Consider the following 115,343-nt stretch of genomic DNA (forward strand, 5'->3'; position numbering starts at 1 on the left):
ATTAACCTTCATTTCTTCACCTCTTGTTCATGATCGTTCAGATTGCCTTCTAAAAAAGCGTGTTAGACATCAAAATAGAAATATTGGAAAAAATATGAAATATATATATTCAATTATTTTTAAAAAATTGCTGTTTTCGTTAATATTGTTGTTTTTGCTCCTATAAGACTGAACCGCTGGTTTTTACATGCGTTGGGGTGTATAAAAGGCCATATGCGACCGGACCGCTGATTTTTTCAATCGTTGGGGCTCATAGGAAGGTTATATGCGACCGGATCGCTGATTTTTTCAATCGTTGGGGCTCATAGAAAGGTTATATGCGACTGGACCGCTGATTTTTCCAATCGTTGGGGCTCATAAAAAGGTTATAAGCGACCGGACCGCAGATTTTTTCAATCGTTGGGGCACATAGAAAGGTTATAAGCGACCGAACCGCTGTTTTTTACAAGCGTTGGGGTTCATAGAAAGGTTATAAGCGACCGGACCGCAGATTTTTACAATCGTTGGGGCTCATAGAAAGGTTATATGCGACTGGACCGCTGATTTTTCCAATCTTTGGGGCTCATAAAAAGGTTATATGCGACCGGACCGCAGATTTTTACAATCGTTGGGGCACATAGAAAGGTTATATGCGACCGGACCGCAGATTTTTACAATCGTTGGGGCTCATAGGAAGGTTATATGCGACCGGATTGCTGATTTTTTCAATCGTTGGGGCTCATAGGAAGGTTATATGCGACCGGACCGCAGATTTTTACAATCGTTGGGGCACATAGGAAGGTTATATGCGACCGGATCGCTGTTTTTTACAAGCGTTGGGGTTCATAGAAAGGTTATAAGCGACCGGACCGCTGATTTTTTCAATCGTTGGGGCTCATAGAAAGGTTATATGCGACCGGACCGTAGATTTTTACAATCGTTGGGGCTCATAGGAAGGTTATATGCGACCGGACAAGTTATTTTACCAAGTGTTCTATCGCTTACAGCGAAGGCAATAAGTTATTTCTTATTAGGAAAGCAACAATCTTTTAAATAAGGGCTTAAAAAATTGTTCTCCAAAAACACGACAAAGACCTCCTGCTCTTTTGCCTAAGCCTAGTGCTTTTTCACTGCCAACCAAAATAGGATGAAGTAAGACGATAAATTAAGGGGAGTGGATGTGGTGCCAATAGAGTGGAATGAAGAGGATGGGATATTTCATTTATTTAATGACCGGACAAGTTATTTGCTTCAAATTGTACATAGAAAATATCCTGCCCATTTGTACTGGGGTAAGCGGGTTCACACATTGCAGCCTGCTTCGATCCTTTCCTTTAAAGGCAGGACCTTTTCGCCAACGGCGGAATCAACAAACAAACAATTTTCCCTGGACACTCTTCCCCAAGAGTATCCCGCGTACGGCAACGGCGATTTCAGGAAACCGGCCTATCAGCTGCGCACAAGTGACGGTTCTACCATTACTGAGTTTGTTTATGACTCACATGAAATCTTTAAAGGAAAGCCATCTCTAGACGGGCTGCCTTCTGCCTATGTCGAGGATGATTCCGAAGCGGAAACCTTAAGACTTACGCTGGTTGATTCCAAGCTGGGGATAGGGATTAACCTCTTTTACACTATTTACAGGGACCTCGATGTGATCACCAGATCGACTTCCTTCGAGCACCTAGGAACCCAGGCAGTGGAAATACACAAATGTACGAGCATGTCCTTGGACTTTCACCATTCTAATTGGGACTGGCTCCATCTTCACGGATCATGGGCAAGGGAGCGGCATCTCGAACGGCAGCCGCTCCATCATGGGGTTCAATCGATTTCCTCCTCGAGAGGCGCCAGCAGCCACCAGCACAACCCCTTTTTCGCACTGCTTTCAAAGGATGCCAAGGAAGAGCAAGGAGAGGTCTATGGGATTAGTCTTGTGTATAGCGGTAATTTTGAAGCGTCTATTGAAGTCGCCCCGTACGAAACAACGAGGCTATCGATAGGAATTAATCCGTTTGATTTCATTTGGCTATTAAAGCCTGGGGGAAAATTTCAAACCCCAGAGGCCATATTGGTTTATTCATCGGCTGGTCTTGGCGGAATGTCGCGAACCTTTCATAAACTATTGCGAGCCAGGGTGTGCCGTGGAACCTATCGCGACAAATTACGCCCAGTTCTTATCAATAACTGGGAAGCGACCCGTTTTCATTTTTCCGAAAGAAAATTAAAGGAACTGACGGACGGGGCTGCAGAGCTTAAAATTGAGCTGTTTGTCCTCGATGACGGCTGGTTTGGGCACCGTGACAATGATAAAAGTTCACTAGGGGACTGGACTGTCTATCAGAAAAAACTGCCCCATGGATTAAAGGGCTTGGCGGACTATGTGCTAACGAAAGGAATGAAGTTTGGGCTGTGGGTCGAGCCGGAAATGGTCTCGCCTGACAGTGATTTGTACCGGTCGCACCCCGATTGGTGTCTACATGTTCGAGGACGGAACCGGACGCTGTCCCGCAACCAGCTGGTTCTCGATTTATCCCGGCAGGATGTATGCGATTGGCTCGTTGAAACACTCACAAACCTTTTCCGCAGTGCACCGATTTCCTATGTAAAATGGGACATGAACCGAAATATGACCGAGATTGGATCCGCTGTCCAGCCGCCTGAACGGCAAAAGGAAACTGCTCATCGTTACATGCTCGGCTTGTATCAAATATTAGAAAAATTAACCGAACGCTTTCCGCACATTTTATTCGAAAGCTGCTCGGGCGGGGGCGGCCGCTTCGACCCGGGAATGCTGTATTACATGCCGCAAACCTGGACAAGTGATAATACAGACGCAGTCGAACGGCTGAAAATCCAATATGGCACAAGCATAGTTTACCCAGCCATCACCATGGGCGCCCACGTCTCAGATGTACCGAACCACCAAGTTGGGCGGATAACACCCATTCAAATGAGATTGTCTGTGGCAATGGCTGCCAACTTAGGTTTTGAATTAAATGTCGACAAGCTGAGCACAGAAGAAAAACTGACGGTACAAAAGGGAATCCAGCTCTATCGTAAAATCCAAGGTCTTATTAGCTTTGGTGATTTGTATAGGCTTCTCAGCCCCTTCGAAGGACTGGAAACGGCCTGGATGTACGTCGCGGACAATCAGCAGCATGCGGCTGTTTTTTACTATCAAACACTGGCAACCCCGAATCCGCCCTTCCGCCGCCTTCTGTTACAGGGATTAAATCCGAAACAAAAATATCGGCTTAACAACGGGGAAAAGGTCTTTTATGGGGATGAACTGATGAAGATGGGAGTAACCTTGCCGCTCGTAAAAACTGATTTTTTTTCAGAGATATTCGAAATTCACGCGGAAAATTGAAATATTAGGCGAACCACTCCAAATTAGGTAAAATAGAAGGAATGAGAAATTTTCAATGAATTAAGTGAATAAACAAGTGGGGGTTAGTAAGTTGAAAAGAAGAGTAGTGATTACGGGTATTGGAGCGGTTACCCCTCTCGGTAATGACGCCCTGACGACATGGGATAAGATTAAAAACGGCATTTCAGGCATCGGTCCGGCCACCTTGTTTGATACAGAAAAGGTCGATATCAAAATCGCAGCGGAGGTAAAAGACTTCGCACCGGAAAACTATATGGATAAAAAAGAAGCGAGGAGAATGGGGCGTTACAGTCAATTTGCGATTGCTGCGAGTAAAATGGCTGCAGCGGATGCCCGCATTCAAATCGGAACAGATATTTATCCTGAACGGGTCGGAGTATGGATTGGTTCAGGCATCGGCGGGCTGGGCGAATTTGAGGAACAGCATAAGAAATTTATTGAAAAAGGCCAAAGAAGGGTTAATCCGTTTACGATTCCGATGTTTATTCCAGACATGGCAGCAGGACAGGTGTCGATCGAACTCGGAGCGAAAGGAATGAACAATTGCTCCGTAACAGCATGTGCATCCGGTGCTAATTCCATCGGCGATGCTTTCCGCGTGATTCAAAAAGGCGATGCCGAAATGATGATTGCCGGAGGAACGGAAGCTACCATCACAGAAATGACGGTTGCCGGATTCTCTAATATGACCGCCCTTTCAAAAAATCCCGACCCAAACACAGCAAGCCGTCCCTTTGATAAGAATCGCGATGGATTTGTCATCGGGGAAGGCGCCGGCATCGTGATATTGGAAGAATTGGAACATGCACTAGCCCGTGGTGCCCGCATCTATGGTGAAATTGCCGGGTATGGGGCTTCAGGTGACGCCCATCATATCACAACACCGGCACCAGATGGAGAGGGAGCCCAGCGTGCGATGAAAGCAGCCTTGGAGGATGCTGGAATTTCACCTGAACAAGTGGACTATATCAATGCCCACGGCACGTCCACTTATTATAATGACTTGTATGAAACGATGGCCATCAAAGAGGTATTTGGCGGCCATGCCAACAACTTATCTGTAAGCTCGACCAAATCGATGACGGGACATATGCTCGGGGCAACGGGTGCGATTGAGGCTATTTTTTCGCTGCTTTCCATCAAGGAAGGGGTCATTCCGCCAACCATTAATTACGAAACACCAGATGAAGGTCTGGATTTAGATTACGTTCCAAATACAGCGAAAAAGAAGGATGTTCAAGTCGTCCTATCCAATTCCTTCGGATTCGGCGGCCATAATGCAACATTGATTTTTAAAAAATATAATAAATAAATAGCGGATTTTTCTACATATTTAGCTAAAAATTCGCCTTTTCATGACATTTGTCATATCTAGTCCATGACACATGCTACTAACGCAATCGTTTTCAATTCCCTATACTTGGTTTAACGACATAAAAGAAGGGAATTTGAAAAATGACCTTAGAAAGCACGAAACAATTACGAAAACAAGTTGCATCTTTTGAAAAATCAACAACAAAGCAAAGTATAGTGCAAATCATCAATACAGTCGTACCATTTATTATATTATGGTTCCTTGCTTATCAAAGCTTGTCAGTCTCCTATTGGCTGGCACTGGTACCAGCTATTCTGGCGGCAGGATTTCTGGTCAGGATGTTCATTATTTTTCATGATTGCACCCATTATTCCTTCTTGAAAAGCCGACGTGCTAATCGAGTCGTGGGGACATTTATGGGGGTTTTGACGTTATTCCCGTTCGACCAGTGGGGGCATGATCATGCGGTTCACCACGCAACAAGCGGCAATCTCGACAAGCGGGGGACAGGCGATATTTGGACGCTGACAGTAGAAGAATATAAGGCAGCATCGTTCAGACTTCGTTTAGGCTATCGTTTATATCGCAATCCATTCGTTTTGTTTGGATTGGGGCCAATTTATCAATTCCTGTTAAAAAATAGATTTAACCATAGAGGCGCCAAACAAAAGGAACGCAATAACACCTATCTGACGAATGTTCTGATCCTGGCGTTAGCAGGACTGCTTTGCTGGGCGATTGGGTGGCAGGCATTCCTAATTGTGCAAGGTACAATTTTCATGATTGCTGGAGCAGCTGGCATTTGGCTGTTTTACATCCAGCATACGTTCGAGGATTCTTATTTTGAAGAAGACAAGGACTGGGAGTATGTAAGGGCAGCAGTAGAAGGCAGTTCGTACTATAAACTGCCAAAGCTTTTGCAATGGCTGACAGGGAATATCGGTTTCCATCACGTCCATCATTTAAACCCAAGGGTACCAAACTATAAATTGGAAGAGGCGCACAATAATACGCTTCCGCTGCAAAATGTTCCAACCATTACACTGGCTACAAGCTTAAAGTCACTAAAGTTTCGCTTATGGGATGAGGAAAAGAAGGATTTTGTAAGCTTTAAAGAGGCCAAAGAGGTAATGAGAAATAGTGTTTCCATTCACGCAAAACCGGAGCTATAAATTGTTATTATTAGCTGACTCCCCGTTTCTTTTTGGGGAGTCTTTGCATAATGGCAGGTACCGTCAAGGAGGGAACAAAATGATCAGAATCGTCATCTTAGAGGATCAGGAAAGTCTGTTAGGAGTCATTGGTTCCCTGCTGAACCTAGAAGAGGACATGGAAGTGGCAAGCCAGGCCAGCAACGGGGAAGAAGCACTGACACTCGTGCACTGCTTAAAGCCGGACATTTGTATTATGGATGTAGAGATGCCTGGGAAGAACGGCCTTGAAGTTGCTGAAGCTTTAATGTCGGCGGGCTGTAAGGTTATCATTCTAACAACTTTTGCAAGAGCCGGTTACTGGCAGCGTGCCCTAAAGGCGGGTGTAACAGGCTATTTATTGAAGGACAGCCCGAGTGAGGAGCTGGTCGGTTCTATTCGCAGCATCATGAGGGGAGAGCGGATTTACGCTCCGGAACTAAAGGATGAACCCGATACAAGGCTAGAAACAGAGGAGTCAAACTGTCTCGATGGTAGTCCAAACACAGACACCTCAAATCAGCCATCAAACAAAAAGGGAACGGTCCGGAACTACTTTTCAGCAATCATAGAAAAAATGAAATTAAACGCTGGATAAACAGTAAGAGACACCTGCCGAATTGGTTAGGTGTCTCTTGTTTTTTGGCTGCGAGTCTTTAGGCTTAGTCACATGACTGCACAACTAATCTTCCTCTTCGGCGTAAACCTCAGTCGTCTTCTTATCCCTGCACTCCCAGCATTCGGCCCTGTTGCGCTCCATGATTGATAATTCCATTCCGCAAGAAATGCAGACATCCATCAAAAAAATTCCCCCTTTCTACAGGAAAATGGTAATGGGTATATATTTATGCAAAAAACTGCTTTGATATATCAGCTTCAGTTCGACAAATACCTTGTAGGAGCCTAGAGTCCCGAAAATACCAACTTATTCATTTTTTCTGTATCATTAAGGGGAAGGATAAAAAGTGAATGAGAAAGGGGAACACTATCATGGAATTAGGTTTAATAGGGAAATCCGCCATAATTACGGGGGCAAGCAAAGGGATTGGCTTGGAAACGGCCCTTTATTTAGTGGGAGAAGGTGCAGAAGTCACGATTTGTGCCAGAAACGAAGACCGTCTCCAAGAGGCGGCTGCCTTTATTTTTGAAAAAACCGGAAAAGAAGTACTGTACGTTGTGGCGGATGTTACGAAGGAAGAGGATTGTCAGAAAGTGGTACAAGCAGCTGTAGAAAAATATGGGCGGCTGGACATTTTGGTGAACAATGCCGGTACGTCACAAGCCCACTCATTCGAAAAAGTGGAAACGGAGCTTTGGAGGCAGGATCTAGATTTAAAACTATTCGGGGCGATTCATTGTTCCCGTTATGCTGTACCATATATGCGGCAGGCAGGAGGAGGAGCAATCGTCAATGTGACAGCCATCCTTGGGAAAACGCCGCCCGCTTCTTCATTGCCAACATCCGTCAGCAGGGCAGCAGGGATGGCTCTTACAAAAGCAATGAGTAAAGACCTTGGCAAGGACAATATTCGCGCCAATACCGTTTGTATTGGTTTAATTCGCAGTGAGCAAATCGAAAAAATGTGGAAAAATCAAGCGCCAGATCTGTCATGGGAAGAGTTTTCAAGGAAAGACCGGCAAATTCCACTAGGCCGCATCGGAAATACGGAAGAAGCAGCGAAAGTGATTGCCTTCCTTGTCTCAGATGCCGCCTCTTATGTTTCAGGGGTAGCGGTGAATATCGACGGAGGACTGGCTGGAACGTTATAATCGGAAAAAAGAAAAGGCACCTAAACCAAAATTCGGATTAGGTGCCTCTTGCTTCCTCAAGCTTTTTTTCTAACTTTACTTAATATGAGTAACAATAAAGGGATAAAAAGTCCAAAAGGAAGGGAAAAAGCGGTCCACCATTCGGCTTGTTGGTCGGATTCAACAATATTTTTATTGATAAATAGAGAGAGAAATAGCGTGATAAATCCTAGAGGAATGGTTAAAGATTTATATTCCTTTAGTTTTAAAATTTGGCCCATGCATATAACTGATCCATAGAAATAAAGGGTGATCTTAATATAAATGGTAATGAACCAGATGAATGCCATAATCGCTTCAATGCGCTGCCAAAAGCCGCCGATATTAATGTTGAGTGCCAGGACATAGGTGATAAATTGCTGATTTTCAGAAAAAATCGCCCCGAAACACAAAATGCATAATAAAGTGACAAGAGTTAACACACTTCCCCCGATTAATGTCCCAAGTAGAAAAGACTTTTTAGCGGGTTTTGTCTGGTTTACAGCAGGGAAAATCATTAAAAATAACACCAATTGCAAATAAGGGGTTCCAAGGGCTTTCACAGCTGCCCCCATTATAGGTTTTAATCCATTGTCCAACACTGGCTGGAGCTGATGAAATTGAATCATCGGGAAGAGTGAAAGGATAAACAAAACAAAAAGTAAAAAAATATACGGAAAGAAAATTCCTATCGCACGAGAAAAGGGCTCTAGGCCGTAACGGACACCCATTATCATAATGACAATGAGAAGAATATGAACCGCTAAAAGGGGCGTCTCCCGGAGAAGCTGGATAATCACAAAATCACCGAATTGCCGCACAAAAGTAGCGGTACTTAAGAAAAAATAAACGAAATATAAGAGGGAAACGAATTTTCCAAGCCATTTTCCTAATATTTTTTCACAATATTGTGCAAAGTTCATATTTGGAAAATTGCTTCCAAGTGCATTGAGCATATAGACGAGTAACAGCCCTAGCCCGACCACTAGAATACTAGCAAGCCAGGCATCTTGTTTCGCAGTATGGATAAGTCCTGCTGGGACATACAATACACTGCCGCCGACTATAAATAAAGCAATCATTATGGTAAATTGATGAGGTGATATTTTACCCTTTTCAAGCATGCGAGTTCCTCACTTTTCCCAAAGGGGTGACATCCTTTAAGACTTATTTCATATTGTTAAGAGGCGAATTACTAATGGTGCCAGTTTGCCGGATCGTCATATCCACCTTAACGGTAACAGGCATTTCAGAAAATGTTTGATTCCAAGCCTTTTTATATTTCTTCCAAGCATCGGGTTCTGAGCGATAAAGTGCTTCGCCGAAACCGAAAATATCGATTTGATAATTTTTTTGAACATGCCCTATGGTCAATTTCATTTTTTCTTTGAGAGCTGTTTCTGATACTTTTTCTAAATAAGAAATAGTTTTGGGATTTGTTAAATCTAATCCTTTGCATTCCACTTCTCCGACATTTCCTCGCACTTTGACCCTTACCAATCCATGAGGCTTTCCCTTAATTATATTTGCAGTAAGTTTGGATTTTGCCCCCATTACCTCAATGACGGCATTTCCACCTTGCGGGCATCTTACCTGTCCTACACTGCTCTTCACTTTTCCTAAGACATAATTAACATCTCTGCTTTCCTTTTCATTTAACCATCCAATCAACTTATCATGTTTAAAAATTGCTGATCCTTTATATTCCAAGGTTGTTTTCGGTTTTGTCCGTTCGGTATTCTTAAGAGTTGCCCCCTCATTTACATTTCCATGTATTTCAACACCGGTTAAAATAGGGTTAATTCCATCACTTACCATTTTATTAACGAGTTTATCTAATGTAACACCTTCGGTTGGCGCCCAAGATTTCGCTGATGCCTCGAGAGAGTTAAACAAGTTATTAGCCGGAATTTTTTCTAGCGGAGTTAATACTTTTAAAACATCTGCTGCTTTCGCATTCTTGGCTACTGTTATGTAAAAATCATTTCGTACTTCCGGTTCCCTTAAAAGAGCGTCAATGGTACCAGCAATCCCTTCTTTTGCCGATTTCTCTCCGAAGACCAGGATTCGCAGGTGCGCAAAATAAAGCTTTCTTGGGGCTGCCGTTGTAACTTTCCTTGCTGCTTCTAATAATGTGTCTCCTTTGCTTTGATAAACGACCACTGGCGCTTTGCCACTGCCGCCTTTCTTGGAGGCAATTTCACTTGGATTGACAACTTGGGCAGTCAAAACAAATTGGTCCTGCTCTTTATCAACCCCCAATCCTAATACTATGGATAGTTCATTTAATTCCCGTTTGTTCCAGCAGCCAGAAAGGAGGATAGAACTGAAAAGTATGAGTAAAAGGGTTTTTCGTTCCATCTCATTCCTCCGATGTGATTAGTCCTTCATGAAATTTAAAGGAGAGTTCTTAATCATTCCTACATCATGTATTTTTACAGTAACTTCTACGTTTACCGGCATTTTTCCAAAAATCTGCTGCCAATCATTCTTTACCGAATGCCAATAATCCGGGTTATCACGGCGCGCTGCTTCACCGAAACCAAATGGATCGAGTTTATACTTCTTTTGCGAAGCATGTAGAGCCTTAAGAATGTTATCTTTCATTTTTTTCTCTGCTTTTCGTTCTAACTGGCTGATGGTTTCCGGTTTACTTAAATCGAGTGTCTTACAGTATACATCTGCCAACTTTCCGTCTGCAGTAATTTTTATGTTCCCTTTTGGCTTGCTGCCTGAAACCTTTGTTTTTAACTCTGTTTTTGTATGAATCAGCTTAATGCCGGCGACTCCTTTTTCAGGGCAGGGTACGGTTATAATCGTACTTTTTACATTCCCTAAAGCGTAGTTGAGGCCTTTGCTTTCGTCCGTGCCTAGCCAACCTATTAATTGATCGTTTTTAAACACGCCAACCTCATCATATTGTAAATAGGTTTCTGCTTTAGATTGCTGATATTTCCCCAGACTTTCTCCCGCTTGCAGCGGACCTTTTATCATAAGCCCGGTTAATTTGACATCCTTCCCTTCCTCTATTAATTCTGAATTCACCTGATCCAATGTAACGGGGAGGGTTGGCGCCCACTGTTTTTCTGAGGATAAAAGCGATTCAAATAATTGCTGGACGGGAATTTTTTCTATCGCCGTTAAGACTTTTAAAACATCTCCTGCTTTGCGGTCTTTAGCAATTGTAATATAAAAGTCGGTCCGCAATTCCGGGTCTCTTGTCAATAAGTCTAATGATTTACCAATCCCATTTTTCGCCAATTGTTCTCCAAATACGAGCAGACGAAGATGAGAAAAATAAAGTTTTCGTGGTGATTCGGTTGTAATTCTTCTGATTGCCTCGAATAATGTATCCCCTGTTTCTTGATAAACAACTACAGGAGAATTGCCGCCGCTGCCCATGGATGCAGCAATCTCACTAGGATTTACGACTTGAGTCGTTACTAGGAATTTACCATCTACTTGATCAATCCCCATTCCAATCACAATGCCAAGCTGATTTAATTCTCGTCTGTTCCAACAGGAAGTGAGAAGGATAAGGGAGCAGATGGAAACAAGTAAAAGGAATTTTCGGTTCATGCCATTACTCCTTTAAGCCTGTAAGCTAGTTATATGCTCCCCAAAATTTGGTTTTTTAAGCGGGCAAATGGAAGGATGTTTTATTTCTCAAAGAGAAAATTCGACAAAAACCATCAAATGCGATTTGCACCGTTTATTATGTATAAAATAAGTTAAGAATGGATGGCGAGTGAGTATGAATAATTAAACGAAGAGTAGGGAATAGACAGGATAACAGTGAATGAGAGGAAGTCCTTCAAATGCTTGGAGTTGCAATTACAATAGTGGCAGCCATTATAATTTTTGTTTTTGAAATTCCTAAATTGCGAAAAAAAAAGTTAACAAAAGAGCTATGGGTATTTTCCGTCTTAATGGTTATGGCAGTTGGATTAGGCATAGCAGAAAGCTTGCATTTAAGCATTCCGAACCCTTTGAATGGGATTAGAATGGTTCTCCAGCCAATGAGTAATGTTATAAACGGCTTGCTGAAATAGGTTCGGTGAGAGTAATGGAAAATCTCAAAATAAGCGCACGGCAATTTGCAATTCTAGTTATTTTGTTTTCTGTGGGTACGACGATCTTAGTGATACCTGGCAGCCTTGCTAATGTGGTAAAACAGGATGCCTGGATAACAGCCATTATCGGTACAGTCATTAGTTGTTTGATCGTTGCTTTATTTGTCATGATAGGCAGGATATTCCCTGCGATGACACTGGCTGAAATCATAGAAACACTGCTCGGTAAGTGGGCAGGTAAAATTATTTCCCTTTCGTTTTTTTTCTTTGCTTACATTGCTGCATCAGAACTATTGTATTACTCAGGTACTTTCCTTACCACCCAGATTATGCCCAACACACCAATTGAAGCAATCCATATTGTGCTTGCGTGCATCTTATTGATGGGAATCCGTCTTGGTCTTGAAACGCTGGCACGCTCGGCAGAACTGTTTTTTCCAGTATTTATTTTTTTGTTCGTATTGCTGGTAGGATCAATATTAATAACCCCTGACTTATGGAAATTGCAAAACCTCGAACCTATACTCATCTCTGGAATAAAACCAATGATCCGAGCTGTGTTCATTTATTTAAGCGTTTTCTCGTTCCCATTGATTGTATTATTGATGATTTTTCCTATTTCTGTGAAGCAGCCAAGGGCAGCTGAGAAACTTTTTTTTATGGCAATCGGTATAGCGGGAGTTTGTTTAATCATCTTGATCACACTGACTATCTTAGTATTGGGTCCTGAAGCAAGCGCTAGACAGATGTATCCTAGTTATAATTTAGCAAGGAGGATAAAGATAGGGGATTTTTTGCAGCGGATTGAAGCAGTCTTGGCGATTATGTGGTTTATAACGCTTTTTTTTAAGATGTCCCTTTATTTTTATGCAGCTATCATCAGTTTGGTACAAAGCTTAAACATAAAAGATTATAGGCCGTTTACATTTCCTTTAGGGATGATTATGGTGATGATTTCCCTTTTTTCACATCCCAATGTTAGCCATTCAGCAAAATTCGACTATGAAATTTGGACTGTTTATTCTTTGATATATGGACTTGCTCTTCCTTTATTATTATTAATAATTCATGGATTAAGGAAATGTATAAGGAATGATAAATGAAAACTCGTCGATTGGCGAGTCCGTTAGGGCGATTCATGAGGCGTAGTTGAATTTATGCGTTAAGGAATAATAAAATTTGGGAAATTTTATAATTCCTTATTAGCAAAAAAGAGAAAGCTGCCTTTGGAGTAAAGGCAGCTTTCACTCTTTTTGGGGTGGTTTTGGAGCAGGAGTGTCTTCGCGTACGATATTGTTCTGACTGAATAAACGGGGCCGTTTAGACATGGCCCATCTTGGAAATCGGAAAATGGCATCCTTTTGGTCATCCATGATAAAGGGGCCGAAGGGGGCCATATAAGGCACGCCAAATGAACGCAGGCTGCACATATGAAGCACCATGGCTATCAATCCGACAATAATACCAAATAAACCAAATGAGGCTGCGATGGCCATGAAGGGAAATCGTAACATCCTGATGGCAATGGCCAATTCATAATTACTGACAATAAAACTGGCTATAGCTGTAATGGCGACAACGATAACCATGGCAGCTGACACAAATCCGGCTTCAACCGCTGCAGTGCCGATAACAAGTGTTCCAACAATGGAAACCGCTTGGCCAATCGCTTTTGGCATTCTTAAGCCTGCTTCACGCAATATTTCAAAGCTGACCTCCATCGCAAGTGCTTCAATAAAGGCTGGAAAAGGAACACCTTCCCGCTGTGCGGCAAGGGTAATCAGTAATTGCGTTGGCAGCATTTCCTGATGAAAAGTGGTAATAGCAATATATAATGATGGTGCTAATAAGGCGATAAAAAAACCGATATAACGCAAGAAACGAAGAAGGGTTGTAATATCTGCCCGGTTATAATAATCTTCCGGTGACTGCAAAAACTGTGCGAACACGATAGGTACTGTCATGACAAAGGGTGTGCCGTCAACCAGAATGGCAACACGTCCCTCTAACAGGTCGGCGGCGATGGCATCTGGCCGTTCCGAATGATACATGGTGGGAAAAGGTGTCCATACTCCATCCTGAATTAATTCCTCAATATAACCTGTTTCTAAAACACTGTCAATCTTAATCCGATTGAGCCGCGTGCGTACTTCCTCAACTACCTTGTCATTAACAATTCCTTTTATATACATGATGGAGACGATTGTTTTTGATACTTTTCCAATTTTCCTTGATTCAATCCATAGGTTGTGATCTTTGATTTTCCTCCTGATTAGTGCAGTGTTAACCCGGATATTTTCTGTAAATCCTTCTCGAGGGCCCCTGATTGTCGTCTCAGTCGTTGGCTCCTCCACAGAACGCTGATTCCAGCCTTTCATGTCAATGGAGAAGCCTTTCGAATACCCATCAAATAAAAGAATTACTTTACCGGATAAAAGAGAATCCAAGAGATTCGTAAAATCATCTATATCCTGGATATCTCCGACAGTTAATACCATTTCTTTTAAATAGGATAAAAGGTTCAAACCCGTAAAGGTTTCCACTTCGACATCTGTCATGCGCAAATTATACATTAACGACTCCATTATGAAGTTTTGCGCAGCATGACTATCAATCAATCCGTCTGTAAAAACGACACAAGCTTTAATCCTCCCATCCTTGCCGATTCTGATTTCCCTCGTAATAATGTCGTCGCTGTTACCTAATAATTCTTTAATCTTTTCGATGTTATCCGTTAACAAAGGCTCTAACGGTTCATTATTTTGTTTCGCTTGGCTTTGCGAGGCGGGCTGTTTCGCCGTTTCCTTTTGCATCTCTTTCCATTTGTCTTTAATGGATTTTTTATTAGTACTTTTAAAAAAATTCAAGGTCATGTCCCTCGTATTCCTATTATATTTAAGGTTATTATTTCCACTTGCATTTGGCATATTCCATTTAACGTGGGTCATCATAAAACAATGAAGTGTAGGTTTAATTTACCAGCTGAAAGCTCACAATAATGAATATTCAATTCGTTTCTTAGGGAAGGACATTAATATAATGGAAAAGGCGAAGATTGATGCGAAGCAGCTGTTTTCTCTTATGTTTCTATTTCAATTAGGAACCGGCATTGTCACGAGTATAGGAAAGCAGGCGAAACAGGATGCTTGGATATCAATCGCGCTTGGCATGGCTGGTGCACTTATTCTATTTTTCTTTGTATACTTTCAGATATTCAAGCGGTATCCGAATCTTCCTTTTACCGAGATTTTAGTGCAGGTATTTAGTAAATATATCGGGCTGCCTCTTGGTTTAGTGTATATTTGTTATTTTTTCTTTACCGGTGCATTTAACGTCCGGCATTTAGGCGATACAATGGGAACCTATATTTTAACTGAAACACCTGTCCCTGTTATTATTTTCATCAGTCTCTTATTGGTTTCTTATGGCTGTTATTTAGGAATTGAAGTATTAGGAAGAACGGCAGAAATCTTAATTGGCGCAATGGTTGCCTTTGGCGTCATTGGAAATATAACGGTCATTGCTTCCGGGATTATAAAAATTAAAAATGTACAGCCGGTTTTAGAGTTCGGCTGGCTGCCAGTGCTTAAACAGGCTGTACCCTTAACGGTCTTTTTCCCATTTGGGGAAATCTTTCTTTTCCTGATGATTTTCCCTTACTTAAATAAGCCCGAATTGGTAAAAAGAACGGGTTTATTGTCCGTCTTGTTAAGTGGTTTAGGTCTTTCCTGGACCTTTCTTTTGGTTATTAGTGTAATCGGCGTAAACGCACAGAACGTTGAAATTCCGCTGCTGCTTGCCGTTGAAAAAATCAGTGTTGGTCATATTATCGAGAGAATGGACTCTATCGTGGTTGGGACATTTGCCGTTGGATTTTTTGCGAAAATATTTCTATATGTTTATGTCGTGGTGATTGGGTTAGCCGATCTTTTTAAGTTTAAAAGGTATCAGCCTTTGATTTTACCAGTAGTTGCCCTCATCTTTATTACCTCTATCTTTGGGGCGAAAAATAAAGTTATCTATCAAGATTTTTTTTATTTTAAAATGTGGTATGTAATTGCTTTACCGCTATTGGTCGGGATTCCTGTCATAGTCCTTATTGCGATTTGGGTTCGAAATTATTTTGGTTCATCACAAGCCAATATTCCGAATCAGAAAAAAAGTTAGATAAAAAGGATCGATAAAATATGGTGATAAATTGGCAGCAGGTCTTGGGTTCTTCCGACGATCTTGTCGCGCTTGATCAGGCGACTAGTGATGTGACAAAAGTGCCTTTAGCCTATAAAAAGCAGGGGTGAGTTCGAATGGAAATCCTTCATTCCTTTCAGGATGTATCGAAAAATTGGATTATGAAGCAATCATGGCGGAATTTATTATTTGCCCATTGGCCCGTTCATGTTGATGTGATTCGGCCGTTGGTTCCTAAAGCGTTACAAATCGATACGTTTGAGAGATATGCCTGGATTGGGATTGTTATGTTTGTGATGGATGGGATTTTTCTGCGCGGGTTGCCGAGACTGCCGTTATTTGCAAAGTTCCCGGAAATCAATGTCCGGACCTATGTGAAATATAAAGGAAAGCCCGGCGTCTATTTTTTATCACTTGATGCACCGCATTGGGCAACTTATACCATTGCACGGAAGTGGTACCGGCTGCCGTATTTTTATTCTGAGATTCATGCTTGGGAAAACCGAGTGGAGTTTTCTTACAATAGTGTGAGGAAAGATCGGAAAAGCCCTTCTTCTCCAGTGGGATTTGACGGGAAGTTTAGCGCTTCATCAGAAGTTTATTTTGCAGAAAGCGGAACCCTTGATCACTGGCTGACAGAACGATATTGTCTATACAGTATCGATGCAAAAGGGAACATTTTTTGCGGCGAGATTGACCATTCCCCCTGGCCATTGCACCGTGCAGAAGCAGATATCTACCAAAATACCTTAGTTTCTCCTTTTAAGTTTGACCTTCCAAAGATAACACCGTTCCTTCATTTTTCACCTGGGGTTGATTCTATTTTTTCAAATATTAAGAGAGTAAAGGAATGAGTGAAAGTAAAAAATGGCAAACAGTCCGGTAGACTGTTTGCCATTTATACTATTTAGGATCTTCTTAATACGATGTTTTCCGCACGGTCATATAGCCCGATGACAAATTCGCCTAGCTTATTAAAGATAGAAAACCTCGCAAATAGATAATGAACTAAGAAGGCTGAGCCCACACCAATCACCATTCCGCCAATGACATCCAGAGGGTAATGGACACCGGTCCAGACGCGTGACAAGGAAATGCCAGAGGCAAGAAGCAGCCAAATCCAGCCATCGCGCTTCCGCCAAATCCAGATTGAAGCGGCGATGACGAAGGCTGCCGCCGTGTGGTCGCTCGGGAATGAGGCATTTCTGGCATGATGAATCAGCCAATGAACATGATGCGAGACAAACGGGCGATCCCGGTAAAAAAACATGCCGATCAAGACGTTGATTCCTAGAGCAAGGCAGGCGGAAAAACAAGCTTCGACGACCATTCTACGATTCTTTGCTTTTTGAAAAAACCAATAGAAAAGAATTCCTACCATAAACAAATACTCTGCTTTTTCTGCTAACAACACCATTAATGGGTTAAACACCCGTTCGCTGACCGCTAGATGATTAATCCATTGAAACATGGTGTAATCTAGATTGGATAACATGATGACCCTCCTAATGATGTATCTTTAGATTACCCTTTAAACCGATACCCTGCACCCCAAACCGTCTCGATATATTGCGGGGTGGACGGATCGTTTTCAATCTTTTCGCGAATCCTTCGGATATGGACCGTGACGGTGGAAATGTCGCCCATGGAATCGAGCCCCCATACCCGTTCAAATAACTGCTCCTTGCTGAAGACATGGTTTGGATTTAGGGCCAGAAAGGTTAATACATCGAATTCCTTGGTGGTAAAAATAATCTCTTCATCGTTTATATATACCCTTCTTGACGTTTGGTCGATGCGAAGGCCGCGGATTAGGATGCTGTCATTCTGTGGCACCTTGCCGATCAGTCTCTGGTAACGGGACAGATGCGCCTTTACTCGTGCCACTAGCTCGCTCGGACTAAACGGCTTGACGATATAATCGTCTGCTCCAAGCCCTAAACCACGAATCTTATCGATATCTTCCTTTTTCGCCGAAACCATCAGGATGGGGATGTCTTTCTCGGTTCGGATTGTCTTGCAAATTTGGAACCCGTCTACTCCCGGCAGCATCAGGTCGAGCAGCACGAGGTCAAAATCCTCCGCCAGTGCCTTTTTCAGTCCGGCATCTCCAGTGAAAGCAATTTCAACCGAGAAACCCTCTATTTCTAAATAATCCCGTTCAAGCTCGGCAATACTTTTATCATCTTCAATAATTAAGATGCGTTTCACTACTCAACACCCGCCTTTTTCAACGTAAAAAGTATCGTCGTTCCTTGTCCATCTTGGCTTTCCGCCCAGATGGACCCCTGGTGCTCTTCAATAATTCGTTTCGCAATCGATAGGCCCAGGCCGCTTCCGCCTTTGTCCGTCCCCCGCGCCGAATCAGCACGATAAAAACGGTCAAATATTAAGGATAAACTCTCCTTCGTGATTCCAGGTCCATTATCTATCATTTTAAAAAGAACATAGGAATCGTTTGTTGTTAAATGAAAGGACAGCACTTTGTCCGGTTTATCAATGTATTTCAAGGAATTATCGACAATATTGGTGATGACCCTTTTCAAATTCTCACGGTCTCCAATCACTAGATAATCCCCTGATTTTTCGATATTTAAGTTAATATCAACCCGTTTTCCTTCCACATCAAAACGAAGCTCTTCAACAAAATCCTTCAAATAGTGGTCGAAGTGAATTTTTTCAAAATGAAAAAGAAGCCGCTGCAGATCCAGTTTGGAGTACAAAAAGAGTTCTTCAATCATCCTGTCCAGCTCATTTGCTTTCGAAAGAATCGTCTGCATGTAACGGTCCATTTTTTCTGGGCTGTTGGCGACCCCGTCGCGTATCCCTTCCATGTACCCTTTGATGGTCGTAATCGGTGTTCTTAAATCATGAGAAATGTTGGCAATCAGCTCTTTACGGTTTTCCTCATACGCAAGCTGCGTTTCAATCGATTCCTTTAACCTAACCCGCATTTCCTCGACACCCAAGGCAAGTTGGCCGATTTCATCCTTGGAGTAAACAGGAATCGGGATGCTGAGGTCACCTTCCTTCATGCGCTGGGCAGCCTTTTGCAGCCCGCGGATTGGGCGGATAATGCTTTTGGAGACATAATAGGTCAGTAGTCCATTCGTTCCGATTAAAACCAGAATTAATAAGGTAAATAAAATCGGGAAGAAGGTCCGCACGAATTTGGTCACGCCGCTTGCGTCCTTAACAAAAAACAAGGAGCCCTCGGAACCATCAGGATAATAGAAATCCAGCTTTTTTATCGAAACGAATTGGTGATTTACCTGCTCAACCGGTTCGATTTCCCGGAAGAGGCCAAATGGCGGCAGTTCCTTCTTGTTTAAGTCTTTTAATTTTTCGGGCAAATATATGATCTGTTTTCCTCTTCTTACAATTAAGGAGGTATCGGCGGTTTGAGTTAATCGGCTGTCAAGATCTTTAAGATAAGAGGGATCCGTGAACAGCTCCGGATTTTTCATGGTTTCCTTGCGCAAATCAATAAAAAACTGATTTTGTTCCGATATTTTCTTGTAATGCTCCGGCGGGAGGTAGATCGCCCGCAATTCTTTAACATCCGTTTTAAACAGTAACGCGACTAACACGGCGGATAAGCAAACAAAAATAATCGGCACAAGAATCATGGCTAAATTGGAAATTACAAGCCTTAATTTAATGGACATCGATTCCACTGCTTTCTTTATTAAGATTCTTTTTGGCTTATAAAAGTCCAAAAACCAACCAGTTATTTTCCCGGGTTGATATTGATATTATCTTATACCATCAGCCTCTCCGCAATGAAACGGCGAACAAGATAATCATAACCAAACAGCCTAAACAGGCTATTAAGGAGGTATTAAAAATTTATTAAATTACGGGGGAGGGAGGCAAGCAAGCAAAAAAGGCATAGTAAAAACCAGACCCATCTCTGAGTCTGGTTTTGCTATACCTTTTATGCAAGTCGCATTTTAAAATCTTGATAACCAAATTCACGTACAACTTTGCAATCGCCGTCTTTATCTTTTACTGCAATGGCTGGAAGTGCCATGCCGTTGAAGGTAGTATTTTTAACCATGGTATAGATGGCCATATCGCCGAACACCAAGCGGTCGCCGCTCTTTAATGGCTGGTCAAAAGAATAATCGCCGATCACATCGCCTGTCAGGCAGGTTTGCCCGCCAAGACGATATGTATATGGCTTCTCGCCTGCTTCGCCTGAACCAAAGAGAGGAGGGCGGTAAGGCATTTCTAATACGTCAGGCATATGGCAGGTTGCAGACGTGTCAAGAATAGCGATATCCATTTTATTTTGGTGTAAATCAAGGACAGATGTAATCAGATAGCCAGCGTTAAGAGCAATCGCTTCTCCAGGCTCAAGATATACTTCCAAGCCGTACTTTTCTTGCATTCTCTTAATACAAGCTTCTAGTCTAGGAATATCGTAATCTTCTCTTGTGATATGGTGGCCGCCGCCAAAGTTGATCCATTCCATTTGTGGAAGCCATTCTCCGAATTTTTCTTCCACTGCATTAAGGGTTGTTTCTAGGTCGTCAGAGTTTTGCTGACAAAGGGTGTGGAAATGAAGACCGGACACACCTTCAAGCAATTCCGGACGGAAAAGTTCTCTAGTCACGCCGAAACGGGAACCAGGTGAACATGGATCGTAAATCGCATGTCCAATTTGAGTGGAGCATTCTGGATTGATGCGCAAGCCCACTTTTCTGCCGGCTTTTAAGGCTTTATCTTTAAATCTTTCTAACTGTGAAAAAGAGTTAAAGATAATGTGATCACAAATCGAAATGATTTCATCGATTTCATCTTCACGGTAGGCAGGGGCAAAGACGTGATTCTCTTTGCCCATTTCTTCGTAGCCTAACCGTGCTTCGAACAAACCGCTTGCTGTAGTACCACTTAAATATTGTCCAATGAGGGGATACATTGTTGTCATAGAAAAAGCTTTTTGCGCTAAAACAATCTTCGCTCCGGTACGCTGCATAACGCCGTTAAGGATTTTAAGATTTTTTTCAACAAGCTCTTCATCGACTACATAACATGGTGTTGGTAGTTCTTCAAACCGCATTTTAGCGAACTAGCTCCGGTTGTTTTGAGTCTTCAGGTAGTTCATCAACAAGAACTGGATTGAAATCCTCTACCCATGGAAGTCCCCATTTGTTTAACTCTTCCATGAATGGATCTGGATCGAATTCTTCGATATTGTAAACGCCCGCTTTGTTCCATTTGCCAGTTAAGATCATGGCAGCGCCGATCATGGCCGGAACACCAGTTGTATAAGAGATGGCTTGAGAGCCGACTTCTTTATAGCATTCTTGGTGGTCACAAACATTGTATACGTAATAAGTTTTATCTTTGCCGTCCTTTTTCCCTTTGAAGATACAGCCGATGTTTGTTTTGCCGACTGTACGAGGTCCAAGGGAAGCAGGGTCTGGTAATACTGCTTTCAAGAACTGAAGTGGAATGATTTGCTTTCCTTCGAATTCGATTGGTTCGATAGAAGTCATTCCTACGTTTTCAAGCGCTTTTAGGTGCATAATGTAGCTTTGGCCAAATGTCATGAAGAAACGGATACGCTTAAGTCCTGGCATGTTTTTCGCAAGGGATTCAAGCTCTTCATGGTAAAGGAGATACATATCCTTTTCGCCAACTTCCTTGAAGTTGTAAACGCGTTTGATTTCCATTGGATCTGTTTCAACCCATTTGCCATTTTCCCAATAACGACCGTTAGCAGAAACTTCGCGGATGTTAATTTCCGGGTTAAAGTTTGTTGCGAACGGATAGCCATGGTCGCCGCCGTTACAGTCAAGGATGTCGATATATTCAATTTCGTCAAAATAATGTTTTAATGCATAAGCAGAGAATACGCCTGTCACGCCTGGGTCAAAGCCGCTTCCTAAAAGGGCAGTAATACCAGCTTTTTCAAAGCGCTCTTTGTATTCCCATTGCCATTTGTATTCAAATTTAGCAGTATCTTCAGGCTCATAGTTAGCAGTGTCCATGTAGTGTGTTTTCGTTGCAAGACAAGCATCCATGATGGTTAAGTCTTGGTATGGCAATGCCAGGTTCATGACGATATCTGGCTTTACTTCATTAATTAACGCGATTAGCTCATCAACGTTGTCTGCATCTACTTGAGCAGTGGTAATTTTTGTTTTGGTTGTGCCATCTAATTTAGCTTTAAGCTCGTCACATTTTGATTTTGTACGGCTTGCAATACAAATCTCTTCGAATACTTCGCTGTTTTGAACGCATTTGTGAACGGCAACAGACGCCACGCCGCCAGCCCCGATAATAAGTGCTTTACCCATTTTCATATCCCCTCACTTAGTAATATTTTTCCAACAAAAAAAGCAAGTGTAATTCGCATATTAACGCGCACAACACTTGCTTTAGATATAATCGTCATATTAAAAAGCATAAGTATACCGTAAAAAAACACACGGATACCTCTACCATAATGGTTAATTGGACATTATGAAGAAAGCTTCTAATAATCAAAATATATCAATTGATCAGAGTCTATATAGCAAATAATGCCTTTTTCCACTCTTATTGACCGTTTCACAAGTTGTGTGCATATGCACTGGTTGTAAAGTAACCAACTTATAAAATTTGAGCTTTTAACTCAATCAATAAGGCAACCAAGTTGCCACTCGGCATTTGACCCGGCTGTCCGTATGGCCTTAACTCCCTGAAGGAAGTGGTCAAAATTATCTGCTTGGAAAGACTCAAGATTAGATATATTTTAGCTTTCCAAAATAACGCTTCTTCATATTATCCGTATATGAGATAAATGTCAATAGATTTTTTTGCTTTTTTTGAATTAACATAAATTGGTGATGTATGGGGACGGTTCTGATGCATCACGTAAAGGAAAAGGGGCGGTTCTTCAGCTTCAAAATGAAGCAAAAGAACCGTCCCTTTTGTTTAATTTCTGATCAGATAATCAAATGCGCCTAAGGCTGCAGTTGCTCCTGATCCCATTGAAATGATGATTTGTTTAAATGCGCTGTCGGTACAATCGCCTGCAGCAAAGACTCCAGGGAGGGTTGTAGCGCCGTGTTTGTCTACAATGACTTCACCGAAGCGAGTGCGTTCAACTGTACCATCTAACCACTCGGTGTTTGGAACAAGACCGATTTGAACGAACACACCTTGTAGTTTAACATGGTGTTCTTCGCCAGTTGCGCGGTCAACATAGGTAATACCGTTTACTTTGTCAGTACCGGTAATTTCTTTTGTTTGCGCGTTCTTGATGACTGTTGCATTAGGAAGGCTGTTTAGGCGGTCTTGCAGGACGGAATCAGCCTTTAGCTCCGGAGCGAATTCAATAACGGTTACATGCTTCACAATACCTGCAAGGTCAATCGCTGCTTCAATGCCGGAATTTCCGCCGCCGATAACGGCCACGTCTTTGCCGGCAAACAATGGACCATCACAGTGAGGGCAGTAGGCTACACCCTTGTTTTTGAATTCAGCTTCGCCTGGGACACCGACATTACGCCAGCGTGCACCTGTTGAAAGGATAACCGTCTTACTTTTTAGAACAGCGCCGTTTTCAAGCTCAACTTCAACTAGGTCATTTTTTTCCAAACGTTTCGCACGCTGAAGGTTCATGACATCAACGTTGTACTCTTTCACGTGTTCTTCGAGACTTGCTGCGAGCTTAGGACCTTCCGTGTATTTCGTCCCGATTAGGTTTTCAATACCCAGCGTGTCCATCACCTGGCCGCCGAAGCGTTCTGCCACAATACCAGTACGAATGCCTTTACGTGCAGCGTAAATTGCCGCACTCGCACCGGCAGGGCCGCCGCCGATAACAAGCACATCGTATGGATCTTTATTGGCAAACTCTGAAGCATCTGGTTCGCTGCCAATCTTGGCAAGGATCTCTTCGAGTGACATCCGGCCGCTGCCGAAGGTTTCACCATTTAGGAAAACCGTTGGAACCGCCATGATGTCTTTGCTGTCAACTTCTTCTTTAAATGCCGCACCATCAATCATTGTATGAGAGATGCTTGGGTTAAGAACGCTCATCACGTTCAGTGCTTGTACAACATCAGGACAGTTGTGGCATGTTAGGCTAACGTAAGTTTCAAAGTGATATTCACCTTTAATATTTTTCACTTGGTCAATGACTTTTTGGTCAACCTTCGGTGCTCTTCCGCTAACCTGAAGCAGTGCCAACACTAGGGAAGTAAATTCGTGTCCAAGTGGGACTCCGGCAAATGTTACCCCCGTATCTTCTCCAATCCGATTTACACTAAAGCTTGGCGTTCTCTGCAATTCTGTTTTCTCTACCTTAAAACGGGGTGACATGGTAGCTAATTCGTCCACAAGGGCTAGCATGTCACGAGAAACGTCATCAGATCCAGCGCTAACTTTAAGCAGCACATCGCCCTCCATCATTTGAAGATATTGGGCTAATTGTGCTTTTATATCTGCATCTAAAATCATAGTTAGGACTCCTTAAATTTTGCCAACTAGATCAAGGCTTGGCTTAAGAGTTTGAGCTCCTTCTTGCCATTTAGCAGGGCAAACTTCACCTGGGTTGCTACGAACATACTGTGCTGCTTTAATCTTGTTAACGATTGTGCTTGCGTCACGGCCGATGCCATCTGCATTGATTTCCATAGCCTGGACAACACCGTCTGGATCGATGATGAAAGTAGCGCGTTGTGCAAGACCTTCTGCTTCGTCAAGTACATCGAATGCACGAGTAATCTTTTGTGAAGGGTCGCCGATCATAACATATTCGATTTTGCTGATAGCTGGTGAGTGATCATGCCATGCTTTATGAGTGAAGTGAGTATCTGTTGAACAAGAGTATACTTCAACACCAAGATCTTTAAGAGTTGCATATTGGTTTTGCAGGTCTTCTAATTCAGTAGGGCATACGAATGTGAAGTCTGCTGGATAGAAGCAAAGGACGCTCCATTTACCTTTTAAAGTTTCTTCAGAAACTGAGATAAACTCACCATTTTGGTAAGCTTGTGCTAAGAATGGTTGTACTTCTTTACCGATTAAAGACATAATGATCTTCCTCCTGAGGGTGTATTAATAAATAGTTCACTATAGCAGTATAGCCAAAACTACAGGGAACTAATTATTTTCCTTTTAATTATAATTAGTTTTTTAAAATAATTCTAATACAAGAGATATTATTATATAAATATTGCCGTTTTGTCAAGGAGAATAAACTCTTATTTAAAATAATTGGCGCTAATCAATATACTGACAAAAAAACTCTAATTTTCAATTGTTATTAACATTTCTCAATTAACTGATTCACAGGGACGGTTCTTCTGCCTCAGTGAGGCAGAAGAACCGTCCCTGTGAATCTTTTTTGGATACAATGAATAAATGAAGGGAGTGATACAAGTGGCTGCAGGTGAAGACTTTCAGTTGCGTTTACAACATATTGAGCTTTTATCATCTACTCTGTATTCGGGGATTGAAATTTTCCTTGTCCTGGATGGTGAATTAGTGATTGAAACCAATAGCCGGTTTTATCACCTTAAAGAATATGACTACCTTGTTATTAACCGAAATCAAATATATCAAGTCCGAGGTTCGAAGAAAAATACGGTTTTAACATTAAGTATTTCTGATTCTTTTATTTCGCAATATTATCCGGAGTACCGTCGTTATCAATTTGAGTTGTTTTCCCAGCAAATAGATAGAGGGAAAGAAAATTTGATGTCGGAAATGCGGAAACTACTTGCTCAATTAATGGTTATTTATTGCAGACAGGATGAAGGCTACCGTCTTGAAATGCACGAAATGCTTTGTAAGATTTTAATCACTTTAATTCGCCGATTTAAAAAGCAGGGAAGGATTTCTGAAAATATTCATGTCGAGGATACCAGGCTGAAACAGATTATCTTGTATCTTGAACAGCATTATGATGAACAGCTCACATTGGAGGACGTTGCTCATAAATTTTATCTGTCTCCCAGTTATTTCTCGCGATATTTTAAACAGCAATTAGGTACAGGCTTTATCAATTTTTTAATGAATATTCGTTTAGAACACAGCGTTAAGGATTTGCTCTATACAACCGAATCGATTACGTATATATCATTGAAAAATGGCTTTCCTAATACCAAATCTTTTTCAAATTTGTTTAAGAAGGTTTATGGGGAAACGCCGCATACTTTTCGTGAAAAGAACTCACAGGAAAAAGTTGCTCTAGTTGAAAGCCTTCAGCTGCAAGAATCAGAGACCCTTCTTAGTTCTCCAGATATATTAATGAAATTAGGCGCTCTTATAGCGGAAGGTGAAAATAACAAACCCTTTAGTAATACGGAAACCGGCTTTGAAGAGCTGGAAATTGATGTGAGTTCGGTAAATAGAAAAATATTAAATCATCCAAACCATATTTTAATGATTGGCGAACTAAGGGAATTACTAAAAAAACCCGTTCGAACACAAGTGCTGTTAGCGAAAGAAGATTTACATATCAAATATGTTGGAATTCAGAAATTACTGAGTGGAAGGACGATATCTCCAGCGGTAGAAACAGATGAATTAATACCAACGACATCACCGTATTATAATTCAGATGAAGTCATTCAGTTTATGAAAACGAATGATTTGTCTTTATATATTCAAGTAAACTACGCTGAAATATCATCCGATGAAAATGTCTATCTTCATAAACTACAGAACTTTTTAAAACATTGCTTACAAGTATTCGGTGAAAGTTATCTTGCCACATGGTGCTTTTTATTTTCAGAAACATTTGGTCAGGCTTTTGAGAGTAAACAATTAGAGAAATTTTATTTGAAACTGCGGAATTTAATAAAAACAGAAATTCCTTCGATTCAAGTAGGGGCGTTTTTACCTTTTTCATTTACCGTAGGTACAACAAATGACCAGTATAAATGGATTTTGCAGCAAGCTATGGAAATTGATTTTATCGCCTATAAAGTAAGCCCTAATGAAGTGATCGATTTTAAAGAATTAATCGACCATCATTATGGGTTAGCAAAAGATTTTATAAAGGAAAAAACGGATAAATTAAAGCAATATTTAAAATCGCATTCCATTGAGAAGCCGCTGCATTTGCTGACTTGGAACACCATTTCAGGAAATACCCGATATACGAACGGAACCTTTTTCCGGGGAGCTTTAATCTTGAATGATGCCATAAAAGTTTCGGATGACGTGAAAACGCTCGGTTTCTGGATTAATACCGAAACACACGAGCAAAATATCGGAGGAAAAGATATTCCCCTAGAAGGAATGGAGTTGTTTCATTATTTTAATGGTAAGCGGCCTGTCTATTATGCCATGTCATTCTTCAAAAAATTGCAAGGTAAAGTAGTCGCAAAGGGTCCATCTTATATCATGACAGAAAATGAACGCGGCTATCAGCTTGTATTAATGAACAGTAATATTGTGAACCCCTATTTTTCAATTGAAGAAACTTTTCTGCAAAAATTAATGAGAGAAATGCGGGTAACGATTAAAGGGATTGCCTGCGGTGAATATCAAATTCGCAAATATGTTTTTGATAAAGACCATGGGGCCCTTTATAAAAACTGGAGGGAAAACAATAGTAAATATGGTATGGACCAAGAGATTATTGACTATATTATCCGGACAAGCCATCCAAGTTTAGAGGTTTTTGATGAAATGATTGATGAGGAGTGGTCGTTTTACTCCTATTTAACTATAAATGCGGTTCACTTTTTTGAAATAAGAAAAGTAATCCTATAAGGTAAAAAATTGACCGTAAAATTTTGTGTTCCTATTTTTTAAGTTAATAAATGCCTTTGACGATACCGTTATCTGCATAAAAAATGACTCCTTTTACAAGGGGTCATTTTTTTATAATAAAGGCACAAGATGATTTAAATCACCTGTTTTACTTTTAAAAGTTTGCAGTTTAACCAAGACAAAAAAAACAAATTATAATGGTCAAGGAGGAATTTATGATGACCTATAAAGGTACAAATAAATTAATTACCGGGATTGTGTTTGGCGTTATTACATTCTGGCTGTTTGCACAAGCAATGGTCAATGTCGTCCCATCTGTTCAAGCGGATTTAGGGGTATCACTTGAGGCGTTGAATATAGCGATTAGCTTAAGTGCTTTATTTTCAGGTATGTTTATTGTGGCTGCGGGCGGGCTTGCAGATAAAATAGGCCGTAAAAAAATTACCAATATTGGATTGATTTTAAGCATTATCGGATCCCTTTGTTTAGTTTTTGCCCAAGGGGCGGTTCTTCTTATTATCGGTCGGATCATTCAAGGCTTGTCCGCAGCATGTATTATGCCGGCAACTATTGCGTTAGTAAAAGCGTATTATGAGGGAGCAGATAGACAGCGAGCATTAAGCTTTTGGTCCATCGGTTCTTGGGGCGGATCAGGGGTTTGTTCATTTGCCGGGGGCGCGATTGCTACTTACATGGGATGGAGATGGATCTTTATCTTTTCCATCATATTTGCCCTTCTTGGTATGTTTTTAATTAAGGATACTCCTGAGAGTAAGGGTGAAACATCTGGTGCTTTTAAATTCGATTATGCAGGCTTAGTCATCTTCATTATTACCATGCTTGCGTTAAACGTATTTATCGCCTTTGGAGCAGATTTAGGGTGGACAAGCCCAACTACCATCATTCTTGCGGCTGTTGCGATTGTTGGAGCGATTGTCTTTTTCAAGGTGGAAAAAAACAAAAAAATCGTGCTAATTGACTTTTCTTTATTTAAAAATAAGCCATACGCAGGAGCGACCTATTCAAACTTCCTATTAAATGCAATCGCAGGCACACTTGTTGTCGCAAACACTTATGTTCAAGTCGGCAGGGGATTCACAGCCTTCCAATCAGGTATGCTGTCACTCGGCTACTTGGTTGCTGTGTTAGCCATGATTCGAGTCGGAGAGAAAATTCTTCAAAAAGTTGGCGCGAAGAAACCGATGATTTGGGGAACGATTATTACAACAGTTGGCGTTGCGATGATGGGATTAACCTTCCTGAATGACTTATCATATACGATTGCCGTGTTTATTGGCTTTGCCTTATTTGGCCTGGGACTTGGAATATATGCAACCCCTTCTACTGATACTTCAGTATCCAATGCTCCATCCAACAAAGTGGGGGAAGCAGCTGGAATTTATAAAATGGCAAGTTCGCTTGGCGGCGCCTTCGGTGTGGCGATTTCCGCGACAGTCTACAGCACAATGGCGGCCGTTACCAGCATTGAAGTCGCAGCAACCGCAGGCGTGATTGTAAATGTGATCTTTGGCGTGCTGGCGCTGTTATCAATTATCATCATGGTTCCGCAAAATGCAGGGAAAGAGAAAGAGCGTGGGCGTGTTCTAAAGACCAAACCCCAAGCAAGTTAATGTGCGGAGAATTTTTGCAAAAAAGATTGAATGGAGGAACTGGGAATGAAGAGCAAACTAATGCAAATGTTAGAAGAGCGTAAAGAAGAGATGATAGAAATTCGCCGATATCTTCATGAACATCCTGAACTATCGTTTGAAGAAGAAAATACAAGCAGATATATCGAAGAATTTTATAAAGGAAAGGATGTCAAGGTAGATCGGAAAGTGGGCGGCGGCAACGGGTTAATCGTGACGATTACAGGCGGAAAGCCAGGGAAGATGATTGGATTACGCGCTGATTTCGATGCTCTGCCAATATTTGAAGAAACAGATGTCCCGTTTAAATCGAAAAATCCAGGTGTCATGCATGCCTGCGCTCATGATGGACATACAGCCTATCTCATGGTTCTGGCCGATTGTTTAATCCAGTTAAAGGATGAAATTCCCGGTACAATTAAAATTATCCACCAGCCTGCAGAAGAGGTACCGCCAGGCGGAGCAATCGGCATGATTGAATCTGGGCTGCTTGATGATTTGGACAATATTTTCGGTATTCATTTACTGCCAATGGGACCTTCCGGGGTTGTTGGCTATAACAGTGGATACGTCTTTCCTGGACGTGCCTACTTTAAATTAAAGGTCCAAGGGGTAGGCGGTCATGGTTCTTCGCCACATTTAGCCAATGATGCGATTGTCGCCGGAGCTCATTTTGTAACGGCTGTTCAAACCGTTATCAGCCGCCGCTTAAACCCATTTGATATGGGCGTCGTCACCATTGGATCATTTGATGGGAAGGGTACCTTTAATGTCATTAAGGATAGTGTGGAAATTGAAGGCGATGTTCGGGCAATGACAGATGAAACCCGGGAGTTAATCGAAACAGAAATTCGCCGTATTTCAAGAGGGATTGAGGAAGAATTTAACGTCACTTGTGAGATGACATATACACCAGACTATCCGCCGCTCTATAATAATCCGGACCTAACGGAAATGGTGGCAGAGATTCTAAAAAATGCAAATGATAAAGATATTACGGAAGTACAGGAATTCCCGAAATTATCACCATCAGAAGACTTTGCACACTATGCAAAAAAATTCCCGGCCTGCTTCTTCTACATTTGCTGTACACCAAAAGGAGTAGAAAAACCATACTTCAACCACCATCCGAAATTTGACATAGACGAAGACGCCCTTCTAGTAGCAGCAAAAGCTGTCGGCCAGGTTGTTTGCGGTTATTATGGAATATGATGCATGGGGACGGTTCTTCTGCCTCAAAAAAATGAAGCAGAAGAACAGTCCCCGTGTTTTACTTTTTGTTTAGTCCTCTTTATAAAATCGCTCTCCGGTCTCCGGATTGAAGTAAACGACTAATTTTTTATTGGTGGTTGGATCAATGGATACTTCATTTGTTCGGATGAAGCCTTTAGGTACTTGCTGTCCATGTTTATTCTTGAAGCGACGGTCCCAAATGAGCCAGGAGAGGATGATTAGAATAATCAGGATGAAGATTTGGATGCCGTAAAATCCCAAAATCCACTTCATAGTTTATTCCTTTTCCGCAACAACAGCTGTTCCGTAAGCAACAATTTCACTCATATTCTGTCCGATTTCTCCTGAGTCAAAGCGCATCATAATAATCGCGTTTGCCCCCATTGCTGCAGCGTTTTTCACCATCCGGTCGATCGCTTGTTTTCTGGCATCTTCAAGCATTTCTGTATACTGATTGATTTCTCCGCCTACAAGCCCCTTTAAAGAAGCCATGATGTCTTTACCAATTCCTCTTGCCCTGACAGTTAACCCAAATACAGGACCTAACACTTCTGTTACTTTATGATTCGCAATATTCTCGGTTGTTACGATAATCATACCGATCCGCCCCTTAACAAAAATAATACCTACATGTCTATTTTACTTTCCGTTGGATATAAATACCATTACTTTTTAGTGTGCAAGGGGCCAGTTCTTCTGCTGAAAATTGAAGCAGAAGAACTGGCCCTTGGTCATTTTTAATAAACGATAACTGGCTGATAGGCACTGAGGTTATTGTATACGGTTTTCATCACGCTTGGCGGTGTGTTGACACAGCCGTGTGATCCTGCCGCAAGATAGGCTTTACTTCCCCAATTTGATCGCCAGCTGGCATCGTGGAATCCCTGTCCGTCATTCGTAAAAGGGGCCCAATAATCAACAGGAGTCTGATAAGTGATTTTTCCGTTTTCTCTGCCCGTTAGGGTGGCATGTGTTTGCTTATAGAGGATATACCACACTCCTGGTGATGTACCATGACCGGTGCTCTGTGTGCCTGTTACGACATTCGTCGTGACGACTAATTGTCCATTTTTGTATATCCAAATTCGCTGCTCGGCAATGGAGACTTCAGCATACGTATCGCCAATGCCATTGTTCGTAATCGTATCATATCCGTAGCCTTCACCTTTCCAGCCCTTACCGTAAATATTGGAGGCGGCAACGGATTTCTCCCCATTTTCAAAAGCTGCCTGAATCCGCGGTATTTCTTTATCAACATTTATAGCCCAGCCATAACCTTTCCCTTTAACCGATATCACCGAACCAGAATGGGTCTTAAAGGAGAAATCTTTATTTAATGTGGATTGTGAATTATTAATTTCAGCGATCTTATTCTTAATATCAACTGCATCATCAATCTTAATCTGCAAATCTTTTGAAATGGACGCATTTTTAATTAATTCGCCGGCGTTTAACGAAAAAACTTTATCCTGAACCCTATATTCAACGGTCTGCGCAAGGAATTCTTCCAGCTTTTTCTGTTGAGTTTTTACAAACTCGCTGTCTTCTTTAATGGGCTGTATGTATACAGGATTAAGGTGGACTTCACCAACATATTCATGCTTTTCGTAGTCCTTGAGAAGACTGGCGACATCATACTGTTCACCGTCAATGCTGTTAGAAACAACAATTTTACCTTGTTCCAAACGAACAACAGCATCTTGAGGCACCTTTAAACTTTGATTCATGGATAGCAGCTTTTCTTCCAACTGTTTTTTCAACGTCTGATTTCGATATTGGTCCTGTTTTCCAGGCATTAATGAATAATCTTTTGCTTTTGAAGACGGTAAAAACGTCCACTGGCTTTTTAATAATTTTTTGACATCGGCCAAATCTTTGTCCGTAAATGCCATCTTCGTATCTTCACCATCTATAATTTGCTGATTGCCGATATAGACCACGTTTTTTAACTCGGTTGTTTTTAACTTGTCAAGTGCTTGCTCAGCACTCAGTCCATTGACTTTTACGCTATTAATCTTGATATTTGAATTAAAGTGGGTTGCCTGATAATAGCTGCCTGCCGCAATGACTGCAAGACCAACGATGATACTTCCTGTGATAAACTTCCAGTTTGCAAATCGTTTTGTTGGATTTGCGCGTTGTTGATTAATTTCATTAATATTTACCGTACTTTCCAAAAAGAATCCCCCCACCCTAGGTAATTTCAGCTATCCATCCTATAGACGTTAAGTATGTTGGTTATGTTTCAAGTTTTACTATTTTTTAACAAAAACATTAAATTGTAACTACTATTCTACTAAATGTAATCGTCAAACATTGTCGTTTTTTGTATGCACGTAAAAAATTCTGGGATAGGAAGGATGGGGAACTTAACCTTTCTTTTTTCATAAAGTGAATTAATGATGTATGGAGGAGTAAACAAATTTGAACCATATTGAAATGATTCCAGGAAGATTGTACGCAGGGGGAAGTATTTCCTCCGATGACTGGGACTTTGTTAAAAGAAAAATATCGGCAATCGTAAACCTCTGCATAACCCCTGATCAGCCTGAATTTGATTTTTCAAGGAGAGTTATGATTTGGTCTCCCATCTTTCTTTGGGTTAAACCAAGTGTGGAATGGTTAGATAATTTGATAAAGCAAATAGACAAGTTGATGGACCGGGGACATCGAGTTCTAATCCATTGCAGGTTTGGCATACACAGAACTGGTTTGATTCTAACTGCTTTTTATATGTACCGATATCGGTTAGATCGTGAACAGGCACTGAGGAAAGTCAGGAGAAAGAAACCAGATGTCGCACCACCGCCCATTTATATGGAAGTATTATCAAGATACGAAAAATTTCTGGGCATAAAGTGATGCATGGGGACGGTTCTTCTGCCTCTGAGGCAGAAGAACCGTCCCCATGTTTCATTTAACTTCCCTTAAGCCCTTCCCGTCATGAATCTCTTGAATCCCTTCCTCACAAACTCCGTAGGAACGCCAGGAGCATGTTTCGCAGATGGTTTGAATATCGGCGGGGACGACAAACTTTCGGATGTGCGATTCGATCTCTTCCCAACTCAGAATTTGCCCGATTTTAAGCCCCATTTTCTCTAAAATAGCGGCGTCTCTTTCATATATATGCTTGTCTTCGCAGTGGTATTGCCCGGTGCTAGGGCATTTTTCGCACAAATGGTCAGGTCCATTTACAAGATGAATTAAAGTTGTGGGATTTTTTCTCAAGTTTTCATGCAAACGTGTCATATTTTTCACGTATTCTTCGGAATAGCCCATTCCCCGATAGCCGAGAAGGCAAAAAAGGTGATGACCTCGCAGCCTATACATAATTCTCCTCCTAATTTAATGTTAAAGGTCAACTTGAAATACATTTTGGTTAACATATTATGCGTATTATAACACGTTAAATGATGCACGGGGACGTTTCTTCTGCTTCAAAAGCAGAAGAACCGTCTCCTTTTTTATATTGCTTATGATGCACCAGAACCGTCCCCATGCATCATCTCCTGTTATAATAAATATCATATACTTTTTAGCATATAGGGTGGTTGAATGGGATTTAAGAGACCGAGTTTAGATGAGAAATTAAGTCAGCAGTCTAGTGATATTTTCGTTGGACGCGAGGAGATTTTACTGGATTTTTTTAGGGAGGATAGCCTGGCCCCGCTTTCCTTTGAAACATATAAAGTTCGTTCCTTTTATGGGGTAGGAGGCATTGGGAAAACAGCTCTCAGGAAGGAGATGGTCAAAAGAATCCAACAGAACTTGGATACTGTCGGCATTCTAAATTTTGAAACAAAGGAGCATCAAAAAATTGATAATGCTCTTATTCATTTAAGAAAATCTTTAGGGAAAAAGTACAAAATAAATTTCGCCTTGTTTGACATCGCCTATTCCTTGTACATGAATAAAGCATACCCAAATCTCGCTTTAAATGACTCATCCGCCCCGCTATTAGATGAAAGTGACTTCCTTTTAGATGTCATCAATACAGTAAAGGAAATTCCGGGCATTAGTCTTGTTCCTAAGATATATAACTTATATCATAAAGGCCATAAATTAGTAACTAGGTATTTAAATGAAAGGAAAATGAGCTATCTATCTTTGTTGTCTGATAAAGAAGCATCTGAACTCCTCTTATTGCTGCCGCAAATTTTCAGTGAGGATTTGCTGGAATATATTCAAAAAAATGCCGCTAAAGTTTATATTTTTATAGATACATATGAAGCTCTATGGGAAGACCAGCGTTTAAAAGGGGACGAGTTTTACGTAGATGAATGGATTCGCGAGTGGATTCAAGTCACCCCAGGCATAACATGGGTGATTTTTGGACGGGAACGGTTACGATGGGCCGAGAAAGATAAAGATTGGAATGATGTCATCGTTCAGACGCAGCTAACCTCATTAGGTGAAGAAGTTGGAGCAGAGATCTTACGCCGCCACGGCATTTATCAAGAAGAGGTCATCTCTACGATATTGGGCTACTCTAAAGGGCTCCCGTATTCGATTGAACTTTCCGTCGATTTATTTAAAAGAATTTTAAAAGAAAGGGAACCTGTAAAGGAAGATTTCCAATTTGAGAAAAATGTAGAAAAGCTGTTCACTCGTTTCATGAAATACCTGACAAAGGGTGAACGAAGAGCGTTAGAGTTGTTGGCTCTCACCCGTTCCTGGGATCGCGAGTTATTTACACTGCTTGTGAAACAATTTGATATTGGCTTTTATGCGGATGATTTTGATGACCTTATTCATTTTTCTTTTATAAAGATGGGTGCTGAAGGAAGATGGGAAATGCATTCTTTGATGCGTGAAAGCTTGCGCGACCATATTGGTAATCATAAATTTATGGAAGGAAACCAGTTTTTATTTCAATATTTTTCATCACTGCTAAGTCGATATGAATTTAAATCAACGGTAGAAAAGCCCTCTTTTTGGCTGGATGAATCATTTTTTCATGGGTTTAGTTTGGCGGTGAAGAATTTGATGCCGTTAGAGGAGTTTGTGGAATGGTTCAGAGCGGAGGACTCGAGATTTTTTAATTACGGTAAGTGGGAGGTTTCCATTCCCCTGCATCAGCAGCTAATCAACTATCTTGACCCGATGCCAACAGACAAGGCAGGTCAGGTATTGGCAATCATTGTATATGACTTGGCCTTTATATATTTTAAACAAACAAAATATCAAGAAGCGGAAAAGCTGTTTAGAAAAGCAGTTGATCTTGCTGAGAAGGTATACGGGCCAAATAATAGCTTTACAGCAAAAACCTATTATGGCTTGGCTACCATCTTTCACAATCAGGGAAAATATGAGGATGCGGAGCCTTTATATTTAGAGTCATTAAGGATTAGGGAGCAGGTCTTGGGAGCAAATCACCTTGGCGTTGCGTTATCTGCCAACAACCTTGCGACACTTTATCAAGATATGGGCAGACTGGAAGAAGCGGAGCCTCTCTATTTAAAATCAATCGAAATCCGAAAAAGACCGGAGAATTTTGATGAGAGAAAGATTGCCGCAGCATATATCAGTCTTGTCTATTTTTATCACCATAAAAGGGAATACGAGGATGCGGCAAAGATGGGGCTTGCGGTGATTAAGTTTGGTAAAAAAGTCTTTGGTATGACCCATATTAACTTTAGTCAGGCTCTAAATCATTTAGGGAACGTATACATACGGCAAGGAAAGTATCGGAAAGCGCAAAATCTTTATCAAAAGGCTTTGCAAATCGTGGTTGGAAATTTGGGGGACTCCTCCGCGGAAGCAGCAAAGGTCTATCACAATCTTGCCGTGTTATCCTTTTTATTAAGTAAGCAGGCAGCCGTAACCGGATATATGGAAAAATGTCTGGAAATAAAGAAAGAAATCTATGGAGACGCTCACTTTCGTTATCTTCAATCAGTAAAGGTCCGTGAACAAATCGATCATCAAGACATTATCCCAGACGGTGTGTATCTTGATTTTTAGGAGTGATTTCATGTTAAAAGAACCTAGCTTTGTCAGGGATGTTCCTTTACAATTTTCCGAACCGTTAAAGAAAATTCCTGATGGGATAAAATATATTATTATTCATCATGCCCAGGAACGGGGCTGGGATATTTATAAGACCCACCACTTTCACCAAGCGGTACGTAAATGGAGTGGAATTGGCTATAACTTTTTTATAGAAGCAAACGGAGAGATTCTGAAGGGGAGAGGTTACCATGTAGGCGCCCACGCTTATCATTATAACGAAGTATCCCTAGGTATTTGTCTTACTGGAGATTTTGATGTCGACCATCCGACAAAAGAGCAATTATCGTCAGCGAAAAAACTTTGTCACTATTTAATGAGCGAGTTCAATATCCCTGTATCCGATGTTTTAGGTCATCGCGAGTTACCTGGCACAACCAAGACCTGCCCAGGGAAAAACTTCAATATGGACCAATTCCGAGAATTCATCAGTAAAAAATGATGCAAAGGGACGGTTCTTCTGCTTCACGAATCAGAAGAACCGTCCCTTTGTTTCACACCACTTTAATATAAAAATAAATATCCTGCCCAACCTTTTTCGGTTCGGCCAGAAGTTTATAGCCGTGTTTGACGGCTTCCTCCGGCACACTTCGGAATGATTGCGGGCAGTCTGCGATGACCTGTAATACTTCCCCGATTTTCATAGACTTTAGCGCATCCAGCGCATAAATGACAGGGTATGGTCATGGCTCGCCGCGAATGTCTAAAGTGTAGTTAACATCCATCACCTGTGACATGGATTACGCCTCCTTTGTAACGTGAGAAATCCGTTCTTTCTTTTCGTGTTTGATTCCAGTCCCATAACGGAACCTCTTTTCCCACCAGTTTGAAAGTAAAAACCAAACAAGCAGCATAGCCATTGTACCAACCAGGGCTCCTGTAGGTCCCCATTGTTCAATTAAGTTTACCTTCGGCCAATTTTCCCCAAGGGCATGAAAAATCCCAAGGTGGTCCCAGCCGTATGCCAAGAAAGTAGCTCCGACGATATTTCCTGCACCGACAACCCAGAATAACAATTGACCTTCCATTGCCCGGTACATCATGCCGGTTTCACAGCCGCCAGCCAGAACAATACCAAATCCGAATAATAGCCCGCCAATCACAGTGCTTGGAGCAGCAATTTTGATGAGAGCAACAGAGCCGGTTTGAATGTAGATAAATGTTATCACGACACTAATCATCATGCCGACGGCAATGGCTTTTGACATAACGGCACGTCCGCTGATCCATAAATCGCGGAAAGCAGAAGTGAAACAAATTTGTCCGCGTTCAATGAGAATACCGAACAAGGCCCCCGCTATACATGCAACCGCCAAAAGAGTTTTGCCTGCTGCGAAAAAGTAAAGGATGATACCAATATAAAGACAAGCAAAGACTACACCCAAGATAGGCTGGATGTTCCTTTTTTGATCATGCTCGGTGACAACTGGATTCATCGTTCCTTTCGTCAGTGTTGGTTTACCCCGCCACCACTTTGTGTTCACAACCTTAACGCCAAAAAAGGTCCCGATTGCAGTGGCAGCCATAAAAATCCATGAATGAAATGAAAACTGAGGGACGCCCGTGAAAAAAGCGGCCAAGTTACAGCCAAGAGCGAGTCGAGCACCAAACCCTGCAATAATTCCGCCAATAAATCCTTGTACCAACCGTCGTTTTTGTTTCGGAACCCGGATTTTGAAGCTGTTGCTTAGGAGGATTGTAATGAGTGCGCCAGCTAGCATCCCAATGACAATCCAGCCATCTGTCCGGCTGACGGGAGTCCCTTGAAGACCGACCAGTTGAAAATAGGCCCAATCGGAAACATCGACACCGAACCATCCTAAAATATGTCCGCCCAATCTTGTGAATTCCCCAGTGACGGCCCAAACAGTACCGGTAATGCCAAAGTACAATGCACTTACTAATCCTGCAATACTGATAGCTACATAGGGATTCCAATATTCTTTGAAGATTTTTCCATAAAGCTTCATAAAGCTGCAACACCCCTATCATTATTTTTTTAAAAAATACTTACACAAAACAAAAATGCCGAGGAATTTTCCAGGCATTTTTTAAAGGACGTATATCATTAATGTTACTGTTTTCTGGTAATTATGCAATACAATATATAGATATATCCGATTGAAAACTATCGCATTAATCAATAGCGATGCATGGGGACGGATCTTCTGCCTCATGAGGCAGGAGAACCGTCCGAGACCACTGAAAAATACATCCTACGAAACTGGAGCGCTATTTTTCTTAGGCAAAACGGAGTACCTAAGTGACATATTTTTACCGGTGCGACACTTTTCTTGTGCCCACGGGCAGAATAGACCGGTTTATTTTTACCGTCGCGGCACTTTTCTTGTGCACACAGGCAAAATAGACCGTTTTATTTTTACCATTACGACACTTTTCTTGTGCCCACGGGCAGAATAGACTGCTTATTTTTACCGGTGCGACACATTTCTTGTGCACACAGGCAAAATAGACCGTTTTATTTTTACCATTACAACACTTTTCTTGTGCTCATGGGCAGAATAGACCGTTTTATTTTTACCGTCGCGGCACTTTTCTTGTGCCCGCGGGCAGAATAGACTGCTTATTTTTACCGGTGCGGCACATTTCTTGTGCACACAGGCAAAATAGACCGTTTTATTTTTACCGGTGCGGCACTTTTTCTTGCACTCAGGGCAGAATAGATGGCTTTTTAAAAACATTCTACCCTCAACCGAGGACGTTTTGTCTTTAAGACCCCTACTTTGGAGTATTTTTCAGCGATCTCGAACCGTCCCCCTGTTTCACTAAATTTATGCAACGATTTTTGGATAATCAAAGTCGTATTATATAGAAGGCTTTTCGAGGGAGTGTGTGCTGCTTGGCTTTAGAGAATGACGAATATAGAATCGATAGTCCGGGTGAATATACGAAGTTTTGTGAGATGGTGGGTCCCGAAGCATTTCGCTTGGCGCTGTATTGGACTAGAAATAGGAGTGAAGCAGAGGATGTCGTACAGGAGGCCTTTCTTAGGACGTGGAAATCAGGGAAAGGTGTACGCGTTAATCTAAAGGGCTGGTTCTTCCGGGTATTGTGGCATGTATTTCTTGATAAAAACAAAACCAAAAATCGAGAGATGCTGCACGACCGGGATTGGGAGCAGGCAGATGCCTATTCTTCCTACCAGAGAATCGAAGACCGCGAGGAGATTGACTGGCTTCTTCAAACGGTTTCTGAGGAAGACCGCCATCTGCTTGCGATGCATTATTCAGCAGAATTAACCTTCCGGCAGATTGCAGAAATTACAGGAATGCGGGATGGAACGATTAAGTCGCGGATTCACCGGGCGCTTAAAACGATAAGGAAGCACATGCCTAAGGAATACACTCATCATTTTGGTAAGGAGCGGGCAAATCATGAACAATGACGATAAAAGGTTTGCGCCAGTTAGCAACCCCGAGGATATAGAAGTTGAAAACATACTAAGAAACTATTATCAGAAAGAAATCAGTGAATATCCTGATTTTGCAAAAATGGCAGAACGGGCGATGGCAGAGGGGGATACATTAAAGACGGAAAGTACAATAAAAGCAAAAGCCTGGTATCTTACTGCTAAAAGAACGATATTAACTGCCGCTGTACTAGTATTGATATTGGGTCTTCTGAAATTTAGCTTCTACGCCATGCCAAGGTGGGAAGCATTTGCTTATGCTGCCGTCCAGTCAGTCCCATTTGCGGAACACCTCATTTCCAAGCAAGATGTAGGATTGCTTCGGGAGGCGAAAAAAGGGAATATTCAAGCTCAGGAGCTGTCGGCAACCGTTGATGGTTTTCGTATCGACATCGTCGGAACCTATGCAGATAGCAACCGTACGGTTATCTTTTTTCAACTGAACCCGCCCCCTGCTGATTCAGGGAGCTGGATGCCGGAGAGTATTAAGCTGGTAGATCAGTTTGGAATGTCCCGTTATAACTCTTATAGTGTAAGCATGGATTCCGATACCAATAAAGGAATGATTGAATTTCCTGCTGCGCCGGCTTGGCAGCGAGTATTGGGTGTCAGGTTCCATCTGGAAATAGGAGTCCTGAATTGGACGACAGCTGATTTTTCAAAGGAAAAGAGTGGACCTTGGACCATGGAGTGGGTCCAGGAATGGCAGGATGCAAAGGAAACGATTCATCCGGCTGCGGTTGTGTCTAATGAGGAAGTGGAAATAAAGCTAAAGAAAGTCACCTTGACCCCGAGTTCAACAAAGCTCGACTATACTGCTGAATTTAAAAAGTCAGTGGCACATGAAAATTTGGAGATGTATATTGAAAAAGCCTCAGATGGCACACGTTATGAATTCCTTTCCGCAGGATTTAGAACAAGCGGGTTTTCCAAGGCTGGAACGGGGGATATCCTGTTTCCGCCGCTCGAAGGAGCAGGAGAATATCGGTTTGTCATCAAGCGGACAGACGGAATTGCAGGAAAATGGGTCCTTCCGTTTACAATACCGAAATGATGCACGGGGACGGTTCTTTTGCCTCATGAAGCAGAAGAACCGTCCCCGTGTTTCTTTCGTATGCATTTTACTGGAAATTACTACCTGTTCCAACGTAAAATAGACCTAACTACTGGATGAGGTGATAGTTTTTAATTTCAACTAGGCGTCTAAATAGATGTCTTAATTTTTCGAAAAAGGTGTCCATACATAATGAGAGGTTGGTTGGATGACTAGGAATAAACAGAAAAACGTTAAACTGGCCCGAGTTAATATTCTTTTCGTAATTGTGTTTTTGTTATTTTCTGCCCTTATTTTTAGGATGGGTGTGGTGCAAATTGTATATGGTGAAGATTATCAAAAAGAGATTGCACGAACTGATAATATTACGGTTAATCACCCCGTTCCAAGGGGGGAGATTTATGACCGATTTGGAAGGCCAATTGTCAGCAATTTGTCGGTTAATACCATTTCCTATACCAGGGATGTCAATATCTCCAATCAGGAAGTGCTGAAGGTTGCACAAGAGCTAGCAAAACTAATAGATAAAGATACTGATAAATTAACAGAGCGGGATTTAAAGGATTACTGGATCTTAACGCGTCCGAAGAAAGCTGAACAAAAGCTCACATCAAAAGAAAGAAATAATAAGGATTTGACCAATAAAGAATTGTACCAGCTGCAGCTAAAAAGAATTGATCCGAAAACAGATTTGGCTGAAATCAGGCAAGAGGAGCTAGAAGTTGCAGCTATTTATCGTGAGATGGCAGGCGGCTATTTCTTAACGCCACAAATCGTCAAAAATGAAGATGTTCCATTAGAAGAACTGGCTGTCGTAAGCGAAAATTTGGATCGTCTTCCAGGCGTTGATGTCGTTACGGATTGGAAGAGAGAGTACCCTAATGGGGATATCTTTCGTTCTGTTTTAGGAAATGTTACGTCTTCAAAAGAAGGGCTTCCCGGGGATTCACTAGATTACTATCTTCCGAGAGGATATAGCCGCAATGATCGTGTGGGAAAAAGTCAAATTGAGTTATTATATGAGGATGTTTTAAAAGGACAGAAAGAAAAAATCCAATACCAGACGGATAGTTCCGGAAACATCATTTCGAGCAAGGTAATGAGCGAGGGGAAGCCAGGCAAGGACTTGGTGGTGACAATCGACATAGAATTGCAAAAGCGAGTGGAAGAAATTCTAGCGAATGAACTGATGTTCGCAAAGATCAATGGCGGAGGGCCATTCTTGGATCGTGCCTTTGTTGTCATGTTGAACCCAAAAACAGGGGAAGTTCTATCCCTGGCCGGGAAAAAACTAGAGCAAAAAGATGGGAAGTGGACAGTGAATGATTATGCTTTAGGGACCATTACCTCTTCCTATGCCATGGGTTCTGCAGTAAAAGGCGCTACTGTATTAACAGGTTTTAAGACAGGCGTGATACGGCCAGGTACCCCGATCCTGGATGAACCGCTAAACATTCAAAGTACACCTATCAAAAAATCGTATACCAACATGGATGTGATTGACGATTTAACAGCTCTAAAAAGATCATCGAACGTGTATATGTTTAAAACAGCCATAAAAATGATGGGGACAGAATATTACCCCAATATGAAGCTGCCTGGAGGCACAGAGGTTTTCAAAACCTTTAGGTATTATTTTAACCAATTTGGTTTAGGAGTTAGGACGGGGATCGATTTGCCAAACGAGGCAACAGGTCTTCCGGGGGAAACTTCCATACCAGGTAAAGCTTTGGATTTTGCAATTGGACAGTTTGATACCTATACCCCTATTCAACTGGCTCAATATATTGCCACGATTGCCAATAATGGAAATAGAATAAAGCCAACTATAGTAAAAGAAATTCGCGAATCCACAACGGAAAAAGAGCTTGGACCCGTTTTTTCGTCCCTAGAGCCAGTTGTTCTGAATCGCATAGATATGGAACCTATTCATATAAAAAGAGTGCAAGAAGGATTAAGGAAGGTTTACCAAGAAGCTGGAGGGACTGCTACATCTTCCTTTGCTGAAGAGCCGTTTCGTTCCTATAATATTGCAGGGAAAACAGGGACAGCAGAAGCATTCTATTATGACCCAATCAAGAAAAAACTCATTACCGATAGACCCACTTATAATTTAACATTGGTCGGTTATGCACCATTTAATGACCCAGAGATTGCCTTTTCCATTGTCGTTCCCAATACACAAACAGATTCCCATCCAGTAAATAAAAAAATCGGGCAAGGAATACTAAAAGCATATTTCGATTTAATAAGCGCCAAGTAAGATATGTGGGGGCGGTTCTTCTGTTTCATCATAAAACAGAAGAACCGCCCCCATATTTCGTTAATTTTCAAAAAATATTGACTTCACTTAAAATTAGCTTATAATAAAAGAAAACGATTTAGTAAAACGTTTTCCTAAAACGATTTCAGAAAACGTTTTACCGAAATGTGGGTGGTAAGTTTCATGAGCGTAACAATAAAAGATATAGCGAAAAAAGCAGGGGTGTCCATTACTACTGTTTCTAGAATCATGAATAACAAATCAGAAGGAATTAGAAAAGAAACCTGTGAAAAGGTCCTAAAAGTAATAGAAGAGTTAAATTACAAACCTAATAGTATTGCTAGAAGCATGATTACCAAAAAAACTAATACGATTGGGCTAGTGATTCCCGATATACGAAATCCTTTCTTTCCTGAGCTTGTCAGAGGGGTTGAGGATGTAGCAAACAATGCTCAATATACCGTCTTCTTATGTAATACTGATAGCTCTCATCGAAAAGAGACAGATTATTTAACCATTATGAAAGAAAAAAATGTAGATGGAATTATCTTTAGTGGACCTCAAGAAACTCAAAGTAAGGAATTCTATCAAACTGTGCAAGAATATGAAATACCTGTTGTTTTATTAGACCGCGGTCAGGAGAATCGAGATTTTGGCGGCGTGTATATTGACAATGAGAAAGCAGGGTACCTGGCGACCAAACATTTACTAGAGTTATCCCATCGCAAAATTGGGTGTATTACAGGACCTGCTAACATTCCCAACTCAAACGAACGTTTCAAGGGATATACGAAAGCACTTTCGGAGTTTCAAGTTCCGATTGATGATTCGATAATCATAACAGGTAATTATCAAATGGAAGGGGGGTATCAGGCGGCAAAGACATTATTGAAAGAAAAAGATGTTACAGCTATTTTTGCATTTAACGATTTAATGGCATTTGGGGTTTATCAAGCAGCAGTAGAGTTAGGAATCAATATTCCTAATGATTTATCGGTTGTAGGTTTTGATAACTTAACCTATAACCAATTACTAATTCCCAAACTGACAACGATAGAACAATCTGCATATAAAATGGGGGAAATTGCTGCCACGATGTTGTTTGATCAAATCAACAACAAAAATATCAGTAAGGAACAGGTTTTTATGGAACCAAAGTTAATTATCAATGGCAGCACGAAAGAATTTTCATAGGGAGGGCTTAAGATGAAAAAAACGGTAATAATTGACACCGATCCAGGGATTGATGACGCTATAGCAATTTTTCTAGCTCTAACGTCTGACAAATTAGATGTGAAGTTGATTACCACAACTGCTGGTAATCAAACGATTGAAAAGGTGACATCGAATGCGTTAAAGCTCGTTAACTTAACCGGAATTAAAGGGATTGAAATAGCAAAAGGTGCTACAAAGCCCCTGATTAAGGAACTGTATACGGCGGAAGAATTCCATGGCGAATCAGGCATAGGGGGGGTGATTTTACCTGAGGGTGAGCAACAGGCAAGCGAGCGTACTGCTGTTGAAGCAATGAAAGATTTAATTGTTCATTCTAATGAAAACGTATCCATTGTAGCGATTGGCCCGTTAACAAACGTGGCAAACCTTATTACTGCCTATCCAAATATTACGCACAAAATTGAGCAAATTTCGATTATGGGTGGTGCATATGAGGGTGGAAATACAACCCCGGTTGCCGAGTTTAACATGTATGTTGACCCGGAGGCAGCACAGATTGTCTTTAAATCCGGTATTCCAATTGCCTTATTTGGATTAGATGTAACCTATAAAGCAGTCCTATTCAATGAAGATATTGAACAAATCAGGAGCATTGGAAATCGAATCAGTGATGCAGCAGCGGAAATGCTTGAATTTTATGCAAAGGGCAGAACAAACGGGCTGCCGATGCATGATGCCTGTGCAGTTGCCTACCTCATTAAACCGGAGTTATTTACGTTTATTCCATGTAATGTACAAGTTGAAACAAAAGGGGAATTTACTTACGGTCAAACGATTATTGATAAAAAGAGACTGACAGATCGTCCGATTAATGCAAATGTAGCTTTTGAAGTAGATCGGGAGGAACTTTCCAACATGATCTACGCTTCACTTAAATCATTCTAAAAAAATTACACCTACAACAAAGGGGAGAAAACCTATATGAAACGTGGACTAAAACATGACTTCTCATTAATTGCTATTATGTTAATTCCTATCGGTGTTGGTCTAAACGTCGTTATTGCTCAGTTGGTACAGATTTTAAGGCTTCCAATTTGGCTCGATGCCATTGGGACCATTGTTGCCGGTATGATTGCTGGACCTTGGGTTGGATTAGTAACCGGTGGTGCTACGAATCTCGTAAAATCAATCTTTACGCCAACTGAACTGCCATTTGCGATTTCATCCATGGCGATTGGATTTACAGTAGGTATGTTATCTAAAAAGGGTATGTTTAGTAATTTTGGTAAAACAATCGGTGCTGGTCTTATCGTAACTGTTATTGCTGTCATTATTTCTACTCCGATTATTGTTTGGGTTTATGGCGGTATTTCCGGGAGCTCTGCATCTGCTATGACTGCTGTGTTACTAGCATCTGGCCATCGTTTAGTACAAGCTGTTATTACTTCTATGGGGCTGCTTGAACTGATTGACAAGACATCCTCTGTCATTATTGCTTACTTAATAGTCAACAAAATGTCTGACCGTTACTTGTCCAAGCATAACTACGCTCAATCATTTATTAAAAGCAACAAAAAATCAAAAGCGGCTTAATCTATGAAATGGATAAGAATCTCAGCCCGGGGATACTGGGTTTGAGATTCTTATAAAAATAAGGAATACATTAAAGGAGGGAGAATGGAAATGGAGAAAAAGAATGCCGTTCTTAGTTTATATCCGACTACAAAACTACTGATGATTCTTTTATTCGCAATTTCTGTTTTTATAATTCCTAACTATCTATTTGGCTACGCAATCTTCTTTGTTTGTTTGCTGATTGCAGCTATAGGAAGTGTAACAAAGGAATTTGCCAATTTAACAATCAAAGGATTGTTCAGTTTATCAGTTCTTATTTTTGTTTTACAAAGCTTTTTCTACCCTGGTACACATGTATTATGGGAATGGAGTTTTCTCGCCATTACACAAGAAGGTGTTGATTTTGCTTTAGGTCTTACTTCTAAAATCATTGCCGTAGGGTCTTCGCTCATTCTATTTTTCAGGATTACCCCTGTTAAAGACTTTGTTTATTCATTAGAAGTTCTAGGATTATCACCTAAAGCTACTTATGTTGTGTTGTCTACATTAACGATTATTCCTGAAATGAAAAAGTCATCTCAGATTATAATGGACGCGCAAAAAACACGGGGAGTAGAGACGGAAGGAAGTTTAATGGTGAGATTAAAAGCACTGCTCCCAATGATTACTCCGCTAGTATTATCGTCTGTTGCGAGCACGGAAGAACGGGCAATGGCGCTTGAGGCAAGGGGCTTCACTGTAAACAAAAGAAAGACAAGCATTTACAGCATTGAAAAAACGGGAAGAGATTCGTTTATCAGGGTAATGTTACTAGTCATCTTGATTTTACTAATAGTTTGGAGAGTTGCCTTATGAGTTATATTGAAATGAAAGGAATCTCATACAAATATCCAGTTGGCGATGGAAAAGTATTAAAGGATGTTAACCTTTCGTTGGAAAAGGGCAAGGTCTATGCCTTAATTGGCGCGAACGGAAGCGGAAAAACGACGATCTGTAACCTGATTCGCGGCTTTATTCCCCATTTTTTTAAAGGCGATTTGGATGGGGAAATGCTGATTGAGGGGAAAGATATCCGTGAATGGGAAATGGGCGATCTTGCTCAAAAAATGGGGTACATCTTTCAAAACCCTTTTACACAAATAAGTGGTACGAAAGATACTGTATTTGAAGAAATAGCGTTTGGATTAGAAAATTTACGAGTGGAAGTTCCTGTCATAAAGGAAAGAGTAACAGAAATTATCAAGTTATTCGGTTTAGAGCCTCTTCAAAATAAAGATCCGCAACAGCTGTCAGGCGGGCAGCGCCAGAGAGTATCGTTAGCATCAGTAATGGTAATGGATCCGGAAATATTAATTATCGACGAACCAACTTCGCAGTTAGATCCGCAAGCGACTGAGGAAGTTTTTAAAATAATAAATATTATGAAACAAAAGGGTAAAACAATTATTCTTGTCGAACATAAGATTGAACTGATTGCGGAATACGCCGATTGGGTCATCCTTGTGGAGGATGGGAAGGTCGTTATGGAAGGGAAAACAAAAGATATTCTTTCTGACATAAAGACTGTGAACCATGGCGTCATGCTGCCGCAATATGCGCTATTGGGCTATGAGATGCGAAAAACCGGCCGTCTAAACGAAATCCCAATTACCGAATCGGAAGCAATAACAGTGTTTAATAACTGGATCGTGGGAAAGGAGGAGTAACAACATGGCATTTTTAACATTAAATAATATCACTTTTGCTTACCCAAATGGATTTACAGCCATAGAGAATGTCAACATGTCCTTTGAGAAAGGCGAAGCTGTTGCCATTGTCGGTCAGAATGGAGCAGGAAAAACCACTACTGTTAAATTAATCAATGGGTTACTAAAGCCCACCGAGGGTGACGTCGTAATCGACGGCTGGAATACGAAAGACTATACAACTGCGCAAATTTCGCGAAAAGTAGGCTATGTATTCCAAAATCCTGATGATCAAATTTTTAATAGTACGGTTTATAAAGAGATTGAGTTTGGTCCGAAACAACAAGGACTATCACCGGAAGTAGTAAAAGATCTTGTATTAAAAGCGGCTGAACTTGTAGGGGTTACGAAATTTTTAGAAGAAAATCCATATGACCTGCCATATTCATTGCGAAAAATGGTCACCATTGCAGCTGTAATTGCGATGAATACGGATGTCATAATCCTTGACGAACCTACTGCCGGTCAGGATTATCCTACCATGATTCGATTAGGGGAAATTATTAAACATTTGATTCAACAAGGAAAGACGGTTATTACGATTACACATGATATGGAATTTGTCGTGAACAATTTTGAGCATGTCATTGTCATGGCAAATAAACGGAAGATTGCAGACGGGAATAAGCGGGATATCTTCTGGGATCTAGAAACGTTAGAAAAAAGTATGTTAAAGCAGCCTCATATTAGCCGGCTAAGTAATTCTTTAAAATTTGGCAATCAAGTATTAACCATTGAGGAAATGGTTGAAGAGTTAAAGGATGCAAAGAAAAGCGGCCATGTTCAAAAAGATAATTATGGGGTGGTCGTGTGAGTAAGGTATTAGTAATTGGCAGCCTAAATGTAGACCTGGTTACCCATGTTCCACATCTCCCAAAAGCGGGGGAAACGATATCGAGTGAAAAGTTTCAAACCAATTTTGGCGGGAAAGGTGCAAATCAAGCTGTTGCCTTAGCAAGGCTTGGCGCCGATACCACGATGATTGGCAAGGTCGGAAATGATGATTATGGCCAATCACTGCTTAATAATCTAAAGCAGTCCGGTGTGAATACATCGTCTATACTGGAGGATGATGGCCCTACAGGAATGGCGTTCATCAATGTCAGTGCTGATGGCGAAAATAATATTGTTCTTGTTTCGGGTGCAAACCATAAGCTTCAGACCTCAGACATTAATCAAAATAGAGTCCTTATCGAACAAAGCGATATCATTATTATGCAGCTGGAAATACCGCTTGAGGTTGTCGAGTATGTACTGGAGCTTGCTTTTGAACTCCACAAAAAAGTCATTTTGAATCCTGCGCCCGCGCAAAAGCTGACGAAAGCTATGTTAGAGAAGGTACATACTCTCATTCCTAATGAAACGGAGTTGCAAATCTTAACGGGTATGCCTGTCTCAAACGAAGCGGAAATTTTAAGTGCCGGGTATTATTTAAAAACATTAGGCATCGAGAGATTAGTCATTACAGCCGGAGAAAAAGGAGCCTATGTCATCAACGATGAAGGCGAGTTTCATGTACCGGCCTTTAAAGTAAATGTCGTAGACACAACTGCCGCTGGAGACTCGTTTATAGCCGCATTTATCGTTGCCGAGACAAAGGGCTTAAGCGATGAAGAAGCAGCCCAATTTGCCAACAAAGTATCATCGATTGTCATAACAAGAGAAGGCGCACAATCCTCCATTCCAACCTTGGAGGAAGTGTGATGCATGGGGACGGTTCTTCTGCTTCAAAAGCAGAAGAACCGTCCCTTTTTTACATTGCTTTTTGATGCACCAGAACCGTCCCCGTGTTTCACAACAGATATTTGGAAATAACTAGATATGGGAGGTTTCGAGATGCCGAATTTAAGATATTTAGAGCCGACGGAGCTGCTTGAGAAAATTTATGCTACGCTTTGCTCAGAATATGAGGATGCGCAGCATTATGAAAGTGAGCAGGATCAAAAGGAAATAACAGTCACAAAAAAACGATTGACCAAAAAAATATTTAATGAATTCGTTGTGGATGAAGAGTATTTCCTAACGATGAAGAAAGAAACGTTTAAAGAGAGATATCAATTGTATGAGGCAGATTTAATAAGGATGATTCAAGAATGCAGCGAAAATAGGATTGATTATGAGACGTTTATTCAAATCATCGATGACCTAATTGCCAGTGCGAAATTTCGACTCCAAGCATTTGAGCAGCTTTCCGATGAAATCCAAAAATTACAGGAAGAAGACGAGCAGGACGAGGAGGAAGGAGAATGATGCATGGGGACGGTTCTTCTGCTTCAAAAGCAGAAGAACCGTCCTCGTGTTTTTGTTAGCTTCCAACTTTGATACAATCATAAAAGCAGCAAAGACAAGGGGAAGCAAATGACAACAACCAAAACCTATCTAAAAGAGTGGCAGCAAGCCCTTCTAAATGAGATTAATCACCTAAAAAAGTACGGCGGAAGCCGCTATATTGTGACAAATGGCAGGTTGTTATCAAACGATGACGCCTACAGCTATTATTTTGATACAGCCATTCCATTAAGGATACCCGTTGGTTCGACGATAAAGTTGGAATGGGGCGCGATGAAAAGCAGCGGAAAGGTGCTTTCTTCCGAGGGCAGGGGAGTCATCCTGGCATTGGAGCAAAGCTTTGGCGACCTCATTTCCGATGCTTTTTTGCTGCATGATCCCTGGGAGCTGCTCGAGCAATTAATCGAACGCTTGGATGAAATCAAAAAAAACAAGCAAAAGCGGCTGAGAGTAAAAAGATTGATGAATCCTTCGATGGAAACCAAGCATCCGGCAGACAAGATTAAGAGCAATGTCCACGAAGTGGTGTTGCGGTCAAAATACAATCCCGTCACGTTCGTCTGGGGGCCGCCCGGAACCGGAAAAACCTACACCTTGGCCAGAACGGCGGCCAACAAATATTTTCAGCAGAAAAAAGTGTTGATTCTGTCGCATAGCAATCAAGCTGTCGATGTCTTAATGGGCGAACTGACAGATTTTATTAAAAGGAAAAACCGATTCCGGGAAGGGGATGTGCTTCGCTATGGTGGTGGTGGCGGTGAAGCGCTATCGGCCCATCACGAAATTACCACAGGTCTGCTCATTGAAAAACAGGATCCGCTCCTAGCCCAGGATCGAGAGAGACTAATAGAAGAAAGACGTAACTTAAAGCAGGATTTGGCCTATTCTTTTAGCAAACGAGATTCGGATCATCTACTGGAACTTGAAACACAAATTGCGAGACTTCTGGAAAAAGTCCGGAAGAAAGAAGTCGAATTTGTAAAAGAGGCGTTCATTATCGGGACGACGCTGGCAAAAGCGGCCAGTGACAGCGCCGTTTATGACCAGGACTATGACGTAGTCATCCTCGACGAAGCAAGTATGGCTTATGTGCCCCAGGCTGCTTTTGCCGCTGCGCTGGGTCATCGGGTAATTATTTGCGGGGACTTCAAGCAATTGCCTCCGATTGCTTCAAGCCGGGACCTGCTTGTGGCCAAATGGCTGAAAGAGGATGTGTTCCATCATGCTGGGGTTGTGGAATCCCTGAACGAAGGACAGCTTCACCCGCAAGTTTTTTTATTAAAAGAACAGCGGAGGATGCACCCCGATATTTCTGCTTTTACCAACAAGTATATCTATCATTCACTGGTTGGAGATCATGAGAGTGTCTATAAAAGCAGAAACAGAATCACAAGCCATGCTCCTTTTAAAGAGCAGGCTGCCGTGCTTTTGGATACAAGTTTCACGGGCTTACATTGTATGAGTGATAAAACGACTAATTCAAGATTTAACCTATGGCAACTGCTATTATCTTTTCAATTGATTCATGAAGCTTACCTTGACGGGACTAAATCGATTGGGTATGTAACACCATACCGGTCTCAGGCGAATCTTATGGAAATGCTGCTTGAAGAGATTTACACGAATGAGCTCGGCCAAGCAGATATTATTGGGGCCACTGTCCACCGATTCCAGGGCAGTGAACGGGATGTGATGATCTTTGATACCGTCGACAGTGCCCCGCAGGACCGGGCTGGAATGCTCTTAACCGGAAAGGACAGTGAACGCCTGATTAATGTCGCGATTACGAGAACGAAGGGGAAATTTCTTCATGTCAGCAACAGAGATTTTATCCAAAAGCATGTGTACTCTGGAAAAACTCTAAGGCAGCTCGTTGATTATCAGGTCAGGCGCAATCAAGCGGTCACGACGAAGGAAATTGGTTCATGGATTCGCAGCCAACACCCCAAATTAAGGTGGATTCATGCACTAAAGCTAGAAGCTGTCTTTCGTGACTTGAAATCGGCCAAGTCGTCGATTACTATCTCCTTTCCAGAAGGGACTGAGTTATCTGAAGAATGGAAGGAGCAGTTAATGAACAGGGGAGAGCGGGTGAAATTAACCCTTATTTCAGACAAGGATAAGAACCTTCCGTTTCCGTATGTCATGGTAGACGAAAAGGTTTTGTGGCTCGGACTCCCGCTCGAAGGAGCCAGAGAAATCCGGCCCCCATATGTGGCAGCTAGACTAAGCTCAAGCAAAATTTGCGAATACTTGTTAAAACAGAAATGATGCATAGGGACGGTTCTTCTGCCTCAAAAGCAGAAGAACCGTCCTTTTTTCGTGCGATTGATGCACAGGAAACGTCCCCACATCCCAACGCATTTGATGCACAAGAACCGTCCCCATGTTTCATTGTTTAAATAGTCTGAAATATGTCTAAACTGTTGGTGTAAATTATATTTTTGAGGTGGTAGTTTGAAGAAGTTAATAGGTTTTAGTGTGTTGACTGTTGCTTTGGCAGCGGGGCTTGGGTATGCGGTGTTTTGGGAAGATAAAGATGATGCAAAAGATCCTGGACAAAAACAGGGTTCCTTACAGCAGGATGCGAGCGAGGTAATGAATAAGGCTGTCGAGGTTGCAGTATCCAATGATGGCAGTGTGAATGCCAATCATTTATACATTCCTTGGACGATTAATAAAAATGGTGGTTTGTTTTTCTTAAGCCAGCGGGAAGGGTCGGTCATTCAAATAAATGGAGACCTCGGCTTGGTAGATGTCCAGAATGTAAAGACCTCTGAGAAGATCTTCAATAAAGGGGAAGGCGGTTTCCTCGGGTTTACGTTAGCACCTGATTTTGCCACAACAAAGAAAGCGTTTGCTTTTCACACTTATCAGAAAGACGGCAAGACCCTGAACCGGATTATTTCACTCAAGCTTGAAGATAAGACTTGGAAGGAAGATAAGATCCTGTTGGATAAAATTCCTGGCGGCGAGGTTAATAACGGCGGCCGAATCAAAATCGGTCCGGATGGCATGCTGTACGCGACTACAGGTGATATTGGCAAATCCGCCAATGCCCAAAATCTTGACAGCTTAGCCGGAAAAATATTAAGAATGACCGTGAATGGGGATATTCCAACTGATAACCCATATAAAAATTCTTATATTTACTCCTATGGCCATCGTAATCCACAGGGATTGGCGTGGGATAACGATGGAAATCTTTATAGTTCAGAGCATGGTGAATCAGGGCATGATGAAATAAATTTGATTCAAGCCGGGAAAAACTATGGCTGGCCTGTTGCACAAGGAGATAAAGAGGTACAAGGCATGATAAAGCCGATTCTTCAATCCGGGGATCAAACGTGGGCGCCATCAGGTATGGCTTTTAATGATGGAAAGCTCTTTGTTGCTTCCTTAGCCGGAAAGAAAATCTTTACGTATGATCTTGCCAGCAAGAAATTTGAGGAGTTTTATAGTGAAGCAGGCAGGTTAAGGGATGTGCTGGTCGATCGCAATGAATTGTATACAATTACCAGCAATCGCGACAAACGCGGAAATCCAACCGATAAAGATGATCGGTTAATTCATATTTCCTTAACAGAAAAAGCATCTGCCAACTAAAAAAGGTAATCGTCCAGTAAAACAGGACGATTACCTTTTTTAAATTTCGGGCTGCTATCATCCGCCGCCCAGGCTCTTTACATAATCAGCGACTGCATCTATTTCTTTGGTCGTTAAGTTATCTTTAAATGGAGGCATTTGACCTTTACCATTTTGCACCTGTCTAATAATCGCAGCCTTATCCATTTTGGTCTGTTGTAAATTCGGACCATTGTGTCCGCCTGCGCCTGCATCGCCATGACAGGCCATGCAGTTGCTTTTATAGACTGCTTCACCAGAGGCAGTGCCGGAGGTTTCTTTTTTCGTTTTGTTAGCTTGCTGCTTTTCCTTCACGTTCTGCTTGACTGGAGAGGTATTGATTTTGTTTTTAGGGATATCTTTAACCGATCCGTATTTGCCCTCCAATGAGAAGGTATAAATCTTATCACCATGCTTTGTTCCAGCCAGAGTATTTCCGGCAGCATAGATGGAGATATATTGCTTTCCGTCGACTTCATAAGTAATCGGCGGGGCGTTTGCACCGGCATCCATTTTAAACTCCCATAATTGATCGCCTTTAGAAGCATCGTAGGCAATAATCCGTCCATCATTATGGCCGGTAAATAACAGGTTCCCTTTTGTTGTTAACAATCCGCTGTAGGCGATGGCATCCCATTTCTTTTGCCAAACAATTTTATTCGTCTTCACATCAAGAGCGGTCACTGTGCCGCGGCTAGGGGAGTTTTTCACCGGCTGCCAGACGCTGCCGATATATTCTTTCCCTTCGGTAAACCGGTCCTTTTCCTCTTCTGCATAATGGGCATAGGCAAAATAATTGTCATTAGCCATTACGTAAAAATACTCTGTGTTCGGGTTATACGCAGATGGCGGCCAGTTGGCTCCTCCCTGCGGCGTTGGTTTAAGTGTGACTGGCTTATCCCAGAATGGAGTAAAGATACCGCCAATGTCACCTTTAAAGTCCTTCGGCAAATCGCGCTTCACATCTTCCTCCGTCACTGCTTGCGGTACAAATGCATCACCAACCGGAAACGGCTGAGTTGGTGATGTTTTTTGATTGGCATTTTGCGGAACCGGTTTTTCCTCAATGCCGATCAGCGGCTTCCCGTTAGTCCTGTCCAAAATATAAAGCCAGCCTGTTTTACCAGCTTGGACAATTCCTTTACGCATTTGTCCATTCATGTTTACATCAAATAAAACGACCGGATTGGCCGGGTCCATGTCCCAAATGTCATGATGCACCTCTTGGAAGTGCCATTTATAATCGCCTGTTTTGGCATCTAGTGCAAGAACGGAGTTGGCAAATAAGTTGTCTCCTTCCCGATTGCTGCCGTTCAGGTCCGGAGAGGTATTCCCTGCTGCAAAATAAATCATCCCTAATTCAGGGTCAACAGCTGGAGTGTTCCACACCGGCGCTCCGCCCGTCAGCCAGTCCTTGCTGCCGTTTGGCCATGTTTCGCTTCCTTTTTCACCAGGGGCAGGAAGCGTATAACTCCGCCAAATTTGTCTGCCAATTTCCGAATCATAAGCGGCTACGTACCCTCTGATCCCATATTCACCGCCGGCAATCCCCGTATAGACCTTTCCATCATAATAGAGCGGGGCGCTTGTAATCGTATAGCCTTTTTCCCAATCATCGACCCTCGTTTCCCAAACCACCTTGCCCGTTTTTTGATCTAAAGCAACCAGTCTGGCATCTAGTAATCCGACAAAGACTTTTCCATCCCCTAAAGCGACACCGCGGCTTAACCACCCGCAGCAGACAGTATTCATGCCGCTTGGGATCTGCGGCCGATATTCCCAAATCATTTTTCCGGTTTTGGCATCAAGTGCCTGAACCTGATTTGTTCCTGTAGTGGTGAACATGACGCCATCATAAACAAGCGGGGTTCCTTCACCCGAATATTTGAACTCAGTTCCTGAACCTAAACTTGTGACCCATTCTACTTTTAAGTTTTTTACATTATCAGCAGTGATTTTTTCAAGGGGAGAGTATCTGCTATTACGAATATCTCCGCCGTTTGTGAGCCAATTCCCTGATGGAGGGGCGGATAGCTCATCTGCCCTAAACTTTGGAGCAACCTTTCCCTTGTAAGTCATATGCTGATAAGCATTATAATCGGTGCCGGCCAATTGATCCTTGGTCTGATTATCACTAGCCCCAGGCTTGCTGTCCTCACCCTTGTTTTCTTTCTTTGCTTCAGACTGCGTCTGATGCTGTTTCTCAGGCTTGTGTGCAGTCGTACACCCGGCAAAAATCAACATAAATAACGTAATAAAAATCCAGCCAATCTTCTTCACCTAAATATCACTCCTTTCAAACCTTTTACAGTAATTTTCCCGTAAATGAATAAAAGGATGCACGGGGACGGTTCTTTTGCTTCTGAAGCAAAAGAACCGTCCCCATGTTTCATGATATACTTATAATTAAATTGGTAAGAGGAGATCGGATGGTACATGCCTGCAACAAAAAATGTTTCTTTAGTTAAAAATCGAAATTTCTTGATCGTTGCAATCGCCTTAGGTGTCATATTAAACCCTTTAAATACAACGATGATTACCGTGGCATTGCCAGAGATAAAAAATGAGTTTTTGCTTACTTCAAAAGATATTACGTGGTTGATTGCTTCCTATTTTATTGTAAGTGCTATTTTCCTGCCCCTCATTGGTAAACTTAGTGACACTTATGGGAGGAAAAGAATCTTTTTATTTGGCCTATTGTTGGTAGGTATTTCTTCATTTACCGCTCCATTATCGCCGAATATGCCATTTCTCTTAGGCATGAGAACGATACAAGCTATCGGTACATCCGCTCTATACCCTGCTGGAATCGGTATTGTTCGCTCCTATATTCAAAAAAATCAAAACAGAGTAATCGGCACACTATCGGTATTTGCCACCACGTCAGCCGCATTTGGGCCGACGATCAGCGGGCTGTTAATTGAACTAGGCGGCTGGCATGTAATCTTTTATGTGAACTTTCCAATTATCATTGTTTCAGCTATTTTGGCTGTTCTTTTTATTCCGAATGATGTGAGGAGTACAAATAATACATTCAAGTGGGATGGAATTGGGATCATATTGTTCAGTTTATTCATTTCTTGCTGGATGTATTTTTTCCAAACTCTCGCAAATGGCCTAAATGTATGGGCATTAATCGGTTCCTTGGCGTTAACATTTTTATTTTACTTTTTCGAGAAAAAGAAAGCGGGACCCTTTATCGATGTTCTTTTCTTAAAAAACAACCCCAATATTTCATTAGTGTATGTTCAGTATATTTTGGCAACAGTGATCTTTTTTGCCCTGCTGCTGTCCATGCCGATTTATTTGCAATCTGTTTTAAAGCTTAGCTCTCAACTTACGGGTATCATCATGCTCTCTATATCCATATTTTCCATTGTTACCACACCGCTTGCGACACGTTGGATCGATAAGTCGGGATATAGAAAGCCTTTACTAACAGGAGGGATTATTGGAGTAGTGGGAGGTGTCCTATTGCTGACAATCAATCATAACTCGCCGCTGTACTGGATATTTATCGTGTTAGCCACTATTGGATTAAGTAACGGTATTCTAAATATAGGTTTACAAACACGGCTCTATTCATTTGTTTCTGTAGCGGAAACGGGGACGGCCTCAGGTCTGTTTATGACATCAAGATTCATAGGCAATATCCTTGCCTCCAGCGTATTCGGCGTCATCTTCGCAGCCGGAGTCAGCGACACCAGCCAAAATTGGCTGACCATCATTTTACTCATCGTATCCTTCATATTACTGCCAGGAATCCTGTTCATCACAAAAAAGATGCATGGGGACGGTTCTGGTGTTTCAGCCAGTCAGTAGTTTCTATAAATTTTATTTAATAGTAAAGGTGTTAGAAGCAAGTAATGGATAAATACTTGCTTCTAACACCTTATTTAGATATGCCTGAAGTTTTAAAGAAAAGGACATTAGTTTGCGAAATAATATTATCTATTTCACAAAGTTACAAAGCTTACCAATCTGCTCTACTTCAACAACTACAACATCTCCGGACTTCATTGGGCAGCTTCCTGAAGGTGAGCCGGTAGCAAGAACATCACCTGGCTCCAGTGTCATAACCTGTGAAATCCAACTGATAAGGAAAGGGATGGAAAGGGACATCTGATTCGTATTACCATCTTGTACCACTGTTCCATTTAATTTTGTTACGATTCGTAAATTAGTGGGATCTAAACCAGTCACAATACACGGACCCAACGGGCCGAATGTATCAAAACCTTTGCCTCTTGTGAATTGGGGATCGGTTTTTGTAAGGTCCCTTGCTGTTACATCATTAAATAAAGTGTAGCCAAAAACATAATCCATTGCCTCTTCTTCTTTTATATTTTTGGCCCGCTTCCCAATAACGATTGCCACTTCCCCCTCCAATTCTACCTGCTGCGTTAAATCAGGTGATGGAAGGATGATTTCACCTTGGTCTGGGATCAAGGAAGAGGTCGGTTTTAAAAACAAAAACGGTTCTTTGAGATTGGCCGTTCCGCCAGTTTCTTTTGCGTGTCCAGCATATGTCCAGCCAAAATTAACGATTTTAGAGGGGACTACCGGCTCTAAAATCTTTACATCACTATATTTAACCCGTACACCATCAAATTTCAGATCATTATTTACAATTTCAGTGAAATCACTGGACAATTGTAAAATCTCACCATCTTCGACAATTCCATAAGAAGCTTTACCGTTAGGTTTCTGATAGCGAACTATCGTTTGTGTTTTTTGAAGCACCTGCATTACCATATGAACTCCTTCGCTAACTTGATGAATCTTACCTGTTGCTGATTATATCATATTGTTCTTTCTTTTTCTTATTGAAAATTCCACCTTTTTTCCTTGTGTTTCTCCATAAAAATTCTTCTTGATATGAAATGCGTTTCATCATTTATGCTTATTTTGTAATCATCAAGTAGCTAAAGGGGTGTTTATAAATGTCCTTTATTATTGGGATTTTGTGCTTAATTTTCTTATGTGGTTCTGTTGTGATAACAGCTTCATTCCCAATTCGTGAGTATCAAAAAAATAATCGTCATAGAAATAGCGCTAATAAAAAGATAAACGACTATTACGGCTTTTTGTTTGATGTATATTGATGGAGAGGTGAACCGTCCCTGTGAACTCCCTGATAGAACTCAGTTTAGATTAAGTGCCTGTCAACTTCACTTTATTGTCGATTTCTTCGACATTATATGGGGTGCATGACAGGCACTTTTTGTGTTCACAATATTGACAGGTGTATTAAATCCTGCTAAGGTAATATAGTTACCTTTGATAACAGTTATCATTGGTAACTAATTTTTAGGCGGTGATTTACATTAATTATTCACGGAAATTTTTCCATAAACTATTAATGCTGTATCGGCCTTTTGAAAAAAGGCTCAATACTGAGCTCGGAAAGCATGAACTGCACCGGGCGCAATGGACAATCATTTATTATTTGGAAAATTTCAATCCTGCCACCCTTGTTGAACTTTCCAATTATCAGGGCGTCGAGAAACCGACGATTACCAGAACAGTCGGCCAATTAGAAGAATTGGGCTACGTCGAGCATGTTCGTGGAAAGGATAAGCGTGAAAAGCGGATGCAATTAACGGAGGCTGGCAAACAGTTATACCAAGATGTCCGCGAGACGGTTGATGCCTATGAAGTAGAAATTTTAAGGGGGATTTCAGAAGAGGATCTGAAAACGGCCATTCGTGTAATGGATGATATCCGAAAAAATATAACTCAATCGGGAGATGGAGAAGTTGGAACAAGCGAGACCTAAATTGTGGACGAAGGATTTTATCATTATTTCGGCTGCAAACTTTTTCTTATACTTAATCTTTTATTTATTATTGGTGACCATCGCGGTTTACGCCGTCAATCATTATCATGCCAGTGAAAGTCAGGCGGGACTGGTGACGGGAATTTTCATTATCGGAACCTTGATTGGCCGACTCGTGATCGGCCGTATCATCGAATCCGTTGGAAATAGGAAAACGATGCTTTTTGGTCTCATCTTTTTTATTTTGACATCTTTATTATATTACATTGATTCAGGAGTAACCTTTTTACTATTTACCCGCTTTGTACATGGTTTAGCTTTAGGGGTAGCCAGTACCGCAACAGGAACGATTGTTGCCCAGATTATCCCGAACGCACGTAAAGGCGAAGGGATTGGCTATTACAGCATGAGTACCACAATGGCCACCGCCATCGGCCCATTCATTGGATTATACATGAGTCAGCATACAAGCTATTCAGCTATTTTTAGTTTCTGTTTAGCTTTAGGTCTCATCAGCTTCATCATTGCTTTGTTTATGAAAGTGCCTGAAGTCAAAGCATCTGCCAAAAAAGCGGCGGTTAAAGGAGGATTCAAGCTTTCCAACTATATTGAGCCAAAAGCGCTGCCAATTGCCTTGGTCACACTGATTGCCGGCATTTGTTACGCAAGCGTTCTATCTTTTATTAATTTTTACGCCATTGAAATTAATTTAGTAAGTGTAGCAAGCTTCTTCTTTATCGTCTATGCTGTAGCAATCTTGGTATCACGCCCAATCACGGGACGATTAATGGATGTGAAAGGCGCCAACTATGTAATGTATCCTACTTTTATTCTTTTTGCAGCAGGATTATTATTATTAAGCTCAGCAAGCAGCGGCACAATCTTCTTGCTTTCCGGTGTCCTGATTGGATTCGGATTCGGAAATATCCAATCTTGTTCACAAGCGATAGCTGTGAAAGTAACGCCGCTTGAACGGATGGGATTGGCGACATCTACGTACTTTATCGCACTTGATGCCGGCTTGGGATTCGGTCCATACGTGATTGGCTTCATCATCCCGTTAACCGGCTACCGTAACCTATATCTCATCATGGCCATCGTCGCCCTAGCCTGCACGGTACTCTACTACATCATGCACGGAAAAAGAAAAGAAACCCTTGCAGAAGTCAGACTGTGAGGCATAAGTTGAGGCATGGGGACGGTTCTCATGCCTCAATTTGCTTGTTTTCTCTAGTTTTCGATAAAATAAAGAAGAGAAAATAAAATAGAAAAGGTGAGAACATGAGTCAATTATCCGATTTTTTATCCAGCCAGCATAATCAAAATGTCGAGGAATTAAAAGAATTGCTACGGATTCCCAGCATAAGCTCGTTATCTGAGCATAAAGAGGACATCCAAAAAGCAGCTACATGGATTGCCCATAAATTAGAAGGCATTGGCATGGAACATGTGCAAATCGTCCAGACAAAAGGGCATCCGATTGTTTATGCGGACTGGCTTCATCAGGAGAACGCCCCGACTGTGTTAGTATACGGGCATTATGACGTCCAGCCGGTAGACCCAGTTCATTTATGGGAAACCCCTCCGTTTGAACCAACGATCCGCGATGAAAAGATTTATGCCAGAGGGGCAACAGACGACAAAGGACAGACGTTCTTACATATCAAAGCAGTGGAAACCCTGCTAGCGTTAAATGAAAAATTGCCGGTGAACGTAAAATTCTGTATCGAAGGAGAAGAGGAAATTGGAAGTCCTCATCTTCCGGGGTTTTTAGCCGATAATAAAGAAAAACTGGCCTGTGATGTGGTTGTGATTTCCGATTCGGACATGTGGGACAGAGGTGTTCCGGCCATTACTTATTCATTAAGAGGTCTATGTGCACTCGAATTCACTCTAAAGACGGCTAATTCTGATTTGCATTCAGGCATGTTCGGCGGTGGCGTTCAGAACGCCAACCATTTATTGGTGCAGCTGCTTTCTACGCTTCACGATGCCAATGGTAAGGTGAATGTGGACCATTTTTATGATGACGTCCAGGAACTGACAGAGTTTGAAAAGGAACAAATTAAAGCACTGGGCTTTGATGAAGAAAAGTTGAAAAAATCATTAGGGTTAACCGAATTAACGGGAGGGGAAAACAATTATCCTTATCCTGAGAAAATCAGTTCCCGGCCAACTTTGGAAATAAACGGCTTATGGGGCGGATTCCAGGGCGAAGGGACAAAAACGGTCATCCCGAATGAGGCTCATGCCAAAATCACCTGCCGTCTCGTCCACAATCAAAACCCTGAAAAAATTCAGGGCTTAATCAAAAATCATTTGGAAGAGCACGCACCAAAAGGCTGCACATTACAAGTGACTCTACAGGATACGGGTAATCCATTCTTAACGCCAATCGACAGCCCAATGATTCAAAAAGCGGCTGAAGCGTATGAAAAAGTGTATGGAAAGGCGCCTGTTTACAAAAGAGAAGGCGGCTCGATTCCAATTGTATCTGACTTCAACCAAGCCTTAAATGCTCCTGTTGTCTTAATGGGCTTCGGGTTACCGGATGAAAATCTTCATGCGCCGAATGAGCATTTTAACCTGGAGAACTTTGATAAGGGCATTTTGACAATTTGTTCGTTTTTGGAATTGCTTTAAAAAAGTGGAAATACAATTTGGGTCTTACTAAAAACTTTAGAATAAGTGCCTGTCGCCTCCCACATATTGTCTATTTCTTTGACATTATTCGGGGTGTGACAGGCACTTTTTTTAGATATAAATTTGGTTCATCAGAACCGTCCCCATGAACCGCCCATGAACTAAACCCATAGTATATCTTTAAACACTATATGATAATAAAGTGCGTACTTACTTAGACAAATTATCCAATTTATAATAAGTATACTAGGTAACGGTGACTTGTATATTGAAAGGAAAAATACAAGGAGGCAATCTATGATACGTTTTGGAATTATCGGAACAAATCAGATTACCGAGAAGTTTATTAAAGCAGCAAGTTTGGTAGAGGATTTTTCCTTAACCGCTGTGTATTCTCGAACTGAAGAAACCGCTAGAAAGTTTGCAAAAAAGTATGGGGTTACAACAATCTTTACGGATGTCTTAGAGATGGCAAGAAGTAAGGAAATTGATGCTGTCTATATTGCAAGCCCTAATTCATTTCACTCAGAACAGGCCATCATTTGTATGAACTATGGTAAACATGTTCTTTGTGAAAAACCGATTGCATCGAATATAGCAGAATTACAAACTATGATTACCACAGCAACAAAAAATAAAGTATTGTTAATGGAAGCTTTAAAAACAACATGTCTCCCCAATTTTAAAAGTATCCAAAATAATCTGCATAAAATTGGGAAAGTCCGCCGGTATATTGCAAGCTTTTGTAAATACTCTTCCCGTTATGATGCATATAAAGAAGGAACCATTTTAAATGCATTTAATCCTATTTTCTCCAATGGTTCTCTAATGGATATTGGCGTTTATTGTATATATCCTATGGTCGCTTTATTCGGAAAACCTTTACAAATAAAAGCAAATGGTATATTGCTTGAATCTGGAGTAGATGGTGAAGGAAGTATCCTTTGTAAATATAAAGAAAGCGAAGCTGTTTTAGTACACTCAAAAATAGCCAACTCCTATATCCCATCAGAAATTCAGGGCGAACTAGGAAGCATGATAATCGATCAAATTGAAACTCCGACAAAAGTGCAAATTCGTTACAAGGATGGAAGGTTTGAAGATATTACTCAATTTCAAGAAGAAAATTCAATGTATTATGAGGTTAAAGAATTTATTGATTTAATAAATCGTAACCAATTCGAGTCTAACATCAATTCTTTTAAAAATTCGCTAATTACACTAGAAGTTATGGACGAGGCACGGAAACAAATTGGACTTGTCTATCCTGCCGATCTGGCGGTGTCAACCAACTCAATTTGAAGTCCAGGAAGAAAATTTATAATGCTGCTAATAAAGGAGTTGTAATTATGCAATTAATAATTGATTCAGCCAATCTAAATGATATTAGGGAACTTGTTGAATATTATCCAATTGATGGTGTTACAACAAACCCAAGCATTATTGTAAAAGAAAAAAAGAATTTTTTGCTGTTACTTGAGGAAATCAGAGAAGTAATAGGATGTAATCGAGAGTTATTTATTCAAACACTAGCTGTTAATGCAGAAGAAATAGTGAAAGAGGCTAACTATATCCGTGAGAATATACTAGATAAATTGGTAATTAAAGTACCTGCGACGAAAGAAGGAATCAAGGCAATAAAAGCATTAAGCGAATCCGGTGTAAGAACAATGGCTACCGCCATATATACACCATTACAAGGATATCTAGCAGCAAAAGCAGGTGCCACATATGTTACTCCTTATGTTAATCGAATAGAAAACCTTGATGGAAATGCTGTTAATGTGGTGAAGGAGATTGTAGAAATAATAGAAAAACATCACTTTAACAGTAAAGTGCTTGCTGCAAGTTTTAAAAGTGTCCAACAAGTGCATGATGTCTGTCTAATTGGAGCACACGGTGTTACAGTCCCACCGGATATTCTAAGATTATTTCTTTCACATCGTGCAACGGAAGCAAATGTGAAAGTATTTATTGAAGAATGGCAAACGGCATATGGAGAGAAGAGTATTATAGATGCGAATAAAATAAAAATTTAATAGAAAGCAGAGGTATTTTTTGGATGATCAAAATTGCACCCTCCATTCTTTCAGCCAACTTTGCAAGGCTTGAAGATGAAATAAAAGATGTTGAAAGGGGCGGAGCCGATTATATTCATGTTGATGTAATGGATGGTCATTTTGTTCCGAATATAACAATTGGTCCACTAATTGTAGAAGCAATTCGACCAGTCACAAATTTACCGCTAGATGTTCATTTAATGATAGAAAATCCAGAAAGATACATTGGGGCGTTTGCAAAAGCAGGTGCAGATATATTAACCATTCATGTGGAAGCATGCACACATTTGCATAGTGCCATTCACCAAATTAAATCAGCAGGGATCAAGGCGGGAGTAGTATTAAATCCACACACACCAGTCTCTTTCATTCAACATATTCTGGAAGATATCGACCTTGTATTGCTGATGACCGTTAATCCAGGTTTTGGCGGGCAATCATTCATACATTCTGTCCTGCCAAAAATTAGACAGGTTGCAAGAATGGTAGAAGAAAAAAATTTGGATGTTGAAATTGAAATAGATGGCGGAGTAAATTTGGAAACAGCCAAACTCTGCATTGAGGCAGGAGCTAATGTCCTTGTTGCTGGATCAGCAATATACAATCAATCTGATCGAGGTAAGGCAATTAGAGAAATTAGGAATGCAAAAGAAATAGTTTCATATTGAGTCAAGAAGTATAATGTTTAACAAGTTATTTAAATAATAACCAAATCCCCATCCTGAATTAGAGATGGGGATTATTTTTTCTAACTGATAAAGGGATTTTTCCACTCCATCAATGTTCCAAAATTGCACGACTCTTCATCTTCCAAATAGTTTGCGACAATTTGAACTGGGGTACGACCACAACGAAGCAAAAACGTGATAACAGGGTCTTTTAATTCCCCTTTTACAACAGCATCCAAGTATTGTTCAGGGGTCAGTTCTCTTGCTTTTTTATGATAGCCTGGCATCCTTCCTCCGCCAAGCAATCGTTCTAAACCTTTAAAAACAACTACATCATACATTGACATCATTAACCATTTACCTAATCCGAGAGTTCGATAGGAGGGACTCACGCTTATATCAACAACATAAAGAGTATTACCGTGGGGATTATGATTACGGATATAACCGTTATCTGTGATTTCCTCCCATGTATGTTCTGGATGTCTAGAATCAAAATCAACCAACAGACCAGTCATAGAACCTGCAATTTTTCCATCAACCTCAATGCAAAGGGCACCCTCGGGGAATAAAGTAATATGATTATTCAATTGTTCTCTATTCCACCATAATTCTGGAGGAAATGGAGGAGGAAAACTTTCCTGTTGAACACGGATTAAATCTGAAAAATCTTTTTCTGTATAATTTCGGATTATAGCTGGGACGGCACGATCTTGATTGAAGACAAAAAATTTTTTAAAATACACCGCTTCCTTACCCCCTAAATTATGTCGAATGAGTTTTTGCGGGCAGCCAATCTGGATATAAATCTATACGGCGATCACGCCAAGTTGTGACGGAACCACTTTCACGAACTTGATAAAGAAGGTTCAAATCTAAGTCGGCTGTTATGATCATATCTTGATTCATTTCACCCTCTGCTTGAATACCACGAGGAGGGAAGGGGATATCGTTAGGTGTAATTACTGCAGCTTGGCCAAAGTTCGCCCGCATAAAATCAATTGTTGGAAGGGAACCAACAGTTCCGGTGGTCACAACATAGATTTGATTTTCTATTGCCCTGGCATGGCTGGTGTATCGAACACGGTGGAATCCGTGCCGATCATCAGTACAAGATGGACTAAAAATGATGTCAGCTCCCTTTGCCTTTGCTATCCGAACTATTTCTGGGAATTCAATATCATAGCAAGTTAACATGGCAATTTTGCCTTTATCAGTTTCAAACACTTCCAGTTTTTCACCAGGTGTTATTTTCCACTCTTTAATTTCAGTTGGAGTAAGATGAAGTTTTGATTGTTCAGCAACTCTTCCATCAGGATAAAATAGGTGTGCAACGTTATATAATTGTCCACCCTTTCGGAGAATGTGGGTTCCTCCAATAATGTGCATCTTTGTTTGCATGGCCAAATTTTTAAATAAGCTTAGGTATTGTTCAGTGAAATTCGGAAGATCTTGAATGGTCAGGGGCTCTCCCTGATTATTACTAATAGACAGTAGCTGCGTGGTGAAAAATTCTGGGAATAAGATAAAGTTTGATTCAAATTCTGCAGCAGTTTTAATATAATGTTCTACCTGGTTAGAAAACTGTTCAAATGAACTTATTGTATGAAGATGATACTGTACCGCTGAAACTCTTAGCTTCATAGTCTCTCCTCCTTTTTTAAGCAAAATTCAATTTTGGTATATTACTGTCTATGAAATGGTGTTATTGTTATTATTAGGTACATAATGGGTTTTAACAAGTACACACTTTTTTGTTAGATAGTGAAAAAAAGTATACTTTCAAGGAAATCAATAGGGAATAAAAAGACGACTCAAAATTCATTTTATGAATTTTTAAGTCGTCTTTTTTGGCTGAAGATAGGAAAGGATAACTTGAAAGCCCTTTAATTAATTAAAAGAATTTAGTATTTTGTTTGATTTCTCTGGTAAAGCGGTTTCAATATATTGTTTTCCCCATTCATGCATGGATTCGAGAATAGGCATAAGACTTATTCCGCGTTCCGTAAGTGAATATTCCACTCTCGGAGGAACAACCGGATACACTTCCCGTGAAACGATCAGGTCATCCTCAAGTTCCCTTAATTGGCTTACGAGCATCCGATGAGTAATTCCCGGAATCATAGATTTTAATTCACCAAACCGTTTTGTCCCCTCTTTCCCTATATGCCACATAATCAGCATTTTCCATTTGCCGCTAATGATGGATAATGTTAATTCCTTTTCACAATTAAAGATTTTCTCACATAAATGGCCCATTTTGTCTTCCTCCTTGCTCTCTTCAAGTCAGAATTATCAGAATTAAGTGTATTTTTCTATACTATATAATAAAAAAGTGCGTACTTACAAACAAAATTTTTTGAGATTATACTATTTTCATAAGAAACAATAACAAACTACTGGGAAATTTGTTTATAAGAGGGTTTAAAAAATCTAACAATCAGGAGGGGATAGCATGAATGGTGTAATGATTCCTAAGGAGTTTAAATCAGTCGTCAGTGATTTCAACAGTATGAAGCCATCGAAATTGGATTCGTTGACATTCGTTTTGTTTGGCGCAACCGGTGATTTGGCAAAGAGAAAAATAATTCCTTCGCTGTTTAATTTATTTTTGGATAAAAAAATGCCCGATTCATTAACCATCATTGGATTGGGCAGAAGAGAATGGTCCGATGAAGCATTTCAAAAACATGTTGAAAAATCACTGCAATCATTTTCTGAACGTTCAAATAATGTAGACGCTTACAAGGTAAAGGAATTTTTGCGATTTTTTCATTATCGAGCTTTAGATGTTACGGATCACGAATGTTATAACCAATTACTAAATGTCATTCAAAAATATGAGGAAGAGTTGAGTATTCCTGAAAATCGCCTCTTTTATTTATCCGTTGCCCCGGAGTTTTTTGATGTGATTGCCCTGAACATCAAAAAAAGCGGATTAGGGTCAAGCAAGGGATGGAAGCGTTTGGTGATTGAAAAGCCATTTGGGCATGATTTGAAGTCTGCGCAAGAATTAAATGCAAAATTAAGAGAAGCCTTTGAAGAAGATGAAATCTATCTTATCGATCACTATCTCGGCAAGCCGATGGTTCAGAATATCGAAGCCTTGGCGTTTGCAAACCCAATGCTGCAGGCGTTATGGAGCAATAAACATATTTCCAATATTCAAATTACCGCAAGCGAAACGGTCGGGGTTGAGGAAAGAGCAGGTTATTACGACCAGGCCGGTGCCATTCGTGATATGGTCCAGAATCATCTGCTTCAATTAGTGATGATGACTGGCATGCAGCAGCCCAAAAAAATAAGTGCAGAAGAGATTCGCAAGCAGAAGATTAAAGTATTAGAACACTTGAGACCGTTAAATATGGATGATGTCGGAAAAAACTTGGTCCGCGGCCAATACAGTCTTGGGGAGATTAATGGGGAATCAGTTCCATCCTACACAGCGGAACCTGGAATTAAGCCTTCTTCCATGAATGACACATTTATTGCTGCCCGTCTATGGATTGATGATGCTTTTTGGGGCGGCGTTCCATTCTATATCCGAACAGGAAAAAGAATGAAGGAGAAGTCTACTAGAATAGTCATTGAATTTAAAAATTCATTAACAGATTTATATAAAGAAAAAAATGAGAAAACACCTCCTAATCTGTTAATCATTGAAATCAGTCCAAATGAAAGTGTTTCCCTTCAGTTTAATAGCAAAAATCCGTTAAATAACAGCAAAATTGAGCCTATTAAGGTAACTTTTTCTGCAAATAAAAAGGATATCCCAGAGGCTTATGAACTCTTGTTATTTGACGCTCTAAATGGTGATTCCACGTTCTTCGTACATTGGAAAGAGGTAGAACTGTCTTGGAAATGGGTGCAGCCTATTTTGGATGCTTTTGAGCAAAATGCTTTGCCGCTTCATGGTTATTCAGCCGGAACAATGGGTCCAAGGGCAGCAGATCAACTATTGGAGGAAGATGGATTTAATTGGTGGTAAGCAAAAACAAGTGAAAGACAGGATTGGAGGAATGAGGAAATGAAGGCAAGAGTAGCCATCAATGGGTTTGGAAGAATCGGCAGGCTGGTTTTCCGCAAGGCGATTATGGACGATACACTTGATGTTGTGGCAATCAATGCCAGCTATCCGGCTGAAACCTTGGCCCACTTAATCAAATATGATACGATTCATGGCAAATTTAATGGCGACGTGATTCCTGCCGACAATCACCTGATTGTAAACGGCCGAACCATTCAGTTATTAAATAGCCGGGACCCTAAATACCTTCCTTGGAAGGAATATGAAATAGACATCGTTGTCGAAGCAACCGGGAAGTTTAATTCTAGGGAAAAAGCAGTGCTGCACTTAGAGGCAGGGGCACAGAAAGTGATTTTAACCGCCCCCGGTAAGAACGAGGATATAACGGTCGTGATGGGGGTCAACCAAGATCAGTTGGATGTTGAGCGGCATTTTATTATTTCCAATGCTTCATGTACAACAAATTGTCTTGCACCTGTTGTAAAAGTACTGGATGACCAGTTTGGGATTGAAAATGGTTTGGTGACCACGGTCCATTCTTACACTAATGATCAAAATAATCTTGATAATCCACACAAGGATCTGCGGCGGGCCCGGGCGTGCGGTCAGAGTATTATTCCGACAACGACCGGTGCGGCAAAGTCACTCTCGCTCGTATTGCCGCATTTAAAAGGTAAATTGCATGGCCTTGCACTTCGTGTGCCAACCCCCAATGTTTCACTTATTGATTTAGTTGTTGATTTAAAAACGGATGTAACTGTTGATGACATTAATCTTGCCTTTCTATATGCTGCGAACAGCTATTTAAACGGGATTTTGGAATACACAACCGAACCGCTTGTCTCCATTGATTTTAATACAAATTCTCATTCGGCCATTATCGATGGATTATCAACGATGGTGATTGGTGATAGGAAAATTAAGGTGCTGGCATGGTATGACAATGAATGGGGTTATTCAGTCAGGGTTGTCGAGCTTGTAAAGTTTGTGGCTGAAAAAATGGAAAAAGCAGCAAGGGTAAAGGTAAATTAGCAAATTAAAAAATCCCTGTCAAGGATTGACAGGGATTTCCAATGAGTAAGTCATTTTAAAACTAAGATCAATCTGCCTCAATCAATTTCTTTTTTTCAACCAATACTGTATCCATGTAATTCTTTCCCCATTCATACATCGATTCAAGAATAGGCAATAGGGTCTTCCCTTGTTCGGTCAGTGAGTATTCTACTTTTGGAGGGACTACAGGATAAACCTCACGATGGACAATCTGGTCATCCTCTAATTCGCGCAATTGATTAACAAGCATTCTTTGCGTAATTCCCGGCATCAGAGACTTCAGTTCGTTAAATCGTTTTGTCCCTTCTTTGCCAAGATACCATAAAATCAGCATCTTCCATTTTCCGCCGATAATCTCCAGCGTCAATTCTTTTTCACAGTTAAAGGTCTTACTATCAATATGGCCCATCATGAATCCTCCCAAAATCATTATTAGTATATTAATTGATACTATATGAAGTTAAAGTGCGTACTTACATAAAGATATTATACTATTTATAATCATATTTGTACAGATGATTCAGAATTTACGAGATATTCTGACTGTGGAATTCATATCAACCAAAAGGGGTGATGTTTTGGGTACTAGTAGTGTTGTAAAAGAAGGTGTTCATACCCTCGCAATGGATTTTCTTTCTGTTGCACAACAAGCAGCGATTGCTGCCTATCCTTGGGTCGGGAAAGGCAATAAAAATGATGCCGACCACGCCGGAACAGAAGCGATGCGCAAACGCATGAATCTCATTGAAATGAACGGACGGGTTGTTATCGGTGAAGGGGAAATGGACGAAGCCCCAATGCTTTATATTAACGAAGAGCTGGGAACAGGCCGGGGTCCATTGGTGGATATTGCCGTTGATCCAGTGGAAGGAACAACCTTTTTGGCAAAGGGGCAGGAAAACTCTATCACTGTTCTTGCTGTATCAACGAGAGGCAGTCTATTGCATGCTCCGGATATGTACATGAAAAAACTGGCTGTAGGTCCCAAGGCAAAAGGTCATATTAACATTCAGGCATCTTTAACAGAAAATATGATATCAGTCGCAAAGGCTTTAGGAAAGGATTTATCAGAATTAACCGTCATGATTCAAGATAGGCCGCGTCATGACCACTTAATTAAACAGGTTTTTGATGTCGGTGCCAGAGTGAAGCTATTCCCTGATGGCGACGTCACTGCCGCAATTGCTACAGCAATTGATGAATTAGGCATTGATATTTTAGTAGGGACAGGGGGGGCTCCGGAGGGAGTCATTGCTGCCACAGCTTTGAAATGCTTGGGAGGCGATTTCCAAGGTCAGCTTGCCCCGCAAAATCAGGAAGAATTTAATCGCTGTATTAAGATGGGAATACAAGATCCGGAACATGTCTTTACGTTAGACGAAATTGTCCAATCAGATGATTGCTTTTTTGCCGCAACCGGCATTACAGATGGGATGCTGATGCGGGGTGTAAAGAAAAAAGAAAATGGTTTAATGCTTACCCATTCGTTCATAACCGGCAAAGGGGTAAGTGAAAGATATCAGTTGATCGAAGCCTACCACTCGTTATGGACATAAGTTTTAATTGCCAGTTAAAAAACTAATTAAAAAAAGGAGAGGAAATAATATGCCATTAGTCTCAATGAAAGAAATGCTGATTCATGCAAAAGAAAACCATTACGCAGTTGGACAGTTTAACGTAAATAACCTTGAGTTTACGCAGGCCATTTTACAAGCGGCCCAAGAGGAGAATTCACCGGTCATTCTTGGCGTATCCGAAGGCGCTGCCAAATATATGGGCGGATTTAAGCTGATTGTAACCATAGTGAAAGAATTAATGGAAACATATAAGGTGACAGTACCTGTTGCAATTCATCTTGATCATGGTCCAAGTCTTGAGATGTGTGTCCAAGCAATCCATGCCGGATTTACCTCTGTTATGTTTGATGGCTCGCACTATCCGCTCGAGAAGAATATTAAATTAACGAAACGTGTAGTGGAAGTAGCACATGCTGTTGGCGTATCGGTTGAGGCAGAGCTTGGCCGAATTGGCGGACAGGAGGACGATTTAAGCGTTGAGGATGCCGAAGCGATGTATGCTATCCCTGCTGAATGTGAACAATTGGTCCGCGAAACTGGCGTAGACTGCTTTGCACCGGCTTTAGGTTCCGTCCATGGCCCGTATAAAGGAGAGCCAAGACTCGGTTTTGATCGGATGAAAGAAGTGAAAGAATTAACGGGTGTTCCGCTTGTTCTTCATGGCGGTACAGGAATTCCAACAAAGGACATCCAAAGAGCGATTTCGCTTGGAACTGCCAAAATTAATGTCAATACAGAAAGCCAAATTTCAGCTACAAAAGCTGTTCGTGAAGTATTAAGTGCGAAGCCAAAAGAATACGACCCGCGCAAATTCTTGGGACCTGCCCGTGAAGCAATTAAAGATACAGTGAAAGGCAAAATGCGTGAATTCGGTTCTTCAGGAAAAGCTCAACAAGCGGAAGCCAGCTTGGTGACAAACTAAGGGGCCGATAGAAGGAGAAAGGGGAAGCATGATGATTGATCAAAAGGTAGATTTGGATCTGCTATCCATTAACACGATTAGAACGCTAAGCATTGATGCAATTGAAAAAGCCGGAACAGGCCATCCCGGTATGCCGATGGGTGCAGCGCCGATGACTTACACCCTTTGGACGAAATTTATGAATTATAATCCAAAAAATCCAGGCTGGTTTAACCGTGATCGCTTTGTTTTATCCGCCGGCCATGGATCGATGCTGTTATACAGCTTATTGCATTTAACCGGCTATGACTTGTCGCTGGAAGATTTGAAAAATTTCCGTCAATGGGGAAGCAAAACACCAGGTCACCCTGAATTTGGCCATACAGCCGGCGTGGATGCCACAACGGGACCGCTTGGGCAGGGAATTGCAATGGCCGTTGGGATGGCGATGGCAGAAAGACATTTGGCATCCGTGTATAATCGCGATGAATTCAATGTGATTGACCACTGCACCTATAGTATTTGTGGTGATGGGGATTTGATGGAAGGTGTATCAGCCGAAGCGGCTTCACTTGCCGGTCATTTGAAACTTGGCCGTTTAATTGTGTTATATGATTCAAATGATATTTCCCTTGACGGCGATCTCCACATGTCATTTAGTGAAAGCGTTCAGGAGCGTTTCGAAGCATATGGCTGGCAAGTATTGCAGGTCGAAGATGGGAAGGATGTTGAGAAAATAGCGGGAGCGTTAGCTGCTGCCAAGGCTAATCAAGAACAACCAACCTTAATTGAAGTGAAAACAACCATTGGTTACGGTTCTCCTAATAAAGGCGGCAAGTCTGCTTCACATGGCGCCCCGCTTGGGAAAGCAGAAATAAAACTTGTAAAAGAGCAATATAATTGGGAATACGAAGAGGATTTTTATATCCCGGAAGATGTAAAACTTTACTTTAAGGAGCTGGAAGAGGCATCCCAGAAGAAGGAACAGGCTTGGAATGACTTGTTTGCCGAGTATGAGGAGGCCTTCCCATCTCTTGCAAACGAATTAAGATCTGCCATTAGCGGGCAGCTTCCTGAAGGCTGGGATAAGGATGTTCCGCAATATCAAGTAGGCAAAGATACGCTTGCAACTCGTTCTTCAGGCGGAGAGGTGTTAAACGCTCTTGCGAAAAGAGTTCCGCAATTATTTGGCGGCTCAGCCGATTTGTCATCTTCCAATAAGACCTTGTTGAAAGGTGAAGGAAACTTTAGTGCAGCAGATTATAGCGGAAGAAACATTTGGTTTGGAGTACGCGAGTTTGGAATGGGTGCTGCTGTAAATGGTGTGGCACTGCATGGCGGCGTAAAGGTATTCGGAGCAACCTTCTTCGTTTTTTCTGACTACCTGCGCCCGGCAATCCGTCTTTCTGCGCTAATGAAAGTGCCGGTCATCTATGTATTCACACATGACAGCATTGCCGTCGGGGAGGACGGTCCAACGCACGAACCGATTGAACAATTGGCATCCTTACGGGCAATGCCTGGACTTTCAACGATCCGCCCGGCAGACGGAAACGAAACAGCCGCAGCATGGAAGCTTGCAATAGAAAGTACACAAGAACCGACAGCGCTCATCCTTTCCCGTCAAGATTTGCCAACAATCATTGATGCTGAAACAGCCTATGAAGGTGTTAAAAAGGGAGCCTATGTTGTTTCCAAATCGAAAAATATGGATGGACTTTTACTCGCATCCGGTTCAGAGGTAACGCTTGCCATTGAGGCGCAAAAGGCACTTGAAAAAGAGGGAATTCGTGTTTCTGTGGTAAGCATGCCAAGCTGGGATCGCTTTGAAAAGCAATCGCAGGAATATAAAGAAAGTGTGCTCCCAAAAAATATTCCCGTGCGGCTTGCAATTGAAATGGGTGCTTCCTTGGGCTGGCATAAATACGTTGGTGATTGCGGAAGCGTCATTGCTGCAGACCAATTCGGCGCTTCAGCACCTTCCGAGAGAATAATGGAGGAATATGGATTTACCGTTAAGAATATTGTTTCCCAGTTTAAAGCGCTTCTATAAGGTTCTATGAACAATTTGGATAAGGGCAGACTTCAAGCTTTTGAATCTGCCCTTTTTATGGAGGGTTTTGCATGAAAAAGATAGCGGTATTAACGAGCGGCGGGGATGCACCAGGAATGAACACAGCGATTCGTGCTGTTGTTCGCAGAGGGATACACAAGGGATTAGATGTATTTGGGGTGGTAAATGGTTACAAGGGCTTGATTGAGGGCGATTTCACTCCAATGAGCTTAGGAAGTGTAGGGGATATTATTCATCGGGGAGGCACCATCTTAAAAACATCCAGGTGTGAGGAATTCAAGGACACAATCGTACAGCAGCAGGCTATTCAAATATTAAGAGAAAACGAGATTGAGGGATTAATTGTCATCGGCGGGGATGGTTCTTTCAGGGGTGCAAGAAAATTAACAGAGTTAGGCTTCCCGACGGTCGGTATTCCGGGCTCGATTGACAATGATATTGCAGGGACAGACTATTCGATTGGATTCGATACGGCCGTAAATACAGCTGTTCAAGCAATCGATAAAATTCGCGATACAGCATTTTCCCATGAACGTACTTATGTCATTGAGGTGATGGGCCGAGGTGCCGGGGATATTGCCTTATGGGCAGGTGTGTGCGGCGGGGCGGAGTCCATCATTATCCCAGAAGCCGACTATGATTTGGAAGATGTGATTGATCGGATCAAGCAGGGGCACCAGCGCGGAAAGAGACACAGTATTATTGTAGTGGCAGAAGGTGTTGGCAAAGGGCTGCAAATGGGAAAAGAGATTCAAGAAAAAACAGGATTTGAAACAAAGGTTACCATACTTGGGCATATTCAAAGAGGGGGTTCTCCAAGCGCCTATGATCGAATGATGAGCAGCCAAATGGGAGCACTAGCCGTTGATTTGCTCATGGAGGGGAAGAAAGGTGTCATGGTTGGTGTGAAAAGTGGGCAGCTAACCTTTACTACCTTTGTGGAAGTGGAAAAAGGCCGGCACACAATCGATCTTTCCATTTACGAGTTAGCTAGAAGCCTTTCTATTTAAGGAAAATATCCATCTTCAAAATTATGAATAGGAGAGTGGCCACAATGGAAAAAAAATATTGCATTCATTGCAGAGCGCTTTATTCAAAAGTATCGATCTGCAGTATATGCGGAAAAAGTGAATTTCAGGAAATAAAAATTTTAATCCACCACCAAGAACAATCGAATCAAAAAAAAATCCTGGCTGAAAACTCTATATCTTGTAACCTAGCATAATCCCCCTCTCATTATGCAGGGGGATTACGCTAACCACTACAATTATACTTCTACCTTTTTTTCTTGATCACTAACATTTTGGATTGTTTCGATAAATTTCTGCATCGTATTTGTCAAGAATGAATCTGCCCGGCGAATAAAAACCGTTGTGATTTTGGAGTATTTTTCGGGAATATGATAGATTCGAACGACCCCATCTGCCTCCAAGAGACTAACCGTAGATTTTGGGATAATCGTAATACCTAAACCGGCTATTACACTGCCCAAAATCGTCTCCCATGTGCCAAATTCCATGATTTTTGCATTGATTCTTCCTTCATCGCGGACCCAGCCCTCCAATTTTGAACGGTAGCTGCACCCTTGTTTGAAAACAAGGAGCGGCTTGTTTTTTAATTCCTCAAAAGGAATCTCTTCCTTGTTGGAGATTAAAACCAATTCCTCTTCAAAGACTTCATATTGAGCAATTTGTGGATGATTAAAATTTCCTGTTACAAACGCTCCGTCCAGTTTATAGCTGAGAATATCCTCGACAAGATCCTCTGTTACACCGCTTACAAGAGACAAGTCAATATTGGGATATTTCTTGTGATAGGCAGAAAGAATCAGTGGAAGTTTGTATAATGTCTCAACAGTGCCTATTTCAAGGGTACCAACGGGGTTATCCGAGTCTTGAACCACTTTTAACATCTCATCGACCATGGAAATAATTTTTTGAGCATAAAACAATAGTTTTTTTCCTTCCGAATTTATAACCATCCCGCGGCTTGAGCGGTGAAATAACTCGGTTTGAAGTTCTTCCTCCAGCTGCCTGACCCTTACGGTTACATAGGATTGAACATAATTTAGGCTTTTGGCGGCCTTTGAAATGCTACCGAACTCAGCTACCTTTTGAAAAATCCGCAAATCCTTAATTTCCATGGCTATTCCCCCGTATCAATCTGTTATTCCTAACCACATTGCTAATAGAGATAATATTTCTAATAGAGATAGATAGTATCTCTTTTAATCATTTTACATGATGGCAGAAAGGTCGTAAGATATTATTAAAGAATTAAGAAAATTTAAATTATTAAAAAGGAGAGCAGAAACGATGAGCAAAAAAGACTTTGATGTAATTGTTGTTGGCGCAGGATCGATGGGAATGGCGGCAGGTTATTACCTGGCCAAACAAGGTGTAAAAACATTATTGGTAGATGCATTTGATCCGCCTCATACAAATGGCAGCCATCACGGTGACACACGGATTATCCGCCATGCTTATGGTGAAGGACGTGAGTATGTACCGTTTGCATTAAGAGCCCAGGAGTTATGGTATGAACTTGAGAGAGAAACACATCATAAGATTTTTACCAAAACCGGTGTTTTAGTATTTGGCCCTAAAGGTGAATCTGACTTCGTTGCTGAAACGATAGAAGCCGCAAATATTCATGGATTGGATGTTGATCTACTAGAAGGCGATGAAATTCATCAGCGCTGGCCGGGTGTAACCGTCCCTGAAAATTTTAACGCTATTTACGAAAAGAACTCCGGTGTCTTGTTTAGTGAAAATTGCATCCGCGCTTACCGGGAACTAGCCGAAGCGCATGGTGCCAAAGTGTTAACGCATACACGGGTTGAGGATTTTGAGATTTCCGAGGACTCTGTCAAAATCCAAACAGAATTTGGTTCCTTTACAGGCAGTAAGTTAATCTTGAGCATGGGAGCTTGGAACAGCAAGCTTCTATCAAAGTTAAATATTGATATTCCATTACAGCCATACCGCCAAGTTGTAGGATTCTTCGAATGCGAAGAGTCCCAGTATAGCAATACCCATGGATTCCCGGCGTTCATGGTTGAAGTACCGACAGGCATCTATTACGGGTTCCCAAGCTTCAGCGGCTGCGGTTTGAAAATAGGATACCATACTTTTGGTCAAAAAATCGACCCAGATACAATTAATCGTGAATTTGGGATCTATACTGAGGATGAAGGAAATATTCGCAGATTCCTAGAAGAATACATGCCTGGTGCTACTGGAAGCCTTAAAAGAGGGGCAGTTTGCATGTACACCAAAACACCTGATGAGCATTTTGTGATTGATTTGCATCCACAGTATTCCAATGTCGCAATCGCAGCGGGATTCTCCGGCCATGGATTTAAATTCTCAAGTGTCGTTGGAGAAACGCTGAGCCAATTAGTGACAACCGGCAAAACGGAACATGATATTTCTCTCTTCTCTATCAATCGCCCTGCATTAAAACAGAAAGCAAAGATCTAATAGATTATTAAATTGCCAATATACTAGAACGATTAAAAAAATAATAAATTTAGAGGTGCAAAAATGAGCGAAAAAACATTAACACAAAGCCAATTATCTTATTTAGATGCAAAACCGGGCATTCAATTAATTAAAGCAGGAACCTATAAATTAAATGAATTAAGCGTATTGCGGGGAACACCTGAGTTAAAGGGGCAAATCCTTGATGTGCCGGTTACAGATAAAAAACAAGTATTAACAATGGGTTACTATGCACTCCAGCCTTCGGTTGATTATTCTGCAGAATTTACTTTTATTGAAATCAAAGTTGTTACCAAAGGCAAAATGGTTGTCCGCGATGTAGAAGGAAATAAATATGTGGCAGAAGTCGGGGACGTATTAGTTTTCTCCCCTAATACAACTGTTATTTTCGATGGTGAAAGTGATGGCGAAGTGGTTTACTTCAAAAATGTAGAAGCAAATCCTTCTTATTTGTGATAACCAAACTAATCTAAAAAAAGAATTGACAATTATAAACAGAATGATTATTCTGAAAATAATAAAATTGAATAGAGCGAATGATTGTTGTGGGAGAGTGTAATATCTACATCTACCACCGAAGGAGCAAGTTCCAAAAAAACCCTTGGAACCAATCTCTCAGGTAAAAGAACCATAACAGGACGCACCTCTGGAGAGCGTATTTGAAAATGCCACCAAAGGAGAAAGCTCCATAAATATTGGAGTTTAACTCTCAGGTAAAAGGACAGAGAAGGGATGATTTTACACCCCTTTTCTGTCCTTTTTTGTTTTTTAAAAAACAATGATGGAAAAATGGAGGAAGATCAATGAGCTTACAGCATAACGATTCAACAATTTTTGAAGCAATCGAAAGTGAAAAAAATCGCCAGCTCCATACGTTGGAGTTAATTGCATCAGAAAACTTTGTCAGCCCGGACGTTTTGGAAGCAATGGGAAGTGTGATGACGAACAAGTATGCCGAAGGGTATCCCGGAAAACGTTATTATGGCGGCTGTGAATTTGTAGATGTCGCAGAACAGGCAGCGATTGAAAGGCTGACTAAATTATTTGGCGCCAAATTTGCCAATGTCCAGCCTCACTCCGGTGCACAGGCCAATACAGCTGTTTTTTTCGCCCTGCTTAAACCAGGAGATAAGATTATGGGGATGAATTTATCGCATGGCGGCCATTTAACACACGGGAGTCCAGTGGCAATGTCAGGGAAATGGTTTGATGTCGTTTCTTATGGGGTAAGAGAAGACAATCACTTGATTGATTACGATGAATTGGAGGAGGTTGCCAATAAAGAACAACCAAAACTAATTATTGCCGGCACTAGCGCCTATCCAAGAATCATTGATTTTGCAAGGTTTAGAAAAATAGCCGATCAGGTTGGTGCAAAACTGATGGTTGATATGGCGCATATTGCTGGACTTGTTGCCGCCGGTCTCCATCCTTCTCCGGTGCCGTATGCGGATGTTGTGACCAGCACCACACATAAAACATTGCGCGGTCCGCGAGGCGGCGTCATTTTAACAAACGATGAAGAAATCTTAAAACAAATTAATAAAGCGGTTTTTCCGGGAATTCAGGGCGGTCCGCTCATGCATATCATTGCCGCTAAGGCAGTTGCTTTCAAGGAAGCATTGCAGCCAAGCTTTAAAGAATATGCCAAACAGATTATTGATAATTCTGCTGCGCTTGGAGAGGCATTAAAGCAGGAAGGTGCAGCTCTTGTATCCGGCGGGACTGATAATCATATTGTTCTCCTAGATGTGCGTCCGTGGGATTTAACCGGAAAAGAAGCAGAGAAATTGCTTGAAGAAGTCGGAATTACAGTTAACAAAAACACCATTCCATACGACCCGCAAAGCCCGTTTGTGACAAGTGGAATCCGTATGGGGACTGCAGCATTAACCACACGTGGGATGAAACAAGAAGAAATGGTGCAAATCGCAAAAGTGATCGCAGCCGTTCTTAAGAGCAAAGGGGATTTCGCCGTAATCGAACAGGGAAGAAAGACAACAAAAGCAATTTGCGGGGGATTTCCATTATTTCAACAGCCAATCACTGTTTAAGAAAGGGGTAGCTTAATGGAGTATCAAAGCTGTTTTGACATCATCGGCCCGATTATGGTAGGGCCATCCAGTTCTCATACAGCAGGTGTTGTATCAATCGGGAAATTTGTTTATGAGATGCTTGGAGGATCCCCAAAAAAGGCGGATATAACTTTCTATGATTCGTTCTCTGAAACATACCAGGGACACGGAACAGATAAAGCGCTTCTCGGCGGCCTGCTGGGGATGAATACAGATGATACCAGAATTAGATACGCGGTCGAATTAACCAATCGATACGGGCTTCACTACGAATTTAAATTTGAGAATCGCTGCCCGTATTATGATCATCCAAACACAACGGTTGTCAGGGCCAGACGGGCAGACCTTATTGTTAAAGTAGGCGGTGTATCTTTAGGCGGAGGTTTATCAAAAATCTTTATGATTGATGATGAAAAAGTTGATATTCGATTAAGCACAGATGATGATTTTTCGAAAATTGCCGCAAAATATCGTTCCAATACTTTTTATGAAGCGATGTTGGAGGGTGTATGATGGATTTTCGATCAATGAACGAGCTCATCGAACTTTGTACCCGAGAACGGAAAACTGTTGGCGAAATGATGCTGATGGTGGAAATGGAAAAATCGGGGAGAGACAAAGAGACGATTATCGATATGATGGCAGAGCGGTTAATTAAAATGAAGCATGCAGTTGAGAGCGGCGTAGAAGATGGGTCCCCAGCACCAAGCGGTATCTCTGGCGGTGATGCCGTTAAGATGAGCGAATACGTAAATAACGGGAAGGGTTTATCTGGTCCGTATATTAACGATGCGATGACTTTCTCAATGGCCACGTCGGAAACCAATGCACGGATGGGCGTGATTGTGGCAACGCCAACGGCAGGGGCCGCCGGTATTTTACCCGGGGTATTATTTTCTCTTCGCAAGAATGACGGTACCTCCTATCGGGATTTAGTCATGGGTTTGTTTACCGCAAGTGCACTCGGATATGTGATTGCCAACCGTTCCTTTATCTCTGGAGCGGCCGGAGGATGCCAAGCGGAGGTCGGTTCGGCCACAGCAATGGCGGCCGGGGCGATTGCTGAATTAAAGGGCGGGACACCAGAGCAGGTGGTGAACGCCACGGCGCTCGCGATGAAATCCCTTTTAGGATTAGTATGTGACCCGGTTGCTGGTCTCGTCGAAGTTCCATGTATCAAGCGGAACGTAATCGGTACCTCGATTGCCTTTTCAGCAGCTGACCTGTCGCTTGCCGGGATTGAAAGCCGAATTCCATGTGATGAAGTCATTGAGGCAATGTACAAAATAGGCAAGGAAATGCCGCGCACGCTTCGGGAAACAGCGCTCGGCGGCCTGGCCATGACGGACACAGGAATGAAATTGAAAGATCGGTTACTTTGCAGAAACACATAAGACGGAGGGGCTCAGATGAGTACAGATACAGTATTAAAACGGACACCGCTTTTTGAAACATATAAAAAGTACGGCGCAAAAGTGATAGATTTTGGAGGATGGGAACTGCCGGTTCAATTTTCCAGCATTTTAGAAGAACATGAGGCAGTCCGTAATGAAGCAGGTCTGTTCGATGTTTCGCATATGGGTGAGGTACTTGTAGAAGGAAAAGATGCTGAGAGCTATATTAATTACCTCGTAACAAACGATGTAACCAAGCTTCAGATCAACCAGGCACAGTATACGGCAATGTGTTACCCGGACGGCGGAACAGTCGATGATTTACTAGTTTACAAGTTAGCGAGTGAAAAATATCTTCTGGTGATTAATGCGGCAAATATTGAAAAAGATTACGAGTGGATGAAACAGCAGGCAAAAGGGAATGTCACCTTAACAAATATTTCTGCTGACACTGCACAGCTGGCTATTCAAGGTCCAAAAGCCGAAAGAATTTTACAAAAGGTAACCGATACAAATTTAGCGGAAATTGGCTTTTTCCAGTTTGCCGATCATGTCACGGTTTCCGGGATCTCTGGTGTACTAGTCTCCCGCACCGGCTATACGGGAGAGGACGGATTTGAGCTTTATTTAGCGGCAGACAAAGTGGAAGCGCTTTGGGAGAGGCTGTTAGATGCAGGAAAAGAAGATGGCTTAAAGCCTTGCGGACTTGGGGCCCGGGATACACTTCGCTTTGAAGCCCGCTTGGCACTGTATGGTCAAGAGCTTTCCAGCGACATCGGACCTCTGGAAGCAGGCATCGGGTTTGCCGTAAAAACAAACAAAGAATCAGCATTTTTAGGTAAGGAAGTACTTGCTAAGCAAAAAGAAGAAGGATTAAAACGAAAAATAGTCGGAATCGAAGTGACTGGAAGAGGGATCCCGCGGCATGGCTATAAAGTATTTTCTGAAGGCGGAGAGGAAATTGGCTTCATTACATCGGGAACCCATTCCCCGACATTGAAGAAAAGTTTAGGCCTTGCCCTTTTAAGCGCAGAATTTGCAGCAGTTGGAACTAAGGTTAAGGTTGAAATTCGCAATAAGCAAATTGAGGCAGTTGTTGTGAAAACACCTTTTTATAAAAAGAGTTAGGTTCATTTTTTCCGAGATTGATTGGTTTTACAGGATTGACTAAATTTATGAATACTAGGGTGGAAGGAAGGATTCATATGACAAACGCGACAGCAAACCTTTTATATAGCAAGGAGCATGAGTGGGTATTATCATTGGGTGAAAATCGGGTACGAATCGGAATCACTGATTATGCGCAGCACCAGTTGGGGGATATCGTTTTCGTTGAGAATCCAGCAGAAGGCGATGAATTAACGGCTAACGAAACAATCGGGACAATTGAGTCGGTTAAAGCAGTTTCTGATATTTACTCACCTGTATCTGGTACCGTTGTAAGTGTCAATGAGGAACTGGAAAGCGCTCCTGAGACAATCAATGAACAACCATATGATGCCGGCTGGTTGGTAGAGGTAGAATTGTGCAATCCAGAAGAATTAGAAGCACTCTTAAATGAAGCTGAGTATCAGGCATTTATTAATGAAGGAGAGGAATAAGATGACATCGACTTATCGATACCTTCCTGATACAAAACAAGATCAAGAGGAAATGCTTGCCTTGTTAAATATTTCTTCGACAGAAGCCTTATTTGAGGATTTACCAGCGGAGATTCGTCTGGATGGTGAGTTAAATATACCGGAAGCGGTTCCTGAACCGCTCCTTCTGAAAAAAATGCAGCAGCTTGCCGGGCAAAATATTAATGCCAATCAATTCCCGACGTTTCTTGGTGCGGGAACATATGACCATTACATTCCAAGTGTTGTGAATCACATGATTTCCCGCTCAGAATTTTATACAGCCTATACACCTTACCAACCGGAAATCAGCCAGGGTGAACTGCAGGCGATATTTGAATTTCAAACTATGGTTTGTGAACTGACAGGCATGGATGTTGCCAATTCTTCGATGTACGATGGCTTTACCTCATTGGCAGAAGCGGCATCTCTTGCAGTTGCTCATACGAAGCGTTCTAAAGTAATTGTGTCACAGGCGGTTCATCCTGAATCACGTGCCGTCTTGAAAACGGTAGCTGATGGTCAGACATATATAATGGAAGAAACTCGTCTTGCTGGTGATGTAACAGACTTAAAGCAGCTCGAGGAACAAGTAGACCAAAACACCGCCGCTGTCATTGTCCAATACCCAAATTTCCTTGGTTCGATTGAAGACTTGGCGGAATTGAAGAAAATCGCAGCAGCAAAAGGGGTCCTGTTTATTGTCAGTGCCAACCCGCTTGCACTCGCACTCTTGGAGGCACCGGGAATTCTCGGGGCGGATATTGTGGTCGGTGATATGCAGCCATTAGGAATCCCGATGTCCTTTGGCGGTCCGCATTGTGGTTATTTTGCTGTTGATAAAAAGTTGATGCGTAAAATCCCAGGCCGAATTGTTGGTCAAACGGCTGATGATCAAGGGAAACGCGGCTTTGTATTGACCTTGCAAGCACGGGAGCAGCATATTCGCCGTGACAAAGCATCCTCCAATATTTGTTCTAATCAGGCATTGAATGCCCTTTCTTCCGCCATTTGTATGTCAGCTCTTGGAAAACAAGGGATTCGTGACATGGCCCAGCTGAACATTGAGAAAGCTGCTTATATGGCAAAACGGTTAAAAGAAAATGGCTTTATTATTGAAAATCAGGCACCATTCTTTAATGAATTTATCGTTGAGCTGCCGCTTCCAGTCAAGGAAGTAAATGCGAAACTTCTTGAAGCGGGCATCATTGGCGGGTTTGATTTGGGAATTGATTATGGATTCGAAAACCAAATGCTGATTGCGGTAACAGAGCAGCGGTCGAAAGAGGAGATTGACCAATTTATCAATGTACTGGAGGCAGTTGTAAATGGTTGAATATAATGACTTAATCTTTGAAATCAGTCGTCCGGGCCGTATGGGTTCCAGCCTCCCGGCAAGCGATGTTGATAAAATTAATTTACAAGACTTGCTTTCTAAGCATTTGATCCGTCAAGAGGCAGCGGAGCTTCCGGAAGTATCAGAGCTTCAGCTTGTACGTCATTATACAGCGCTTTCGAATAAAAATCATGGGGTCGATAATGGGTTTTATCCGCTTGGTTCTTGTACGATGAAATACAATCCGAAAATTAACGAAGATGTAGCAAGGTTTGAAGGCTTTAGCCGCATTCATCCTTATCAGCCGGTTGAAACCGTTCAAGGCGCCCTCAAGCTTTTATATGAATTACAAGAAGATTTGGCGGTAATTACCGGAATGGATGCCGTTACCCTGCAGCCTTCTGCCGGTGCTCAAGGTGAATGGACCGGTTTGATGATGGTAAAAGCCTATCATGAGCAAAAGGGTGAGAAGAGAAAAAAGGTGCTTGTTCCCGACTCGGCCCACGGAACGAACCCTGCCAGTGCAACAGTTGCCGGTTTTAAAACAGTAACCATTCCATCAAATAAAGATGGGTTAGTTGACCTGGAAGAATTAAAGAAACATGTCGATAGTGACACAGCCGCCTTAATGCTGACAAACCCGAATACCCTTGGCCTATTTGAAAAAGAAATCCTGGAAATTGCCAAGGTTGTCCATGAAGCCGGCGGATTATTGTATTACGATGGTGCCAATGCGAATGCTATATTAGGGAAAACGACTCCGGGGAAAATGGGCTTTGACATTGTCCATTTAAATCTTCATAAAACCTTTACAACCCCTCATGGAGGCGGAGGTCCTGGCGCGGGTCCAGTCGGTGTAAAGAAGAAGCTGATTCCGTTCCTGCCTGTACCGCGTGTTGACAAAGACGGTGACAGCTATGTGCTGGACACGAATCATCCATTTTCAATCGGCAGGGTAAAAGGCTATTATGGGAATTTTGGCATTCTTGTTCGCGCGTATACCTATATTCGGACAATGGGGCCTGAAGGATTGCGGCAGGTATCCGAAAGTGCTGTGCTTCATGCAAATTATCTTCGCAATAAACTTGAGCCGTATTTTGAAGCACCGTATTCGCAAGTTTGTAAGCACGAATTTGTTTTATCGGGATCCAAACAGAAAAAGCTTGGTGTCAGGACTCTTGATATGGCTAAACGCCTGCTTGATTTCGGCTATCATCCGCCGACCATCTACTTCCCGTTGAATGTAGAAGAATGCTTGATGATTGAACCGACAGAAACAGAGTCAAAAGAAACCTTGGATGCTTTTGCTGACGTGATGGTTAAAATTGCTAAAGAGGTTGAAGAAAATCCTGGTATTGTGTTGGAGGCCCCGCATACAACCGTCATTGGGCGTTTGGATGAAGTACAAGCGGCAAGGCAGACAATCCTGCGGTATATGAAGGAAGCAAGCAAAGAAACCGTAAAATCTTAAAGGTGAAAAAATAAACCACCACGTATGAAAAGAGGTCGGATTGGCTTTATTCATACGTGGTGGTTTTAAACAAATAGTAAAAACTGAATCTCGATTCGTTCATAGGAGTAGATGAAATGTCTGTCGAACATGTTCGCAAACCAGATTGGCTTAAAATTAAATTAAATACGAATGAACAATATACCGGTTTAAAAAAAATGATGCGCGAAAAAAAACTTCATACGGTCTGTGAAGAGGCGAAATGTCCGAACATTCATGAGTGCTGGGCTATCCGGAGAACCGCAACATTTATGATATTAGGAAGTGTCTGCACCAGGGCTTGCCGTTTCTGTGCTGTGCAAACGGGGCTTCCGACAGAGCTGGATTGGGAAGAGCCGGAACGTGTAGCTGAATCGGTCGAGCAAATGGGCTTAAAGCATGTTGTCATCACCGCGGTTGCCCGTGACGATTTAAAAGATGGAGGAGCGCAGGTTTTTGCTGAAGCCGTACGTGCAGTAAGAAGAAGGAACCCATTTTGCAGTGTGGAAGTTCTTCCGTCCGATATGAACGGAGTTTATGACAATTTAAAAATATTAATGGATGCAAGACCCGATATTTTAAACCATAATATCGAAACAGTAAAACGCTTGACCCCAAAAGTGCGTGCCCGTGCCACCTATGAACGATCGCTGGAGTTTTTAAGAAGGGCAAAGGAAATAAACGCAAACATTCCAACGAAATCCAGCATTATGATTGGTCTTGGCGAAACAAAAGAAGAAATTATCGAAGCGATGGATGATCTTCGTGCCAACAATGTAGACATCATCACAATTGGTCAATATTTGCAGCCGACAAAACAACATTTAAAAGTCCAAAAGTATTGGAGTCCGCTAGAGTTTAACGAATTAAAGGAAATCGCCCTGCAAAAAGGATTCAGTCATTGTGAGGCAGGTCCTCTTGTCCGCTCTTCTTATCATGCAGATGAGCAGGTCAATGCGATAAAAGTGAATGTGTAAGTAGCCGTGTAAGGCTATAAAGGGGGAGAGAGAGAATTGGTAATCAGCTTAACAGAAGCAGCAGTGAACAAGCTAAAAAAAATGAAGACGAACGAAGATCAGCTTCCGCGGATTGATGCTGATATTGCCGGCGGATGCGGAATTTCAGTGAAATTTAATCTTATTTTTGATGGAATGCGACGGAATGACACGGTTATTGAATATGAAGGAATTCAAATTCGAATTGACCATTTTACAAAACGCTATTTAGATGAAATAACTCAAATTGATTATACAGAGGAATATGGTTTTCAGGTTGGCGAAAGTTTTAGCTCAAGTGCATGTGCAATTGAGTTTTAAATAGATATAAAAGGAGATATATAAGATGTCAAATCAATATGATGTTGTCATTATCGGCGGGGGAACAGGCGGGTATGTGTCAGCCATTCGGGCGTCTCAATTAGGTTTAAAAACAGCAGTAGTGGAAAAAGGGAAGCTCGGCGGAACATGTCTTCATGCAGGCTGTATTCCAAGCAAGGCATTGTTGAGAAGTGCGGAAGTATTTGCAAATGCAAAACACGGAGAAAAATTCGGGGTGATTGCTCCTGAAGTCAGCCTGGATTTTCGAAAAGTTCAGGCTCGGAAGGAAGAAATCACGGAACGCTTGTTTAAGGGTGTACAGCATTTGCTGAAAAAGGGAAAAATCGATGTTTATGAAGGTAAAGGCAGGGTTTTAGGGGCAGGTAATGTTTCGGTGAGACTGAACAATGAGGATGAGGATATCCTCTTAAACTGTCAAAATATTTTAATTGCAACAGGTTCCCGCCCAAGGACACTTCCCGGTTTGGAGGCGGACGGGAAGTATGTCATGACATCGGACGAAGCACTGCAAATGGAAGAACTGCCTCGTTCCATTCTGATTGTTGGCGGCGGTGTTATTGGTATCGAATGGGCTTCTATGTTAATTGACTTTGGTATAGAAGTAACAGTCATCGAATATGCCGATCGCATTTTGCCGACAGAGGATCAAGAAATTTCGAAGGAAGCACAGCGTCTTATGAAGAAAAAAGGCGTAAAAATTGTCACTGGGGCAAAGGTGCTGCCAGAAACATTGGAAAAAGGGGAAGGTGTATCGATTAAAGCGGAACATAAAGGGAAGGAAGTTCCTTATTCCGCCGATAAACTGCTCGTTTCAGTCGGAAGACTGGCCAATGTAGAAGGCTTTGGTCTAGAAAATACTACTGTTGCCGTGGAAAGAGGAATCATTCAAACGAACGAATTTTATCAAACAAATGAACCGGACATTTATGCCATTGGTGATGTGATTGGCGGCTTGCAGCTTGCCCATGTTGCCTCCCATGAGGGCATCATCGCCGTTGAACATATGGCAGGCGAAAAAACAGCACCACTCGACTATACGCTAGTTTCAAAATGCATCTATTCAAGCCCGGAGGTAGCAAGTGTCGGCCTGACAGAAGATGAGGCAAAAGAGAAAGGATATCAGGTAAAAACTGGTAAATTCCCATTTCGGGCAATCGGTAAAGCACTTGTATTTGGGGAAGCAGATGGCTTTGTTAAGCTGGTTGTTGATCAAGAGTCCAATAAGCTGTTAGGAGCTCATATGATTGGACCGCATGTAACCGATATGATTACAGAACTGGGGCTAGCTCAAGTATTAAATGCTACCTCGATGGAGATTGCCCATACCATCCATCCTCATCCGACTTTAGCAGAAGCTATTGGTGAAGCAGCACTGGCAGTTGAGGGTAAGGAAATACATGCCTAATTATTAAAAGGGTAACCCAGTATTGGGTTACCCTTCTTACATAGGAATTCATTCATGGCTTTCCTTTAATTCATGATGCTTCTTTTCGAATGCCAGCTTGCCTTTTATTTTTTTATTTAATTGTGTGGATAATACAAAGGCTGCTAGAAGGAGCCCGCTGCAAAGATATAGCGCGGAGGGAATTCCACCAAGATAGTCGATGAACCAGCCGCCAAGGCCGGGGCCAATAAATTGTCCGACAGCAAAATAAACAGTGACATAGCCTAAGGCAACAGGGGCATAAGACTGATGAACCTGCTCTGTTGAAAGGGCTTGGATTAGTGAGAGCATTCCGACGTAAGTAATCCCCCACAGGAATTGACAGATGACAAACCCAAGGTAAACCGGAAATATGATCGGGATGATCATGGAGACGGCGCCTAGAAAAAGGGTAATAAGCATGGACGTTTTCCTGCCAATTTTGTCCGAAATCGTTCCCCACAACGGTCCGCTAAAGATAGACATAATGCTGCCCAAAGACATGATATGGCCAGCAGAATATTGATTAATATGTGAGTCTAATAAAAAACTAAAAAGGAAACTTTGTGGAATTAAATAAGCAAATCCTATCAACCCATAAATGACTGCAACCAGGACAACCTTTTTATTTAGGTACACATCATGAACAAAAGAATGTCCCTTTTGATCAGTTTTATGTAACACTGTCGGAGGGTCTCGAAGGATTCGATAGGAAACAAAGGAGGAAAGAAGAGTAACGAAACTGAATAAAAGCCATAGATATCGCCAGCCATTGGTGGAAAACCAATCAGTAAAGACTGGTATTAGTAAGCTTGAAATCAGTGACCCTAATCCTAAACCGCTAATAATAAAGCCAATCATCATTCCTCTTTGCTGTGGATACCATCCCACCACGATATTTACCAGCGGGGTATAGGTGAAAGCAGCCCCGATCCCTAACAGCACCATTCCAACTAAACAGCTAAGAAAAGTTTGCGTCCAGGTTAAATAGACTAAACCACAGGTGACAAGCAAGGTCCCGATGATGATTAACTTCCTCGATCCCCATTTCGCCGCAAATATGCCTACAAAGAGAACTAGGCTCAAATAGCCGACAGCAGTAACTGTGCCCAATAATCCGGCCTGCTGGTAAGTAAGTGATAAACTATTTTTCATAAAGGGCATTAGAATCCCATAAGACATCCTGCCAAAGCCAATTACACATAAAGATACCAATGTGGATGTCAAGGCATACTTCCAAATTTGCTGGTTTTTCTTCATTTATTTCTAATGCTCCTTTCTGCATAGATTAATAGCAGCCTTTTTTGCTGAACAATAGAATCTATGTGTCTGCTTCGAAAAAGTTTCCTGCTTTATAAGCGAATAAAACTGGGGGCGATGAACCCCCAGTTCTAGCAAACTTTTGTTTTATTAAGTACCTGAATTACTTCTTAATAATGTTATATTCAGGGCCAAATGGGAAGCCTGTGATATCTTCAGCAGTACCATCTTCATTAATAACTAGGATATCGTGCTCACGGTATCCGCCGGCACCTGGCTGTCCTTCAGGAATATTGAAGCATGGCTCCATAGAAACGACCATTCCTGGTTGAAGAACTGTTTCGATATCTTCGCGGAATTCTAGCCCGCCTTCACGGCCATAGTAGTGTGATAGAACCCCGAAAGAGTGACCATAACCGAATGTACGGTTTTTAACTAAATCATGCTCACGGAACATTTCATTTAACTCTGCACAGATATCTTTACATACTGCACCAGACTTGATTAATTCAATACCGCGTTTGTGTACTGCAACGTTGATTTCCCAGTATTTAAGATGGGCATCAGAAACTTCTTCCAAGAACATCGTACGCTCTAAAGCTGTATAGTAACCTGCAATCATCGGGAATGTGTTAAGGCTTAGGATATCACCTTTTTGTACTTGTCTAGATGTAGCCCAGCTATGAGCACCATCAGTATTAATACCAGACTGGAACCATACCCATGTGTCTCTTAATTCAGACTGCGGATATAATTTTGCAATTTCGCGAGTCATTGCTTGCGTTCCGGCAAGAGCTACTTCGTATTCAGGCACACCTTCACGGATTGCTTCAACAACTGCATAACCGCCAATGTCAGCGATCCTTGCACCATTTTTAATGTGTTGGATTTCTTCTGCAGATTTGATCCAACGTGATCTCTGAATATCGTGAGAAACATCGACTAATTCAAAGTTTGGAAATGCGTCAACAAATTTTCTGCGAAGATCAACTGATACATTGTCTTCTTCAATACCGATACGGCCATTTTTAACTCCGGCTTCTTCCAAAACTTTTAGGATTGCAAAGAAGTAGTTGTCTCTTCTCCAGTCAGTGTAAACGATATTTTCATCGAAGCTTCTTCTCCAAGGCATACCGCCATCGATGTTGGCACTGACTGTTACATGTATGTTTTGTGTAACAACTAGTCCATAATTCCGATTGAAAGAAGTAAATAAGAAATCGCTGTAATAGTTAATGTTATGGTAAGAAGTGAATAGTACAGCGTCAATATCTTTTGAAGCCATGTAATTGCGAAGGTTTGTATTACGGCGCTCCATTTCAGCTTTAGAGAAAGTTCCTTTAAACTTTTCGCCGTTGTGCAGAATTTTCGTTCTTTCAAGATCTGTGATTTGTTGCATGTTTCTTCTCCTACCTTCCTGATAATAAAATTTATTTTTAAACTTTGCTAACCTGAAAATCAAAGTCTTCTATTCTTATGTACTTATAGCAACCACCGCCAATTTTTTAATATTTTGAAAACTACCTGATATAATTTCATCTTACAACCGATATTCCGTGTTAACAATTGTATGTTCATGCTTAATATTTGATTTAAAAACAGGGGATATTTTGTGCACGCAGTACAAGATAGGTCCAATACATTGAAAGCTAGTTTGTAGAAATCTCCTCTTTTGCTTGTCATTTTGTTGTATTTGTCTAAAATAGATATAAAATTATGTATAATTTTCCGAAAATTCAGCACTTTGGGTCAATAGTAATCGTTTTCATAGGGTGTTAAGATTTAAAAAACAAAGCCATTAGCAGCTAGGAGGATACATGACAGAAGATGGGAGGTAACAATAGGATTTCAGATTAATGAAGGCAGTTTCAGCACGTGATGCAGAAGATTATTACAATTGAAAGGAGTAGAGGAATGAATCGTCTTATTAGTAATATGACCTGGAAAGAATATCGTGACAAAGTAGAGAATGGGATCTTAATATTACCTGTCGGCTCTACAGAACAACATGGACCCCATTTGCCGCTTGGTGTTGACACAATCATCGCGACGCAGTTTAGCTTAGCTATCGCCCAGGAAGTAAATGCGGTAGTAGCCCCAACAGTATCCTATGGGTATAAATCACTTCCGGCCTCAGGCGGCGGGCCGATGTTCCCAGGAACGATTGATCTAAACGGCTCTACTTTAACCTCATTAGTATACGATTTATTGAAAGAGTTCGTAGCTGATGGCTGGAAGCAAATTCTCATTTTCAGTGCCCATTATGAGAATGAGGCATTTCTTTCGGAAGCTTGCGATCTCTTGCTTCGAAATCAAACAGAAGAGTTTCCTAAGGTTTTAATTTGCAATTGGTGGGATAATCTATCAGCTGAAACCATTTCAAAAGTATTTAGTGAAGTAAAATTCCCGGGCTGGGCCCTGGAGCACGCAGCAATCTCAGAAACTTCCTTAATGATGCATTTTTCACCAGAACTTGTTAACGAAGATTTGATAACGGATGATGGAATGGTTAGTCCTCCAACGTATCAATGCTTTCCTCCTGATAAATCGCTTATCCCGCCTACAGGATGCTTGCATTCAGCACGATCCAGCTCTTCCGCAAAAGGAAAACTAATCGTAGAAGATGCAACAAAAACAATAGTTTCCTTTTTGAAAAAAGAATTCTCCTTAGATTTGGTCACCTTTAAATAGTCTCCATTTGTTTGTTTTAAATCTAAACAAAAAATAATTAATAAGGGGAGATTTTATGAACCAGGAAGGACAGCTGCAAAAAGGCCTAAAGATTAGGCATTTGACAATGATTGCTTTTGGCGGTTCAATCGGTGCGGGTTTATTTGTAGGGAGCGGGGCTATCATCCAGATGACCGGCCCGGCTGCTGTAATTACAGCATTATTGGCGGGGATCTTAGTCATCCTTGTTATGAGAATGCTCGGGGAAATGGTGGTTGCTAAGCCATCATTAGGATCATTTTCAGATTATGCACGCGAGGCACTGGGAAATTGGGCGGGTTTCACCGTGGGCTGGCTGTACTGGTATTTCTGGGTTATTGTTATTGCAGTAGAAGCAATTGCCGGGGCTGCTATATTAAGAGATTGGTTGTTTCCTAATGTATCTCTCTGGGCTTTAAATCTAATCTTGCTTGTAGCCTTAACGATCACGAATATATTTTCAGTTAAAGCCTATGGTGAATTTGAGTATTGGTTTTCATTAATTAAAATTGTTGCCATTACTTTATTTCTTACCCTAGGTGGCGCCTACATTTTTGGTTTATTACCTGGCACAGAAATGCACTTGTCTAACTTAACATCACATGGCGGATTTATTCCTAAAGGTCCTGGAATCGTCTTTATCGCTGTTGCCACCATTATTTTTTCCTTCGTTGGTTCCGAAATCGTAACAATTGCAGCTGCTGAGTCGGTAGAATCTGAAAAGGCAGTCGTAAAAGCGGTAAACTCTGTTATTGTCCGAATCATGACGTTCTATGTAGGGTCCGTCTTTATTATCGTAAGTGTTATTCCTTGGAATGATGCTAAAGCGCTTACAAATCCGTATGTTAGTGCACTTAAAGTAATGGGGATGCCATACGCTGATACGATTATGAACCTGGTTGTTGTAACAGCCGTCCTTTCATGTTTGAACTCCGGCATATACACTGCTTCGAGGATGTTATTTGCTCTGGGGGATAAAGGAGACGCCCCTAAATGGATTACACAAGTGACAAAAAGAGGAGTCCCGTTAAAAGCAATCCTGACATGTACGATATTTGGATTCATTTCCGTCATTATGGCTTTCGTATCACCAGATACAGTGTTTCAATTCTTATTGAACTCTTCCGGAGCTATTGCGCTGTTCGTCTACTTATTAATCGCTATTTCGCAGCTAATACTTCGCAAAAAGATCGAGCGTGAAGAGCCTGAGCGTCTTAAATTACGGATGTGGGCATACCCGTATCTAACAATTTTGGCCAGTTTATCAATCATCGCGGTCATCACGACAATGGCTTTTAACGCTAGTACCCGGTCTCAGTTTACCTTAAGCATACTTAGTGCCGTTGTAGTAGTCATCATTTATGCCATTAAAACGAACCTATCCCGGAAAAAATCAATAAATGCTAACATCCTTAATCCTGAAATAACTAATGCTGAATAGCGTGAAAAAGGTCTAATGGAAGTTCCCCATTAGACCCTTTTTAGATTATGCTATATCGCCTTCTAGTTCATTTTTCTGATCCGATTCTTTGTATTCAGTGGCCAATGATTCAAGGTCAAGAGCTACCTGAATCCAAAATTGGCATCGTGGCGACGTTAAGCTTTCATCAAAAAGTTGTTCGATTCTTTTAATCCGATAGCGTAAAGTATTAAGATGAATGTGAAGCTCTTTTGTTACCTTATCACGATTATAGTTATTTAATGCAAGGCATTTTAACGTTTCGTATAGAGTTGTTCCATGTTCAGTCAATAATTCCTTTGGTAAGATGATTGTTCTAAATTCCATCGCTTTTTTGGGGCTTAGTCCTCCGTAAAGGAACATTTCACGTTTCAATTGCTCAGAAAAGTAGGTACCCCCCGAATGGCTTTGATGGAGGACTAAAGGCGCTAAAGCTTTAGCCTCATGGTAACTTTCTTTAAAAGACAAAACGTGTTGTTTTGTTTCTCCTAATACCACGACGGGAGCTGTTTGGGCAGTTGTATTTCTTAAATTATTTTGTAAATGATTGAATGCTTGTTTAATAGGAGCTTTATCCAGATTAGATGATATAAATAGGACTAACTGCTCCTTATATATCTCGCAAAAGCCGTTCAACCCTTCGGTTTCATCAATCCATTTTTTACATTCATCACGTATTGACTCCATTCCAATTGAGAGGGGAGAAGTAAGCTTGTTTACCCCGACAAGGATAAGTCCTGCAAGCCAATGTTTTTGTTGTTGTTCGATTCTAAGCTCCTGAATTTTTTCTTCTATGACGATTGAGGCAGTTTCAGGATTTTCAAGCAGAAGTTCCAGTAATTCTAGACGTAACTGCCTGCTTCTTGCCTCAAGATCTTGATTATTTATAACGATATCACTCAGGAGGTCTGCGGCAAAATTGAGGCAATATGCAAACTCTTCTTTTAATTCTTGTTCCGGATTTATCAGCCATAGAGTACCCCTTTCTTTTCCCTCTATCTTTATCGGAACGTTCATAGTATAGGGCGGGGTATTGTTAGTTAAATAGAAGGTTTTTACATTATTCATCAGCTGATGGGAGTGACTGTTTTGAATAAAAGTATTTATGCACTTTTGGAAATTAACACGTTCTCCTCCGTTTGGAGACGCCTTTACAAAGATTTGATTGGCAGTATCCGTTATCGCAACTGGGCAATTAAGATAATCGGCAAGAATTTCGCAAATTGACGAGTAACTGGGAGAAGATTGTAATTTATTTTTGAGCTCAATTGGAACCCGGGCGGATCGCTCCATTTTCTTATAGTTGCGGTCTATAATTTCTAGATGAATATGTTCGGTAATTTTCACGAACGGGACATTATATGGAACTTCGATAATAGGAATGGAATTTTTTTCACCAAATTCTAATGCTCCAGCAGGGCATCCGGTTAAGTATCGTCCGGTGGCAAAGAGAATACCCGAAATTTGGTTGCGAAGAAAAGAGTTGAGAAGTCTTTCTTCCGCTTGTTTATTTTGTGGCCATACTTGTCCACATGTCAAAAGAAATTCTCCACCCTCTAAAAACAGGCCTACGTCCTCAGTATCCATTACATGAACCCAGCGAACCTTACGGCTTAAACCGCCCTTCCCGGCATGGACCACCGCTTTCTGGAGTTCAGGGAAATGTAAGACTTCTCTCATTGTAATCATAGCGCTCACTCCTTAATTCTAAAATTACCAATTTAGCGCTTTCATAATGGGCGTAAAAAGAAAATCATTGCTGCAAACACAAAGATAGCATAGGGTCTAGAAGTGCAGAAAACGTATGTAAGTGTTAAAATAAATATAGTAAATATTGATAAAATTCGGAAAATTACGCTTATAAAGTAAGAACGACTTTTTAATATTTTATCATAAAAATATTAACTTAATAAGATTAGCATTATTTAAAATCTTGTGCAATTGTACTATAATGCTAAAAAAAGGCAATAGTTTTTTGAATTTTCTATATATTCGGCACAAGGGGGAAACTGCGTGATAACAGTTAAAGAGGCATTGCAGCTGCCACAATTGAGCAGTATAACAGTCCGTTCCGGTCATAAAGGGCTGTATCGAAGAGTTCGCTGGTCTCACGCTTTTGAATATGATGATGTGCAGCACTTTCTTGAGGGAGGGGAACTGCTTTTAACTAGCGGACAAAGCTGGCCAAAAGAGAAGGAATTAGAAGATAAACTGCTTGAGGGATATCTACGCTATCAAATTTCAGGTATTCTATTTGCGACCGGACGTTACTTGACAGAATGCCCTCCAGCCGCCTTGGAATTTGGAGAAAAATATGCGATTCCTGTTTTAGAAGCACCCTACCATGTACCATTTGTTAAAATCACACATGCGATTCATATAGAAATTATGAACCGCAAAATTAGAAAAAGAGAATTAGCTGCACAACTGCCTATTAAACTTGCTAAGGAATTAGGAGAGACAACTAGCAGAATAAAAGTTTGCGAGCTTTTAAGCGAACATTTGAAATGTCCAGTCGTCATTACCGATTCAGAGAACAAAGTACTTGAACAAGCAGTTCCAAATGAAACCAGCATCAACCTGTCAAAAGTATTGAGTCCACTTATTCCAATTTTCCAAAAAGGTTTATCAGATTGTCTGCTTGACGACAGACCGATAGAAACTCAAGTACAGGTTATCAGCGAACAAACTAAAACTTTTGTTGTTCCACTTCAAATAGAAGGGGATTTTTGGGGAGCTCTTTGGATTTTACCCTCAGGTAAAGACTTGACGGAGGAACAGGTTCCTATCCTTGAATTTGCGGCAGCTCTTCTTATCGATCAGGTACTACATAACAAGGAAACGGAGCTGAAAAATAGACAGTTACGTTTGGAATTACTGGAGTTTCTAATCGAAAATCCGCAAGAAGCCCCCGCCATTATGGAAGAAAAAGTACAAGAGCTGGGCTTTTTACGGGGCACAAATTGGCTTGCGGGTCTGATTCTCTTTGATGAAAATAAGCATGGGCCTCAGGAGCGGGAAGAGATGGACAAGCTGCTGGCTGAATGTGAACAATGGATCGAGGATACAGCTGAAGTTGACGGATTATGCGAGATATATGAAAATCAGTTTGTTCTAATCCTGTCTTTCAGCGGAGATCCAATACGAATCGAAGGTGAATTAAAGCGCTTACAAGATAACATCAACAAAAGCTGCCCTAAAAGTACCCCGGTGCTGATATTGGGGGAAACAAAGCCGCGCGTTTCATCCCTAGCTGAAAGCTACCGCGAGGCCAAAGCTTTAGTGCCCATCGTTTTATACAAAAGTCAAACAGAGGGGCCTTATTTTGCCGGACGATTTAGGCGTGAACTGCTTATTTATGGGGGAATGAGTTTGGATAAGGCTGAGCAATTACGGAACTTAATTCTGCCTAAGGAACTGCTTACTGAGCGTGGTTTCATATTCTATGAGACGCTAAAATGTCTCGCCTCGCTTGAGTACAACCGGGAAAGTGCCGCAAAAGCCATGCATATTCACCGGAATACCTTAAGGTATCGAATTGAACGGATTGAAGAACTCATCGGGGACAGCTTGTCATCTACGAGTTGTCAATTTTGGATTAAAGTTGCGCTCGACCTTGAATCATTGTCAAATCAAGCAGTTGTAAATGATAGAAAATAGTTTTTCTAAAAGTAAAAACAGCTTCACCAGGTGGTGAAGCTGTTTTAAAGTTTGCTAATAAGAAATTCAACTACGCCACTGTCTTCGTCCTAACGGACTCGCCAATCGGCGAGTTTTCATTTATTCTAAATTTGCATGTCTACCATACATAACGCCTGACTCTAAACCCTTCTTGCTCATGATCCTTAAGATGGTGGCATCAAAGTAAAGTAAGAGGGTTTGCTCAAATAATGAGCCCATCGGTTGAATGGTTTTGTAATCACTATCCGCACCAGCTTTTGGTTTAGCCGGGATTTTAATGGCTACATCGCTTAATCTGCCAATGGTTGATTCTGGAGAAATCGTAACAACTGCAACGGTGGCATCGATTGATTTAGCCTTTTCTGCCATTGAGACGAGACTTTTCGTTTCACCTGATCCGGAAGCAATTATTAAAATATCATCTTCCTGCAGGCTAGGGGTTACTGTTTCACCAACAACATAAGCATCTAACCCCATATGCATCAAGCGCATCACAAAGGATTTGGCCATAAATCCAGATCTTCCGGCACCGGCTACAAACACTTTTCTGGCTTCAAGAATTCTGTCTACTAATCTTTCAGAATCCTCTTCGGTGATTTGGCCGATTGTCCGATCTACCTCTTTTACAATTTCTGTAGCATACTTAAGAGTTGTCATAATTGAATGGCCCTTCTTACACTAAAACATGTTGCTTAATCATGTCTTGCATTTTAGCCGCAACAGCTTTTTTGTCAGCTTGGTTAGCAATACCGCCGCCGACAATGACAAGATCAGGATTTGATTTAAGAACTTCTGGAAGAGTTTCTAATTTAATACCGCCAGCGATTGCAGTTTTTGCATTTTTCACGACACTTTTAAGTGTTTCAAGGTCCTTAAAGGAGTTTTGACCCTTTGCTTGCAGGTCGTAACCTGTATGAACACAAATATAGTCTACACCCATTGCGTCAACTTCTGCCGCACGCTTTGCAATATCTTTTACAGCGATTAAATCGATAAGGATCTTTTTGCCTTGTTTTTTCGCTTCTGCAACTGCACCTTTGATAGACTCGTCTTCTGCAACTGCTAGAATAGTAACGATATCAGCACCATGTTCTGCTGCTTTTAAAACTTCGTACCCGGCTGCATCCATTGTTTTCGTGTCAGCTAGTACTTTTAATTGAGGGAATGCTTCTTTAACAGCTTTTACTGCTTGAAGACCTTCAATTTTAACAACTGGTGTACCGATTTCTACAATATCGATGTAATCTTTAACTTCCTCCACCAATTTAATTGCTTCTTCAGTATTTACTAGGTCTAGGGCTAATTGTAATTCCATTTTCTCCACTCCTTCGATTATTTGGTTGCTACAATGTCATTATAATTTGCAATTTTCCAAAAACAAAGTATGCACTTTTTTTTCATATAGTGTTAAAAATGACACTGTAAAGGCGTGCCGAAAAGAAATATGAACCTGCTTTAAATTTTGGCACCATCTAACAAACTAGGTGTTTTTTTTAGCACTATCTAACAAAAAAGTGTGTACTTGTTAAAACTCAAAATGTACCCAATAATAACTATAACGCCATTTTTATCTATATGGAATTTAAGCGAAAAAACAGATGATACCATCAAAAGGAGAGTGGAAAATATGGAATACTATCGAATTAATAGTATACAAGATCCTTATTTTAAACAGTTGCATCAGTTGATGGGAGAAGTGTTCCCTCCGGAAGAAGTGCTGGAATTTGATTTGTGGAAAGAGCCTTTGGAAGACCCAAATATTCGGGTTTTTGTGGCAGTTGAAAATAATAAAGTAGTAGGAGCGACAGAATACCGCTATTATAAAGACTTTAATATCGCGATGACTGATTTTACGATTATTGGCCAAGCAGGGCTGGGGATTGGCCCGTTTTTGGCAAATAAGAGGTTAGAAGATTTAAAAGCTTTAGCGGCAGATAACGGAGAAGAGTTGTATGGTATGTTTGCCGAGATTTACGATCCGTACCAAGTAGAGGATCATAAATTCGGCGGTGTTAAGCCGATGGATCCCTATGTCCGCCGCGAGGTATTGTCGCATCTTGGCTATAAACGCCTAGATTTTCCTTATGTCCATCCATCCTGGAACAATGATGGTGAGCCTGTAACCGGACTCGATCTTTGTTTTCTTCCGACCGATGACAACATGAAAGAACTTCCCGCAAGCCTAATTGTGAAATTCCTAAAACGATATTATTCCGCTTTATCAAACAAACCAATTTCATGGTACGTAATGGTGCAGAACTTAGAAAAAAATAAACAGGTTCGGCTGCAGCCAATTTAGGTAAAACGAAATTGGCTGCAAGCAAAGCAACCACATCTGGGGTAATGAGAAATGCGCCGCAATATGCTTTATTCTTGAATAGAAAGGAAGAATAATATTTTGCCAAAACAACAGATTGGTGTAATTGGTTTAGCAGTAATGGGGAAAAACCTTGCATTAAATATTGAAAGCCGGGGATATACCATCTCGGTTTATAACCGTTCTTCAGATAAGACGGAAATCTTTTTAAGCAAAGAAGGAGCAGGTAAAAGGATTGTCGGCACTTATAGTGTTGAAGAGTTTATACGTTCATTAGAAAGACCCCGAAAAATTTTGTTAATGGTTCAAGCTGGTTCGGCAACAGACGCAACCATCCAATCCTTACAACCCTATCTTGAAGAAGGGGACATTATTATTGATGGAGGCAATACATTTTTTCAGGATACCATTAGACGGAATAAAGAATTAGCGGAGTCGGGCATTCATTTTATTGGTACAGGTGTTTCAGGAGGCGAAGAAGGAGCATTAAAGGGTCCTTCCATCATGCCTGGCGGACAGAAGGAAGCATATGAATTGGTGAAACCCATTTTGGAGGCGATTTCCGCAAAGGTAGAAGGGGATGCTTGCTGCACGTATATCGGACCAAATGGGGCCGGACATTATGTGAAAATGGTGCATAATGGAATTGAATATGGCGATATGCAGTTAATATCAGAGGCCTATTTTATTATGAAGCAGCTGCTGGGTTTAACTGCACAGGAACTTCACGAAGTATTTTTAGAGTGGAACAAAGGGGAATTAGACAGTTACTTAATTGAGATCACAGCCAATATTTTTACAAAAGTGGACGAACAAACAGGCAAGCCGCTGGTTGATGTCATTTTGGATTCGGCCGGGCAAAAAGGCACAGGCAAGTGGACAAGCCAGAATGCCCTGGATTTGGGAGTTCCGCTTCCGATTATCACTGAATCGGTATTCTCCCGTTTTATTTCCGCCATGAAAGAAGAGCGGGTGATGGCAAGCAAATTGTTAAAAGGGCCAAAAGCAGCTGCCTTTGAAGGTAATAGAGAAGAGTTCATTGAAGCGGTCAGAAAAGCCCTGTATATGAGTAAAATCTGTTCTTATGCCCAAGGATTTGCGCAAATGCGAACAGCTTCCGAGGAATATGAGTGGAACCTTCGTTATGGTGATATCGCCATGATCTTCCGTGGCGGATGTATTATTCGGGCGCAATTCCTGCAAAAAATTAAAGATGCTTATGACCGGAGTCCAAGCCTTACGAATCTTTTATTAGATTCATATTTTAAAGAGATTGTCGAAAGCTATCAATCTTCGTTACGAGAAGTTGTGGCCGTGGCCATTACGTCCGGTATTCCAGTACCCGCTTTTTCGAGTGCAATCGCCTATTATGATAGTTATCGTTCAGAAACCCTGCCGGCTAATCTCCTTCAAGCACAACGGGACTACTTTGGAGCACACACGTATCAGCGTATTGATGGAGAGGGTATTTTTCATACTGAATGGTTGGAAAAATAAATAGTTCTAATTAGGACCCTAGGCTTAGCCGAGGGTTTTTATTTTTTAAAAGCAATTTGCAAATGAAGGGAAATAAGTACAGAGATGAAGACCAAACCGACCCATGCCAGTGTGGAAAATGGTCTTCATAAGGTATATGAAGACCAAAACGGCTTGTCTGGGGGGCAGAATTGTCTTTCACATCCGCCTTCTTAGGAAGTTTTATCAGTGTCTCGGACGGTTCTTCTGTATCATTTTTGTTAAGAGACATGAATTGATACATGAGAACCGTCTCCGTACCCTTACGTCAGATCCGGTTTAATCCAGATATTTTTAAAATCAACTTGTCCGTGGGCATTTAACTTTACACCTCTAATGGATGGGTCGAAGGTGGACTCAATGCTTTTATGAACCAGAAAGACGACCGCCTGCTGTGAAATTAGACGTGCCTGCATATCTGAAAATATCAGCGAACGGTCCTTTTCAGTCGAAGTCGAGAGAATGGCTTCTATCTTTCTATCAATAAAATCCGTGGTGCTCTGACTTACATGCTGCCGTAAAAAGCTAAAGCCGGATTTGTAGAGCTCGAGTTTCGACAATTCCTTCTCTCCCCACACAGCCTCAAATAAAATAAAGTCTGCTTGATCGATATATTCCTCTTTCAGTATTTCATCCCAGCCGAGAATCGTTACCTCAATCAAGATGCCATATTGGGCGGCTTCGGTTTTAATCCATTCTGCATCAGGTTGATGACGGTCATAGGTGAAAAGTTGAACAGGTTCTCCATGATAGTCTGATGTCTGCATAAGAAACCCAATTTCCTTATCCTCCACGTTTGGGGAAGTCGCGAGTAGCGAGTGGTGCATTTCAAAACTAAAAGAAGGGGCCATCCTTGGCGGCCCAAGATCAGCAATTAGTTTCTTTCGGTCAATCAGTTTGTTTAAAGCTTGCCGAAAATGAATGTTTTGCTGCGGGCCGGTCTTTTTCCGCAAATTGAACGTAAATAGGGTGCTTCCTTCATAACTTCCTTTTATGCGTTCATGGCCCGAATTGCCAAAGTATTGGCCTTCGCCTGTGTTGACAAAAATGCTGCTTTTATCCTCTAACAATTCTTTTTCATACTCTTTTGGCACATTCAAGATTTCAAACCGATCGATGAAGGGCCTTCCTTCATAATAATGGGGATTGGCTTCGAGAACGCAGTAATTTGCATTGTATGTATGAACCATGAAAGGTCCAGATCCGATATAACCCGTACTCCCTAAAGGAATAATCGAGAGAGCCGGAAAGCTGAGGAATGGCAGGAATAGGGCATTTTGTTTGTACAAATGGAAGCGTACTGCATACGGGTCCAAACATTCGATGGAACGGATATTCTCGACAAGCCATAATTGTTTAAAATCCGGTCGGGTAAGCAATGAAAACGTGTCATGTATGTCTTTCGAGGTCAGTTCCTTACCGTTGTGGAACAGGATTCCTTTTTTTAGATAGAACGTCCACTCTGTTTGATCCTCGTTGCATTCCCAATGATGGGCCAGTTTTCCCGCCGCTTTTTCAGATGAAAAATCATATGCAACAATCGTGTCATACACCTGCCTGATGAGATGGACGTCAAAGTCGAAGAAAGCTTGTGAAGGAATCATGGAATTGAAGGTGCGAAACATCGGGAGACGGATGATATCCTTCACTTCTTGTTTTTCGTAGCCGAAAAAATGAGTCAGCCATTGCAAAAGTTTGTTTTTTAAAGCGGGAGTGCCGTAACGTGCGGCAAGCTCCAATCCCTCCGTAATCTGTCCGGTTTTGAAAAGAGCAACCGCTTCGGCAAATACAGCATCGTCAACCGATTTTAAAAAAGTAAGGTGGGATTTGTTCCCGCGCCCGCGGCCGGGTGAAAAGGACACCAAGCCGGATTCCGCCAGCTTTGTTAAGATAAACTTTGCATTACGCTGCGAACAAAACAGAATGTTCGCAAGCTCTTCCATCGTGGTCGGAAAGGGTGCTTGATCAGGTTGATGCTTATAAAAATCCCGAATGGCTTTGTAGTCCTCGATTAATCTCATGTTCTCCCCCCTAAAAACTCGAAATAAAACCGCATCATTTCTTCTATTTTTACGATTGAAAACTCCCCTTACAATAAAAGCAAAGATAGGAAGGGGATGTAATCGTGTCGATATCATCTGTGAAGGTGAACAAAAAAACAATGAGTATTTGGAGGAATCAATCCTTCCTCATTCTGCTAAGTTCGACATTTCTACTGAGTATTGCCAATCGTATATATGAACTGCTGCTGCCATTGATTCTGTTGGAATTGACTAATTCTTCGGTTGCTGTCACCACGATGAGGACCTCGGAGTTATTGCCTAATTTACTGTTTGGCACCTTCATCGGTGTGTTCGTTGACCGCTTGAATAAAAAGAAGCTTGCCCTCTGGTCGATTGGTCTGCAAGCGGGGCTGCTCCTGTGCTTGGCCTGGATGTTAAAAATAGAAACCACTTTGCTAGCGCCCTATTATCTTATTGGATTCTTGCTGATGACTTTCAATTACGGATATTTCAATGCACAGGTAGGGCTGGTGAAAATGAACATCCCGCCCGAATATTTTAATTCAGCGAATGCCAAGTTTTCGTTCATTGAAACATTTGTCAGTGTGATGGGACCAGTCATTTCCGGATTGATGCTGCTGCTGCCGTTTTTCTATAATGGCCTGTTGGTGACCGCTTTTGCTTATATACTTTGCTTTGTCATACTGTTCCGATTATCACACCAATCGGAATCCCGCCGTCAGGCAAGCTCAGGTTTTATGGCCGACTTTATTGAGGGGTGGAATGCTTTCAAGACAAACAAAGCTCTATGGATGATGACCTTGTTTATCATGGTATTAAATTCAACCATGGTAGTGGTCCAGACAACAGTGATTATTTTTGCAAAAATAGACCTTGGCCTCACGTCATCAAAAGTAGCGATGGTGATCTCGGCTGTCGGGATTGGCGGAATGGCGGGCAGTTTGTTGTCGGGCAAGCTGCGGAAGTCGTGGGGTCTCGGTGTGTTGTTCGGTGCGTCCGCAATTCTCCATACTGCTGCCTATTTGTTGATGTATATTTCAAATAATTACCATACGTTGATTATAGCACTGTTTATCAGTGGAATGGCTACATCATTTTATACCGTTTGTGCTTATACGTTCCGGCTTGAACAAACGTCACCCGAACTGATTGGCCGGATTAGCGGAATAACCGGAACGTTTTTCAGAGTGGGGATGCCGGTCACGGTCTATCTGTCGGGCTGGGTGATGAATGTTTGGGGAGCTGCTCCGATTTTTCTCGCGGCAGGGCTCGTGAATTTAATCGTGTTTCTTGCGTATCGCAAAACCTTTTTGTGGAAATTGAAATAGGATTTCTTGGGGAGGGCTCATGTAGTCCTGGCCATTTTGGGAGGTTCATAACGCTCGAACCCTTGAAAAAGCTAGTGGCCTGGTCGTTATGAGAAGTTTATAACGACTGAACACTAGGAAAAACCATGTTCCTGGTCGTTATGAGAGGTTTATAACGCCCGAACCGTTGGAAAAATCATGTCCTAGGTCGTTATGATAGGTTTATAACGACTGAACACTAGGAAAAACCATGTCCCCGGTCGTTATGAGAGGTTTATAACGCCCGAACCGTCGGAAAAATCATGTCCTAGGTCGTTATGAGAAGTTTATAACGACTGAACACTCGGTAAAACCATGTCTCAGGTCGTTATGAGAGGTTTATAACGCCCGAACCGTTGGAAAAATCATGTCCTAGGTCGTTATGATAGGTTTATAACGACTGAACACTAGGAAAAACCATGTCCCCGGTCGTTATGAGAGGTTTATAACGCCCGAACCCTTGAAAAGATCATGCCCCCGGTCGTTATGAGGAGTTTGATAACGCCCGAACCCTTGGAAAAACCTTCCTTCCCGGTCGTTATGAGAGGTTTATAACGCTCGATCACTTGAAAAAACCATGTCCCCGGTTGTTATGAGAAGTTTATAACGCCCGAATCCTTGGAAAAATCATGTCCCCGGCAGTTATGAGAGGTTTATAACGCCCGAACCCTTGAAAAAATCACGTCCCCGGTCGTTATGAAAGATATATATTTCCAACTTCTTGAATAAAAGCAACAATCTATTAGAAAAGAACTAAAAAATAACCTATGAGGTGAAATATGAAAAATTTGACCTTTCCAGATCCGGTCAAGAGAGAGTTCTATTACAAGCAATATGACGAATCACTGAAACACTGGAACATAGAAATAGAGACCTTGTATATCGAAACGACTTTTGGGAAAACACATGTGATTGCCTGCGGACCTAAGGATGCACAGCCGGTTGTACTGCTTCATGGCATGACCGTAAGTTCGACAATGTGGTTTGCGAATGCTCCCGTTTGGTCCCAAAGCTATCGTATATATGCCATCGACACGATAGGCGATTTTGGAAAAAGCGAATGCATTCGCCCGGTCAAAACCAGGCCGGAGTTAAACAACTGGCTGAATGAGGTACTGGATACCTTGAATATTGAAGAATTTTATTTAATTGGTCACTCCATGGGGGGATGGATTGCGCTTCAGTTTAGTTTACAGTCTGATAGAGTTAAGAAATTGGTTTTACTGGCGCCAGTCATGAGTCTTTCTGGTTTAAACTGGAGATTTCCCTTCAAACTGCTCCCAGCAACTTTATTAAAAAACTCCTATTCTATAAGAAAATTGTATGAGTGGATGTTTGCAAAACAAAATACGCCCAATCTATTGTTGTACAAACAATTCCTGGCAGGTTATAAACTTGGGAAAATTCAATTAAAAGTGGCTCCAACTGTCATGAAAGATGCAGAATTGAAAGGATTGCGGCCAGAAGCTTTAGTTTTAATTGGTGAGGAAGAGGTGATTTATTCTTCTGTCCAAAAGGCATTAAAGCGTGCTGATGAAACGCCGAACATGACGGTACACCAGATTCCTGCCTGTTCGCATTGTTTGCCTGCTGAACAATCTTATATGGTGAACGATTTGGTTAATCAGTTTTTGGCGGGGAGGTAAAGGGAGGGAACATTGGGCGATGGAAGGGTACCATGGGTTAGAAAAGCATGTCCAAACAAGCAAAATGAACTTTATTAGCGTAAATTTAAAGAGGATAGATATCATTCTATCCTTTTTAAATTCCTTTTTATTAAACTATCTAAGTTTAATGAATACCCGCCAACCAGTACATAAATACAAAGACAACAACAAAGGTTAAGGCTGCCCCTGCTATTGTTTGATTGCGGATGTCTTTGCCATGTTTGATGTGGTTGATTAATTGCACAAAATTCAAGAACCAAACAACACCAATAAGCGGTATGGCTATTAATAGAACAAACGGCATGATGAAACCTCCTTATATATCTTCCTACGGTTGATTTTAATACAAAGGTTACTTCTATAGATATTAATAATTTTGGAGGTCTAGACAGATATTTTTTAATAAGTAAGTGTTAATGCATAAGAAGCAGTGTTTACCGAGGTTGTTGCACTTATTCCGGAAATGAATATATGGGGACGGTTCTGCTGTATCATTTCTATCTAATGACATAAATTGATGCATGAGAACCGTATCTGGAAGCCCAAAGGAACAGCACTAAGCTGTTCTTTTTCCTGTTTTCAAGGTCTTCAAAGTCACAAAATACGGTATGCTAGGTACATGTTAAGAAAATCTTAAGATTTGCATCACGGGTTTGTTAAGATTTGCTGGGTATCATGGTCTCAGGAAGAAAGATAAAGGGGAGATTGGATATCGATACAGATATAGGGGTGAATTTTTTTATGAATATATTAGTTTGTGACGATGATCAGGCAATTGTCGAAGCGATTGGTGTCTACTTAGAAAATGAAGGGTATCAAGTATTCACAGCCTATAATGGATTAGAGGCGATTGAAATCATTGATAACCAAACGATCCATTTGATTATTATGGATATTATGATGCCCAAGCTGGATGGGATACGAGCAACGATGAAAATTAGAGAAGCTAACAACATCCCTTTGATCATGCTTTCAGCCAAATCAGAGGATTACGATAAAATTCTGGGGTTAAACGTCGGTGCGGATGACTACATAACAAAGCCATTTAACCCACTGGAATTAATTGCAAGAGTGAAATCCCAGCTGAGACGATACACAACCTTGGGTAGTCTTGAAACCAAGAGTCATGTTTATCAAACGGGAGGGCTCGTAATCGATGATGAAAGTAAAACAGTTACGGTCGATGGAGAGGCTGTTCACCTGACACCGGTTCAATATAAGATTTTAAAGCTGTTGACGGCTAACGCCGGCAGAGTTTTTTCCATGGAAGATATCTATGAAAAAGTTTGGAACGAAACGGCATATAGTCCGGAAAACACGGTTTCCGTTCATATTAGAAAAATCAGAGAGAAAATAGAAATCAATCCTAAAGAGCCAAAATATTTAAAGGTGGTGTGGGGAGTTGGATACAAGGTTGAAAAAATATAGCCATTCAATCATAACCAAGATAATTGTGTTTCTCCTGGTGGTTACCTGTTTTACAGGCTTAATTAAAACAATTGTTGATGTAGAAGTGGTTCACGACGGGGAATTTAGCAGTGCTTTTCAAGACAATTATTTTCAAAGCCATTCCTATGTAAAAGAAAGTGGTTACCTTGCGGAGGATCTCACCCGGTTGGTTGGGTTCTATAAGAGTGAGGAACATATTTTAAATGGCGGAACGGTCGATGAGGATGAATTAAAAAGACGAGAACAAGAGTTATTTTATGACTTTCAAAGTAATTCAAAGAGTTATAATCCCAATTTAACAGAAGCGGAAAACTTTGAAAAATTTAAAACTGAATACGCAGATAAGATCGCCCAAGTTAGGGATGAGCTGATAAGGAATGATTTAAGGGATTTTCATTCGCTATTGCAGAGGGTAGAAGAGGTTAAAAATCCTTTTTATTATGCCAGTGATGGTGTCAATGTCTATAAGAACAGCTCGAATACAGCAAAGGAACAGTTTAAATCCTTTCCTTCCTATTTAATCCTAGAAGACTATAAAAATGAGCTGTACCCAAAAGAAGCGGAGGAGAATGAAAATCTCCATCAGGCAATCCAGAGTAAAGAGGATTGGGACCCAAAAGGCCAGGTCGTATATGTAGCTTATTCGAAAGAGTTTTTACAAACGAAAATCCAAGACTGGAAAGAGACCAAAAGGATAGCAACGGCCAGCTTTTATAAATTGCTAGCCTATCTGACTGGTTTCATTCTTTCCTTCCTGTATCTAGTATTCGTGACGGGCAGAAAGTCATTCAAGGATGAAGAGCTGCACCTGCACTCGATTGATAAATTATTTGTTGAATTGAATATCCTCATATGTATGGGGTTAATGGCGTTATGGGTGGCCCTGTTGGATAACTTCGCATCATCAAACATCCCGAAATTGGTTATTCCGATTACAATCCCGATTTCGGCAGCAGTACTCTTATTCATCTTATCACTCATCAGGCATATCAAAAATCGAACCATCTTCAAGCATACTCTAATCTATCAAATTATTTATAGGCTAATTCAATTTGTCAAACATGTTTATGGGAGCGGAAGTGTTGCTGTAAAGACAGTATTAATCGTCATCGGATACCCAGTGCTGGTTGCTTTAACCTTTTTCATGTTTCCAATTACTATTGGGTTTGCGGCCTGGTTTGCCCTTAAGAAGGTAAAGGCTTTCCAAGCCATAAAGGAAGGCGTTGCAAAAATTAAAGAGGGCGATATTCATCATCGTATTTATGTTGGTGAAAAAGGAGAGTTTGCTGGTCTGGCTGAGAATATTAACAGCATTACTGATGGTTTAAATTCAGCGGTTGAAAGCGAACTGAAAAGTGAACGATTAAAAACGGAATTAATAACAAATGTCTCTCATGATATACGGACACCATTAACAGCCATCATTACCTATGTCGATTTATTAAAACAAGAGAAAGACCCTGTAAAAACAGAAAAATATCTTGAAGTACTGGATCAAAAGTCGAAGAGGCTTAAAACTTTAACGGATGATTTATTTGAGGCAGCAAAGGCGTCCAGCGGAAATATTCCAGTTCAATTGGGGAGAGTCGATATTGTCTCGTTAGTCACTCAGGGGCTAGGGGAAGTGAGCGATAAAATAGAAGCTTCCGGGTTAGATTTCAAAATCAATTATCCCGATGAAAAGTTATATGTCTTAGCCGATGGAAAATTATTGTGGAGATCCATTGAGAACGTATTATCCAATACTTTCAAATATGCGCTCCCAGGGTCAAGAGTATATATTCAATTCGAGGATGCAGGGAACGTGATTCTACTTACCTTCAAAAACATGTCTGCTTATGAATTAAATATTTCAGCGGATGAGTTAATGGAACGTTTCAAAAGAGGAGATGAATCCAGAACCAGCCAAGGCAGCGGCTTAGGACTCTCTATTGCCCAAAGCCTCATTGAAAATCAAGGAGGAAAGTTTGCCATTCAAATTGATGGAGACTTATTCAAGTCAATGATCTATATGCCGAAGGATCAATGACAGCCTTCCAATCAAATTAAGTGCCTGTCACTTCCCGCATGTTTATTCGGGGCGTGACAGGCACTTTTTTTTGAGGCATGGGGACGGTTCTTCTGCATCATTTTCGTCCAAAGACAAATATTGATGCATGAGAACCGTCCCCGTGCTTCATTATTGACCCAAAGTACTTTCTACCTGGTTAGCTTGCAGTCTTTGTTTCTTAGCTTTCCGGAAGTGGAATAGTTCGTAGAATGTCGGAATGACGATCAGTGTCAGCAGGGTGGACACGATGAGTCCGAAAATAACTACGACGGCAAGTCCCTTGGAAACAAGGTTTAGGCTCATTGCTGATTCATGTGCAAACAAGAGTGGCAGCATGGCGAATACTGTTGCAAGGGCAGTCATCAAAATAGGCCGTAAACGTACGGTACCAGCTTCCAAAATCGCTTCGCGAATACTCATTCTTTCCTCGTTATGACGGATCCGGTCAACCAGCACGATCGCATTCGTTACCACAATTCCGACGAGCATCAGCATTCCGATACCAGAAGAAATATTAATGCTTGAGTTGGTAACAACCAGCCCTAACAGTGAACCGATGGCTGCAAGCGGAAGCGAAATTAAGATGGCAACGCTTGCCCGGAACGACTTTAAGGTCACAAGCAAAATCATAAATACGATTCCAATGGAGAACATGGCAAGCTTAGCGAGTTCCCCTAATTGGTCGGATGACTGCATGGATGAACCCGTAAGCTCTGCGCTTGTTCCTTTGGCAAACGTATCATCTTTGCTCCAAGTGACAAGCTGCTGCTGAATTTTGCCGGCCACGTCGACCATTTTGTCTGGATTGACTTGAGCCGTGACTTGAAGATAATGATGTCCGTCTTTAGTAAAAATGGTACCTTGCTGCTTACTTTCTTCAATCTTCGCAATGCTGGATAAAGCAACAGGTCCATTTGGTGACATCAGCTGTAGATTTTTCAAATCGTCTGCCGTTTGAACTTCTTTTAGTGCTCCTAATTTTACAGCGGTCGTCCGTCCGTCTATTTTGATGCTTCCAATTACAGCAGGCTGAAGCATCGCATAAATGGACTGGGAGATTTCCTGCGCATTTGCTACTTTTGAATCTACCTGAATGGTGATGGTTGGCTTTGTATTTTGATCGTTACTTTCTACTTTTATTACACCATCGATGCCACCGATTTTTTCCTTTACCTTATCAGCTGCTTTTTTAATGTCAGTATCATTTTTTCCAATAACATCAACAGAAACAGTCGTTTTGTTGGCTCCTAGCAAACCAGCTGTATCTGCAGTCAGTTCCGCATTTGGAAACTGGTCTTTAGTTTTTCGGATGTCTTTTACAAATTTAGCAGAATCGGTCCCTTCTTTAGGGAAAACCATAAAGCGGACGACGTTTGCATCCTGCAGATTGCCGTATTGTGCCGCTTCCTCATTGACTCCTGCAATGGCAATATGGGTTTTTACACCCTCTTTATCAGCAAGGATGTTCTCCATTTTCGCAACCCCATCTTCCATTTCGCTAAATGGAGTTCCGTTTTGATAGCGAAGACCGATTTCTATATAGGCGGAATCCTTCTGGTCGACAGACCCTTTAGGCATGCTCACAAATAATCCGACAGACCCGACGACAACGAGAACGGCTATGGTGATTGGCAGCCATTTATGGTTAAGTGACCATTTCAACAGCGATGGGTAGAAGGAATTCTTCTGTTTTTCTTTCACCTTTACCTTTGTCATCATACGAGCGCTGAGTGCTGGTACCACTGTCAACGAAACTAGCAGCGACGATAGTAAGGAACAAGTAATCGTAATAGCGAACGGGGCAACAATATCCCGTAAGCCTCCAGAAACAATCAGCATTGGAAGGAATACTGCCACCGTTGTGAGAGTGGATGATGTGATGGCTGCACCCACTTCTTTTACCGCATCGATCAGAAAAGCAGGGGTTAATTCATTATCTTTCTTTCTTCGATAAATATTTTCGACTACCACGATGCTGTCATCCACTAGCCGTCCAACAGATACGGCAATTCCTCCGAGCGTGAGGATGTTTAAGGTAACGCCAAAGAAGGAAAGGAGAATCATCGTAATACAAAGTGACAGCGGAATGCTGACAATCGTGATCAGGGTCATTCGGAAACTGCGCAGGAATAACCAGATAATAAGCGTTGCAAATAATGCTCCAGTCAATACTTCTCTTGTCATCGAATTGATGGAATCAAGAACTGTATCGCCCAAATTCATCACAATCGTTGCTTGGAGCGTTCCCTTATAATCTTGATTGATTTTTTTAACGGTGTCTTGGACCTCTTGCCCAAGCGTTACTGCATTGGAGGTGGAATCCTTCTGAATAACGACGTCAATGAAATTCTTCCCGTTCAAATGGGTAATGCTTTGGGTATCTTTTTGCATGGTAATATCGGCAACATCCTGTAGTTTAGTGTCACCATTTAACTCGATGTTTTTGAGGTCGTTAAGCGATTCTAGTTTGCCTGTTACGAGAATGCTTGTTGCTTCGTTATTTAGCGTTTGCTCACCCATTGCGACGGATGCATTTTTTCCTTGAAGAAGGGTATAAAGTTTTTCAAGCGGGAACCCAGCAGCGGCTAATTTTTCTGGATCGACTTTAATCATTACCTGTTGATTTTTCCCGCCGTTTACGATGACATTGCCGATACCTTTTAAGTCTTGGAACATCGGCATAATCTCATTTTCTACAAGATTTAGCTCAGTATTGCCAACTTCCTTATCAAAGGTGAGGCCTAATTCTACAATTGGAATTTCAGATGTGTTCAGGTTGACAACGTATGGTTTCATGACTCCATTAGGGAGATTGACCATCGAAATTCTTTCTTGTATTTGCTGTTTTGCCTCTTTTACATCGATGCTGGACTCAAAGGTGACGGTCAACTGGGTAAAGTTATTCCCGGTTTGTGCGACTACATTTTGTTTTCCTCTAACGCCGTTTATGGCTTTCTCAATTGGCTGTGTTACCTGTTCATCCATGCTGACGGCATCGACACCGTTTCCGACGACTGAAATCGTAACGTACGGCTGATCAGCAGATGGCATTAGCTCCATTGGAATCGTAGTGTAACTGAAAATACCAAAAATCATTGAGGCAAGTACGGAAAAGGTTAATGCCGCTTTATTCCGTAACGCCCACTTGGTAAACCAAGTCATAATATGTACCCCCTAGTACAAAAGTATTACAAACAGGTAAATTATACCTTTTTTGCCACATTCTGAATAGTCCGTTTTTGTTAAATTTACAAAAAAATAACCTTAGAGGACGATCCAGCTGGCATTTTGTATTTAACACTCTTGATTATAGGGCCACAGGGCAATTCCAATGTAGTAACCAAAGTCAATAATTCTATGTGACTTTCGTCATAAATGAGGCATTGGGACGGTTCTTGTGCATCATTTTTTTATGGGTCTCCTTGACAAAAGTCTGCAATTAGGATTCTTTTTGCGGCTAATAACACAGATGTCATTGAAAAAACAGTTGCAGAAGGGAAGATTCAGACGAGGTCTCTTAATTAAATGCAAGATAGTGGCAATAAATAATATAATGGGTAGATAAGCCAAATGTGTAAGGCAGGGAATATGAATGAACGATCATCTGCAACCAGATACCCCAAATCCAAATATTAATCGAAATGGACTTACACCTGAATTCATTGAAGCCGGTCATAAATTCAGGGAAAAATTGCTCTATAGAATTCAAATTGGTGATCGGGAGTTGATAGCTGACTTTGAAAAGGATCCATTTTTGAAGTTAAGTGATGACCAATTTAACCTTCTAAACAGAGTCCCAAATAATAAAATGCGATCCTATAAAAATATTCTATTATCACACAATACTCTCTATAGCTATGCAGCAGAAAAAGGCGGATTAAGTCCATGGCAATGCCACTTTATCTCAGAAAAATATGCCATAATGATTGAGCATGCCGAAACCTTTACTAAACTGGATAAAATTCATTCATATATGGTAAAGGAGTATTCTGACCCCACAATTAGAAAATCAAATAGCGGCAGCTTAACAATTGTGGAGAAAGCAGAAAACTATATTGAGATGAACTTTGCAGAGGACATTTCGATGGAGGAAATAGCCCGAAAAATACATGTTCATCCGTCTCATTTAATGCGGACGTTTAAAAAAGAAAAAGGCATAACAATTAGTAATTACCGGAATCTAAGAAGAATGAAGGAAGCAAAGGAGCTCATCCTAAACTCTAATCTTACGATGACGGAAATTGCCATCATGGTTGGCTTCAGCAATCCCCAGTATTTCTCCAAATTTTTTAAAGAGGTAGAAGGAATCACCCCAGTCGAATTTAAAAAGCAGAAAAAGAAATGAAGGGCGCTTGAGTATTTCATGCGCTTATTTTCTGCGTTCTAGGACTTTTTTTTAAAACAGAAATTTCGCAATTATACTATAAAAGGATGCAACTATAATATAAAAACGTTTTCAAAATCAGATATATACTTAATTTCAAGAAATAAATTAAGCGTTTGCAAAATCTACAGGAAAAAATGGGGGCTTTATATGAAGAAGTTTGGAGTAAGAGACCAGGTTGGATATGCGCTAGGGGATATAGGGGGAAGTTTTGTTAACTTATATATAGGTGGATTTTTCTTGATTTTTTGTACTTATGTATTAGGTGTAAGCCCTTACTTTATGGGAACGATGTTTTTGTTGGGTAAATTCTTTGATGCAATTTGCAATGTGGTTATGGGTACTCTTCCTGACCGTTGGAAATTAGGTAAATCTGGCGATAAATTTTTGCCGTATATTAATATTTCTAAATGGATTTTAGCCGCTTCCTGTTTATTAGCATTTGCAAACGTATCCAGTTGGGGATCTGCAGCAACTCATATATGGGTAGTATTCATTTATTTATTCTTCTGTGTTGCATATACAGCCGATTCCATTCCTTACGGTTCGCTTGCATCTGTTATTACAAATGATCCTGTTGAACGCACAAAATTATCTCGTGCCCGTGCTATTGGCGGTATGGTTGTCGGCCTTGGATTTTTATCATTCGTTCCAATGTTTATTTACGATAAGGCTGGAAAAGTGGTTCCGGAAGCATTCTTTCAAATTGCCATCGTCTTTAGTATTTTATCCGTTTTAGCTTATACAGGACTTGTAAAATTATCAACAGAACGTATTCGTGATGAAAATGGCCCAGGAACAAATTCCGACTATCAATTTAAGGATG

97 protein-coding genes and 2 riboswitches (2 of these 99 cut by a window edge) are annotated in these 115,343 nt (G+C 41.3%); of the genes, 64 read left to right on the forward strand and 33 right to left on the reverse strand.

The window, feature by feature from the left end; translation table 11 throughout:
* On the reverse strand, window positions 1-12 hold the 5' end (the start) of the coding sequence (locus QNN06_RS02325; RefSeq protein ID WP_284036882.1) for a hypothetical protein. 525 nt of this gene lie to the left of the window's left edge; 12 of the gene's 537 nt are visible here — the first part of the coding sequence; its start codon is at window positions 10-12; its stop codon lies off the left edge, out of view.
* Window positions 13-1,162: 1,150 nt separating this feature from the next.
* Between QNN06_RS02325 and QNN06_RS02330 the strand changes: the two genes are divergently transcribed.
* The 5 genes from QNN06_RS02330 (at window position 1,163) to QNN06_RS02350 (ending at window position 7,648) form a co-directional block, all read left to right on the forward strand.
* A complete protein-coding gene (locus QNN06_RS02330) occupies window positions 1,163-3,352 on the forward strand; it encodes an alpha-galactosidase (protein ID WP_284036883.1) in 2,190 nt (729 codons plus the stop codon).
* 91 nt (window positions 3,353-3,443) lie between these two features.
* Complete coding sequence (fabF, locus tag QNN06_RS02335; protein WP_217034329.1) at window positions 3,444-4,685, forward strand: beta-ketoacyl-ACP synthase II; 1,242 nt, start codon at window positions 3,444-3,446, stop codon at window positions 4,683-4,685.
* A 143-nt stretch (window positions 4,686-4,828) separates the two neighbouring features.
* Window positions 4,829-5,860 carry a Delta(5) desaturase DesA gene (gene desA, locus QNN06_RS02340; RefSeq protein WP_213120774.1) on the forward strand — a complete coding sequence of 344 codons (1,032 nt, stop codon included), beginning with the start codon at window positions 4,829-4,831 and terminating at the stop codon, window positions 5,858-5,860.
* A 79-nt stretch (window positions 5,861-5,939) separates the two neighbouring features.
* Window positions 5,940-6,476 (forward strand): response regulator, encoded by a 537-nt coding sequence (locus tag QNN06_RS02345; RefSeq protein ID WP_284036884.1) that lies wholly within the window; start codon window positions 5,940-5,942, stop codon window positions 6,474-6,476.
* Between the two features lie 392 nt (window positions 6,477-6,868).
* The gene (locus tag QNN06_RS02350; protein WP_213120772.1) at window positions 6,869-7,648 is read left to right on the forward strand and encodes an SDR family NAD(P)-dependent oxidoreductase; all 780 of its coding nucleotides are present in this window, start codon (window positions 6,869-6,871) and stop codon (window positions 7,646-7,648) included.
* A 56-nt stretch (window positions 7,649-7,704) separates the two neighbouring features.
* Here QNN06_RS02350 and QNN06_RS02355 read toward each other — a convergent pair whose 3' ends face one another.
* Genes QNN06_RS02355 through QNN06_RS02365 form a run of 3 tightly spaced genes read right to left on the reverse strand, consistent with a single transcriptional unit; the run spans window position 7,705 to window position 11,245 of the window.
* Window positions 7,705-8,790, reverse strand: coding sequence for a GerAB/ArcD/ProY family transporter (locus QNN06_RS02355; RefSeq protein ID WP_284036885.1), 1,086 nt, complete (start codon window positions 8,788-8,790; stop codon window positions 7,705-7,707).
* A 43-nt stretch (window positions 8,791-8,833) separates the two neighbouring features.
* Window positions 8,834-10,027, reverse strand: a complete 1,194-nt coding sequence (locus tag QNN06_RS02360; RefSeq protein WP_284036886.1) for a Ger(x)C family spore germination protein — start codon at window positions 10,025-10,027, stop codon at window positions 8,834-8,836.
* Window positions 10,028-10,045: 18 nt separating this feature from the next.
* Window positions 10,046-11,245 carry a Ger(x)C family spore germination protein gene (locus QNN06_RS02365; protein WP_284036887.1) on the reverse strand — a complete coding sequence of 400 codons (1,200 nt, stop codon included), beginning with the start codon at window positions 11,243-11,245 and terminating at the stop codon, window positions 10,046-10,048.
* Window positions 11,246-11,484: 239 nt separating this feature from the next.
* Between QNN06_RS02365 and QNN06_RS02370 the strand changes: the two genes are divergently transcribed.
* Both QNN06_RS02370 and QNN06_RS02375 read left to right on the forward strand, forming a co-directional pair.
* Complete coding sequence (locus QNN06_RS02370) at window positions 11,485-11,718, forward strand: hypothetical protein (RefSeq protein WP_284036888.1); 234 nt, start codon at window positions 11,485-11,487, stop codon at window positions 11,716-11,718.
* Window positions 11,719-11,732: 14 nt separating this feature from the next.
* Window positions 11,733-12,842, forward strand: coding sequence for a GerAB/ArcD/ProY family transporter (locus tag QNN06_RS02375; protein ID WP_284036889.1), 1,110 nt, complete (start codon window positions 11,733-11,735; stop codon window positions 12,840-12,842).
* A gap of 141 nt (window positions 12,843-12,983) precedes the next feature.
* On the opposite strand, the gene QNN06_RS02380 is transcribed toward QNN06_RS02375, so the two are convergent.
* Window positions 12,984-14,552, reverse strand: coding sequence for a spore germination protein (locus QNN06_RS02380; RefSeq protein ID WP_284037877.1), 1,569 nt, complete (start codon window positions 14,550-14,552; stop codon window positions 12,984-12,986).
* A 226-nt stretch (window positions 14,553-14,778) separates the two neighbouring features.
* Between QNN06_RS02380 and QNN06_RS02385 the strand changes: the two genes are divergently transcribed.
* Together QNN06_RS02385 and QNN06_RS02390 are read left to right on the forward strand one after the other, a co-directional pair.
* Complete coding sequence (locus QNN06_RS02385) at window positions 14,779-15,906, forward strand: GerAB/ArcD/ProY family transporter (protein ID WP_284036890.1); 1,128 nt, start codon at window positions 14,779-14,781, stop codon at window positions 15,904-15,906.
* 137 nt (window positions 15,907-16,043) lie between these two features.
* The gene (locus QNN06_RS02390; protein ID WP_284036891.1) at window positions 16,044-16,781 is read left to right on the forward strand and encodes a YqjF family protein; all 738 of its coding nucleotides are present in this window, start codon (window positions 16,044-16,046) and stop codon (window positions 16,779-16,781) included.
* A gap of 53 nt (window positions 16,782-16,834) precedes the next feature.
* Here the strand turns inward: QNN06_RS02390 and QNN06_RS02395 are convergent, their stop codons facing one another.
* The 7 genes from QNN06_RS02395 to ahpC all read right to left on the reverse strand — a co-directional run bounded on the left by QNN06_RS02395 (window position 16,835) and on the right by ahpC (window position 24,960).
* Window positions 16,835-17,422, reverse strand: a complete 588-nt coding sequence (locus QNN06_RS02395) for an undecaprenyl-diphosphatase (RefSeq protein ID WP_284036892.1) — start codon at window positions 17,420-17,422, stop codon at window positions 16,835-16,837.
* A 29-nt stretch (window positions 17,423-17,451) separates the two neighbouring features.
* Window positions 17,452-18,138 (reverse strand): response regulator transcription factor, encoded by a 687-nt coding sequence (locus tag QNN06_RS02400; protein WP_213120762.1) that lies wholly within the window; start codon window positions 18,136-18,138, stop codon window positions 17,452-17,454.
* Complete coding sequence (locus QNN06_RS02405) at window positions 18,138-19,595, reverse strand: sensor histidine kinase (protein WP_284036893.1); 1,458 nt, start codon at window positions 19,593-19,595, stop codon at window positions 18,138-18,140. The genes QNN06_RS02400 and QNN06_RS02405 overlap by 1 nt, the downstream gene beginning before the upstream one ends.
* A gap of 269 nt (window positions 19,596-19,864) precedes the next feature.
* Window positions 19,865-20,992 (reverse strand): carboxynorspermidine decarboxylase, encoded by a 1,128-nt coding sequence (gene nspC, locus QNN06_RS02410; RefSeq protein ID WP_217034350.1) that lies wholly within the window; start codon window positions 20,990-20,992, stop codon window positions 19,865-19,867.
* Window position 20,993: 1 nt separating this feature from the next.
* Window positions 20,994-22,235: a saccharopine dehydrogenase family protein gene (locus QNN06_RS02415; RefSeq protein WP_284036894.1), complete on the reverse strand. Its 1,242-nt coding sequence runs from the start codon at window positions 22,233-22,235 to the stop codon at window positions 20,994-20,996.
* Window positions 22,236-22,854: 619 nt separating this feature from the next.
* On the reverse strand, window positions 22,855-24,384 hold the full coding sequence (ahpF, locus tag QNN06_RS02420) for an alkyl hydroperoxide reductase subunit F (protein ID WP_217034354.1): 1,530 nt from the start codon (window positions 24,382-24,384) through the stop codon (window positions 22,855-22,857).
* 12 nt (window positions 24,385-24,396) lie between these two features.
* Complete coding sequence (gene ahpC / locus QNN06_RS02425) at window positions 24,397-24,960, reverse strand: alkyl hydroperoxide reductase subunit C (RefSeq protein ID WP_213120757.1); 564 nt, start codon at window positions 24,958-24,960, stop codon at window positions 24,397-24,399.
* 348 nt (window positions 24,961-25,308) lie between these two features.
* On the opposite strand from ahpC, the gene QNN06_RS02430 reads away from it, so the two are divergent.
* The 3 genes from QNN06_RS02430 to QNN06_RS02440 all read left to right on the forward strand — a co-directional run bounded on the left by QNN06_RS02430 (window position 25,309) and on the right by QNN06_RS02440 (window position 30,512).
* The gene (locus QNN06_RS02430) at window positions 25,309-27,651 is read left to right on the forward strand and encodes a helix-turn-helix domain-containing protein (protein WP_284036895.1); all 2,343 of its coding nucleotides are present in this window, start codon (window positions 25,309-25,311) and stop codon (window positions 27,649-27,651) included.
* A 215-nt stretch (window positions 27,652-27,866) separates the two neighbouring features.
* Window positions 27,867-29,282: an MFS transporter gene (locus tag QNN06_RS02435; protein ID WP_213120755.1), complete on the forward strand. Its 1,416-nt coding sequence runs from the start codon at window positions 27,867-27,869 to the stop codon at window positions 29,280-29,282.
* Between the two features lie 45 nt (window positions 29,283-29,327).
* Window positions 29,328-30,512 (forward strand): amidohydrolase, encoded by a 1,185-nt coding sequence (locus tag QNN06_RS02440; protein WP_284036896.1) that lies wholly within the window; start codon window positions 29,328-29,330, stop codon window positions 30,510-30,512.
* A 69-nt stretch (window positions 30,513-30,581) separates the two neighbouring features.
* Here QNN06_RS02440 and QNN06_RS02445 read toward each other — a convergent pair whose 3' ends face one another.
* The 3 genes from QNN06_RS02445 to QNN06_RS02455 all read right to left on the reverse strand — a co-directional run bounded on the left by QNN06_RS02445 (window position 30,582) and on the right by QNN06_RS02455 (window position 32,710).
* On the reverse strand, window positions 30,582-30,806 hold the full coding sequence (locus QNN06_RS02445; protein WP_213120753.1) for a hypothetical protein: 225 nt from the start codon (window positions 30,804-30,806) through the stop codon (window positions 30,582-30,584).
* Window positions 30,807-30,809: 3 nt separating this feature from the next.
* Window positions 30,810-31,130, reverse strand: coding sequence for a YbjQ family protein (locus tag QNN06_RS02450; protein ID WP_213120752.1), 321 nt, complete (start codon window positions 31,128-31,130; stop codon window positions 30,810-30,812).
* Between the two features lie 140 nt (window positions 31,131-31,270).
* Complete coding sequence (locus QNN06_RS02455; RefSeq protein ID WP_284036897.1) at window positions 31,271-32,710, reverse strand: L,D-transpeptidase family protein; 1,440 nt, start codon at window positions 32,708-32,710, stop codon at window positions 31,271-31,273.
* 247 nt (window positions 32,711-32,957) lie between these two features.
* Between QNN06_RS02455 and QNN06_RS02460 the strand changes: the two genes are divergently transcribed.
* Window positions 32,958-33,395, forward strand: coding sequence for a protein-tyrosine phosphatase family protein (locus tag QNN06_RS02460; RefSeq protein WP_217034362.1), 438 nt, complete (start codon window positions 32,958-32,960; stop codon window positions 33,393-33,395).
* Between the two features lie 51 nt (window positions 33,396-33,446).
* Here the strand turns inward: QNN06_RS02460 and QNN06_RS02465 are convergent, their stop codons facing one another.
* A complete protein-coding gene (locus QNN06_RS02465) occupies window positions 33,447-33,863 on the reverse strand; it encodes a DUF1284 domain-containing protein (protein WP_284036898.1) in 417 nt (138 codons plus the stop codon).
* A gap of 225 nt (window positions 33,864-34,088) precedes the next feature.
* On the opposite strand from QNN06_RS02465, the gene QNN06_RS02470 reads away from it, so the two are divergent.
* Together QNN06_RS02470 and QNN06_RS02475 are read left to right on the forward strand one after the other, a co-directional pair.
* A complete protein-coding gene (locus tag QNN06_RS02470; RefSeq protein WP_284036899.1) occupies window positions 34,089-36,497 on the forward strand; it encodes a tetratricopeptide repeat protein in 2,409 nt (802 codons plus the stop codon).
* Between the two features lie 10 nt (window positions 36,498-36,507).
* Entirely contained in the window at window positions 36,508-36,984 is a 477-nt protein-coding gene (locus QNN06_RS02475; RefSeq protein ID WP_284036900.1) for a peptidoglycan recognition protein family protein, read from the forward strand.
* Window positions 36,985-37,036: 52 nt separating this feature from the next.
* Here QNN06_RS02475 and QNN06_RS02480 read toward each other — a convergent pair whose 3' ends face one another.
* Together QNN06_RS02480 and yedE are read right to left on the reverse strand one after the other, a co-directional pair.
* Window positions 37,037-37,213, reverse strand: coding sequence for a sulfurtransferase TusA family protein (locus tag QNN06_RS02480; RefSeq protein WP_284037878.1), 177 nt, complete (start codon window positions 37,211-37,213; stop codon window positions 37,037-37,039).
* Between the two features lie 69 nt (window positions 37,214-37,282).
* Window positions 37,283-38,512, reverse strand: coding sequence for a selenium metabolism membrane protein YedE/FdhT (yedE, locus tag QNN06_RS02485; RefSeq protein ID WP_213120745.1), 1,230 nt, complete (start codon window positions 38,510-38,512; stop codon window positions 37,283-37,285).
* 890 nt (window positions 38,513-39,402) lie between these two features.
* Here yedE and QNN06_RS02490 point away from each other — a divergent pair.
* The 13 genes from QNN06_RS02490 to QNN06_RS02550 all read left to right on the forward strand — a co-directional run bounded on the left by QNN06_RS02490 (window position 39,403) and on the right by QNN06_RS02550 (window position 53,680).
* Window positions 39,403-39,948, forward strand: a complete 546-nt coding sequence (locus QNN06_RS02490; RefSeq protein WP_284036901.1) for an RNA polymerase sigma factor — start codon at window positions 39,403-39,405, stop codon at window positions 39,946-39,948.
* Window positions 39,938-41,026 (forward strand): DUF4179 domain-containing protein, encoded by a 1,089-nt coding sequence (locus tag QNN06_RS02495; RefSeq protein WP_284036902.1) that lies wholly within the window; start codon window positions 39,938-39,940, stop codon window positions 41,024-41,026. Before QNN06_RS02490 ends, QNN06_RS02495 begins: the two co-directional genes overlap by 11 nt.
* A gap of 208 nt (window positions 41,027-41,234) precedes the next feature.
* Window positions 41,235-43,289, forward strand: a complete 2,055-nt coding sequence (locus tag QNN06_RS02500; protein ID WP_284036903.1) for a peptidoglycan D,D-transpeptidase FtsI family protein — start codon at window positions 41,235-41,237, stop codon at window positions 43,287-43,289.
* 183 nt (window positions 43,290-43,472) lie between these two features.
* On the forward strand, window positions 43,473-44,483 hold the full coding sequence (locus tag QNN06_RS02505) for a LacI family DNA-binding transcriptional regulator (RefSeq protein ID WP_284036904.1): 1,011 nt from the start codon (window positions 43,473-43,475) through the stop codon (window positions 44,481-44,483).
* A 12-nt stretch (window positions 44,484-44,495) separates the two neighbouring features.
* Window positions 44,496-45,410, forward strand: coding sequence for a nucleoside hydrolase (locus tag QNN06_RS02510; protein ID WP_213120740.1), 915 nt, complete (start codon window positions 44,496-44,498; stop codon window positions 45,408-45,410).
* A 36-nt stretch (window positions 45,411-45,446) separates the two neighbouring features.
* Window positions 45,447-46,058 (forward strand): ECF transporter S component, encoded by a 612-nt coding sequence (locus tag QNN06_RS02515; RefSeq protein WP_213120739.1) that lies wholly within the window; start codon window positions 45,447-45,449, stop codon window positions 46,056-46,058.
* A 90-nt stretch (window positions 46,059-46,148) separates the two neighbouring features.
* Window positions 46,149-46,895: an energy-coupling factor transporter transmembrane component T gene (locus tag QNN06_RS02520; protein ID WP_213120738.1), complete on the forward strand. Its 747-nt coding sequence runs from the start codon at window positions 46,149-46,151 to the stop codon at window positions 46,893-46,895.
* On the forward strand, window positions 46,892-47,746 hold the full coding sequence (locus QNN06_RS02525) for an energy-coupling factor ABC transporter ATP-binding protein (RefSeq protein ID WP_213120737.1): 855 nt from the start codon (window positions 46,892-46,894) through the stop codon (window positions 47,744-47,746). Before QNN06_RS02520 ends, QNN06_RS02525 begins: the two co-directional genes overlap by 4 nt.
* A gap of 4 nt (window positions 47,747-47,750) precedes the next feature.
* Window positions 47,751-48,599 carry an energy-coupling factor ABC transporter ATP-binding protein gene (locus QNN06_RS02530; protein WP_284036905.1) on the forward strand — a complete coding sequence of 283 codons (849 nt, stop codon included), beginning with the start codon at window positions 47,751-47,753 and terminating at the stop codon, window positions 48,597-48,599.
* Window positions 48,596-49,489, forward strand: coding sequence for a ribokinase (gene rbsK / locus QNN06_RS02535; RefSeq protein WP_217034385.1), 894 nt, complete (start codon window positions 48,596-48,598; stop codon window positions 49,487-49,489). Before QNN06_RS02530 ends, rbsK begins: the two co-directional genes overlap by 4 nt.
* A 132-nt stretch (window positions 49,490-49,621) precedes the next feature.
* Window positions 49,622-50,035 (forward strand): hypothetical protein, encoded by a 414-nt coding sequence (locus tag QNN06_RS02540; protein WP_217034387.1) that lies wholly within the window; start codon window positions 49,622-49,624, stop codon window positions 50,033-50,035.
* 108 nt (window positions 50,036-50,143) lie between these two features.
* Window positions 50,144-52,345 (forward strand): DEAD/DEAH box helicase, encoded by a 2,202-nt coding sequence (locus tag QNN06_RS02545; RefSeq protein WP_284036906.1) that lies wholly within the window; start codon window positions 50,144-50,146, stop codon window positions 52,343-52,345.
* Window positions 52,346-52,531: 186 nt separating this feature from the next.
* Window positions 52,532-53,680, forward strand: coding sequence for a PQQ-dependent sugar dehydrogenase (locus QNN06_RS02550; protein ID WP_213120733.1), 1,149 nt, complete (start codon window positions 52,532-52,534; stop codon window positions 53,678-53,680).
* Window positions 53,681-53,737: 57 nt separating this feature from the next.
* On the opposite strand, the gene QNN06_RS02555 is transcribed toward QNN06_RS02550, so the two are convergent.
* Entirely contained in the window at window positions 53,738-55,978 is a 2,241-nt protein-coding gene (locus QNN06_RS02555) for an outer membrane protein assembly factor BamB family protein (protein WP_284036907.1), read from the reverse strand.
* 156 nt (window positions 55,979-56,134) lie between these two features.
* Here QNN06_RS02555 and QNN06_RS02560 point away from each other — a divergent pair, with 156 nt between their 5' ends.
* Window positions 56,135-57,520 carry an MFS transporter gene (locus QNN06_RS02560; RefSeq protein WP_213120731.1) on the forward strand — a complete coding sequence of 462 codons (1,386 nt, stop codon included), beginning with the start codon at window positions 56,135-56,137 and terminating at the stop codon, window positions 57,518-57,520.
* A 129-nt stretch (window positions 57,521-57,649) separates the two neighbouring features.
* On the opposite strand, the gene QNN06_RS02565 is transcribed toward QNN06_RS02560, so the two are convergent.
* Window positions 57,650-58,447, reverse strand: a complete 798-nt coding sequence (locus QNN06_RS02565) for a fumarylacetoacetate hydrolase family protein (protein WP_213120730.1) — start codon at window positions 58,445-58,447, stop codon at window positions 57,650-57,652.
* 568 nt (window positions 58,448-59,015) lie between these two features.
* Here QNN06_RS02565 and QNN06_RS02570 point away from each other — a divergent pair.
* The 6 genes from QNN06_RS02570 to rpe all read left to right on the forward strand — a co-directional run bounded on the left by QNN06_RS02570 (window position 59,016) and on the right by rpe (window position 64,848).
* A complete protein-coding gene (locus QNN06_RS02570; protein ID WP_349654929.1) occupies window positions 59,016-59,477 on the forward strand; it encodes a MarR family winged helix-turn-helix transcriptional regulator in 462 nt (153 codons plus the stop codon).
* Window positions 59,458-60,654, forward strand: coding sequence for an MFS transporter (locus QNN06_RS02575; protein WP_213120729.1), 1,197 nt, complete (start codon window positions 59,458-59,460; stop codon window positions 60,652-60,654). The genes QNN06_RS02570 and QNN06_RS02575 overlap by 20 nt, the downstream gene beginning before the upstream one ends.
* A gap of 104 nt (window positions 60,655-60,758) precedes the next feature.
* Complete coding sequence (locus QNN06_RS02580) at window positions 60,759-62,120, forward strand: dipeptidase (protein ID WP_284036908.1); 1,362 nt, start codon at window positions 60,759-60,761, stop codon at window positions 62,118-62,120.
* Between the two features lie 297 nt (window positions 62,121-62,417).
* Window positions 62,418-63,422 carry a Gfo/Idh/MocA family protein gene (locus QNN06_RS02585; protein WP_213120727.1) on the forward strand — a complete coding sequence of 335 codons (1,005 nt, stop codon included), beginning with the start codon at window positions 62,418-62,420 and terminating at the stop codon, window positions 63,420-63,422.
* A gap of 47 nt (window positions 63,423-63,469) precedes the next feature.
* A complete protein-coding gene (locus QNN06_RS02590) occupies window positions 63,470-64,159 on the forward strand; it encodes a transaldolase family protein (RefSeq protein ID WP_213120726.1) in 690 nt (229 codons plus the stop codon).
* 23 nt (window positions 64,160-64,182) lie between these two features.
* Window positions 64,183-64,848: a ribulose-phosphate 3-epimerase gene (gene rpe / locus QNN06_RS02595; protein WP_213120725.1), complete on the forward strand. Its 666-nt coding sequence runs from the start codon at window positions 64,183-64,185 to the stop codon at window positions 64,846-64,848.
* A gap of 80 nt (window positions 64,849-64,928) precedes the next feature.
* Here rpe and QNN06_RS02600 read toward each other — a convergent pair whose 3' ends face one another.
* The 3 genes from QNN06_RS02600 to QNN06_RS02610 all read right to left on the reverse strand — a co-directional run bounded on the left by QNN06_RS02600 (window position 64,929) and on the right by QNN06_RS02610 (window position 67,107).
* A complete protein-coding gene (locus tag QNN06_RS02600) occupies window positions 64,929-65,594 on the reverse strand; it encodes a GNAT family N-acetyltransferase (RefSeq protein ID WP_213120724.1) in 666 nt (221 codons plus the stop codon).
* Between the two features lie 19 nt (window positions 65,595-65,613).
* A complete protein-coding gene (locus tag QNN06_RS02605; RefSeq protein ID WP_213120723.1) occupies window positions 65,614-66,492 on the reverse strand; it encodes a carbon-nitrogen hydrolase family protein in 879 nt (292 codons plus the stop codon).
* Window positions 66,493-66,738: 246 nt separating this feature from the next.
* Window positions 66,739-67,107: a winged helix-turn-helix transcriptional regulator gene (locus QNN06_RS02610; RefSeq protein WP_284036909.1), complete on the reverse strand. Its 369-nt coding sequence runs from the start codon at window positions 67,105-67,107 to the stop codon at window positions 66,739-66,741.
* A gap of 268 nt (window positions 67,108-67,375) precedes the next feature.
* Between QNN06_RS02610 and zwf the strand changes: the two genes are divergently transcribed.
* Complete coding sequence (gene zwf, locus QNN06_RS02615; protein ID WP_213120919.1) at window positions 67,376-68,836, forward strand: glucose-6-phosphate dehydrogenase; 1,461 nt, start codon at window positions 67,376-67,378, stop codon at window positions 68,834-68,836.
* 39 nt (window positions 68,837-68,875) lie between these two features.
* Window positions 68,876-69,907, forward strand: coding sequence for a glyceraldehyde-3-phosphate dehydrogenase (locus QNN06_RS02620; protein ID WP_213120721.1), 1,032 nt, complete (start codon window positions 68,876-68,878; stop codon window positions 69,905-69,907).
* Between the two features lie 67 nt (window positions 69,908-69,974).
* On the opposite strand, the gene hxlR is transcribed toward QNN06_RS02620, so the two are convergent.
* Window positions 69,975-70,337 (reverse strand): transcriptional activator HxlR, encoded by a 363-nt coding sequence (gene hxlR, locus QNN06_RS02625; protein WP_213120720.1) that lies wholly within the window; start codon window positions 70,335-70,337, stop codon window positions 69,975-69,977.
* 214 nt (window positions 70,338-70,551) lie between these two features.
* Between hxlR and glpX the strand changes: the two genes are divergently transcribed.
* The 4 genes from glpX (at window position 70,552) to pfkA (ending at window position 75,490) form a co-directional block, all read left to right on the forward strand.
* On the forward strand, window positions 70,552-71,484 hold the full coding sequence (glpX, locus tag QNN06_RS02630) for a class II fructose-bisphosphatase (protein WP_372447646.1): 933 nt from the start codon (window positions 70,552-70,554) through the stop codon (window positions 71,482-71,484).
* 49 nt (window positions 71,485-71,533) lie between these two features.
* Complete coding sequence (gene fba / locus QNN06_RS02635) at window positions 71,534-72,427, forward strand: class II fructose-1,6-bisphosphate aldolase (RefSeq protein ID WP_213120718.1); 894 nt, start codon at window positions 71,534-71,536, stop codon at window positions 72,425-72,427.
* 31 nt (window positions 72,428-72,458) lie between these two features.
* Window positions 72,459-74,459: a transketolase gene (gene tkt, locus QNN06_RS02640; RefSeq protein WP_213120717.1), complete on the forward strand. Its 2,001-nt coding sequence runs from the start codon at window positions 72,459-72,461 to the stop codon at window positions 74,457-74,459.
* A gap of 71 nt (window positions 74,460-74,530) precedes the next feature.
* Window positions 74,531-75,490: a 6-phosphofructokinase gene (pfkA, locus tag QNN06_RS02645; RefSeq protein ID WP_213120716.1), complete on the forward strand. Its 960-nt coding sequence runs from the start codon at window positions 74,531-74,533 to the stop codon at window positions 75,488-75,490.
* A gap of 257 nt (window positions 75,491-75,747) precedes the next feature.
* Here pfkA and QNN06_RS02650 read toward each other — a convergent pair whose 3' ends face one another.
* The gene (locus QNN06_RS02650) at window positions 75,748-76,623 is read right to left on the reverse strand and encodes a LysR family transcriptional regulator (RefSeq protein ID WP_213120715.1); all 876 of its coding nucleotides are present in this window, start codon (window positions 76,621-76,623) and stop codon (window positions 75,748-75,750) included.
* A 172-nt stretch (window positions 76,624-76,795) separates the two neighbouring features.
* Between QNN06_RS02650 and solA the strand changes: the two genes are divergently transcribed.
* The 12 genes from solA (at window position 76,796) to lpdA (ending at window position 88,638) form a co-directional block, all read left to right on the forward strand.
* Entirely contained in the window at window positions 76,796-77,962 is a 1,167-nt protein-coding gene (gene solA, locus QNN06_RS02655) for an N-methyl-L-tryptophan oxidase (RefSeq protein WP_213120714.1), read from the forward strand.
* Between the two features lie 63 nt (window positions 77,963-78,025).
* Entirely contained in the window at window positions 78,026-78,439 is a 414-nt protein-coding gene (locus tag QNN06_RS02660; protein ID WP_213120713.1) for a hypothetical protein, read from the forward strand.
* An 80-nt stretch (window positions 78,440-78,519) separates the two neighbouring features.
* Window positions 78,520-78,624: riboswitch (glycine riboswitch) on the forward strand.
* A 3-nt stretch (window positions 78,625-78,627) separates the two neighbouring features.
* Window positions 78,628-78,710: riboswitch (glycine riboswitch) on the forward strand.
* Between the two features lie 76 nt (window positions 78,711-78,786).
* A complete protein-coding gene (gene glyA, locus QNN06_RS02665; protein WP_213120712.1) occupies window positions 78,787-80,037 on the forward strand; it encodes a serine hydroxymethyltransferase in 1,251 nt (416 codons plus the stop codon).
* Window positions 80,038-80,052: 15 nt separating this feature from the next.
* Window positions 80,053-80,571, forward strand: a complete 519-nt coding sequence (locus tag QNN06_RS02670; protein ID WP_213120711.1) for a serine dehydratase beta chain — start codon at window positions 80,053-80,055, stop codon at window positions 80,569-80,571.
* Window positions 80,571-81,452, forward strand: coding sequence for an L-serine ammonia-lyase, iron-sulfur-dependent, subunit alpha (gene sdaAA, locus QNN06_RS02675; protein ID WP_284036910.1), 882 nt, complete (start codon window positions 80,571-80,573; stop codon window positions 81,450-81,452). The genes QNN06_RS02670 and sdaAA overlap by 1 nt, the downstream gene beginning before the upstream one ends.
* A 15-nt stretch (window positions 81,453-81,467) precedes the next feature.
* Window positions 81,468-82,580, forward strand: coding sequence for a glycine cleavage system aminomethyltransferase GcvT (gene gcvT, locus QNN06_RS02680; RefSeq protein WP_284036911.1), 1,113 nt, complete (start codon window positions 81,468-81,470; stop codon window positions 82,578-82,580).
* A 77-nt stretch (window positions 82,581-82,657) separates the two neighbouring features.
* Entirely contained in the window at window positions 82,658-83,053 is a 396-nt protein-coding gene (gene gcvH, locus QNN06_RS02685) for a glycine cleavage system protein GcvH (protein ID WP_284036912.1), read from the forward strand.
* 1 nt (window position 83,054) lies between these two features.
* Entirely contained in the window at window positions 83,055-84,407 is a 1,353-nt protein-coding gene (gene gcvPA, locus QNN06_RS02690; RefSeq protein ID WP_284036913.1) for an aminomethyl-transferring glycine dehydrogenase subunit GcvPA, read from the forward strand.
* A complete protein-coding gene (gene gcvPB, locus QNN06_RS02695; RefSeq protein WP_284036914.1) occupies window positions 84,400-85,878 on the forward strand; it encodes an aminomethyl-transferring glycine dehydrogenase subunit GcvPB in 1,479 nt (492 codons plus the stop codon). Before gcvPA ends, gcvPB begins: the two co-directional genes overlap by 8 nt.
* Before the next feature lie 116 nt (window positions 85,879-85,994).
* Window positions 85,995-86,873, forward strand: coding sequence for a lipoyl synthase (gene lipA / locus QNN06_RS02700; protein WP_213120705.1), 879 nt, complete (start codon window positions 85,995-85,997; stop codon window positions 86,871-86,873).
* A gap of 36 nt (window positions 86,874-86,909) precedes the next feature.
* Window positions 86,910-87,212 carry an iron-sulfur cluster biosynthesis family protein gene (locus QNN06_RS02705; RefSeq protein WP_213120704.1) on the forward strand — a complete coding sequence of 101 codons (303 nt, stop codon included), beginning with the start codon at window positions 86,910-86,912 and terminating at the stop codon, window positions 87,210-87,212.
* Window positions 87,213-87,237: 25 nt separating this feature from the next.
* Window positions 87,238-88,638 (forward strand): dihydrolipoyl dehydrogenase, encoded by a 1,401-nt coding sequence (gene lpdA / locus QNN06_RS02710; RefSeq protein ID WP_284036915.1) that lies wholly within the window; start codon window positions 87,238-87,240, stop codon window positions 88,636-88,638.
* 48 nt (window positions 88,639-88,686) lie between these two features.
* Here lpdA and QNN06_RS02715 read toward each other — a convergent pair whose 3' ends face one another.
* Window positions 88,687-89,916 (reverse strand): YbfB/YjiJ family MFS transporter, encoded by a 1,230-nt coding sequence (locus tag QNN06_RS02715; protein ID WP_284036916.1) that lies wholly within the window; start codon window positions 89,914-89,916, stop codon window positions 88,687-88,689.
* 163 nt (window positions 89,917-90,079) lie between these two features.
* A complete protein-coding gene (locus QNN06_RS02720; protein WP_284036917.1) occupies window positions 90,080-91,315 on the reverse strand; it encodes a M24 family metallopeptidase in 1,236 nt (411 codons plus the stop codon).
* Window positions 91,316-91,830: 515 nt separating this feature from the next.
* On the opposite strand from QNN06_RS02720, the gene QNN06_RS02725 reads away from it, so the two are divergent.
* Entirely contained in the window at window positions 91,831-92,607 is a 777-nt protein-coding gene (locus tag QNN06_RS02725) for a creatininase (RefSeq protein ID WP_284036918.1), read from the forward strand.
* 55 nt (window positions 92,608-92,662) lie between these two features.
* Window positions 92,663-94,066 carry an amino acid permease gene (locus tag QNN06_RS02730; RefSeq protein WP_284036919.1) on the forward strand — a complete coding sequence of 468 codons (1,404 nt, stop codon included), beginning with the start codon at window positions 92,663-92,665 and terminating at the stop codon, window positions 94,064-94,066.
* Between the two features lie 45 nt (window positions 94,067-94,111).
* Here QNN06_RS02730 and QNN06_RS02735 read toward each other — a convergent pair whose 3' ends face one another.
* Window positions 94,112-95,773 carry a PucR family transcriptional regulator gene (locus QNN06_RS02735; protein WP_284036920.1) on the reverse strand — a complete coding sequence of 554 codons (1,662 nt, stop codon included), beginning with the start codon at window positions 95,771-95,773 and terminating at the stop codon, window positions 94,112-94,114.
* A 324-nt stretch (window positions 95,774-96,097) separates the two neighbouring features.
* Here QNN06_RS02735 and QNN06_RS02740 point away from each other — a divergent pair, with 324 nt between their 5' ends.
* A complete protein-coding gene (locus QNN06_RS02740; RefSeq protein WP_284036921.1) occupies window positions 96,098-97,744 on the forward strand; it encodes a PucR family transcriptional regulator in 1,647 nt (548 codons plus the stop codon).
* A gap of 120 nt (window positions 97,745-97,864) precedes the next feature.
* On the opposite strand, the gene hxlB is transcribed toward QNN06_RS02740, so the two are convergent.
* Complete coding sequence (hxlB, locus tag QNN06_RS02745) at window positions 97,865-98,422, reverse strand: 6-phospho-3-hexuloisomerase (RefSeq protein ID WP_213120696.1); 558 nt, start codon at window positions 98,420-98,422, stop codon at window positions 97,865-97,867.
* Window positions 98,423-98,438: 16 nt separating this feature from the next.
* Window positions 98,439-99,080, reverse strand: a complete 642-nt coding sequence (hxlA, locus tag QNN06_RS02750; protein ID WP_213120695.1) for a 3-hexulose-6-phosphate synthase — start codon at window positions 99,078-99,080, stop codon at window positions 98,439-98,441.
* Between the two features lie 312 nt (window positions 99,081-99,392).
* On the opposite strand from hxlA, the gene QNN06_RS02755 reads away from it, so the two are divergent.
* Entirely contained in the window at window positions 99,393-100,064 is a 672-nt protein-coding gene (locus QNN06_RS02755) for a GNAT family N-acetyltransferase (protein ID WP_284036922.1), read from the forward strand.
* Between the two features lie 99 nt (window positions 100,065-100,163).
* A complete protein-coding gene (gndA, locus tag QNN06_RS02760) occupies window positions 100,164-101,579 on the forward strand; it encodes an NADP-dependent phosphogluconate dehydrogenase (protein ID WP_284036923.1) in 1,416 nt (471 codons plus the stop codon).
* Between the two features lie 281 nt (window positions 101,580-101,860).
* Here the strand turns inward: gndA and QNN06_RS02765 are convergent, their stop codons facing one another.
* On the reverse strand, window positions 101,861-103,618 hold the full coding sequence (locus QNN06_RS02765) for an ABC transporter substrate-binding protein (protein ID WP_284036924.1): 1,758 nt from the start codon (window positions 103,616-103,618) through the stop codon (window positions 101,861-101,863).
* Between the two features lie 104 nt (window positions 103,619-103,722).
* On the opposite strand from QNN06_RS02765, the gene QNN06_RS02770 reads away from it, so the two are divergent.
* Both QNN06_RS02770 and QNN06_RS02775 read left to right on the forward strand, forming a co-directional pair.
* Window positions 103,723-104,949 carry an MFS transporter gene (locus tag QNN06_RS02770; RefSeq protein ID WP_284036925.1) on the forward strand — a complete coding sequence of 409 codons (1,227 nt, stop codon included), beginning with the start codon at window positions 103,723-103,725 and terminating at the stop codon, window positions 104,947-104,949.
* Between the two features lie 797 nt (window positions 104,950-105,746).
* Window positions 105,747-106,613 (forward strand): alpha/beta fold hydrolase, encoded by an 867-nt coding sequence (locus tag QNN06_RS02775; protein WP_284036926.1) that lies wholly within the window; start codon window positions 105,747-105,749, stop codon window positions 106,611-106,613.
* 145 nt (window positions 106,614-106,758) lie between these two features.
* On the opposite strand, the gene QNN06_RS02780 is transcribed toward QNN06_RS02775, so the two are convergent.
* Entirely contained in the window at window positions 106,759-106,938 is a 180-nt protein-coding gene (locus QNN06_RS02780; protein ID WP_284036927.1) for a hypothetical protein, read from the reverse strand.
* 437 nt (window positions 106,939-107,375) lie between these two features.
* Between QNN06_RS02780 and QNN06_RS02785 the strand changes: the two genes are divergently transcribed.
* Complete coding sequence (locus tag QNN06_RS02785; protein WP_213120688.1) at window positions 107,376-108,062, forward strand: response regulator transcription factor; 687 nt, start codon at window positions 107,376-107,378, stop codon at window positions 108,060-108,062.
* Window positions 108,037-110,112, forward strand: a complete 2,076-nt coding sequence (locus QNN06_RS02790) for a HAMP domain-containing sensor histidine kinase (RefSeq protein WP_254124583.1) — start codon at window positions 108,037-108,039, stop codon at window positions 110,110-110,112. The genes QNN06_RS02785 and QNN06_RS02790 overlap by 26 nt, the downstream gene beginning before the upstream one ends.
* Before the next feature lie 150 nt (window positions 110,113-110,262).
* Here QNN06_RS02790 and QNN06_RS02795 read toward each other — a convergent pair whose 3' ends face one another.
* On the reverse strand, window positions 110,263-113,295 hold the full coding sequence (locus tag QNN06_RS02795) for an efflux RND transporter permease subunit (RefSeq protein ID WP_284036928.1): 3,033 nt from the start codon (window positions 113,293-113,295) through the stop codon (window positions 110,263-110,265).
* Between the two features lie 430 nt (window positions 113,296-113,725).
* Between QNN06_RS02795 and QNN06_RS02800 the strand changes: the two genes are divergently transcribed.
* Together QNN06_RS02800 and QNN06_RS02805 are read left to right on the forward strand one after the other, a co-directional pair.
* On the forward strand, window positions 113,726-114,478 hold the full coding sequence (locus QNN06_RS02800) for a helix-turn-helix domain-containing protein (protein ID WP_217034501.1): 753 nt from the start codon (window positions 113,726-113,728) through the stop codon (window positions 114,476-114,478).
* A gap of 189 nt (window positions 114,479-114,667) precedes the next feature.
* Window positions 114,668-115,343, forward strand: partial view of an MFS transporter gene (locus tag QNN06_RS02805; RefSeq protein ID WP_213120685.1) — the 5' portion only. It continues 689 nt past the right edge of the window; the window shows 676 of its 1,365 coding nt (coding positions 1-676); the start codon lies at window positions 114,668-114,670; the stop codon falls past the right edge of the window.

The sequence above is a fragment of the Neobacillus sp. 114 genome (genome assembly GCF_030127045.1).
GTDB classification, from domain to species: domain Bacteria; phylum Bacillota; class Bacilli; order Bacillales; family Cytobacillaceae; genus Neobacillus; species Neobacillus rhizophilus.

Bases quoted from the DNA above. Each gene is read 5' to 3' on its own strand.
- QNN06_RS02350 (WP_213120772.1), top strand. From the start codon at position 6,869: ATGGAATTAGGTTTAATAGGGAAATCCGCCATAATTACGGGGGCAAGC.
- QNN06_RS02720 (WP_284036917.1), bottom strand. From the start codon at position 91,315: ATGCAACAAATCACAGATCTTGAAAGAACGAAAATTCTGCACAACGGC.
- ahpC (WP_213120757.1), bottom strand. From the start codon at position 24,960: ATGTCTTTAATCGGTAAAGAAGTACAACCATTCTTAGCACAAGCTTAC.
- nspC (WP_217034350.1), bottom strand. From the start codon at position 20,992: ATGCGGTTTGAAGAACTACCAACACCATGTTATGTAGTCGATGAAGAG.
- QNN06_RS02660 (WP_213120713.1), top strand. From the start codon at position 78,026: ATGAGCGAAAAAACATTAACACAAAGCCAATTATCTTATTTAGATGCA.
- gcvT (WP_284036911.1), top strand. From the start codon at position 81,468: ATGAGTACAGATACAGTATTAAAACGGACACCGCTTTTTGAAACATAT.
- hxlA (WP_213120695.1), bottom strand. From the start codon at position 99,080: ATGGAATTACAATTAGCCCTAGACCTAGTAAATACTGAAGAAGCAATT.
- QNN06_RS02495 (WP_284036902.1), top strand. From the start codon at position 39,938: ATGAACAATGACGATAAAAGGTTTGCGCCAGTTAGCAACCCCGAGGAT.
- QNN06_RS02515 (WP_213120739.1), top strand. From the start codon at position 45,447: ATGAAACGTGGACTAAAACATGACTTCTCATTAATTGCTATTATGTTA.
- QNN06_RS02765 (WP_284036924.1), bottom strand. From the start codon at position 103,618: ATGAGATTAATCGAGGACTACAAAGCCATTCGGGATTTTTATAAGCAT.
- QNN06_RS02475 (WP_284036900.1), top strand. From the start codon at position 36,508: ATGTTAAAAGAACCTAGCTTTGTCAGGGATGTTCCTTTACAATTTTCC.
- gcvH (WP_284036912.1), top strand. From the start codon at position 82,658: ATGACAAACGCGACAGCAAACCTTTTATATAGCAAGGAGCATGAGTGG.
- QNN06_RS02585 (WP_213120727.1), top strand. From the start codon at position 62,418: ATGATACGTTTTGGAATTATCGGAACAAATCAGATTACCGAGAAGTTT.
- QNN06_RS02580 (WP_284036908.1), top strand. From the start codon at position 60,759: ATGAGTCAATTATCCGATTTTTTATCCAGCCAGCATAATCAAAATGTC.
- QNN06_RS02465 (WP_284036898.1), bottom strand. From the start codon at position 33,863: ATGTATAGGCTGCGAGGTCATCACCTTTTTTGCCTTCTCGGCTATCGG.
- QNN06_RS02385 (WP_284036890.1), top strand. From the start codon at position 14,779: ATGGAAAAGGCGAAGATTGATGCGAAGCAGCTGTTTTCTCTTATGTTT.
- QNN06_RS02775 (WP_284036926.1), top strand. From the start codon at position 105,747: ATGAAAAATTTGACCTTTCCAGATCCGGTCAAGAGAGAGTTCTATTAC.
- QNN06_RS02375 (WP_284036889.1), top strand. From the start codon at position 11,733: ATGGAAAATCTCAAAATAAGCGCACGGCAATTTGCAATTCTAGTTATT.
- QNN06_RS02360 (WP_284036886.1), bottom strand. From the start codon at position 10,027: ATGGAACGAAAAACCCTTTTACTCATACTTTTCAGTTCTATCCTCCTT.
- QNN06_RS02785 (WP_213120688.1), top strand. From the start codon at position 107,376: ATGAATATATTAGTTTGTGACGATGATCAGGCAATTGTCGAAGCGATT.
- QNN06_RS02435 (WP_213120755.1), top strand. From the start codon at position 27,867: ATGATGACCTATAAAGGTACAAATAAATTAATTACCGGGATTGTGTTT.
- QNN06_RS02545 (WP_284036906.1), top strand. From the start codon at position 50,144: ATGACAACAACCAAAACCTATCTAAAAGAGTGGCAGCAAGCCCTTCTA.
- QNN06_RS02530 (WP_284036905.1), top strand. From the start codon at position 47,751: ATGGCATTTTTAACATTAAATAATATCACTTTTGCTTACCCAAATGGA.
- QNN06_RS02605 (WP_213120723.1), bottom strand. From the start codon at position 66,492: ATGAAGCTAAGAGTTTCAGCGGTACAGTATCATCTTCATACAATAAGT.
- glpX (WP_372447646.1), top strand. From the start codon at position 70,552: ATGGATTTTCTTTCTGTTGCACAACAAGCAGCGATTGCTGCCTATCCT.
- QNN06_RS02370 (WP_284036888.1), top strand. From the start codon at position 11,485: ATGCTTGGAGTTGCAATTACAATAGTGGCAGCCATTATAATTTTTGTT.
- lipA (WP_213120705.1), top strand. From the start codon at position 85,995: ATGTCTGTCGAACATGTTCGCAAACCAGATTGGCTTAAAATTAAATTA.
- QNN06_RS02565 (WP_213120730.1), bottom strand. From the start codon at position 58,447: ATGCAGGTGCTTCAAAAAACACAAACGATAGTTCGCTATCAGAAACCT.
- QNN06_RS02365 (WP_284036887.1), bottom strand. From the start codon at position 11,245: ATGAACCGAAAATTCCTTTTACTTGTTTCCATCTGCTCCCTTATCCTT.
- QNN06_RS02725 (WP_284036918.1), top strand. From the start codon at position 91,831: ATGAATCGTCTTATTAGTAATATGACCTGGAAAGAATATCGTGACAAA.
- fba (WP_213120718.1), top strand. From the start codon at position 71,534: ATGCCATTAGTCTCAATGAAAGAAATGCTGATTCATGCAAAAGAAAAC.
- QNN06_RS02715 (WP_284036916.1), bottom strand. From the start codon at position 89,916: ATGAAGAAAAACCAGCAAATTTGGAAGTATGCCTTGACATCCACATTG.
- QNN06_RS02540 (WP_217034387.1), top strand. From the start codon at position 49,622: ATGCCGAATTTAAGATATTTAGAGCCGACGGAGCTGCTTGAGAAAATT.
- ahpF (WP_217034354.1), bottom strand. From the start codon at position 24,384: ATGATTTTAGATGCAGATATAAAAGCACAATTAGCCCAATATCTTCAA.
- QNN06_RS02445 (WP_213120753.1), bottom strand. From the start codon at position 30,806: ATGAAGTGGATTTTGGGATTTTACGGCATCCAAATCTTCATCCTGATT.
- gcvPB (WP_284036914.1), top strand. From the start codon at position 84,400: ATGGTTGAATATAATGACTTAATCTTTGAAATCAGTCGTCCGGGCCGT.
- QNN06_RS02795 (WP_284036928.1), bottom strand. From the start codon at position 113,295: ATGACTTGGTTTACCAAGTGGGCGTTACGGAATAAAGCGGCATTAACC.
- QNN06_RS02505 (WP_284036904.1), top strand. From the start codon at position 43,473: ATGAGCGTAACAATAAAAGATATAGCGAAAAAAGCAGGGGTGTCCATT.
- QNN06_RS02755 (WP_284036922.1), top strand. From the start codon at position 99,393: ATGGAATACTATCGAATTAATAGTATACAAGATCCTTATTTTAAACAG.
- QNN06_RS02525 (WP_213120737.1), top strand. From the start codon at position 46,892: ATGAGTTATATTGAAATGAAAGGAATCTCATACAAATATCCAGTTGGC.
- rpe (WP_213120725.1), top strand. From the start codon at position 64,183: ATGATCAAAATTGCACCCTCCATTCTTTCAGCCAACTTTGCAAGGCTT.
- QNN06_RS02405 (WP_284036893.1), bottom strand. From the start codon at position 19,595: ATGTCCATTAAATTAAGGCTTGTAATTTCCAATTTAGCCATGATTCTT.
- QNN06_RS02590 (WP_213120726.1), top strand. From the start codon at position 63,470: ATGCAATTAATAATTGATTCAGCCAATCTAAATGATATTAGGGAACTT.
- glyA (WP_213120712.1), top strand. From the start codon at position 78,787: ATGAGCTTACAGCATAACGATTCAACAATTTTTGAAGCAATCGAAAGT.
- sdaAA (WP_284036910.1), top strand. From the start codon at position 80,571: ATGGATTTTCGATCAATGAACGAGCTCATCGAACTTTGTACCCGAGAA.
- QNN06_RS02730 (WP_284036919.1), top strand. From the start codon at position 92,663: ATGAACCAGGAAGGACAGCTGCAAAAAGGCCTAAAGATTAGGCATTTG.
- QNN06_RS02560 (WP_213120731.1), top strand. From the start codon at position 56,135: ATGCCTGCAACAAAAAATGTTTCTTTAGTTAAAAATCGAAATTTCTTG.
- desA (WP_213120774.1), top strand. From the start codon at position 4,829: ATGACCTTAGAAAGCACGAAACAATTACGAAAACAAGTTGCATCTTTT.
- QNN06_RS02390 (WP_284036891.1), top strand. From the start codon at position 16,044: ATGGAAATCCTTCATTCCTTTCAGGATGTATCGAAAAATTGGATTATG.
- yedE (WP_213120745.1), bottom strand. From the start codon at position 38,512: ATGAAGCTTTATGGAAAAATCTTCAAAGAATATTGGAATCCCTATGTA.
- QNN06_RS02450 (WP_213120752.1), bottom strand. From the start codon at position 31,130: ATGATTATCGTAACAACCGAGAATATTGCGAATCATAAAGTAACAGAA.
- QNN06_RS02520 (WP_213120738.1), top strand. From the start codon at position 46,149: ATGGAGAAAAAGAATGCCGTTCTTAGTTTATATCCGACTACAAAACTA.
- QNN06_RS02470 (WP_284036899.1), top strand. From the start codon at position 34,089: ATGGGATTTAAGAGACCGAGTTTAGATGAGAAATTAAGTCAGCAGTCT.
- hxlR (WP_213120720.1), bottom strand. From the start codon at position 70,337: ATGGGCCATATTGATAGTAAGACCTTTAACTGTGAAAAAGAATTGACG.
- hxlB (WP_213120696.1), bottom strand. From the start codon at position 98,422: ATGACAACTCTTAAGTATGCTACAGAAATTGTAAAAGAGGTAGATCGG.
- QNN06_RS02780 (WP_284036927.1), bottom strand. From the start codon at position 106,938: ATGCCGTTTGTTCTATTAATAGCCATACCGCTTATTGGTGTTGTTTGG.
- QNN06_RS02650 (WP_213120715.1), bottom strand. From the start codon at position 76,623: ATGGAAATTAAGGATTTGCGGATTTTTCAAAAGGTAGCTGAGTTCGGT.
- pfkA (WP_213120716.1), top strand. From the start codon at position 74,531: ATGAAAAAGATAGCGGTATTAACGAGCGGCGGGGATGCACCAGGAATG.
- QNN06_RS02800 (WP_217034501.1), top strand. From the start codon at position 113,726: ATGAACGATCATCTGCAACCAGATACCCCAAATCCAAATATTAATCGA.
- lpdA (WP_284036915.1), top strand. From the start codon at position 87,238: ATGTCAAATCAATATGATGTTGTCATTATCGGCGGGGGAACAGGCGGG.
- QNN06_RS02415 (WP_284036894.1), bottom strand. From the start codon at position 22,235: ATGGGTAAAGCACTTATTATCGGGGCTGGCGGCGTGGCGTCTGTTGCC.
- QNN06_RS02440 (WP_284036896.1), top strand. From the start codon at position 29,328: ATGAAGAGCAAACTAATGCAAATGTTAGAAGAGCGTAAAGAAGAGATG.
- QNN06_RS02380 (WP_284037877.1), bottom strand. From the start codon at position 14,552: ATGCAAAAGGAAACGGCGAAACAGCCCGCCTCGCAAAGCCAAGCGAAA.
- QNN06_RS02735 (WP_284036920.1), bottom strand. From the start codon at position 95,773: ATGATTACAATGAGAGAAGTCTTACATTTCCCTGAACTCCAGAAAGCG.
- QNN06_RS02610 (WP_284036909.1), bottom strand. From the start codon at position 67,107: ATGGGCCATTTATGTGAGAAAATCTTTAATTGTGAAAAGGAATTAACA.
- tkt (WP_213120717.1), top strand. From the start codon at position 72,459: ATGATTGATCAAAAGGTAGATTTGGATCTGCTATCCATTAACACGATT.
- QNN06_RS02620 (WP_213120721.1), top strand. From the start codon at position 68,876: ATGAAGGCAAGAGTAGCCATCAATGGGTTTGGAAGAATCGGCAGGCTG.
- QNN06_RS02500 (WP_284036903.1), top strand. From the start codon at position 41,235: ATGACTAGGAATAAACAGAAAAACGTTAAACTGGCCCGAGTTAATATT.
- gcvPA (WP_284036913.1), top strand. From the start codon at position 83,055: ATGACATCGACTTATCGATACCTTCCTGATACAAAACAAGATCAAGAG.
- QNN06_RS02355 (WP_284036885.1), bottom strand. From the start codon at position 8,790: ATGCTTGAAAAGGGTAAAATATCACCTCATCAATTTACCATAATGATT.
- QNN06_RS02395 (WP_284036892.1), bottom strand. From the start codon at position 17,422: ATGTTATCCAATCTAGATTACACCATGTTTCAATGGATTAATCATCTA.
- QNN06_RS02345 (WP_284036884.1), top strand. From the start codon at position 5,940: ATGATCAGAATCGTCATCTTAGAGGATCAGGAAAGTCTGTTAGGAGTC.
- QNN06_RS02510 (WP_213120740.1), top strand. From the start codon at position 44,496: ATGAAAAAAACGGTAATAATTGACACCGATCCAGGGATTGATGACGCT.
- QNN06_RS02670 (WP_213120711.1), top strand. From the start codon at position 80,053: ATGGAGTATCAAAGCTGTTTTGACATCATCGGCCCGATTATGGTAGGG.
- solA (WP_213120714.1), top strand. From the start codon at position 76,796: ATGAGCAAAAAAGACTTTGATGTAATTGTTGTTGGCGCAGGATCGATG.